The organism is Thalassospira sp. ER-Se-21-Dark (assembly GCF_017922435.1).
Classification (GTDB): Bacteria; Pseudomonadota; Alphaproteobacteria; order Rhodospirillales; family Thalassospiraceae; genus Thalassospira.
Genome location: NZ_VDEZ01000003.1, coordinates 493,708 through 586,519, shown reverse-complemented (window position 1 = coordinate 586,519; position 92,812 = coordinate 493,708). Strand labels below are relative to the sequence as shown.

At 56.0% G+C, this 92,812-nt stretch carries 87 protein-coding genes (1 of these 87 cut by a window edge); 30 read left to right on the top strand and 57 right to left on the bottom strand.

The window, feature by feature from the left end:
* Together zapE and FHI25_RS15335 are read right to left on the bottom strand one after the other, a co-directional pair.
* Positions 1-1,031 (bottom strand): cell division protein ZapE (zapE, locus tag FHI25_RS15340; RefSeq protein WP_210519159.1); only part of this gene is annotated, 1,031 nt, incomplete at its 3' end.
* 97 nt (positions 1,032-1,128) lie between these two features.
* Positions 1,129-2,118: a CorA family divalent cation transporter gene (locus FHI25_RS15335; RefSeq protein WP_210519157.1), complete on the bottom strand. Its 990-nt coding sequence runs from the start codon at positions 2,116-2,118 to the stop codon at positions 1,129-1,131.
* A 219-nt stretch (positions 2,119-2,337) separates the two neighbouring features.
* Here FHI25_RS15335 and FHI25_RS15330 point away from each other — a divergent pair, with 219 nt between their 5' ends.
* Complete coding sequence (locus tag FHI25_RS15330; protein ID WP_210519155.1) at positions 2,338-4,956, top strand: DUF3772 domain-containing protein; 2,619 nt, start codon at positions 2,338-2,340, stop codon at positions 4,954-4,956.
* Between the two features lie 24 nt (positions 4,957-4,980).
* Here the strand turns inward: FHI25_RS15330 and FHI25_RS15325 are convergent, their stop codons facing one another.
* The 4 genes from FHI25_RS15325 to nadA all read right to left on the bottom strand — a co-directional run bounded on the left by FHI25_RS15325 (position 4,981) and on the right by nadA (position 8,316).
* Positions 4,981-5,814, bottom strand: a complete 834-nt coding sequence (locus FHI25_RS15325; protein ID WP_210519152.1) for an isocitrate lyase/phosphoenolpyruvate mutase family protein — start codon at positions 5,812-5,814, stop codon at positions 4,981-4,983.
* 129 nt (positions 5,815-5,943) lie between these two features.
* Positions 5,944-6,369, bottom strand: coding sequence for an NUDIX domain-containing protein (locus tag FHI25_RS15320; RefSeq protein WP_246879121.1), 426 nt, complete (start codon positions 6,367-6,369; stop codon positions 5,944-5,946).
* A gap of 6 nt (positions 6,370-6,375) precedes the next feature.
* Positions 6,376-7,215, bottom strand: coding sequence for a carboxylating nicotinate-nucleotide diphosphorylase (gene nadC, locus FHI25_RS15315; protein WP_210519150.1), 840 nt, complete (start codon positions 7,213-7,215; stop codon positions 6,376-6,378).
* A 78-nt stretch (positions 7,216-7,293) separates the two neighbouring features.
* Complete coding sequence (nadA, locus tag FHI25_RS15310; protein ID WP_008889748.1) at positions 7,294-8,316, bottom strand: quinolinate synthase NadA; 1,023 nt, start codon at positions 8,314-8,316, stop codon at positions 7,294-7,296.
* Positions 8,317-8,790: 474 nt separating this feature from the next.
* Here nadA and FHI25_RS15305 point away from each other — a divergent pair, with 474 nt between their 5' ends.
* Positions 8,791-9,117 (top strand): hypothetical protein, encoded by a 327-nt coding sequence (locus tag FHI25_RS15305; protein WP_210519148.1) that lies wholly within the window; start codon positions 8,791-8,793, stop codon positions 9,115-9,117.
* Positions 9,118-9,317: 200 nt separating this feature from the next.
* Complete coding sequence (locus FHI25_RS15300) at positions 9,318-9,542, top strand: hypothetical protein (RefSeq protein WP_210519146.1); 225 nt, start codon at positions 9,318-9,320, stop codon at positions 9,540-9,542.
* A 31-nt stretch (positions 9,543-9,573) separates the two neighbouring features.
* Here FHI25_RS15300 and FHI25_RS15295 read toward each other — a convergent pair whose 3' ends face one another.
* The 7 genes from FHI25_RS15295 to fsa all read right to left on the bottom strand — a co-directional run bounded on the left by FHI25_RS15295 (position 9,574) and on the right by fsa (position 15,374).
* The gene (locus FHI25_RS15295; protein WP_210519144.1) at positions 9,574-10,962 is read right to left on the bottom strand and encodes a glutamine synthetase family protein; all 1,389 of its coding nucleotides are present in this window, start codon (positions 10,960-10,962) and stop codon (positions 9,574-9,576) included.
* Between the two features lie 68 nt (positions 10,963-11,030).
* The gene (locus FHI25_RS15290; RefSeq protein ID WP_063089237.1) at positions 11,031-11,522 is read right to left on the bottom strand and encodes a class I SAM-dependent methyltransferase; all 492 of its coding nucleotides are present in this window, start codon (positions 11,520-11,522) and stop codon (positions 11,031-11,033) included.
* Positions 11,523-11,621: 99 nt separating this feature from the next.
* Entirely contained in the window at positions 11,622-12,227 is a 606-nt protein-coding gene (locus FHI25_RS15285) for a glutathione S-transferase family protein (RefSeq protein ID WP_210519141.1), read from the bottom strand.
* An 86-nt stretch (positions 12,228-12,313) separates the two neighbouring features.
* Positions 12,314-12,619 (bottom strand): YrhK family protein, encoded by a 306-nt coding sequence (locus tag FHI25_RS15280; RefSeq protein WP_210519139.1) that lies wholly within the window; start codon positions 12,617-12,619, stop codon positions 12,314-12,316.
* 86 nt (positions 12,620-12,705) lie between these two features.
* On the bottom strand, positions 12,706-13,656 hold the full coding sequence (locus FHI25_RS15275) for a tyrosine recombinase XerC (protein ID WP_210519137.1): 951 nt from the start codon (positions 13,654-13,656) through the stop codon (positions 12,706-12,708).
* The gene (locus tag FHI25_RS15270) at positions 13,635-14,324 is read right to left on the bottom strand and encodes a DUF484 family protein (RefSeq protein ID WP_210519127.1); all 690 of its coding nucleotides are present in this window, start codon (positions 14,322-14,324) and stop codon (positions 13,635-13,637) included. The genes FHI25_RS15275 and FHI25_RS15270 overlap by 22 nt, the downstream gene beginning before the upstream one ends.
* Positions 14,325-14,717: 393 nt before the next feature.
* On the bottom strand, positions 14,718-15,374 hold the full coding sequence (fsa, locus tag FHI25_RS15265; protein ID WP_008889757.1) for a fructose-6-phosphate aldolase: 657 nt from the start codon (positions 15,372-15,374) through the stop codon (positions 14,718-14,720).
* Between the two features lie 171 nt (positions 15,375-15,545).
* Here fsa and FHI25_RS15260 point away from each other — a divergent pair, with 171 nt between their 5' ends.
* Positions 15,546-17,777: a primosomal protein N' gene (locus FHI25_RS15260; RefSeq protein WP_210519125.1), complete on the top strand. Its 2,232-nt coding sequence runs from the start codon at positions 15,546-15,548 to the stop codon at positions 17,775-17,777.
* Between the two features lie 25 nt (positions 17,778-17,802).
* On the opposite strand, the gene FHI25_RS15255 is transcribed toward FHI25_RS15260, so the two are convergent.
* Positions 17,803-18,630, bottom strand: a complete 828-nt coding sequence (locus FHI25_RS15255) for an ABC transporter substrate-binding protein (protein WP_210519123.1) — start codon at positions 18,628-18,630, stop codon at positions 17,803-17,805.
* Positions 18,631-18,703: 73 nt separating this feature from the next.
* On the opposite strand from FHI25_RS15255, the gene FHI25_RS15250 reads away from it, so the two are divergent.
* The 6 genes from FHI25_RS15250 (at position 18,704) to atpC (ending at position 24,407) form a co-directional block, all read left to right on the top strand.
* On the top strand, positions 18,704-19,021 hold the full coding sequence (locus FHI25_RS15250) for a MazG nucleotide pyrophosphohydrolase domain-containing protein (RefSeq protein ID WP_210519120.1): 318 nt from the start codon (positions 18,704-18,706) through the stop codon (positions 19,019-19,021).
* A gap of 458 nt (positions 19,022-19,479) precedes the next feature.
* Entirely contained in the window at positions 19,480-20,037 is a 558-nt protein-coding gene (locus FHI25_RS15245; RefSeq protein ID WP_040823053.1) for a F0F1 ATP synthase subunit delta, read from the top strand.
* Positions 20,037-21,569 carry a F0F1 ATP synthase subunit alpha gene (atpA, locus tag FHI25_RS15240; protein WP_008889762.1) on the top strand — a complete coding sequence of 511 codons (1,533 nt, stop codon included), beginning with the start codon at positions 20,037-20,039 and terminating at the stop codon, positions 21,567-21,569. Before FHI25_RS15245 ends, atpA begins: the two co-directional genes overlap by 1 nt.
* A gap of 30 nt (positions 21,570-21,599) precedes the next feature.
* On the top strand, positions 21,600-22,490 hold the full coding sequence (locus tag FHI25_RS15235; protein ID WP_008889763.1) for a F0F1 ATP synthase subunit gamma: 891 nt from the start codon (positions 21,600-21,602) through the stop codon (positions 22,488-22,490).
* A gap of 52 nt (positions 22,491-22,542) precedes the next feature.
* A complete protein-coding gene (atpD, locus tag FHI25_RS15230) occupies positions 22,543-23,961 on the top strand; it encodes a F0F1 ATP synthase subunit beta (RefSeq protein WP_008889764.1) in 1,419 nt (472 codons plus the stop codon).
* A gap of 41 nt (positions 23,962-24,002) precedes the next feature.
* On the top strand, positions 24,003-24,407 hold the full coding sequence (gene atpC / locus FHI25_RS15225) for an ATP synthase F1 subunit epsilon (protein ID WP_008889765.1): 405 nt from the start codon (positions 24,003-24,005) through the stop codon (positions 24,405-24,407).
* Between the two features lie 101 nt (positions 24,408-24,508).
* Here the strand turns inward: atpC and FHI25_RS15220 are convergent, their stop codons facing one another.
* From FHI25_RS15220 to FHI25_RS15205, 4 genes are all read right to left on the bottom strand, one after another.
* Positions 24,509-27,091, bottom strand: a complete 2,583-nt coding sequence (locus FHI25_RS15220; RefSeq protein WP_210519119.1) for an FtsX-like permease family protein — start codon at positions 27,089-27,091, stop codon at positions 24,509-24,511.
* A 21-nt stretch (positions 27,092-27,112) separates the two neighbouring features.
* Complete coding sequence (locus FHI25_RS15215) at positions 27,113-27,559, bottom strand: response regulator (RefSeq protein ID WP_210519116.1); 447 nt, start codon at positions 27,557-27,559, stop codon at positions 27,113-27,115.
* A 322-nt stretch (positions 27,560-27,881) separates the two neighbouring features.
* Positions 27,882-29,144, bottom strand: coding sequence for a c-type cytochrome biogenesis protein CcmI (gene ccmI, locus FHI25_RS15210; protein WP_210519114.1), 1,263 nt, complete (start codon positions 29,142-29,144; stop codon positions 27,882-27,884).
* Between the two features lie 23 nt (positions 29,145-29,167).
* Complete coding sequence (locus FHI25_RS15205; RefSeq protein ID WP_210519112.1) at positions 29,168-31,150, bottom strand: heme lyase CcmF/NrfE family subunit; 1,983 nt, start codon at positions 31,148-31,150, stop codon at positions 29,168-29,170.
* A 224-nt stretch (positions 31,151-31,374) separates the two neighbouring features.
* On the opposite strand from FHI25_RS15205, the gene FHI25_RS15200 reads away from it, so the two are divergent.
* On the top strand, positions 31,375-32,394 hold the full coding sequence (locus tag FHI25_RS15200; RefSeq protein ID WP_008889770.1) for a cation diffusion facilitator family transporter: 1,020 nt from the start codon (positions 31,375-31,377) through the stop codon (positions 32,392-32,394).
* A gap of 97 nt (positions 32,395-32,491) precedes the next feature.
* On the opposite strand, the gene FHI25_RS15195 is transcribed toward FHI25_RS15200, so the two are convergent.
* From FHI25_RS15195 to FHI25_RS15170, 6 genes are all read right to left on the bottom strand, one after another.
* A complete protein-coding gene (locus tag FHI25_RS15195; protein ID WP_008889771.1) occupies positions 32,492-33,262 on the bottom strand; it encodes a PhoH family protein in 771 nt (256 codons plus the stop codon).
* A gap of 341 nt (positions 33,263-33,603) precedes the next feature.
* Positions 33,604-34,830 (bottom strand): organoarsenical effux MFS transporter ArsJ, encoded by a 1,227-nt coding sequence (gene arsJ, locus FHI25_RS15190; RefSeq protein WP_210519110.1) that lies wholly within the window; start codon positions 34,828-34,830, stop codon positions 33,604-33,606.
* 5 nt (positions 34,831-34,835) lie between these two features.
* Positions 34,836-35,861, bottom strand: a complete 1,026-nt coding sequence (locus FHI25_RS15185; RefSeq protein WP_210519108.1) for an ArsJ-associated glyceraldehyde-3-phosphate dehydrogenase — start codon at positions 35,859-35,861, stop codon at positions 34,836-34,838.
* Between the two features lie 12 nt (positions 35,862-35,873).
* Entirely contained in the window at positions 35,874-36,905 is a 1,032-nt protein-coding gene (arsB, locus tag FHI25_RS15180; protein WP_210519222.1) for an ACR3 family arsenite efflux transporter, read from the bottom strand.
* A gap of 23 nt (positions 36,906-36,928) precedes the next feature.
* The gene (locus FHI25_RS15175; protein WP_210519106.1) at positions 36,929-37,441 is read right to left on the bottom strand and encodes an arsenate reductase ArsC; all 513 of its coding nucleotides are present in this window, start codon (positions 37,439-37,441) and stop codon (positions 36,929-36,931) included.
* Between the two features lie 32 nt (positions 37,442-37,473).
* Positions 37,474-37,806, bottom strand: a complete 333-nt coding sequence (locus FHI25_RS15170) for a metalloregulator ArsR/SmtB family transcription factor (protein ID WP_210519104.1) — start codon at positions 37,804-37,806, stop codon at positions 37,474-37,476.
* 160 nt (positions 37,807-37,966) lie between these two features.
* Here FHI25_RS15170 and FHI25_RS15165 point away from each other — a divergent pair, with 160 nt between their 5' ends.
* From FHI25_RS15165 to FHI25_RS15155, 3 genes are all read left to right on the top strand, one after another.
* Positions 37,967-38,290, top strand: a complete 324-nt coding sequence (locus FHI25_RS15165; protein ID WP_063089224.1) for a metalloregulator ArsR/SmtB family transcription factor — start codon at positions 37,967-37,969, stop codon at positions 38,288-38,290.
* Positions 38,291-38,341: 51 nt separating this feature from the next.
* Positions 38,342-39,379: a permease gene (locus FHI25_RS15160; RefSeq protein ID WP_210519102.1), complete on the top strand. Its 1,038-nt coding sequence runs from the start codon at positions 38,342-38,344 to the stop codon at positions 39,377-39,379.
* A 103-nt stretch (positions 39,380-39,482) separates the two neighbouring features.
* Positions 39,483-41,078, top strand: a complete 1,596-nt coding sequence (locus tag FHI25_RS15155; RefSeq protein ID WP_008889778.1) for a peptide chain release factor 3 — start codon at positions 39,483-39,485, stop codon at positions 41,076-41,078.
* Positions 41,079-41,153: 75 nt separating this feature from the next.
* Here FHI25_RS15155 and FHI25_RS15150 read toward each other — a convergent pair whose 3' ends face one another.
* The 3 genes from FHI25_RS15150 to FHI25_RS15140 all read right to left on the bottom strand — a co-directional run bounded on the left by FHI25_RS15150 (position 41,154) and on the right by FHI25_RS15140 (position 43,422).
* Positions 41,154-41,483 (bottom strand): AzlD domain-containing protein, encoded by a 330-nt coding sequence (locus FHI25_RS15150; RefSeq protein ID WP_197146586.1) that lies wholly within the window; start codon positions 41,481-41,483, stop codon positions 41,154-41,156.
* On the bottom strand, positions 41,480-42,349 hold the full coding sequence (locus tag FHI25_RS15145; protein ID WP_210519100.1) for an AzlC family ABC transporter permease: 870 nt from the start codon (positions 42,347-42,349) through the stop codon (positions 41,480-41,482). Before FHI25_RS15145 ends, FHI25_RS15150 begins: the two co-directional genes overlap by 4 nt.
* A gap of 164 nt (positions 42,350-42,513) precedes the next feature.
* Complete coding sequence (locus FHI25_RS15140) at positions 42,514-43,422, bottom strand: LysR family transcriptional regulator (protein ID WP_210519098.1); 909 nt, start codon at positions 43,420-43,422, stop codon at positions 42,514-42,516.
* Positions 43,423-43,588: 166 nt separating this feature from the next.
* On the opposite strand from FHI25_RS15140, the gene speB reads away from it, so the two are divergent.
* Positions 43,589-44,644: an agmatinase gene (speB, locus tag FHI25_RS15135; RefSeq protein WP_210519096.1), complete on the top strand. Its 1,056-nt coding sequence runs from the start codon at positions 43,589-43,591 to the stop codon at positions 44,642-44,644.
* Positions 44,645-44,709: 65 nt separating this feature from the next.
* Here the strand turns inward: speB and FHI25_RS15130 are convergent, their stop codons facing one another.
* Positions 44,710-45,618, bottom strand: coding sequence for an AraC family transcriptional regulator (locus FHI25_RS15130; RefSeq protein ID WP_210519094.1), 909 nt, complete (start codon positions 45,616-45,618; stop codon positions 44,710-44,712).
* 370 nt (positions 45,619-45,988) lie between these two features.
* On the opposite strand from FHI25_RS15130, the gene FHI25_RS15125 reads away from it, so the two are divergent.
* The 6 genes from FHI25_RS15125 (at position 45,989) to FHI25_RS15100 (ending at position 56,130) form a co-directional block, all read left to right on the top strand.
* The gene (locus tag FHI25_RS15125; RefSeq protein ID WP_210519092.1) at positions 45,989-48,100 is read left to right on the top strand and encodes a methyl-accepting chemotaxis protein; all 2,112 of its coding nucleotides are present in this window, start codon (positions 45,989-45,991) and stop codon (positions 48,098-48,100) included.
* Between the two features lie 343 nt (positions 48,101-48,443).
* On the top strand, positions 48,444-49,610 hold the full coding sequence (locus FHI25_RS15120; protein ID WP_210519090.1) for an efflux RND transporter periplasmic adaptor subunit: 1,167 nt from the start codon (positions 48,444-48,446) through the stop codon (positions 49,608-49,610).
* A gap of 2 nt (positions 49,611-49,612) precedes the next feature.
* Positions 49,613-52,804: an efflux RND transporter permease subunit gene (locus FHI25_RS15115; RefSeq protein WP_210519088.1), complete on the top strand. Its 3,192-nt coding sequence runs from the start codon at positions 49,613-49,615 to the stop codon at positions 52,802-52,804.
* A gap of 1 nt (position 52,805) precedes the next feature.
* Positions 52,806-54,257 (top strand): TolC family protein, encoded by a 1,452-nt coding sequence (locus FHI25_RS15110; RefSeq protein WP_210519086.1) that lies wholly within the window; start codon positions 52,806-52,808, stop codon positions 54,255-54,257.
* A 95-nt stretch (positions 54,258-54,352) separates the two neighbouring features.
* Complete coding sequence (locus FHI25_RS15105) at positions 54,353-54,964, top strand: alpha-ketoglutarate-dependent dioxygenase AlkB (RefSeq protein WP_210519084.1); 612 nt, start codon at positions 54,353-54,355, stop codon at positions 54,962-54,964.
* A gap of 116 nt (positions 54,965-55,080) precedes the next feature.
* Positions 55,081-56,130 (top strand): LacI family DNA-binding transcriptional regulator, encoded by a 1,050-nt coding sequence (locus FHI25_RS15100; RefSeq protein ID WP_210519082.1) that lies wholly within the window; start codon positions 55,081-55,083, stop codon positions 56,128-56,130.
* Here the strand turns inward: FHI25_RS15100 and FHI25_RS15095 are convergent.
* Complete coding sequence (locus FHI25_RS15095) at positions 56,127-56,711, bottom strand: DNA-3-methyladenine glycosylase I (protein ID WP_210519080.1); 585 nt, start codon at positions 56,709-56,711, stop codon at positions 56,127-56,129. The genes FHI25_RS15100 and FHI25_RS15095 overlap by 4 nt on opposite strands.
* 276 nt (positions 56,712-56,987) lie before the next feature.
* Here FHI25_RS15095 and FHI25_RS15090 point away from each other — a divergent pair, with 276 nt between their 5' ends.
* Genes FHI25_RS15090 through FHI25_RS15075 form a run of 4 tightly spaced genes read left to right on the top strand, consistent with a single transcriptional unit; the run spans position 56,988 to position 59,161 of the window.
* Complete coding sequence (locus tag FHI25_RS15090) at positions 56,988-57,284, top strand: YggT family protein (protein WP_008889791.1); 297 nt, start codon at positions 56,988-56,990, stop codon at positions 57,282-57,284.
* 37 nt (positions 57,285-57,321) lie between these two features.
* Entirely contained in the window at positions 57,322-57,654 is a 333-nt protein-coding gene (locus FHI25_RS15085) for a DUF167 family protein (RefSeq protein ID WP_210519078.1), read from the top strand.
* Positions 57,651-58,550 (top strand): bifunctional methylenetetrahydrofolate dehydrogenase/methenyltetrahydrofolate cyclohydrolase FolD, encoded by a 900-nt coding sequence (gene folD / locus FHI25_RS15080; RefSeq protein WP_210519076.1) that lies wholly within the window; start codon positions 57,651-57,653, stop codon positions 58,548-58,550. The genes FHI25_RS15085 and folD overlap by 4 nt, the downstream gene beginning before the upstream one ends.
* A 59-nt stretch (positions 58,551-58,609) precedes the next feature.
* The gene (locus FHI25_RS15075; protein WP_210519073.1) at positions 58,610-59,161 is read left to right on the top strand and encodes a hypothetical protein; all 552 of its coding nucleotides are present in this window, start codon (positions 58,610-58,612) and stop codon (positions 59,159-59,161) included.
* A gap of 11 nt (positions 59,162-59,172) precedes the next feature.
* Here the strand turns inward: FHI25_RS15075 and FHI25_RS15070 are convergent, their stop codons facing one another.
* The gene (locus FHI25_RS15070) at positions 59,173-61,095 is read right to left on the bottom strand and encodes an SLC13 family permease (protein ID WP_210519071.1); all 1,923 of its coding nucleotides are present in this window, start codon (positions 61,093-61,095) and stop codon (positions 59,173-59,175) included.
* A 175-nt stretch (positions 61,096-61,270) separates the two neighbouring features.
* On the opposite strand from FHI25_RS15070, the gene FHI25_RS15065 reads away from it, so the two are divergent.
* A complete protein-coding gene (locus tag FHI25_RS15065; protein WP_210519069.1) occupies positions 61,271-62,515 on the top strand; it encodes a crosslink repair DNA glycosylase YcaQ family protein in 1,245 nt (414 codons plus the stop codon).
* Between the two features lie 105 nt (positions 62,516-62,620).
* On the opposite strand, the gene FHI25_RS15060 is transcribed toward FHI25_RS15065, so the two are convergent.
* From FHI25_RS15060 to FHI25_RS15030, 7 genes are all read right to left on the bottom strand, one after another.
* Complete coding sequence (locus tag FHI25_RS15060; protein ID WP_008889797.1) at positions 62,621-63,391, bottom strand: SDR family oxidoreductase; 771 nt, start codon at positions 63,389-63,391, stop codon at positions 62,621-62,623.
* Positions 63,392-63,469: 78 nt separating this feature from the next.
* Positions 63,470-64,477, bottom strand: a complete 1,008-nt coding sequence (locus FHI25_RS15055) for an ABC transporter ATP-binding protein (protein WP_210519066.1) — start codon at positions 64,475-64,477, stop codon at positions 63,470-63,472.
* 39 nt (positions 64,478-64,516) lie between these two features.
* Entirely contained in the window at positions 64,517-65,347 is an 831-nt protein-coding gene (locus tag FHI25_RS15050; protein WP_008889799.1) for a carbohydrate ABC transporter permease, read from the bottom strand.
* A 9-nt stretch (positions 65,348-65,356) separates the two neighbouring features.
* On the bottom strand, positions 65,357-66,229 hold the full coding sequence (locus FHI25_RS15045) for a sugar ABC transporter permease (RefSeq protein ID WP_008889800.1): 873 nt from the start codon (positions 66,227-66,229) through the stop codon (positions 65,357-65,359).
* Positions 66,230-66,379: 150 nt separating this feature from the next.
* Complete coding sequence (locus FHI25_RS15040; protein WP_210519064.1) at positions 66,380-67,690, bottom strand: sugar ABC transporter substrate-binding protein; 1,311 nt, start codon at positions 67,688-67,690, stop codon at positions 66,380-66,382.
* A 198-nt stretch (positions 67,691-67,888) separates the two neighbouring features.
* The gene (locus FHI25_RS15035; protein WP_210519062.1) at positions 67,889-68,839 is read right to left on the bottom strand and encodes a sugar-binding transcriptional regulator; all 951 of its coding nucleotides are present in this window, start codon (positions 68,837-68,839) and stop codon (positions 67,889-67,891) included.
* Positions 68,840-69,028: 189 nt separating this feature from the next.
* Positions 69,029-70,051: an aspartate-semialdehyde dehydrogenase gene (locus tag FHI25_RS15030; RefSeq protein WP_210519059.1), complete on the bottom strand. Its 1,023-nt coding sequence runs from the start codon at positions 70,049-70,051 to the stop codon at positions 69,029-69,031.
* Positions 70,052-70,500: 449 nt separating this feature from the next.
* Here FHI25_RS15030 and FHI25_RS15025 point away from each other — a divergent pair, with 449 nt between their 5' ends.
* The 4 genes from FHI25_RS15025 to sigJ all read left to right on the top strand — a co-directional run bounded on the left by FHI25_RS15025 (position 70,501) and on the right by sigJ (position 73,961).
* On the top strand, positions 70,501-71,724 hold the full coding sequence (locus FHI25_RS15025) for a cyclopropane-fatty-acyl-phospholipid synthase family protein (RefSeq protein WP_008889804.1): 1,224 nt from the start codon (positions 70,501-70,503) through the stop codon (positions 71,722-71,724).
* Between the two features lie 244 nt (positions 71,725-71,968).
* Positions 71,969-72,385: a hypothetical protein gene (locus tag FHI25_RS15020; RefSeq protein ID WP_210519049.1), complete on the top strand. Its 417-nt coding sequence runs from the start codon at positions 71,969-71,971 to the stop codon at positions 72,383-72,385.
* A gap of 135 nt (positions 72,386-72,520) precedes the next feature.
* Positions 72,521-72,955, top strand: a complete 435-nt coding sequence (locus FHI25_RS15015; RefSeq protein ID WP_210519048.1) for a carboxymuconolactone decarboxylase family protein — start codon at positions 72,521-72,523, stop codon at positions 72,953-72,955.
* Positions 72,948-73,961, top strand: coding sequence for an RNA polymerase sigma factor SigJ (gene sigJ, locus FHI25_RS15010; RefSeq protein ID WP_282597592.1), 1,014 nt, complete (start codon positions 72,948-72,950; stop codon positions 73,959-73,961). Before FHI25_RS15015 ends, sigJ begins: the two co-directional genes overlap by 8 nt.
* A gap of 56 nt (positions 73,962-74,017) precedes the next feature.
* Here the strand turns inward: sigJ and leuB are convergent, their stop codons facing one another.
* The 20 genes from leuB to ccoN form a co-directional block, all read right to left on the bottom strand.
* Positions 74,018-75,121, bottom strand: a complete 1,104-nt coding sequence (leuB, locus tag FHI25_RS15005; protein WP_210519046.1) for a 3-isopropylmalate dehydrogenase — start codon at positions 75,119-75,121, stop codon at positions 74,018-74,020.
* A gap of 91 nt (positions 75,122-75,212) precedes the next feature.
* Entirely contained in the window at positions 75,213-75,824 is a 612-nt protein-coding gene (gene leuD / locus FHI25_RS15000) for a 3-isopropylmalate dehydratase small subunit (protein WP_008889809.1), read from the bottom strand.
* Between the two features lie 4 nt (positions 75,825-75,828).
* Positions 75,829-76,017, bottom strand: coding sequence for a hypothetical protein (locus tag FHI25_RS14995; RefSeq protein WP_008889810.1), 189 nt, complete (start codon positions 76,015-76,017; stop codon positions 75,829-75,831).
* A gap of 12 nt (positions 76,018-76,029) precedes the next feature.
* Positions 76,030-77,436 carry a 3-isopropylmalate dehydratase large subunit gene (gene leuC, locus FHI25_RS14990; RefSeq protein ID WP_210519044.1) on the bottom strand — a complete coding sequence of 469 codons (1,407 nt, stop codon included), beginning with the start codon at positions 77,434-77,436 and terminating at the stop codon, positions 76,030-76,032.
* A 545-nt stretch (positions 77,437-77,981) separates the two neighbouring features.
* Complete coding sequence (rplS, locus tag FHI25_RS14985) at positions 77,982-78,386, bottom strand: 50S ribosomal protein L19 (protein WP_008889812.1); 405 nt, start codon at positions 78,384-78,386, stop codon at positions 77,982-77,984.
* A gap of 3 nt (positions 78,387-78,389) precedes the next feature.
* The gene (gene trmD / locus FHI25_RS14980; protein ID WP_008889813.1) at positions 78,390-79,106 is read right to left on the bottom strand and encodes a tRNA (guanosine(37)-N1)-methyltransferase TrmD; all 717 of its coding nucleotides are present in this window, start codon (positions 79,104-79,106) and stop codon (positions 78,390-78,392) included.
* Between the two features lie 3 nt (positions 79,107-79,109).
* Positions 79,110-79,784: a ribosome maturation factor RimM gene (gene rimM / locus FHI25_RS14975; RefSeq protein WP_063089191.1), complete on the bottom strand. Its 675-nt coding sequence runs from the start codon at positions 79,782-79,784 to the stop codon at positions 79,110-79,112.
* Positions 79,785-79,831: 47 nt separating this feature from the next.
* Complete coding sequence (rpsP, locus tag FHI25_RS14970) at positions 79,832-80,245, bottom strand: 30S ribosomal protein S16 (RefSeq protein ID WP_008889815.1); 414 nt, start codon at positions 80,243-80,245, stop codon at positions 79,832-79,834.
* Positions 80,246-80,394: 149 nt separating this feature from the next.
* On the bottom strand, positions 80,395-81,882 hold the full coding sequence (gene ffh / locus FHI25_RS14965) for a signal recognition particle protein (RefSeq protein WP_063089190.1): 1,488 nt from the start codon (positions 81,880-81,882) through the stop codon (positions 80,395-80,397).
* 265 nt (positions 81,883-82,147) lie between these two features.
* A complete protein-coding gene (gene panC, locus FHI25_RS14960) occupies positions 82,148-83,005 on the bottom strand; it encodes a pantoate--beta-alanine ligase (RefSeq protein WP_210519042.1) in 858 nt (285 codons plus the stop codon).
* 45 nt (positions 83,006-83,050) lie between these two features.
* Positions 83,051-83,896 carry a 3-methyl-2-oxobutanoate hydroxymethyltransferase gene (gene panB / locus FHI25_RS14955; RefSeq protein ID WP_210519040.1) on the bottom strand — a complete coding sequence of 282 codons (846 nt, stop codon included), beginning with the start codon at positions 83,894-83,896 and terminating at the stop codon, positions 83,051-83,053.
* A 213-nt stretch (positions 83,897-84,109) separates the two neighbouring features.
* Positions 84,110-84,808 (bottom strand): cyclic nucleotide-binding domain-containing protein, encoded by a 699-nt coding sequence (locus tag FHI25_RS14950; RefSeq protein ID WP_051007599.1) that lies wholly within the window; start codon positions 84,806-84,808, stop codon positions 84,110-84,112.
* Positions 84,809-84,887: 79 nt separating this feature from the next.
* Complete coding sequence (ccoS, locus tag FHI25_RS14945; RefSeq protein ID WP_008889820.1) at positions 84,888-85,076, bottom strand: cbb3-type cytochrome oxidase assembly protein CcoS; 189 nt, start codon at positions 85,074-85,076, stop codon at positions 84,888-84,890.
* A gap of 4 nt (positions 85,077-85,080) precedes the next feature.
* Positions 85,081-87,504, bottom strand: coding sequence for a heavy metal translocating P-type ATPase metal-binding domain-containing protein (locus tag FHI25_RS14940; RefSeq protein ID WP_210519039.1), 2,424 nt, complete (start codon positions 87,502-87,504; stop codon positions 85,081-85,083).
* Entirely contained in the window at positions 87,501-88,019 is a 519-nt protein-coding gene (locus tag FHI25_RS14935; protein WP_008889822.1) for a FixH family protein, read from the bottom strand. Before FHI25_RS14935 ends, FHI25_RS14940 begins: the two co-directional genes overlap by 4 nt.
* Positions 88,020-88,051: 32 nt before the next feature.
* Entirely contained in the window at positions 88,052-89,557 is a 1,506-nt protein-coding gene (ccoG, locus tag FHI25_RS14930) for a cytochrome c oxidase accessory protein CcoG (protein ID WP_210519037.1), read from the bottom strand.
* Between the two features lie 300 nt (positions 89,558-89,857).
* A complete protein-coding gene (gene ccoP, locus FHI25_RS14925) occupies positions 89,858-90,730 on the bottom strand; it encodes a cytochrome-c oxidase, cbb3-type subunit III (protein WP_210519035.1) in 873 nt (290 codons plus the stop codon).
* A gap of 15 nt (positions 90,731-90,745) precedes the next feature.
* A complete protein-coding gene (locus FHI25_RS14920; protein ID WP_008889825.1) occupies positions 90,746-90,907 on the bottom strand; it encodes a cbb3-type cytochrome c oxidase subunit 3 in 162 nt (53 codons plus the stop codon).
* A gap of 15 nt (positions 90,908-90,922) precedes the next feature.
* Positions 90,923-91,654 carry a cytochrome-c oxidase, cbb3-type subunit II gene (gene ccoO, locus FHI25_RS14915; protein ID WP_008889826.1) on the bottom strand — a complete coding sequence of 244 codons (732 nt, stop codon included), beginning with the start codon at positions 91,652-91,654 and terminating at the stop codon, positions 90,923-90,925.
* Positions 91,655-91,668: 14 nt separating this feature from the next.
* A protein-coding gene (gene ccoN / locus FHI25_RS14910; RefSeq protein ID WP_086013192.1) for a cytochrome-c oxidase, cbb3-type subunit I crosses the window boundary here: on the bottom strand, positions 91,669-92,812 show its 3' portion. 329 nt of this gene lie beyond the right edge of the window; only the last 1,144 of its 1,473 coding nucleotides appear in the window; its start codon lies beyond the right edge, outside the window — the gene reads right to left on this strand; its stop codon occupies positions 91,669-91,671.

The following is a 92,812-nucleotide window of genomic DNA, read 5'->3' as shown; positions in this document are numbered from 1 at the left end:
TAGATCTCGGTCGGATCACACTCAATCGCACAGATCAGCTTGGTTTTGTGTTCGTACATGGCATCAACAAGGGTACCGAACCGTTTGGCCCAATCGCGGCGCGAGTCCGGCAGTTTCGGGATAAAGTCGATGACGATGGTGTGGAAGTGCGTCGCAAGGGCGATGTAATCCCCCGGTCCCAACGGACGGGTGCAAAGCTCTTCAAAGCTGAACTTGGCAACGCCGGCACCAGCCGCACTGATTTCGATCTTGCGTCCCTTGACGGTCAGGCTGTCGGGTGCGACGCGGGCGCCTTCGGTCAGGGTGGCAAACATCTCGTCAATCCGCTTGGATGCCTGTTCGCGGGATATCGGATACAGGAATACCTCGGCGGCCGTCAGATTGCGCATGCGGTAATCGGTCGGGCTCGCCAGTTCCAGCACATCAAGCTTCTGCTTGATCATGTCGATGAAGGGCAGGAAGTTCTGGCGTTGCAGACCATCCTTATACAGGTCATCCGGCACGCGGTTCGATGTGGTGACAATCACGACCCCATGATCAAACAACTGTTCAAACAGGCGGCCGAGGATCATGGCATCGGTGATGTCGGTTACCTGCATCTCGTCAAAGCACAGCAGCCAGGCGTCGTTTGCAAGGTCCTTGGCAATCGGCGGGATCGGATCGGCATCGTCCTTTTTCTTGGTCTGGCGATAACGGTGCATGCGTTCATGCACATCCTGCATGAAGTCATGGAAATGGACGCGACGCTTTTTTTCAATGTCGATGGTTTCATAGAACAGATCCATCAACATGGATTTGCCACGACCAACCTCGCCGTAAATGTAAAGTCCTGATGGCGGGGTCGGTTCATCGCGCCGACGGGTCAGGCCAAACCGTTCGCGCCAGCCGCCTGTACCGGTCGACGGCTCATAGTTGATCAGCGCGTTTTTCAGGCTTTGGAGTTTTTCCGCACAGAGTTCCTGCATCGGATCGTGGGACAGCTCACCAGCGGTGATTTTCGCGCGATAACGTGAAAGCGGGCCGTCGGTCATCAACAAATCTCGAATGCAGTGAAAGGAATTAGGACTGTGAGATTGTCATAGCTCCAAGTTGCATCGCATTGCAACAAGACGGTTTGCATTGCTGCCATCAGATCAAGCGCATCTTTTTAAACAGCCAGATTTCAAGCGCGGTAATCACTGCCAGAATGATCGACACCCCAAGGAACCCATACGGGCTGTCGGTTGCCGGAACGCCGCCGACATTGATGCCCAGAAGGCCGGTGACGAAACTGATCGGCAGGAACAGACCGGCAATCACGGTAAGCCAGTACATCGTGCGGTTCATCTGTTCGCTTTCGAGCGCCATCAGGTTTTCATTCACGATCTGAATGCGTTCGCGCAGGGAATCAAATTCCTCGACCAGGCGGACGGTTTTATCGGTCAGTGCGCGGGCGCGGCGTTTGAACCGTTTGTCAGACCAGACCGGTTTCTGTTCGACATAATGCGCCAGTGCATCGCGTTGCGGTCCCAGATGCCGGCGCAGGCGTGAAAGCCGATGGCGAATGTCCGATCCGCGTTTGCGCAGGGCAAGGGTTTTGCCCTCGGCCACGGTTTCCTGATCGTCCTCGATCGCCTCGACATCTTCTTCCATGCCGCGCACGACATTTTCGACCCGAAAGGCAAGCCGTTCGGCCACAGTCAGAACGAAATCATCAACGCTGTTGGGGGCTTTGTGTTCCGCAATGGCGGCCCGCATGTCATCAAACGCCTTGAGCGGCTGGTTACGCAGCGTGATCACCATATTGTTTGTGACCCAGAAACGCACCGAAATCATATCGGCCGGATCATTTTCCGCGTTCAGGTTCACCCCGCGCAGATTAAGCGAATAGCCCGGATCATAGAAAAACACCGCCGGACGCGTGCCGCGGGTCGACAGCGTGTCGGTGATGGTCGCGTCAATCCCGGCAACCGTGATCAGCCAGTCGCGCACCCCGTCGCCCATCCAGTCCAGATGTACCCAAAGATAATTTCCCTCGGCAATCGGCGGCAGGCCCGATTGCAGGGCGTCCCATCCAACCGGTTGTGCGGTGCCATCCGGGGTAATTTCAAAGGCATTGATCAGCGCGGTTTTGCTCATCGCAGGGCTCCTTGGCTGACTGCGTTCATGCAGGTCAGGGACAGGGTCATCATCACGTCACAATGACAACGGAACGAAACGTTAGATGATTCGTTACAGTTCTCAGTGTAGGGTTCGGTTCTGTGACCAAGTATCAGGCCAACCTGTTTACAAAACGCGAAAAACACTCAAGAAACGGAAGCCGGGCAGCGCTTCGGGCATCAATATGGATCATCAGGCATGACATCAGTTCGTCAGGTAATCGCAAGTCTTGCAATCTGTTTGTTTGCAATGACGGTTTCTTTCGGTTTGGCGGCACAGACCAACGGCCAGCGCCCGGACGCTGTTCAGAAAATCGAGTTGGAAAATGCCCAGAACCAGATCGCAGCATGGGAATCCTCGCTTGATGATATTGAGAAATCGATTTCCGGCGACGACATTACCGGGCGCGTAATCGCCGATGGCCGTGAACGTATCGAGACCATCCAGCTTGCCATCAATGATCTGCGCGGGCGGGCCAATGATCGCCTGCAGCGCTTTGAGGCAGCCCTTGGCAAGCTTGGCGAACCGCCTGCAGAGGGAGAAGAAGAAGTTCCCCAGGTCGCGCGCGAACGCGACCGTATTGATCAGGACATCGCACGCGTTAGCGGGGTTATCAAACAGCTTGAACTGACGAATTTCCGCGCCGGCGAATTGTCTGACCAGCTTGCTGGCTTGGCGCGTGAACGCTTTACCCGACGCGTTCTGGGCCGGGTAGATGTGCCGCTTGATCCTGTTGTCTGGTTTGAAGCCTGGGGCGAAATCGTCAAGCTGCCCAGCATGGTTCAGGCGCGTTATTCCAATCTTGAACTTGAAGGTCAGGTTGCCGATCAGCTTTCTGAAGTCGCGCCCGGACTGGTTCTTTTGACCTTTATTGTCATTGCCGCCCTGATCGGCGGCGAGTTGATTGTGCTGCGCTATATCCCGGCACGCTGGAACACTGTGCCCGACGAAGACAGGGTGTCGCTGATATCGGGAACCCGTTTTTTGTTTACCGCTCTGGTACCGGGCATCGCCCTTGTGATTGCCTATGGCATCCTTGATTCGCGCGAAGCGTTGCTCAGCGGTGCTATGGGCGACTTTGTTCTGCAATGCTTTGCCGCTGCTCTGTTTTTGTTGTTTGTTGGTGCTGCTGTGCGCAGTGTGCATTCACCCTTCGCCCCGGCATTGCGCCGGTCGGGCACTACGCCGCAAGGCGCACGGGTTGTCGGGTTCTGTTCGCTTGCTGTGGCGGTGATTTTTGCCTTTGATATGGTGCTTTTGCAGGGGGCAACGACGCTTGGAACGTCGCTTGATATTGCGCTGGTGCAAAGCATCTCGAACGTTCTGGTCATTTCGGTATTGCTGTTTGTCTCTTCGCTTGGTGTGTTCTGGCAACATGACGAACGCGACCGTCACGAAATCTGGTCAAAGATCGAACGCCGGTCGCGCCGTGGCCTGAAAGTCATCGCGATCATGATGCCGGTGCTTATGTTGCTGGGCTATGTCGCGCTGGCACGCTTCATCCTTGAAAACCTGATGATGGCGCTGGCGTTTTTGACCTGTTACTGGCTGCTGCGCGGATATTGCCGGGCTTTGATGCATACTTACTTGGTGCGCCCGGAAAGCAGCGAAGACAGCAATGTCAGCGATGCGGTGCATGGCACGCTTTATTTCTGGCTGCGGGTTCTGATCGATGTGGTGATGTTTTCCATCGCCGTGCCGGTCGCGGTGATGATCTTTACTGACATTGCCTGGGCTGATCTTATTTTGGCAGTCCAGCAGGCCTTTGTTGGCATTCAGGTTGGCGGCATTCATTTCTCGCTGCGCTCCATCATGCTGGCTGCCTTGATGTTCGTCATCGTCTTGGCGGTGATGCGCTTCTTCCAGCGCATGCTCAGCACGCGGGTACTGCCCAACACCAAGCTGGATCAGGGGCTGCAACATTCGGTTTCGGCGATCTTTGGCTATGCCGGGATCTGCCTTGCCATCTTGCTAGCGGTTTCGGCCGCCGGGTTGGATTTGTCCAACCTTGCCATCATCGCCGGTGCCATTTCGGTTGGTATTGGTTTTGGCATGCAAAGCATTGTGAACAACTTTGTGTCGGGTCTGATCCTGTTGGTTGAACGCCCGATCAAGGTTGGGGACTGGATTGTCGTTGGCGCCGATCAGGGCTTTGTAAAGGATATCCGGGTGCGGGCGACCGAGATCGAAACCTTTGATCGGTCTTCGGTTGTCATCCCGAACTCCGAACTGATTTCCAACCGGGTTCTGAACTGGACGCTCAAGGAACGTTCAGGCCGCGGCATCATCAAGATTGGTGTGTCTTACGGATCGGATGTCGACAAGGTTCGCGAGATCCTGTTTGAAATGGCCGACAAGCGCCGCGAGATTTTGACCTATCCGGCACCGCAGGTGGTGTTCATGGATTTCGGGGCCAGCTCGCTTGATTTCGAACTGCGCTATTTCCTGCGCGATATTGGCGATGTGATTGCGGTGGCAAGCTCGATCCGCTTTGAACTTGTCCAGCGCTTCCGTGATGAAGGCATCGAAATTCCGTTCCCGCAGCGTGATCTGAACCTGCGCGATATCGATAAGCTGACTGATGCGATCCGCGACGCAGGCAAGGGGGCTCCGAAAAAGGTCGAGAAGGCCGAGCCTGAGGAACCCAAAACGCCAGAAGACAAAGCAGAAGATACATCCTCAGGCACCGATGATAGCGGGGCGGACCAAAAGGCCGCACCACCATCTGCGGCCAAGGATGTTTCACGCGATCGCGATGCGCCTGGCCGTGAAATTCCCGATGCGGGCGGCAGTCCTGACGGGGATGCACCGCGCTAGGGCGTGTGTTCAATCTGCGTGTTGCTATTGGGCTTTGTGGGTTTGTCCGGTGAAAAATTCTTCAAGCTCGGCAAAGCCCATGGCCTGGTCGGAAAATCCGAATGTGCCGGTATCGATCATTTCGCGCGATGCTTTGACAAAGGCGCCATAGGCAAGGCGGGCAAGTGCTGATCCGACGCTGATCCTTTTTGCGCCCGCGTCCGCCAGTTCAGTCAGGCTGAAGGTGTTTCCGGGCATGCCCATAACCACATTCACCGGTTTGCTCAGCGATGAACAAACCGTGCGGATCGTCTCAAGATCATACAAGCCCGGCGCATAAAGAACATCCGCCCCCGCCTTTTCAAAGGCCTGAAGGCGCTTGATCGTGTCGTCAAGGTCTGGGCGTCCCCACAGGAAGTTCTCGCACCGCGCGGTCAGGACAAAATCATGCGGCAAGGCTGATCGGGCTTCGATAGCAGCCTGAATGCGTTCAACAGCAAGCGAAAAATCATAGATCGGGTTTGCCCGATCCCCCGTGTGATCTTCAAGCGAACAGCCCGCCAGGCCAATTGACGCTGCGACCGAAATCGTTTCAGCCGAGCTTTCCGGACTATCGCCCATCCCTTTTTCAAGATCGGCCGTGACGGGAAGTGGTGTGGCCGAAACCAGTGCCTGGCAATGCTTGAACGTATTTTCGGGTGATGTCTTGCCCTCTGCAACGCCAAGGGAAAAGGCCATGCCCGCACTTGTTGTTGCCAAGGCGCGAAAGCCGAGTGCGGCAAGAATTCTGGCTGTCCCGATATCCCATGGATTGGGAATGATGAATGCACCAGGTTCTTCGTGAAGCGCCCGAAACAATGCCCCTTTGTCCTGCGTCATGTTCTGATCCCTTCGTGCAAAGTTGCAAATTATGCTTACCACAAAAGAATAGAACATAACAAGAACATTTGTCGCGAAGGTTGCAGCCGAATGGCGCTGCCGATTGGCCGCATAGCGTTGATCGGATGATCAAATATCGAAAAGGGCAGCGGTGATCTTTTGCCCCATCGGGGCCATCAGGTGGCGTTCTCGCGGCGATAGCCACCTGAGTTCGGCGATCTCGCGTTCAGGTGCAAGGGTTCCGCAATAATAGCCGGTGAAACAGGTCATACGCACAATCGACCCTTCGGGCAGGTTGTGGCCCTGTCCGGCAAACGTGCCCAATTGGCGGAGCGTACCGGGGATCAGGTCGACGCCGAGTTCTTCCTTGATTTCGCGTTTGATGGCCTCGCGCGCGGTTTCGCCGGCATCAATCTTGCCGCCGGGCAAATAGAACCGGTCGCGACCGTGGCTGCGGACCGACAGGATGTTTTCGCCGTCGCGCAAGATCCAGTTGGCGGTTTCGATCACCTTGATCAAGGCTGGGTCTGTGGTGCTATGACTGCTTGCGCGCATGTGGCCTCACAGGATTGCGACATCAAGTCCGATATCAACGGCCGGTGCGGATTGGGTAATCCGCCCGACGGAAACATAATCGACCCCGGTTGCGGCAATCGCACCGATGGTCTGAAGATTTACACCCCCTGATGCCTCAGTCTTGCAGCGACCAGCCACAATGGCAACCGCTTCGCGCAACATATCCGGGGCCATATTATCAAGCAGAATGATGTCCGCCCCGGCTTCGGTGGCTTCCTTGACCTGATCAAGCGTGTCGCATTCGACTTCGATCTTGGGCAGGTTGGCCGCACGCGCGGCCGCGACGCATTTGGTGATCGATCCGACAACGCCAATATGGTTGTCCTTGATCATTACCCCGTCATAAAGACCCATGCGGTGGTTTTGCGCACCGCCCATGCGGGTTGCGTATTTTTCCAGTTTGCGCCAACCCGGCAGTGTCTTGCGGGTATCAAGCAGTTTGGCAGTTGTTTCGCCCATCGCCGCGACATAGGTGCGCGTGGTAGTGGCAATGCCAGACAGATGTTGAAGCGTATTAAGGGCTGTACGTTCAGCCGTCAGGATGCCGCGCGCATTGCCTTCGACCACGGCCAGAACGTCTTTGGCCTTGATCGCATCCCCGTCCTCGCAGTGCTTTTCGATCTTCGCATCCGGGACCAGCTTGCGGAAACAGTCAAGGGCGATATCAAGCCCGGCCACAACGATATCCTCGCGCGTTTCAAGCGCGACGCGCAGGCGCGCATCGGCGGGGATGACATTGTTCGATGTGATGTCACCGGTGCCGATATCCTCGGCAAAGGAACGATCAATGAATTCCGCGATTTCGGCTTGGGTCAGGACGGTCATGATGGCGGGCTGCTTTGAATTCTGATGGGGAATGGCAAACAGCCCCGCAAAATTTGCGGGGCTGTGAGTTTGGCTGGCTTACGCCGCGTCGTCCTTTTTGACCGGAATGTTCTTTGACATTTCCAGCATGCGTTCAAGCGGCTTGACCGCTGCGACGCGCAGGTCCTCGGGCATGACGATCTGCGGGCCGTTATTGACCAGGCACAGATAAAGCTTTTCAAGCGTATTGAGTTCCATGAACGGGCAGTTGTTGCACGCACATGACCCGTCCGCACCCGGCACCGGAATGAATTCCTTGTGCGGGGCTGCTTTTTCCATCTGGTGGATGATGTGCGGTTCGGTCGCGATCAGATATTTCTGATCCGGGCCGTTGATCACATATTCCAGAATCGCACGGGTCGAGCCGATGTGATCGGCATGTTTGAGAATACCGTCATGGCATTCCGGGTGGGCTGCGATCTTGGCATCCGGGTTCTGGGTTTTCAGGCGGATCAGTTCACGCTCGGAAAACTGTTCATGCACGATGCACGAGCCGTTCCAAAGCGTCATGTCGCGACCGGTTTTCTTGGCAAGATAGGAACCAAGGTGGCGGTCAGGCGCCCAAAGGATCGGCTTGTCGAGCGGGATCTGATCAATGATCTCGGCCGCATTCGACGAGGTCACGATAATATCAGACGCAGCCTTCACCTCGGCCGAGCAGTTGATATAGGTGATCGATACGTGATCCGGGTGCTGTTCGCGGAATTTGCGGAACGGTTCGGGCTGACACGAATCTTCGAGCGAGCAACCGGCCTTGGAATCCGGCAACAGAACAGTCTTGTTCGGGCTGAGGATTTTGGCAACCTCAGCCATGAAGCGCACGCCACAGAACACGATGACATCGGCATCGGTTTCGGCCGCCTTGCGCGACAGATCCAGACTATCGCCAACGAAGTCGGCAAGGTCCTGAATTTCCCCATCCTGATAGTAATGGGCCAGAATGATCGCGTTCTTTTCCTTTTTCAGGCGCTGAATCTCAGCTTCCAGATCAAGGGTGGGATCAATCTGCATTTCCGACATTGCGTCGGCAGATGCCTCGGCAATGGTGATCATTTCATTCATGGCGTCGTCTCATCTCGCCTGTTTGCAAGCCGGAGATAAGTCGCGGGGCCCGGCATTGCAAGTTAATGACAGTTTGAAACCTGAATATCGCCATTGCGACGGGATGGCAAGGAATAGGCGGCATACGTCCGATATTGATTGGGGCTGACGGCTGATGAGTCAGAAAATGGAACGCAATTATCTGAATTAATAAATAAATCCGGTGTCTTTGATCGCCGAATTAAATTTCACCATTTTGTTTAAACGTATAAATAAAAAATAATTACATTGTAAATTAACCAAAAATATTCATATGCTCGACGCTGCAAATATTTTTTGATTCTCAAATTTCCAATATTTTATTGGCTTGGGCACTTTTGCCCGTTGTTAATCCGAAAACTTTGATCTGTCTGTAATCCGAGTCAGTGTCCGACGGCGGGAATGGTCCCGATCGTTTGGCCTGTCCAACGCGCATTCCGGCGCAAGGAGCCTTTTTTGACCAATCGTACCACTTCGAGAATTCTGAATTTCACACGTCCGTTCAGCATGCGTGGCCTTGCAGAAGTCCTTCCGGCCGGATCTTACAAGGTGATTACCGAAGAAACCCAGGATGAAAAGCTGACATACCCGACATGGCAGTGGGTTTCGACGCAGATTCACCTTAATACGAATTCTGACCGCCCGGATACTTCACGGGTTCTCAGTGTTGAGCCCCGCGATCTTGAAGTCGCTTATCTCCGCGATCAGAAAACTATGGATGCCCGCCCGCAAGTGGCCTTCTCTGCGCGCAAATCAACCACCCGTGCCAAGCGCGCTTCCTAGCGCCGCACGCTGCCGATAGTCCTGGTCAGAGCAATCTGACCAGACGGCACTTTCATCTGGAAATCCCAGATATTCCCGTTCAGTAGCCGATTTTCCCGGCGCGACCTTCTGTTTCATGACAGGGTTGCAGAATGGGAAGTTTGCCTTGGCCCCAGATGCGCCCATAACATCCATAACTGCTGCAAACGAAAGTCTTTGTTATGGATTGGGTTCCGATCACCTTTGGTACGTTCAAGGTTGTCGCACTGCTGACCGCGATGTTCTTTGCCATCAAGTGGCATTACGACCAAGGTCAAAAGTACGGAAGACAGGCAGTCCTGCGCGCCAGCGCCAAGATCACCGGCGTCTTCGTTCTCGCACTTCTGGTCGTCGGGGGCATTACCCTGGCACTCAGTAACTTCCTTGGTTTGGACCTCAGTTACTGATCGCTGTCGCACCGCCCCCGCAGATAGGGGATCAGACGGAAAACCCGTAATACTCCCACTCTGCCGCTGACACCTTCAGCGCCATCTGTTCGTATTCTGCCTGTTTGATTTTGGTGAATGCGGTGTGGAAGCGTTCGCCAAGCGTACGTTTGTTGAACTCGGACGCGGCAAACTGGTCAATGGCGTCTAGCCAATGACGCGGCAGGTCGTTTGGTGCCTTTGCCTCGCCGATTTCATCTTCGCAAGGTTTGCCCGGATCGATTTTGCCTTCAATCCCGTCAAGGGCTGCCCCCAAGGTCACGGCGGCCACCAGATAGGGGTTGGCATCAACGCCGGCAATGCGGTGTTCGAAATGGCGGGTTTTGCCCGGTGTGCCGGGTACGCGGAGTGCAACCGTGCGGTTTTCAACACCCCAGTCATCAGATGCCGGTGAATACATCGCCGATGCAAAGCGACGCCAGGAATTCATGAATGGGGCGAGGAGCAGCATGGTTTCGCCAATCGTGCCGCGAATGCCGCCAATCGCGTTAAGCATCAAGGGGCTTAACGATCCATCCGCCTGGTCGGCAAACAGGTTATTGCCATCTTGGCCTGCAAGCGACAGGTGCAAATGCATGCCCGATCCGGCTTCGTTGCCGAATGGCTTGGGCATAAACACTGCTTCCTTGCCAAAACGCCGCGCCACGGTGCGGATCAAGCGTTTTGCGATGATGACGTCATCGGCCGCGCGCATCAGATCGCGATAGCGGATGGTCATTTCATACTGGCCCGGACCATATTCCGAAATCAGCGTTTCCAGCGTCAGATCAAGATGCTTGGCACCCTCATAGACCGCATCAAAAAGCGGTGACATCTCGTCAATTTCATCGACCGACATGGTGTTGCGCAATTTGCTGCGCCGCTTGGTGATCGCATAGGAGGCCGGGTGATAAAGCCCTTGCGCATCCGGCGTCTGATCAACCAGATAAAATTCAAGCTCGAACGCACCCATCGGATAGAAGCCAAGATTTTCAGCCCGTTTGACCTGTGCGCCGAAAACATTGCGCGGATCAACGTCATGCGGCGCGCCGTCTTCTTCATGCATGGCAATCAAAAGTTGCCCGCGGCCGGTATGGGGCAAATAGCCAAGCGTGCCCGGCACCGGCCAGCATCGGCAATCACCACCGCCGCCAGTCTGGACAAGGCCGCAATCATCAACATCTTCGCCACTGACATCCTGCCCGAACAGGGAGCTCGGCAAGCCGCGACCGGATTTATAGATGCCTTCAAGTTCGTGACGGCGGATCGTCTTGCCCCGGCCAATGCCGTGAAAGTCGGTCAGGATGATGTCGATGGCCTCGACATCGGGATATTTGGCCAGAAAGTCCTGTGCTTCGGACAATTGACTTCCACTGGGCGATGGGGCGTTTGCGGTGGCCACGGCACGATTTCCTAAGATGCTGACAGGGCCCTGCGGGTGCAGAACCAATTCCAAAACTGGGCGCGATATTAGCCCTGATAACGACGGAAGAAATAGCGATCTTTTGGAACGCCTTCGGGCAGTGGTTCGGCAATCGTGCCCGGCACATCGATTTTCTGGTCCGATGCCACGATTGCACCCTTGATCAATGCCGGGGGCAGGGTCGATCCGATAAAGGACGCGATCTTGGCATTCAGGGCCTCGTCCCCGGTGCCGACATCGGAATGAACCAGTGCAACCTTGCCTTTGAAACGTTCAACCGCCTTGGGCAGGGTTTCAAAGATATCGCCAAGGAACAAATGGTCATCATCGGGGATGCATTTCGGGTGGGCGGCGATTTGCCGGTCAAAGACGAAAATCTCGCGGTCTGGCATGATTTCGCGCAGGTGATCAAACGTACGCCCGTTGCCAAGCCCGACTTCAAGCACGATGCCGTCCTGATCCTTGATCATTTCTGCTGCCGCATTCAGGCAATCGCGTTGGGCTTGAAGGCGGCGGATAACGCTGTTCAGACGGGACATTGTGCAAAAGGCTCCGGTTTGTTTTTCTAAGTGGCTAAGCACTTGATTTAAAAGCTTTGCCCTTTGGTGCAAGCAGCATTGAGCCAAAGGGCATCAGTCTCAGGCGACAAACTTGGTGGCCTCAAAGGCCGGAACGCGCGCGTCAAAGGTTTCAAGCCATGTGACCAGCGTCGGATAGCTTTCGCGCCATTTGCCCTCAAAGCGCAGATCAAGATAACCCAGCGCACAGGCAATCGCGACATGGCCAATCGTCAGGTCACCTTCCAGTGACGGGGCATTGGCACTCAGATGATCAAGGGATCGTTTGACCTTGTCCGCCTGATAGGACAGCCAATCGCCATGGCGTTTTTCTTCCGGACGCATGCGGCTTTCATAGACCTGCAGGATCGATGCATCGACAATGCCATCGCCCAGTGCCTGAAGGGTAAGGGCATCCCACCGTGCGTCGCTTTCGGTGGGGTGCAGGCTGGTGCCATCGACCTGCGCATCAAGATATTCGCAGATCACACGGCTATCAAAAATCTTGCGACCGTCCTCAAGGATCAGGATCGGAATTTTACCCAGCGGGTTTTGCTGGCGCAGGGTATCTGCCGGGTCGTTGGTGTTGGAATCTTCAACCGTCAGCTGGTCATAAATGCCAAGCATCTTGGCAACGATTTTGACTTTCCGGCCAAACGGTGACGGGCCACTCGAACGCAATATCATGGTTTTCCTCCGGGCATATCAGGTGTTTGCCCGCAGTCTAATGGCGAAAGGTGATCGCTAGGAACCGAAATTTTGCGAAAAGATTTTCAAGACCCGGCGCGGTTGCGGGCAGAACCCGGCTCAGCCCTATCGTGTTGCCCCTCGTCACCTAGTCCGGCCAGATGCAATTCACGGGCAAGGCGCACGGCAGGCCGACCGGCAAAGAACACCGATCCGATGATAAACAGCCACGTCCCGGCCTTGACCGTTGCATCATCAAGAAACAACACACTGCCGACGATAAACAGGACAGCCGCCAGAAGGTCGATGACCGAATAGGCAATTTCATAGGCGCTGTAAATCTGGCGATGGCGCGGGCTGGCGTCAAAGCGGCGGGATCGAAATAGCTTCATCACTGGATCTCTCTCGCGGAGCTGTGTCTTGGCATCCAACGCCTGAGCGCGCAAAACGGTTCCGATGCGTGTTTTGGCGGTGGGGGCTAGCGCCGGGCGCGCGGATGGGTGCCGTTATAGACCGCCATCAATTGTTCGGTATCAACCGCGGTATAGCGCTGGGTCGTTGAAAGCGATGCGTGGCCGAGCAAATCCTGAATGGTGCGCAAATCACCCCCCCCGGCCAAAAGGTGGGTCGCAAAGGAATGGCGCAGCGCATGCGGGGTGGCGGTATCGGGCAGGTTCAAAAGTTCGCGGACCTTGCGCATTTCACGCTGGGCGACTTGTGCCACAAGCCGATTGCCGCGTGCGCCCAGAAACAATGGATCATCGCCATCGGGCGCAAACGGGCAGGTGCGGACATAATCCTCGATCGCTTCGCGCACGATGGGCAGAACCGGGACAAGGCGTTGTTTGTTGCCTTTACCGGTGATCACCATCGAATCCCCGGTCGGACGTTGATTGGCATTCAGATCAAGCGCCTCGGAAATACGCAGGCCGCAACCGTAAAGCAGGGTGAAAAGCGCGAGGTTACGTTTGCCAAGCCACGGCTCATCCTGCCAGGCATCGGCATTTTCGAGCACTGCCATGGCGTCATCTGGCGCCAGCGGTTTGGGCGTTGATTGCGGCAGGCGGGGATTGCGGATTGACTGCACCGCGGCGTTTTGACCGCGCCCGGATCGTTCAAGGAACCGGTAGAAATTGCGCAAGCTTGATAACCCACGTGCGGTCGACGTCTTGGCCATGCCATCCATGCTGCGGCGTGCCAGCCAGCTTCGAAAATCGCGCGGATTCAGGCGCAAAAGATCCTTAAGCGTCGGAGTTTCGCCGAGATGATCCTTGATAAAGCCCAGAAAGGCATAAAGATCGCCTAGATAGTTTTCTGTCGTGTGGTAGGACGCGCGACGCTCATTGGCAAGCCAGCCACGCCAGTCTGCGATGGCGTCGCGCACATCCTGTGGCAGGGTGATCGCGGTCAGACCGTTTGGGTCAGCCATCTACGCACACCAAATTCGATAACGGATGCCAGGAACATGATCAGATCATTGGCCTGTGCCGGGCTGAAATAATCCGGCTCCTTGACGCCAAAGGCAACAAGCCCGACCGGATCGCCATAAAATGGTGCCAGGCGCACAATCGCCGCAGACCGGATGTCAGATGCCTTCGGGCCAAAGATCGCCTCGTCACCGGCATCATCGGGCAACAGCCAGACATCGTGCTCGTCGCCCAGAACCTGATCAACTGCGCCGACAACAAGGCGACGCACCCGGCCATCACAGCTTGGGACCGGGGCCTCTTTGCATTCTTCAAAGCACAGCGCAATCGCATCAAGATCAAGAAGCTCTGGCACAAGGTCCTGAAGTGCCTCGACAAAGGTTTCAAACCCGCGCGCGTTGAGTAATGCCAGAACCGCACGGTGAATGCGGCTTTGGGTTTCGAGGTTGGATTTGGAAATATTGATCAGTTCGCTGGTGGCACCGCGCAGCTTTTCACGTTCATCGCGCAGGCGCGCAACGACATATTGCTGCATGTCGGCAACGCCATTGCCCAGTTCGCGCATCGGCAAATCAAGACTTTCAAGCAAGTCCGGGCGCGTAGTGAAGAATTCAGGATGTTCGGCAAGGTAGTCCGCCACATCGTCGGCGCGCAAAGCTGTCTTTTCCATCGGTTCCGGCTTGAAAAGTGAGAAACAAAAAACCCGGCTGCCACAATGCGGGCTGCCGGGTTAAATGCATGTTAAAAACCACGCGCGATGCGGGTTTTTTAGGGGCCAAACTGATTCACATAATCGTCCCGGTCACCCGGATATGTGCGGATATGCGGAGCAAAATCGCCGGAAGATCTATATCTTTCAAGGTTTTGCGACAAAAATAGCCCGTGCATATCCGGGTGATCCGAAGGACAACTGCTATGAGAGAAAGCCTCTGCGTCAAATCCCTTGATCGGGGATCTCCCCGATCTGCGGGCTTTTCCTTGCTTTTTCTCTCATATCAGTTGCCGGGGCGGTCATGTGAACCAGTTTGGCCCCTAAATGTCTGTCGCGATCAGCGATCCAAAATTACAGGATCGACTGGCCGGTTTTTTCCCAATCGGCGAGGAAGGCTTCGAGGCCTTTGTCGGTCAGCGGGTGTTTGGTCAACTGACCAAGAACCTGCGGCGGGATGGTGACAACGTCAGCACCGAGACGGGCCGAGTCGACAACATGCTGCGGGCCACGTGCCGATGCCACGAGGACTTCGGTGGTCCAGTTCGGGTAGTTGCCATAAACATCAACGATGTCAGCAATAAGCTGCATACCATCCGAGGAAATGTCATCCAGACGGCCAACGAACGGCGAAACATAGGTCGCGCCTGCTTTGGCAGCCAGAATGGCCTGACCAACCGAGAAGCACAGCGTTACGTTGGTCTGAATGCCTTCGTCGGTGAAGGTACGGCAAGCCTTGAGGCCATCAGCAGTCAGCGGCAGCTTGACGACGACATTGTCGGCGATTTTGGCAAGCTTGCGGCCTTCGGCAACCATGGTTTCGTAATCGGTCGCAGCAACTTCTGCGCTGACCGGACCGTCAACAACTTCACAAATTTCCTTGATCAGTTCGAGAAACGGTCGGCCAGACTTTGCTACCAGCGAGGGGTTTGTGGTGACACCGTCCACGAGGCCGGACATGGCCAGTTCGCGGATTGCGTCGATGTCAGCGGTATCGATGAAAAACTTCATTGGAATTCCTGTTTAGGACCTGTTGTTCAATGATGCGGTTAGCTGCTAGGTTCTGGATCATCTGACGACGGAACCAGATCCTTGCTGTGGGACCGTTTGTTTCTTTGCCCAATGTCTGGCGTTCCTGAAACGGCACCGGTCGGATGGGCAACCTCACGGGGTTTATAATATATGCGTGCCGCAAAGGCCACCTCTGGAAATTTGTTTGCGAATGATCCGGCCTTTGAGGTAACCGCCCAGACCGTGAGCGTCCTGCCGCCGCTGCCTTTGGCAGGTCCTTATGACTATCTGGTGCCCGAAGGCGTTTCTGTTGCACCCGGCGATTTTGTTGAAATTCCCCTCGGCCGTCAAACCCAGCGCGGTGTCGTCTGGGGCGATGCCAAGGGCGATGTTGATCCTGGCAAGCTGCGCGAAATTTTCGGTGTTCTGCCAACTCCGCCAATGGCCGATGTCACCCGCAAATTCATTGATTGGGTATCGGCCTATACCATGGCGCCGCAAGGGGCTGTGTTGCGCATGGCCATGAGCGTGCCTGACGCGCTTGAGGCCCCCAAGCCGATTTTTCGCTTTACCCTGAACCCGGAATTTGACGCGGCATCTTTGCGCATGACGCCGCCGCGCAAACGCGTTCTGGCATTTCTGGCCGATCATCCGCCGATGGAGCAGGGCGATATCCTGCGCGAAACCGGTGCCGGGGCGGGTGTGATCAAGGGACTGGTCGACGCTGGCGCTGTGCAGCGCCTGATGGTCACCCCGCCATCGCCGTTTGAAGCCCCCGATCTTGATATTCTGCGACCGGATTTGTCAGTCGAACAGAACGAGGCCGCAGACGCGCTCTGCGCACGCCTTGATGATGGTGGCTTTTCCTGCACGCTTCTGGATGGTGTGACCGGGTCGGGCAAGACAGAAGTTTATTTTGAGCCGGTCCGTGCCGCACTGGCACAGGGAAAACAGGTTGTTGTCCTTTTGCCGGAAATTGCGCTTTCCGCTCAGTGGTTGCAGCGCTTCCGTGACCGGTTCGGTGTTGAGCCTGCGCTTTGGCATTCCGAAGTCGGGCAGGCTCGCCGGCGCGATACCTGGCGGGCAGTGGCCGATGGATCGGCCAAGCTTGTTGTCGGGGCGCGATCCGCCCTTTTCCTGCCCTATCATGATCTGGGTCTGATCGTGGTTGACGAGGAACATGAACACGCCTTCAAGCAGGAAGACGGCGTGATGTATCATGCCCGCGACATGGCGGTAACACGGGCGCATCTCGGCAACATTCCTATTGTTCTGGCATCCGCGACCCCATCGCTTGAAACCCTGGCCAATGTTGAAGCCGGGCGCTATCAGCATGTGCAACTTGGCAGTCGTCATGGTGTGGCGGTACTGCCGAGTGTCGAGATCATCGATATCCGTCAGGACAAGCCCCAACGCAATCGCTGGATCACGCCGACGCTTAAAAAACGTCTGGCAGAAACCTTTGCCAATGGCGAACAGGCAATGCTGTTCCTGAACCGCCGCGGTTATGCACCGCTTACGCTCTGTCGGGCCTGTGGTCATCGGTTCCAGTGCCCGAACTGCACCGCCTGGCTGGTCGAACATCGCGCATGGGGCAAATTGCAATGCCATCATTGCGGTTATCAGGCCAAGGCCCCGGATGCCTGCCCGTCCTGTGGCGCGGAGGGCAAGCTGGCCCCCTGTGGTCCGGGGGTGGAACGCCTGTATGAAGAGGCGGTTGAGACTTTTCCCGATATCCGGGTCGAGGTCGCGACATCCGATAACATCATGGGTCCGAAGGCCGCGGCACAGCTGATTAATCGCGTGCATAATCACGAGGTTGATCTTTTGATCGGCACCCAGATTTTGGCCAAGGGCTATCACTTCCCGATGCTGACGCTGGTCGGGGTGGTTGATGCCGATCTGGGTTTGGCTGGCGGCGATTTACGCGCGGCCGAGCGCAGCTATCAATTGCTAACCCAGGTGGCGGGCCGTGCAGGCCGCGGCGATCGCCCGGGAACGGTGATGCTGCAAACAGCCGATCCGGCCAACCGCGTGATCAAGGCAATTGCCGCCGGTGATCGCGATGCCTTTAACGAGGTGGAGCTATCCCAGCGCATGACCCATGGCATGCCACCACACGGTCGGCTGGCCGCCCTTATTATAAGTGGCAAAAAGGAAAGCGAAGTTGATGAGGCCGCCTGGCGCATCGGTCGGGTTGCGCCGCGCGGTGATGGGCTGATGGTGCTGGGCCCGGCACCCGCACCTTTGTCGCTTCTGCGCGGGCGTTATCGTCGACGCTTCATGATCCGGGCCGACAAGTCGGTCAAGATGCAGGCGCTGATCCATGACTGGTTGTCAAAGGTCAAAACACCGGGCAGTGTGCGCGTGCAGGTCGATATCGACCCCTACAGCTTTATGTAGTCGGGATTGCTTCGCGTCGCCTAGCTTATTGCGAATATTGCGACTGCCACCAGTCATACCCGTCCGGTCCAAGGTATCGTTCAAAGATATGAAGCAGCCGGCCGTCATCGCGCATTTCGCGGATGATTTCGTCGTACCGGCTCAGGAACGCTTCCTTGTCGGGATAATCAGACGCCTTGGAGAACACATTATAATAAGGCGCACGACGCAGTGGCGGATACAGGAAGGCGATCTTGTTGCGATAGCGATTCTGCAGACTGTCATAAATGGTGTTGAGGTAATTGACCGGTACCGCGTCAAACCGGTTTTGCAGCAACATCGGGATCAGAAGGTCACTGCGGGCCACAGTCTGGATATCAAGACCGGAATTCCAAAAGGCGCTGGTATAAGAATAGTCGGCCGCCGCCCCGATCCGTGTCCGTGCGAGATCGGAAAATTCCTCGAACCGGATTTTTTCTTTGTCCTCGGCCCGGATCGCAAATCGCCAGTCCAGCAGCAGATGCGCCTCATTGGGATACAGAAGGAATTCGGCGCGCTCGTCATTCATCGAAAGCGTCAGGACGATGTCAGAGTTGCCGTTACGGGCGTTGTGCAGCAAACGGCTGCCATTATCGACAAACCGGAATACATAATCCCGGATTCCCATAGTGCGCAGAACCTCGGTCATGATGTCGATATCAATGCCCATGGGGTCTTCATGGCCAACCCATTTCAGCGGGGCTTCTTCAAGACCCTCGATCACAAGGGTGCGGGCCGAAGGGCTTTTCCACGATAACAGGATCAGGCACACTGCTGCACAAAGGCAAATTCCCAGTTCAAGGAAGCTTTGTTTTCGTGCCGTTGGCGTCTTCATTGTCGTTCCTGTTGTCCTGAAAACGGCGCAGGTGCATCTGCTGTCATATTATATTTAAGGAGTTAATTTGATAATGCTTTGTGAAAGTAACAACGAATCATCTGAAAATCAGCGCAGCATGTGCGATTGGGCAGAGCAGACATTTGGTCCGGTCAGTGATCCGGCATCACTCGTAGACCGAGCCCTTCTGGAAATGCAGGAACTTGGCGAAGCGGTTCAGGATCGCGACATCGGCGAGATCGGCAAAGAGGCCGCCGATGTTCTGATTTTGCTATATCGTCTTGCTGATCAGTTCGACCTCGACCTTGATCAGGAAGTTCAGGCCAAGATGGCGATCAATCGATCAAGAACCTGGGTATCAAAGGGCGATGGCACGGGATCACACGTCTGAAACCATCGACGTCACTTGATTTATTTTGACGATACCTCGCGATGATCCGGCAACCAGATGGCCCTGCTAGGCCAATTCAAGTCTCGGTCAGGTGTGAAGTTGGTTACAGTTTTGACCGGTTTATCCCGATAATTGCCGCCACGACAAAAACCAACTCTGTGCAATTCGGGGATTCGTCGGCTGAATCAGGATTTCATTAACCTCGCGGCCCCATCCCCAACCAGAGGCATCTTATTAAATAGTTGTAAGCCTGCCTTAAAAATGGGCGATTTCGGGGTGTTTTGGCCGAACTTTGCCAAAGAATGGAAAAGAGGGCGCAATTGCGCTTGCGCGGGGGTTGCCCACTCAAAGGACATGTGATACCAAACGCTCGCTTCCCGGAAGGAAACCCTTTCGGGGGATCATTTTTTTATACGTATCCGAGTCGTTCTCATAACCAGAATTGAGGGCTTTCACCGGTGTCCCAAAATACTGCCGCGACCGGGCTCCAAGGGCGCTACGCCACAGCACTATTTGACTTGGCCAACTCGGCCAACCAGCTTGATGCTGTCAAAAGCGATCTTGAATTGCTCGACCAGGCCATCGCAACCAGCGATGACCTCCGGAATGTACTCCGCAGTCCCGTGATTTCCCGGGACGTGCAGGCCAAGGCGATGGCGGCTCTTCTGGACAAGCTTGGCGTTTCCGAGTTGACCAAGAAGACCGTAGGGCTTCTGTCTCAGAAGCGTCGTCTGTTTGCCCTGCCGGATGTCATTGATTCCTACCTTTCCATGCTCTCGGCTCACAAGGGCGAAGTTACCGCACAGGTGACCTCGGCTTCCGAGCTGAAAAAAGAGCAAATCGAAGCCGTTACCGGCGCTCTCAAAGAAGTTGTCGGCGCCACTGTAAAAGTGGACCTTAAAGTTGATCCGGCTGTTCTTGGCGGTCTTGTCGTCAAGGTCGGTTCCCGGGTTTTTGATGCCTCGCTTCGTACTAAACTGCAGAAGCTCGAGCTCGCTATGAAAGGGGTTGCGTGATGGAAATCCGCGCCGCGGAAATCTCCGCTATTCTTAAGGATCAGATTGCCAATTTTGGTGCTGAAGCCGAAGTTGCCGAAGTCGGTCAGGTTCTGTCTGTCGGTGACGGTATTGCCCGTGTTTACGGTCTGGACAACGTCCAGGCAGGTGAACTCGTTGACTTCCCGGGTGGCATTAAGGGCATGGCCCTTAACCTCGAAGAAGACAACGTTGGTGTCGTGATCTTCGGTTCTGACCGTTCGATCAAGGAAGGTGACCAGGTTAAACGTACTGGCGCCATCGTTGACGTTCCGGTTGGTAAAGAACTTCTTGGTCGCGTTGTTGACGGTCTGGGTAACCCGATCGACGGCAAAGGCGAACTGGGTGCAAAAGAACGTCGCCTTGCTGACGTCAAGGCACCGGGCATCATCCCGCGTAAATCGGTTCACGAGCCGGTACAGACCGGTATCAAGTCGATCGACTCCCTGATCCCGATTGGCCGTGGCCAGCGTGAGCTGATCATTGGTGACCGTCAGACCGGTAAAACCGCCATCATCGTTGACACCATTCTGAACCAGAAGCCGGTGAACGATGCAGCGAAATCCGACAGCGACAAGATGTTCTCCATCTATGTTGCAGTTGGTCAGAAACGTTCGACCGTTGCACAGGTTGTTAAGGTCCTTGAAGAGCGCGGCGCGATGGAAAACACCATCATTGTTGCTGCGACCGCATCCGACCCGGCGCCGATGCAGTTCATCGCACCGTTCGTTGCTTGCGCAATGGGTGAGTACTTCCGTGACAACGGCATGCACGCAACCATCTTCTATGATGATCTGTCCAAGCAGGCTGTTGCTTATCGTCAGATGTCGCTGCTGCTTCGCCGCCCGCCGGGACGTGAAGCATTCCCGGGTGACGTCTTCTATCTGCACTCCCGTCTGCTGGAACGTGCGGCAAAGATGAATGACGAAAACGGCGCCGGCTCTCTGACCGCACTTCCGGTTATTGAAACCCAGGGTAACGACGTTTCGGCGTTTATTCCGACCAACGTGATCTCGATCACCGACGGTCAGATCTTCCTTGAAACCGACCTGTTCTACAAAGGCGTACGCCCGGCTGTGAACGTTGGTCTATCGGTTTCGCGTGTTGGTTCGTCCGCACAGATCAAAGCGATGAAGCAGGTTGCTGGCTCGATCAAGCTGGAACTCGCTCAGTATCGTGAGATGGAAGCATTCGCACAGTTCGCATCGGATCTTGATCCGGCAACCCAGAAACTTCTGGCCCGTGGCGCACGTCTGACCGAGCTGCTCAAGCAGCCGCAGTACTCGCCGCTTAAGGTCGAAGAGCAGGTTGTTGTGATCTACGCTGGTGTTAAAGGCTATCTCGACAGCATTCCGGTGAACAAGGTTCGCGCCTTCGAAGAACAGTACCTGTCCGAAATTCGTTCGGCTGGCGCTGATATCCTCGATGCGATCCGCACCGAGAAAGTTCTGTCCGATGACAGCGAAGCCAAGCTTAAAGCGTTCCTCGACAAGTTCGCGAAAACCTTCGCGTAAGACTGAAACTTAGGCGAAGGAGGAAACGCAATGGCTAGTTTGAAGGATCTGCGCTCGCGCATTGCCAGCGTCAAATCGACGAGGAAGATTACCTCGGCGATGAAGATGGTGGCAGCCTCCAAGCTCCGTCGTGCACAGGATGCAGCGGAAGCAGCCCGTCCCTATGCTGAACGCATGGGGACGATGCTGGGCCGTCTTGCAACTGCCGTCGGCAGCAATGAAGGGGCGCCAAAGCTTCTGGCCGGTACCGGTAAGGATGATGTGCATCTGCTCGTCGTCTTCACCGCGGACCGTGGCCTTTGCGGTGGTTTTAACGCATCGATCGTCAAAGCAACCCGTCTGAAAGCCAAAGCCCTGCAGGCTGAAGGCAAGACGGTGAAGCTGATCTGTGTTGGCCGCAAGGGTGCAGATGCGCTCAAGCGTGAATTTGGTGACAATATTGTCGCCCGGTATACTGGCATCGAGGGCAAGAAGGGGATTGATTTCTCTTCGGCAACCGAGGTGGCAGACAAGGTTCTGGCGCTTTACGACGAAGGCGAATTCGACGTTTGCACGATCTTCTACAACAAGTTCGTGTCCGCGATTTCGCAGGTGGCAACCGCTCAGCAGCTGATCCCGTTCACGGGTGAAGAAGCAGACGAACAGGAAGAAGCAACTGGTTCTTCTGCGGTTTACGAATACGAACCGTCCGAAGAAGCCATTCTGGCTGATTTGCTGCCGCGTAACGTTGGCGTCCAGATTTTCGGTGCAATGCTTGAAAGCAGCGCATCTGAACACGGTGCGCGTATGTCCGCGATGGATAACGCAACCCGCAATGCCGGCGATATGATCGACCGACTGAGCATCCAGTACAACCGCTCACGTCAGGCTCAGATCACCAATGAACTGATTGAAATCATTTCCGGCGCCGAGGCTTTGTAAGCGGGTCGCAGGAAGTTAACGGATAGCTTTGTCCGAGCAGGAGACAATAACTATGGCGAACAAGAAGGCGGGGAAAATTTCCCAGGTAATGGGCGCCGTCGTCGACGTTAAATTCGACGGCGATCTGCCTCCCATTCTGAATGCGCTGCATGTTGACAACAACGGTCAGCGTCTGGTTCTTGAAGTTGCACAGCACCTTGGTGAAAATGCGGTCCGTACGATCGCAATGGACACCACCGAAGGTCTGCAGCGCGGTCAGGAAGTCACCGACACCGGTGACGCGATCTCGGTTCCGGTTGGTCCGGAAACCCTTGGTCGTATTCTGAACGTTATCGGTGAGCCGGTTGACGAACGTGGTCCGGTTAATGCAGCCAAGACCTCTCCGATCCACCGTGAAGCACCTGACTTCATCGACCAGTCCACCGAAACCGAAATCCTTGTGACCGGCATTAAGGTTATCGACCTTATCGCGCCGTACACCAAGGGTGGTAAAATTGGTCTGTTCGGTGGTGCGGGCGTTGGTAAAACCGTCCTTATCATGGAACTGATCAACAACGTGGCAAAAGGCCACGGTGGTTACTCGGTCTTTGCTGGTGTTGGTGAACGTACCCGTGAAGGTAACGACCTCTATCACGAGATGATGGAATCGGGCGTTATCAACCCGGAAGGCGAATCCAAAGCCGCACTGGTTTATGGCCAGATGAACGAACCCCCGGGAGCACGTGCACGTGTTGCTCTGACCGGTCTGACCCTCGCGGAATACTTCCGTGATGAAGAAGGCCAGGACGTTCTGTTCTTCGTCGATAACATCTTCCGCTTTACCCAGGCTGGTTCGGAAGTGTCGGCACTTCTCGGTCGTATCCCGTCTGCTGTGGGTTATCAGCCGACGCTGGCAACCGACATGGGTGCGCTGCAGGAACGTATTACCTCGACCAAAAAAGGTTCCATTACCTCGGTTCAGGCCATTTACGTCCCGGCCGATGACTTGACTGACCCGGCACCGGCAACCTCGTTTGCCCACCTTGACGCAACCACCACGCTGAACCGTCAGATTGCCGAGCTCGGCATCTACCCGGCAGTTGACCCGCTCGACTCCACTTCGCGTGCTCTGGATCCGGGCGTCATTGGTCAGGAACACTACGAGACCGCGCGTGAAGTTCAGCGTGTTCTTCAGACCTACAAAGGCCTGCAGGACATCATCGCCATCCTCGGCATGGACGAGCTTTCGGAAGAAGACAAACTGGTTGTGGCACGTGCCCGTAAGATCCAGCGTTTCCTTTCGCAGCCGTTCCACGTTGCAGAAGTCTTCACCGGTACTCCGGGCGTGTTCGTTCAGCTCGAAGACACCATCAAGGCTTTCAAAGCGATCTGCGCTGGTGAATACGACCACATGCCGGAACAGGCATTCTACATGGTCGGCACCATCGAAGAAGCCATCGAAAAAGCCAAGAAGATGGCCGAAGCTGCCTAAGGCAGCTTTGGTCCCCCTCCGGCTAAGGAGCGAGGATTGTCATGACTGATACGACTGTACTGGAACTTGTTTCACCGTCTGCCCTGCTCAAATCCGAGCCGGTCGAGATGGTCGTTGTTCCGGGCACGGACGGGAATTTTGGTGTTCTGCCCAAGCATGCGCCGATGATCTCGACCATTCGTCCGGGTGTCATCGACATCTATGCAGGTGGTAAGGTTTCCGAACGTATCTTCGTTGCTGGCGGTGTTGCCGAGGTTAATCCCGAGCGTTGCACCATTCTGGCAGAAGAAGCGGTTCCGGTTTCCGATTTGAAAGCTGACGAAGCACAGGCCCGTCTTGAAGAGGCTCAGGCCGCTCTCAAGTCTGCCGAGACTGCACACGACAAAGCCAATGCCGAGCGTGCGCTCGACATTGCCCGTGCACAGATCCAGGCCCTGAGCAACTAAGCCTGCTTTCAGAAAATCATTTAAAAAGGCCGTCCTGATGGGGCGGCCTTTTTTGTTGTCCGATGTCGTCTTGGGTCGTTTTGGGGCTTTCGGGTTTCGGCCTAGCCGCGCCAGCCCGCCTGCGCGCGTAAACTTGCTGCCTGCAAAATCCAGCCACCCCCAAACCCAAGCACCACGATCGCGCCAAATGCCGTTGCGATCATCGGTCCGGCGATTGTCGCAACCTGTGCGAGATCAATGGTGCCGATGGCTTGTGCGGCGATAATTGCAATCCCGCTGCCGGCCATCAGGCCGACCAGTCCACTGATAGCAACCATCAGTCCGGTTTCGAATGCCCCGGTTTGGCTGATTTGACGCGGCCGAATACCAAGGGCGCGCAGCATGGCTAGTGCCTCTGTCTGGCGCAGGCGCAGCGCGATCAGCCCGCAAATAATCACCAGAATCGCGCCAAGGGTCGCAAGTGCCGTAATCGTGAGCAGCCCTGCGACCACACCGTCAAACAAGCGGGTCAGTTTTGCCAGAACGTCGTTGACGAAAATCACCGGTATGTCGCGATGGGTCTCAAGGATCGGGTCCATCGACGCCCTTGCATCCATCGTGTCATTGAGCTGCACAGCACTAATCACACCATGGTCAAAGGCAGGCGACATTGGCGACAGCACAATCGGGAAATCAAGGTCAAGTCGGGTCCAGTCAATCTTGCGCAGATTGGCAATGCGGACTTGATGGGGCTTTCCCATGATATTGACTGTCAGGCTGTCTCCGACCGCCGCACCGATTGCCTGTGCGACCCCGGCGTCAACGGATGCCAGACCTTCATTGACGCTCTCTGGCGGCCACCAGTGGCCATCTGCAAGCGTGCTTTCGGTCATGTATGCTGTTGGGTGATCCGTCCATGACATGCCCCGGTCGCCACGCAGGAACCAGTGATAACGACGTGGCACTTGGGCCTGCGTCAATGGTGCGCCATTCAGACGCGTGACCCGACCGTGTAGAAACGGCATCTGGGTGATGCTTTTAACACCATCGGTGCGCAGGACATCCGCTAGGAATGCGTCTTGTGCGGACGGCGGGATATCGAAAAACACCACATCCGGGGTCTGGGACGGCAAGACGGATTTCAAATGCTGCCCCGCCAAGCTGCCAAACAGCATAACCGCGGTCAGACAAGTCATCGCCAGACCAAAGGACGCGGTGATGGTCACGGTCGGCGCAGATGGTCGGGCGATATTGCGCAATGCCAGACGAAGGGTGGGGGAAAGGCGATGTCCTGTTGATAACCTTCCTGCCATTGCCCGGATTATCCGTCCGAGACCGACAAAAAGAACCTGACAGCCGACAAGAACCGCCAACAAGGCAAGCGAAAACCAGCCGAGGTCAATCAGGGCACCGGCAATGCCAAGCAAGCAGGCCGCAATGAGGGCCTTTGTGATTATGAGCTTGGTCGAACGGCGTTTTATGGTGTCCTGCGTTTCACGGTGATCCTGATGGCGAAACAGGAAGGCCGGGGAAGCATCGCTGGCATCGCGGATCGGGTTGATAGAAACAAGGGCAACAAAGCCGAAGACGAAACCCGCAATCATGGGGATATTCTCGAAGGTTGGCCTTGCGTCAAAGCGAAGCATTTCGGCGAACAACGGCCCAAGCACCGCGCCCGCGATTACAGTCAAAACAACCGCGATCAGGATGGCCAACCCGGTAATAAGTCCCACTTGCCAGATTATGCTGGTGGCAACTTCCCGTGGCCGGGCACCCAGACTGCGCAAGGTCGCAAAGCGGGGGCGTCGTGCGGCAAGGTCGGCTGTCAGGGCATTTCGGATGGCACTTGTCGCGATGGCAAAGATCGCAATTCCCATCAGGCTGACGAAGGAAGACGCAAAATCCCCGATGCGTTCGAGCCCGGGGACGCCGTCCGCAGCACTGACAATCCGCCATCCGCTATCTGGAAATCGGTCCTCGATGGCGGCAATAATCTGATCCGGCGATCGCGCGTTACCCGGTGGTAGTTTGATCCGCAGATACCAGTAAACCTGCTTGCCCGGCGTCAAAAGTGGGCTGTTGCGATACGCATCCAACCCGACAATCACGCGGGGACCAAGCGAGAACAGCCTGAATTTGCGTTCGGGCTCGGCGGCAATGCGTGCGCGGATCTGATAAGGCTGACGCCCAAGATAAAGGGTATCGCCAACCCTGTACCCGCCGTCTTCAACCAGTTCGGGACCAACGACAATACCGGGGCTGCCATTTCGGGTGCCAAGGGCTTCCGAAAGGGGAATGTCTGGTGACAGTTCCAGATGACCAAAAAGCGGATAGGTGGCATCAACGGCCTTCAGTTCGGAAAGCACGGCCGGTCGATTATCGAATGGCTGAACCATCACCCTTTGTTCGATTGTCAGGCTGAGCGTGCCAAGCGTTTCAAGAAAGGCAATTTCATCTGTCGTCGGTGCCCGGTGAAACAGACGCAGCGAGATATCCCCGCCGATGGTCTGTTGTGCTGACTGGCGCAACCCATCGCGAACCGACTGCGTCAGGCTGACGGTCAGGACCAGAATGGTCGCGGCAAAGACAAGGGTCGCGAACAGGGTAACAATGCCGATACCGGGCTTGCGCAATTCACGCAGCGCAATCTTGAGGCTGGTTGGTATGGGCCGGGATGTCAAAAGCAGAGATGTCGGGCGGCGCACGGCAGTCTCTCTGGCAGGGGGTTACGGCGTGGGGGTCAACGCCAGTCCCAGCCAGAAGGATTCGATCATTTTCATCAGTTCGATGAATTCTGTCACATCAACCGGTTTGCGCAAATAACAGTTTGCCCCGGCGGCATAGCAAAGATCAACGTCGTGATCGGCACCGGACGTTGTCAGGACGATTACGGGAATGGATGCGCAATTGGGATCATTTCGGATATCGCGCAGCATTTCGCGGCCATCTTTGCGCGGCATGTTGAGGTCTAGAAGAATCAGGCGTGGGCGCGGTGAATTGCGATACGGACCATCTTGCTGCAAAAACTGCAGTGCGGTCATCGCATCCTTTACGTGATGCAATTCAACCGGCTGTTTGAATTCCCGAAGTGCTTCGCGCACCAGGCGCGCATCACCAGGATTATCTTCAATCAACAACAGGTTGTTTATTGAACCGTTCTTTTGATCCGGCATGCTGATCCGCTATCCTTAGGGATGAGCTTTTGGTGCGCATGGTCATCCCTGATCTTTTGTTTTGTGAGCCTGTCAATATATTGATCCTAAAGAAAAAGACGGCCCCCACCATCGAAAGGTATTCTTTGGAATCACATATATGATGTATTTCTTATCTATCCTTAAGTCTTAATTTCATACCTCAGCACGAAGTTCAATTCAATAAGACTTCAGTAAAGTTGCAGATATTATCCGACTGTATGGTATATAATGGTTCAAAAGTGCAGGGAAAAGAGTTTCTGCAAAACAATTTTTATCGGCAATATTACCGATAAATGCCTGTTCAGTTCGCTGAGATGCCGATTTCCTGTGCAAGCGAGTCGAATCGGGCAATCAGCTCCGGCTGGTCGGCAAACACTATGCTGGCCTTCTCGAACGCCGCCTTGGCATCGTCTTCCCGGCCCAGCACCATATAGGCCTGCATCAGGCGGGCCCACCCGTCGGGATTGTTCGGCTCAGCCTCCAGCCGTTCGGCCAATCCATTGACCATCGACATGATCATTTGCTGCTGCTCTTCAGGTGTCATTTCCTGCGCAGCGGCGATATCTTCCTGACTTGGGCCGGGTGATGTGTTTTCGGCAATGTTCAGGCGTCCTTCAATGTCGATCCCCTGGGCAAGGGCGGCTTCATTGATCCGGCCAACCACCATCGGCAACCACGGGGCATCGCCCGGTGCCCCATTGGCAAGTGCGATCCAGCGATCAACCGCAGCACCGACATTGCCTTCCTGTGCGTCGGCAAGGCCAAGATAAAACTGGATGCGTGGATCGGCACTGTCGGTTTTTTCGGCTTCGCGCAGCACGCCGCGGGCTGTCGTATTGATTTGGCCATTATTGCTGCGGATCAGGCTTTCGGCATACATGGCCAGATAATCGCCGTCACGTCCCGACCGCTTGACGGTCTCAAGAAACGCGGTTTGTGCTTCTTCCGGGCGGCCAAGCGCCATCAGGCTGGCACCCAGCAATTCCCACGCCCGCAGATCATCTGGATTTTCCAAAAGCCTCTGTGACAGGTCGCTGACAGCACGATTAAGCACCGACTGGCGGTCTTCATCCGCCGTCTGGGCCATGCGCATGGCATTGATTTCATCGGCGCGGCTGGTGATCGGGCGGTCGGGCATGGTCGGATTGCCAAGATCAAGATAAAGCGCGAACCCGCCTGCAATGAACAGCACGATAAAACCGGCGGCAATGGCCCGGATGGGCTTGTTTGCCGATGTCTGCTCGATGGTGTCAGTAGGCTGTTGCTTTTTGATGCGCTGATCGGCCGCCAGAATACGGCGCTGAACTTCGGTGCGCGCGGCATCGGCCTGCTCGGCGCTTAGAACCCCGCGCTCAATATCACGGTCAATCTCGGAAAGCTGATCACGATAAACCGCAAGGTCGCGCGAAAGTTCGTTTTCCGGGCTGCCATCTTCACTCTCTGATGCGGACGACGCATCGCTTGCCTCATCCGATCCAGCTTTACGGTTGCCGCCAAAAATCGGCCACAGAATGAACCCCGTAAGCAGCAGGGTAATCGCGCCAAGAACAATCCAGATGGTCATTATTTAGGTATCCTGTCCTTGGCTTATTCTGCGGGCACTGCTTTGGCGGCAGTCTTGTGGGAACGGGTCGGTGCACCGATGCGATAACGACGATCCGAAAGCGACATCAATCCGCCAAACACCATGACAAGCCCGCCAAACCACATCCATGGGATCAGGGGTTTGACGTAAAACCGTGTGATCCATTTGCCGCTTTCATCCTGATCGCCGATCACGGCATAGATATCGCCGGTGAAGCTTGATTGAATACCGGCCTCGGTGGTTGGCATGCCTTCGACCGTATAGACGCGTTTTTCCGGTTTCAGGACAACGGTGCGTTCGCCCGGTGTGGTGATGGTGATTTCCGCTTCGCGGGCGGCATAGTTCGGCCCCTGATATTCGCGGATACCAGACAGGATGAAGGTATGCCCGGCAAGTTCGGCGCTTTCGCCAACGGCAAGTGACTGAACGGCTTCTTCGGTCCAGGCCTGCGATCCGGTGATACCGGCCACCACGATTGCCACACCGGCATGGGCCAGCATCGTCCCGTGGGCCGAGCGCGGCAGATTGCGCATGCGGCGCAGGCTGGTGCCAATTGGCTCGCGGAACAGCTTGATCCGGCCCGACCATTCAAGGATCGATCCGACAAACAACCAGGCTGCAAGCCCCATCCCGAACAGGGCAAAGGCCGGTCCACCCGAAAGCCAAAGTGTCACCAGCACGACAACGGCGGCAGCCGCAAGGGCGATTTTAAGCTTGTTAAACACGCCAAGAAGGTCGGCGCGCTTCCACGGCATCAATGGGCCAAAGGCCATCGCGACAATCACCGGGGTGATGATCGGTACAAAGGTCGCATTAAAGAACGGTGCCCCGACGGAGATTTTTTCGCCAGTCAGGGTTTCCAGCAACAACGGATAAAGTGTGCCGAGCAACACCATGGCAGCGGCAATCGACAAAAGGACATTGTTAAAAATAAGCGCCCCTTCGCGCGAAATCGGCTGGAACAGCCCGCCCCCCTTCAATGTCGGTGCCCGCCAGGCATAAAGTGTTAGCGATCCGCCAACCGCAATGAATAGCAGGAACAGGATAAACACCCCGCGCGTCGGATCGGTGGCAAAGGCATGCACCGATGTCAGAGCACCCGACCGCACAAGGAAGGTCCCCAGAAGCGAGAAGGAAAACGCCAGGATCGCCAAAAAGATGGTCCAGCTTTTAAGTGCGTCACGCTTTTCCACCACGATGGCCGAATGCAAAAGCGCAGTCCCCGCAAGCCATGGCATGAAGGATGCGTTTTCAACCGGGTCCCAGAACCACCAGCCGCCCCAGCCAAGCTCGTAATACGCCCACCAGGAACCCAGCCCGATGCCGGCGGTCAGAAAGACCCAGGCTGCCAGCGTCCAGGGGCGCACCCAACGTGCCCAGGCCGGATCAACCCGGCCTTCAATCAGGGCTGCCACCGCAAAGGCAAAGGCGACTGAAAACCCGACATAGCCGAGATAAAGGAACGGCGGATGAATGGCGATGCCTGGGTCCTGCAGCAGCGGGTTCATGCCTTCCCCGTCAAGCGGCGGGTTCAATACGCGCTCAAACGGGTTCGAGGTCAGAACAATAAACAGGATAAAGCCAGCCCCGATCAGCCCCATCACACCCAAAACGCGCGCCAGCAATGTCGGCGGTAAATTGCGGCCAAATGCCGCAACCGCGCCGCCAAACAGGGTCAGGATCAGCACCCAAAGCAGCATCGATCCTTCGTGATTGGCCCAGACGCCTGTGATCTTGTAGATCATCGGTTTGGAGGTGTGGCTGTTTGCCAGAACGTTAAGGACCGAGAAGTCGGAACTGACATAGGCATAGGTCAGCGCAAGGAAACTTGCCGCGATCAGTGCAAAGCATGCCAAAGCCAACCGTGGTGCGACGGCCAGAAGTGCGGCGTCACGCCGCGATGCCGCCAGAAACGGTACGGTGGATTGGGCAACTGCCATCACCAATGACAGTATCAGCGCGTAATGTCCGATCTCTACAATCATATTATCGTTTCTCGTCCCTAGCAGGCTTTACAGTATCAATTATGTGCCCGGATGCGACATATAATCCCTTTAAAAAGGCTTGGAAACCTTGCGGAATATCAAATATGCGCTATTTGCTGCCCTAGGACGGGCGAAAATATGGCAATAGACATTACATATTGTACGCAAACAGGCTATAAAACGGTGGTCAGTAAGCGTATTGGTAGGCCAGAGGTTGACAACTGATGAGTCAATGTCCCGTCATTGACATAGCACAGAAAGAGACTTGGGCGCGTCGTGCAACGACGGCCTCCATTGTCATTGCTGCGACACTGATCCTGATCAAAGCTGTCGGCTGGTTCCTGACCGATTCCGTCAGCCTTTTGTCTTCCATGATTGATAGCATGCTTGATGTTGGTACCTCTGTGATCAACTTCATGGCGGTGCGGTCGGCCTGGCGTCCGGCGGATTACGATCACCGATTTGGCCATGGTAAGGCAGAACCGCTTGCTGGTCTGTTCCAATCGGCCTTCATGATTGGGGCGGCGATCCTGGTTCTGGCCGAGGCGGCATCGCGCATCACCGAACCCATGCCAATTTCCTTTGCCGTCGAAGGCCTTTGGATCATGGGCGTTTCGCTGATCATGACCATTGGTCTGGTTTTGCTTCAACGCAAGGCGGTGCGAATTTCGGGCTCAGCCGCGGTCGAGGCGGACTCGCTTCATTACAGCAGCGATATCCTGTCCAATCTGGCGGTGATGATTGCGCTGTTTGGCGGGATGTCGGGCCTTGCATGGGCCGATCCGGCGATTGGCGGGCTGGTTGCGATCTTCCTGCTGTATTCCGCGGTCAAGGTTGGTCGGACCTCGGTCAAGGTACTGATGGACGCGGAACTGCCCGAATCTGATAGCCAGCGCATCATCGAACTGACGATGAAAAACCCCGATGTCATTGGTATCCACCGTCTGCGCACCCGTTCATCGGGCGTGCATCGCTTTGCCGAGATCGAATTGATCATGGATGGCGGCATGCTGATGCGCGAATCGCACACCATCTGCCATCAGGTGATGGACAGCATCCGCGCCGAATATCCCGATCTGGATATCACCATCCATCCCGAACCGCCCGAAGACATCCACCTTGATGAATTCAGCGGCTATACCGAAGATCCCGAATTCTGGCACACCGGCCGCGCCAAACGTGCCGGCCAACATGACATCCCGGTCAATAACAGTGGCGGCGAAGTCGCGGCCATGGGGCGCTAGGCGTCAGCCGGTTTCACAGATGACCACAAAAAATGGCGGACCCTTTCGGGCCCGCCTTTGTTTTATGCAGTGTTTTTGCACTTTGCTGTGTTGAAACCTAAAGAACGGTCAACATGCTTGCGACCAGCGGATGGCGGACGATGTCCTTGTCGCGCAGCTGGACACAGGCGACATCCTCGACATTTTCAAGACGTTCGGACATTTCCGAAAGACCCGACATTTCCGGCAGAAGGTCGGTCTGGTCCGGGTCGCCGGTCAGGATCATGGTGGAGTTCCAGCCAAGGCGGGTGACCAGCATCTTGAGCTGTCCGTACGTGCAGTTCTGCGCCTCGTCAATCACCACAAAGGCGTTGTTGAGTGTGCGACCCCGCATATAGCCGATCGGTGCAATCTCGATTGTGCCGTCCGAGATATAAGTCTTGAGGCGCTTGGCACCCAGACGATCATTGAGCGCATCATAAAGCGGGCGAAGGTAGGGGGCCATTTTGGCTTCGACGTCGCCTGGCAGGAAGCCGATATTTTCCCCGGCCTCAACCGCCGGGCGGGCCAGAACGATGCGGGCGATGTCGCCGTTATCAAGGGCTTCGACCGCCTTGGACACAGCGATATAGGTCTTGCCGGTGCCGGCCGGGCCAAGGGCCATAACCAGATTGTAATTGTCGATGGCATCCATCAGGGCTGCCTGGTTTTCACTTTTCGGGCGGATGTTGCGGCGGTAGCTTTGATCGCGTTGTCCTTTCTGTTCTGTTCCGGTCTGATCCGACCCGCCAAGCGGGTGCCAATCAGCATTGTTTTCATCAAACAGTTCATGAACATTGTTATTAGACTGCTGCGGACGGTTACGACGACGTGCTGCGCGCTTACCCATGACAATCACCTCAACAAAGTGGCCAAAAAAGCAAAACGCGCCATTCCGTTATGGAAAGGCGCGCATTCAATTTTCATCTCGCGATGGAAGTGGCGGTAGGAGTTTCCGCCGGTCACAGCATGTTGCATGTGCGATCCGGGGGGCGAAAATTCTCGGTTTAAGACGCTTTTTCGCGGCACTCGGGAACTCCTCCTGCGGTCCAGTTATTGACCGTTAGTTGGAATCGTACCCCTATATGCAGTGTCTTGTCACGGCTTTTTGCGCGATTAAAGTTTCATGAATTCGGTTTATGAGTCTTTTCAGGTATTTATCCCGCATCTGCGAAGGAAGTTTTTTTCCAATCAACCGTGCGTTGGTGTCGCTGAGCGCGATGGCAGGGCGGCACTGATCACCCAGGCGAGCGTTAAAAACGCGATTGATGTCACAAGGCATCCGACCAACCCGCCATAAAGATACGCCACCCCCGAAAACACCGTTCCGGTCAAACGTCCGATGGCGTTCGACATATAATAGAACCCGACATTCATCGCGACCTTGTCGCCCTCCGCATAGGCTAGGATCAGGTAGGAATGCAGCGATGAATTGACCGCAAAGACAATCCCGAACACCAGCAACCCACCCAGAACGGCAAGTTCCGGGGCAAAGTCCTGCGTGATGGCAATAGCAATAGCAGCAGACACGGCAATAAGGGCGGCAATCCAGATTTGCGCGGTGCGGCCATCCGGTTCGCGGGTTTTGGCACGCAGCATTTTGGGCGCAATGGCCTGAATAAAGCCATATCCAATCACCCAAAGCGCCATGTAACTGCCGACCTCGATATGGCCCCAGCCAAGCTCGGACGCCAGAAACACCGGCAGGCCCACGACAAACCAGATATCGCGCGATCCAAACAAAAACAGCCGGGCGGCGGACAGCACATTGATCTTGCGATCACGCGAAAAGACATCGCGAAATTTCGGCTTCATCGCGCCTGCCGGTCCTGCCATCGCAGAGCCGAGCGATATGGCAACCGCCACAAGGGTCAGGGCAAGACCCGCTGCCATCGCCAAAAGCGCACCTGAAAAGCCAAGCCAGGACAGCAACGCACCCCCCATGAAAAAGCCCACACCCTTAAGCGCGTTCTTCGATCCGGTCAAAAGCGCGACCCAACGGAAAAGCGCCCCCTCGGCATGGGCCGGGACCAGAACCTTGATCGCCGATTTGCTCGACATCTTGGTAAGATCCTTGGCCACCCCCGATGCCGCCTGAAGCCCCATGACATAGGCGACCGAGATCGCGGGAAGCCAATCGGGGTTGGTAAATGAAAGGGCGGTCAGCGATGCAATTTGCAATGCCAACCCGGCAAACAGGGTAAAGCGCAATCCGCGTGCCTGCGCCAGCCATCCACCGACCAGATTGGTGACGATGCCTGCCACTTCATACAGGATGAACAACAGCGCGATTTCAAATGCCGAATAGCCCAGCGCATGAAAGTGCAACAGCACCAGCATACGAAGTGCCCCGTCGGTCAGGGTAAAACCCCAATAGGCCCCGGTGACCAGCGCATAGTTGCGGATTGCGGCCGACATCTTTGCTATTTCCCCAACAGGTGTTGCGCGACTTTGGCCGCCAGATCCGCCATCCGGCAGACATATCCCCACTCATTGTCATACCAGGCCAGGATTTTGACCTGCCGCTTGTCGATCACCATCGTCGATCCGGCATCGATAATCGAAGACCGGCTGTCATTGAGGTAATCGGCACTGACCAGCGGGCGTTCTTCATAGCCAAGAATACCGGCAAGATAGGTTTCAGATGCCTCTTGCATCAGGCGATTGACGGTCTCATTATCGGTGTCCTCGGCGACTTCAAACACGCAATCGGTTAGCGACGCATTCAGCAACGGGACACGTACTGCAATACCGTTCAGTTTGCCCTTGAGTTCCGGGTAAATCATTGTGATCGCGGTCGCCGACCCGGTGCTGGTCGGGATCAGCGATTGCAGGCACGACCGCGCCCGGCGCAAATCCTTGTGCGGCAGATCGACAATCGTCTGGGTGTTGGTCACATCATGAATGGTGGTGATCGATCCATGCACGATGCCAAACTTTTCATGCATGACCTTGACCACCGGTGCCAGACAGTTGGTCGTGCAGCTCGCCGCGGTCAAAAGGTGATGCTGCGTTGGGTCATAAAGATCGTCATTCACGCCGTAAACGATATTAAGCGCGCCTTCCTTGACCGGGGCGGCAACGATGACTTTTTTGACACCCTGATCGAAATAGGGCTGAAGCGTTTCGGGTGTTTTGAACTTGCCGGTGCATTCCAGAACAAGGTCGCATCCCATGCCGACCCAATCGGTTTCACCCGGCGTGGCATTTTCGCTAAAACTGATCTTGTGCGTCTGATCGATCACTACATGATCGTCTATGCAGGCAACGCCATTGCCCCAGCGGCCATGGACCGAATCAAATTCCAGCAAGTGGGCCGCGGTAACAGCCCCGCCCTTGATTTCGTTGATATGGACAAATTCAAGGTCCGGGTGACCCCATCCTGCGCGCAGAACCAGGCGGCCCATACGGCCAAAACCATTGATGCCAATGCGGATTTTGCGGCTCATATCAGGGCTCCGTTAGTTTGCAATTTTTGATGGGGTGAACCAGCCACGGGTTCGGTTGGCAATGGCGACAAGCGACAGCATCACCGGCACTTCGACCAGCACACCAACCACGGTGGCAAGGGCTGCACCCGATGAAAAGCCAAACAACCCGATGGCAGTCGCCACAGCCAGTTCAAAGAAGTTCGATGCCCCGATCATCGAAGACGGGGCGGCGATCTTGTGTTCCACACCCAGCACCTTGTTGGCGACATAGGCGATGGCGGCAATGAAATAGGTCTGCAAGATGATCGGCACCGCCAGAAGGGCAATGATCATCGGCTGGGCAATGATCTGTTGTCCCTGAAAGGCAAACAGCAAAACCAGTGTGCTGAGCAACGCAATCATCGATACGGGTTTGAGCTTGGCATCAAAGCTGTTGAACGCTGCGACCCCGCCTTTCATGACGCGGTTTCGGATGATCTGGCCAACAATCACCGGAATAACGATAAACGCCACAACCGAAATGGTCAGCGTTTCCCAAGGAATGGTGATCGCCGAAATGCCCAGCAACAAGGCCACAATCGGCGCAAAGGCAAAGATCATGATCGTGTCATTCAGCGCAACCTGGGTCAGCGTAAAGTTCGCATCCCCCTTGGTCAGGTGTGACCAGACAAACACCATTGCCGTGCAGGGGGCAGCCCCCAACAAGATCAGGCCGGCGATATAACTTTCAATCTGTGATTCGGGCAAAAGCGGACGGAATAGAAAGCCGATAAACAACCAGCCAAGGGCCGCCATGGTAAATGGCTTGATCAGCCAATTCACACCAAGCGTCACACCGATCCCGCGCCATTGGCGGCCGACTTCATGAAGCGCACCAAAATCGACCTTCATCAACATCGGCACGATCATCAGCCAGATCAGAACCGTCACCGGAAGATTGATCTCGTAGGCGGTCAGATTGCCAATCGCCTGAAACAGGCTTGGGAGCAACTCACCCAACAGGATGCCAACAATGATACTGGCCGCAACCCATACGGTGAGATAGCGTTCAAACAAACCCATGGCATTGTCTTTTTCCTTGGTGGTCATACGTCCTCGCGGTCTATGGTCTTGCCGATCTTGTCGAGTTCACTTTGAAGCGACATCCGGTCAAGCGACTTGAACGGAAGGCTGGTGAAGATCGAAATCCGGTTGCGCAGCATGCGATAGGTTTCTGCAAATGCCAGGCGTTTTTCTGCTTCGCTACCTTCGGCTTCTGCCGGATCGGGCACGCCCCAATGGGCGGTCATCGGCGAACCGGGAAAAATCGGGCAGTCTTCATTGGCCGTGGCATCACAAACCGTAAAGACGAAATCGAACTTGATATCATCCTGCCCCGAATAGGTTTCCATGTCTTTGGAGGAAAACGTCGTCATGTCATGACCCAGGCTTTCCAGAAGGTCACGCGCATAGGGATGTATTTCGCCGCGCGGGTGTGACCCTGCGCTATAGCCAAAGAAATGATCATGACCTTCTTTTTTCAGGATGGCTTCGGCCATGATGCTGCGTGCCGAATTGGCACGGCACAGGAAAAGCACGTTATAGGTACCACCAGACATGTCGTTTCATCCTCTGTAAAAGGCGTTGTGAACTAACAGCAGTCTTTGTCTGTTGCCCGAACAATCCCGCAAAGTTCCGGACGGCCATGACAGCAGTCATCGGCAAGAAACCCCAGAAGATCGCGCATGGCATCGGGAACGATCCGGTAAATGATCGACCGGCCTTCGCGGGTGCTGGTAATCAGCCCTGACTGACTAAGTGTGGTCAGGTGTGATGACATGGTGTTGTGCGGAATGGATATCTGCCGGGCCAGTTCGCCTGCGGCAATACCGTCATTCCCGGCCCGGACCAGCAAGCGGAATGCTGCCAGTCTGTGTTCCTGTGCCAGGGCGCCAAGGGCACTGATTGCGTGTTTTGTTTCCATATGTCGGGAAATATCGACATATGGAATTGCTGGCAAGTGACATTTGTATTGCAGTGATGGTCATGCCCAAGTGCGACGGTAAAAGGATATTTGAATCAGCCAGATACGGGATTTTTAGAAAATCTGTTTAAATAACTATAAATATAGTTATAATAAAAGTATGAGCGAAAAAACCATTGCACCGGCCTTTGCCGCATTGGGCCACGAAGCCCGCCTGAAAATCTACCGTCTGCTGGTCAAGGCCGGGGACGAGGGACTTAATATTGGCGATATCGGACGGGTGCTTGGCCTTCCGGCATCGACCCTTTCCCATCATCTCGGCACCTTGGTTCAGGCTGGTCTGGTCAAACAGGAAAAATTGGGCCGCGAAACCCGTAACCGGGCGGATTTCGATGTCATGCGCGATCTTGTCGGCTTCATCACCGATGAATGTTGCAGCGGTGTTGATCTTGATGTCGCCGGTGAAACGGAAAAGGCCTGTTAGGTCGGGCCTCTTTTTTTGGGTCAATATAACTAATTTTCTAGGGATATGGATATGAGTGCCCTGACATTTCAATTGCGCCGCATCGGCACTACTGCCCGACAAACAGACCGGGTTTTGCTGGCAGCCTGCATCATCCTTGCCACGATCTTTATCTTTGACGCGCCGCAATTTGTCCCAAGTTTGCAGTTCACGGCTGAGTCCTTTGTTGGCACGGCACCTTTTCTGGTGCTCTCAATCGGTATTGCCGCCTACGCGACGGCAACCGGGGCCGATAACCTGATTTCGCGTGCCTTCGCCGGGCGGCCTGTGCGGATGGTGTTTACCGCTGCGGCCTTTGGGGCGCTGTCGCCATTTTGCTCTTGCGGGGTGATCCCGCTGATTGCTGCCCTGCTTGCCATGGGGGTTCCACTGGCACCGGTCATGGCGTTTTGGCTGGCAAGTCCGGTGATTGACCCGGCGATGTTTGTTCTGACTGCGGGCACGCTTGGGACGGAATTTGCGGTGATTAAAATGATCTCGGCGATTGGTCTTGGTCTGATGGGTGGCTTTGTCACCCTATGGCTGGGGTCGCGGGGCTTCCTTGCCGATCCGTTGCGTGACGGGGTGGGCAATGGTGGCTGCGGCGGGGCCAAGGTCCGCTCGCACAAGGCGGTTGTCTGGAAATTCTGGCACGATGATGAACGGGTCAAAAAGTTCAGATCGTCTGCGATTGCCAACATGATCTTTTTGGGCAAGTGGATCGCCTTTGCCTTCCTGCTTGAAAGCATAATGGTCGCTTATGTCCCGGCCGAAAGTGTGAGTGGATTGCTTGGCGGTGACGGGATTGGCCCGATTGCGATTGCCACCCTTGTCGGGGTTCCGGCCTATTTGAATGGCTATGCCGCGCTTCCGATCATGGAAGGCCTGATTGCGCAAGGCATGCAATCGGGGGCGGCGATGGCGTTTCTCGTGGCAGGCGGTGTGTCGTCGATCCCGGCGGCGATTGCCGTTTTTGCGCTGGTCAAAAAGCCGGTCTTTGCGCTGTATCTGGTTTATGCGCTGGTCGGTTCGTTCGCAATTGGCGTTATTTCGCAAGCCTGGCTGGGTTAAACCGCCCGCTTCATGTCCGATATGATGATTTCACGGTGGCAATGACGTTAAAAATCGCTACATTGCGCGCCAAGAAATTCATATCGGATTAAAGTTGATAACCATGTCGATGATTGACAAGCAGGTATCGCGTCGCCGTACCTTCGCTATCATTGCTCACCCGGATGCGGGTAAAACCACCCTGACCGAAAAACTGCTTCTTTTCGGGGGTGCCATCCAGATGGCTGGTGCAGTGAAGGCGAAAAAGGAACAAAAGGGTGCCCGTTCGGACTTCATGAAGATCGAACAGGATCGCGGTATTTCCGTGTCCTCTGCGGTCATGACGTTCGAGTTCGAAGAAAATATCTTCAACCTGCTTGATACGCCGGGCCACGAAGACTTTTCCGAGGATACCTATCGCGTGCTTACCGCCGTTGACTCGGCTGTCATGGTGATTGACGGTGCGAAGGGCATCGAGGCCCAGACACGCAAGCTGTTTGAGGTCTGCCGTCTGCGTGACGTGCCGATCACGACGTTCGTTAACAAGCTTGACCGTGAAGCCCGTGATTCATTCGAACTGATCGATCAGATCGAACAGGATCTTGCCCTTGATGTCTCGCCGGTTACCTGGCCGATTGGCTCGGGCCGTGATTTCCATGGCTGCTACGATCTGGTCAATGATCAGCTTCTGTTCATGGAAAAAGGCGGCAACGTCGTCAAGGAAGCCATCCCGATCAAGGGGCTTGATGATCCAAAGCTTGATGAATTGATCCCGGATTACCTTCTGGAAAAGCTGCGCGAAGAAGTCGAAATGGTGCGCGAAATCTGCCCGCCATTTGATTTGCAAAGCTACCGCGAAGGGCATCTGACCCCGGTCTTCTTCGGGTCGGCAGTTAATAACTTTGGCGTGCGTGAATTGTTGCGCGGCATTGGCGAAATCGCACCGACCCCGCGCCCGCAAGAAGCGGCAACGCGCCTTGTCGAAGCGGTCGAGCCAAAGGTCGCCGGCTTCGTGTTCAAGGTACAAGCCAACATTGACCCGAACCACCGTGACCGTATTGCGTTCATTCGTCTGTGCTCTGGCCATTTCAAACGTGGCATGAAGCTTAAACATGTGCGCGCAGGCAAACTGATGGCCGTGCATAACCCGATGCTGTTCTTTGCCAATGAACGTGATATTGCCGAAGAAGCCTGGCCGGGCGACATCATCGGTATTCCGAACCACGGCACGCTGCGTATCGGCGATACCCTGACCGAGGGCGAAGACCTCCGCTTCCGCGGTGTTCCGGCCTTTGCCCCGGAACTGCTCCAGAAAGTCCGCCTTGATGATCCGCTCAAGGGCAAGCACCTTCAGCGCGCGCTTGAACAGCTTGCTGAAGAAGGCGCATCCCAGGTCTTCAAACCTATGATGGGGGCGGACTGGATCGTTGGCGTGGTCGGACAGCTTCAGTTTGAGGTTCTCAAGGAACGCATCTCGGCCGAATACGGCATCAAGGTGCATTTCGAACCGACGCCTGCCTATGCCGCCCGCTGGGTGGTGGGCGATGATCCGCTTGAAATCAAGAAATTCCGGGATGCCAACCAGTCGGCGCTGTTCGAAGACCATGACGAAACACTGGTCTTTATTGCGCGCAACGCCTGGCACCTTGAAACCACACAACGCGACTGGCCGAACCTCAAATTCGAAGCCACCCGCGAACAGAACCTGATTGCTGCGTAACTTTCGCACGCAGCCAAATGCAAAAAGCCGCCCCTGATCCGGGCGGTTTTTTCTTTGCGGGTCTTCGGCGGTTGTCTAGTTGCCGATGAAATACCGGCCGACACCGACCAGAACCATGCCCACCGCCATCGCGGCAAACAGGTTGCGCGCAAGCGCCATGGTAATCACGGTGGCGGCTGCCCCGGCAATGCCAATCGCACCTGCCGAAAGGGCGCTGGGTACCCAGACGGAAATCAAAACCGCACCGGGCAGGCGTTCCAGCACATGCGCCCAGCGGCCATGTTGCGGCAGGCGGTCTGCCATCAAAAGTCCACCCAGACGCATACCATAGGTGACCGCCGCCATGCCAAGGATGGTCAGAACGGCCTCAAGGCTGAAACTTGTCAGATCGGGGAATTGGGTCATTGGCCCGTCTCCATTGCAGTCTCCGTCGCAGGTTTGGCGGCGTTTGTGCCTTCGGGCGCGCCATAGGCATCCCGGCCTTCAACGGCAAACTCGGCCTCAAGGCTGTCATCATCCATGTCTTCGCGCCAAGTCAGGGCGGCGACAAGGACACCCGCACCCGCACCAGCCAGGATCGACCAGGTGCCGGGCAAGGTGTAATGGCCAATAACTGACCCGATCGCGGCGGCAATCCATGGCAAAAGGTCAACCTTGCCCTTCCACATGCCAATAGTCAGCGCGGCAAAGACGGCGGTAAAAGCGAAATCAAGCGCATAAACCTCCGGATCGGGAATACCCCCGCCCAGAAGGTAACCCACCGTATTGCCGGTCGCCCAGACCACGCCCAGGAAAATCCCGCCGCCCAGCAAAAAACCCGGATTGGCAAAATCCTTTTGCGTCATCGACACGGCCCAGTTTTCATCGGCGACCATATGCATGCCGGTCACCTTGACCCACAGCGGACGACCGCGAAACACCGGGCGAAGCGACGCCCCGATCAGGATATAGCGCATATTGATCACCGCCGTTGCGATGATGATGGTCGCACTCGGAATGGTTTCGCGCCAAAGATCGACCGACACGAACTGTGCCGATCCGGCAAACACGGCCAGGCTCATGAACAAAAGCTCGCCAAGCGACAATCCGCGCTGTGCGGCCAGCACCCCAAGCACCGCACCAAAGATGATGGTGCTGGGCAAAAGCGGCAGGCAGGCAAGGGCACCGCGACGGATGGTGTCCGCGTCGAAATGCCCGATCTCGGGTTGGCTCTGGGGCTGGTTTTGGGTCTGGTTCTCGGTCTGACTTTCGGCCTGTCCGGGGCGTGACATTTCCGACGTTTCCTGTGGTTGTTGGTGCCGGTTCTTTTGCGGTTGCCGGTACCTGTTTTGTCTTCAATCTGGTGGGCGAGGAGCCATTATTTCAGGCTCTATCATCGGCGATATCACATCATCGGTATTGGACGATATTGCTATTGCCGCTTTTGGGGGCGAATTCAATCCGGGGCGGCGGCAAAATCGGCGATCAGCATATCAAGGAACAGCTTGGTGATCGGATCGGGTTGTTTGCTGTCATCAAGGCTTGCCTGAAAGGTGACTTTGACCTTCAACCGATCCGGCAGCACCATGCGCATGCGCCCGGCCTCGACAAACTGCCTGGCGTAATGTTCGGGCAGATAGCCCAAAAAGGCGCCTGACAGGATCAGGCGTGCTTCGGCCTCCATGTCCGAGACGGTCGCATGCGGGCGCGAAATCGCGAATTCCTTCAAATCCCGACCCAGCCAGGATTTGCGCCCGATCAGGCGATAACGCCGGATTTCATCAATATCGATGTCCGCATCATCCAGCGCAAAAAGCGGATGGTCTGATCCGCAATAGAACCGGTGGATCTCGTCATAAAGCGGGATATAGCGCAGACCCAGAACGGTCTTTGGAAAGCTGCATATGCCGATCTGGATATTGTCGGTCACCACTTCACGCAGCAGGTCATTGGGCGGATAGGTCACAACATTCAGCGTCACATCCGGTGCGCGTTCCATAAACCGCGCAATGGTCTTTTCGATCCGCCGTGCCCCCGGATCGGTGATGGTGTTGTCGGTAAGCCCGATGGTCAGTGTACCGCTCAGCTTGTCACGCAACGCCCGCATCTTGGTTTCATATTGCGCGACCGATTTGAACAGCCGGTGGGCCTCTTCAAACACCACCTGGCCTTCGCGTGTCAGGGCAAAACCACCCCGCCCGCGTTTGCACAGCGTGAAGCCCAGCCGTGTTTCAAGGGCGGTGACATAGCTTGAAATTGTTGAAAGTGACAGATTGAGATCACTTTGCGCCGCGGCAAACCCCCCGGCCTCGACAATGGTCAGGAAGATGCGCAAAAGCTTGAGATCGGCCTGTTCCGTGATCATCGGGCGGGGTCCATGGGTAAGCGGTCATTACTTTGGGAATTACCAAAGTAAAGTTCAGAAATACGTGATTTTTAACGGTCGCGCAATTTGATCTGATCGGGCCAACAAAAACATCCGGCCATTGGTTCAGATCGTATCGAGCCGATGCGCCTCTTCAGGAGGTCCCATGTTCACCGACGACAAGCTTGCAAAACTGCGCGAAAAATACGGCAACGCCAAGGGTGCCGACATCTTTGATCCGCATTTCCGCGAAGTGGCGGCATCGCAGTTTTCCGAAAGTGGCGGGCGCAAATGGCCCTTTGCTGGCGTGCCGACTTTCCTCGATGCACCATTTTTTGCTGATGCCGAAACTGACAACTTCGCAGACCTTGACGTCGCACTCGTCGGGGTGCCGATGGATCTTGGTGTCAGCAACCGTGCCGGTGCCCGTCTTGGCCCGCGTGCGGTGCGTAATATCGAACGCATCGGTCCGTATGAGCATGTCCTTCGCATGGTGCCCGGTGCCATGGCGCGCATTGCCGATATTGGCGATGTCCCGTTCAGAAGCCGCTATTCGCTTGAAAGCTGTCACGAGGATATCGAAGCCTATTTCAGCAAGATTGTCGGGGCTGGCGTCATTCCGATTGCGGTCGGTGGCGATCATTCGATCAGCTATTCGATCCAGAAGGCGGTGGGCAAGGATCGCCCGGTTGGCATGATCCATCTTGATGCCCATTGCGATACCTGTGGGGCCTATGACGGTTCGCGATTCCATCATGGCGGCCCGTTCCGTGAAGCAGTGATGGATGGCGTCCTTGATCCCGAACGCACCATCCAGATCGGTATTCGCGGCGCGTCGGAATATGTTTGGGAATTTTCCTATGACAGCGGCATGACTGTGATCCACGCCGAAGAAGTGCCGAAAATGGGCATTGATGCCGTGATCGCCAAGGCTCGTGAAGTGGTCGGCGATGGCCCGGTCTATCTGTCCTTTGATGTTGATTGCCTTGATCCGTCTTTTGCACCGGGGACCGGCACGCCAGAGGTCGGTGGCCTCACCTCGCGCGAGGCATTGGCGATCCTGCGCGGGCTCAAGGGGCTTGATTTTGTCGGTGCCGACGTTGTCGAAGTCGCCCCGCAATATGATGCCACCACCAACACCGCCCATATCGCCGCACAGGTCCTGTTCGAAGAACTGTGTCTGGTGGTCGATGCGTTGAAACGCCGCGAAGCTGGCGCGTAAATACAACTGATGTCGCCTGCCCAGTCTATCGGTATGCCGGGCAGGCGATGTCGATTTTTGCCGGTTTAGGGATCAAGACTTGCGATAAACGCGCCGGGGCTGACACCCCACATCGCCTTGAAGTGCCGGTTCAGATGACTTTGATCGGCAAAGCCGGTGGCGGCTGCCGCATCGGCAATGCTTGCCCCGTCAAACAACAGCCGCTTGGCGCGCCGCAACCGCATGTGATTGAAATAGGTATGCGGCGGAAGCCCGGTTGCTGCGCGAAACACGCGCAACAAATGAAACCGGCTGAGCCCGGTAATCATGGCAAGATCATCAAGCGATATATTGGCATCCAGATGCGCTGCCATATAGTCAATCACCGCCCGAACGCGTTTGTCCTCTGACCCCGGCTGATAGAGATAGGGCGGGGCATCGGCATGGCGCAGCGCAAGGCGGGCGGCGCTATAAAGAAGCTGACTGTCGCGTTCCAACAAGCTGTTGCTGCCGTTGCTGCCATCGTCATTCGGGCGAAACAGTCGGTGCAGGCCTTGCAGTTGCAAATGCAATTCCGGGTCGTTGACGACACAGGACCCGAAAAACGGCAGGCCGCTGTTTTTGGGCGAAAGCTCCGTCACCAGATCGCCAAACACCTTCGGATCGATGAACATGATCTGGTATTGATAGCCATCCTCGGATGCCGGACTGCCATCATGCACCTGCATCGGGTTCATCATCAAAAGCTGCCCGCGCGCGGCGACATAATTTGTCCCGCGGGTGGTAAACCGCTCCGCCCCGTTTAGGACAGTGCCAAACGCGTAATAATCGTGGCTGTGCTTGGGGAAAGAGAAATTCTTGTAATCGGCTTCGAACATATCAATGCCGTCGGCTGCCCGCCAGTGGCGGGCAATCTCGCGGGGGCGGCCGGTCGCCGGTCGCGATGACGTCTGGCGACGCTGGGCTGCCGTGTTCTGTCGCGCAGCACTATTCATCGGGCCATTATAACGCCAAGGCCGGGTGCCAGCTTGTACAATATTGTCATCGTGACATTTTAATTGGCATCATTCCAAAAAGCCGCCGGAGGCCTTCGCAACCTCGCGACAGAGGGTCGAGTCGCGGTTGATTTTGGGAAGTCTGCTGGTTTGAAGCCCTTCGAAACGGATAATGACCTTCGTCCAATTGTATAATGCGATGTTCATATGAACATTTTCGGGTGGTCGGAACGTTGTTTTGCGCAGCGCAAATGACCATCCGGCACCTTGTTTGATCGACAAATGCGGGTTTCATCCAACTGTTACAAAACCGCGCCCTGCACACATGTATGAATCGCGCCAAACATAAATTTTGCTGTTTGGATGTCCCATGTTTCTTGATCGCATTCGTATTGGATCGCGCATCTTCGCCGGTTTCTTTGTTCTGGTTGTTCTGCTGGTTGGCCTGTCCGCCCTGTCATCAACCTATCTTCTGGGCTTTGGCGCGCATGCAGATCGCATTGCCAAAAGTACTGGTCTGGTCGGGCTTGCCAATGACTATGCGCTGCGTCTGGAACGTCTTTCCAACCAGGTCCTGTTATTTGCCCAGACGGTCGATCCGACGGATCGCGAAGGCATCACCACCATGCGCCAGGCGGCCGAGCAAAGCGGTGCGACCCTCGTCACCCAACTGCGTCAAAACGGCGATAGTGATCGCGCAGATGCGCTAGAAAGTCTCAGTGCCGATTACATCGCAACGCTGGAACCGCTTGTGCTGCGGGCGGAAAACCTGTCGGCGGCATCGGAAACCATGCTGCTTGGCGCCAATCAGCTTGGCAAATCCGCAAGCCAGCTTGAAGATTTCATCGCCAAACGCGATCCGGTGATTGCCGAGAAATACGCAGACAAGCTTGGCGCGGCCAACTTGGCTGCCATCGTCAATTCCCTGCAATTCCCGATCCTGCGCACCGCGGACTCACTAGATGCCGCCCGCACGCAGACCTCGGCCCTGACCGATCTTCAGGAAGAAATCAAAGCGTCCTTTGATGGCCTGACGCGTAACGAGAAAAAGCTGTTCTCCTACGCGATCCGCGATAACGATTTGCTGAAACAGGGTGCGAACCAGCTCGAAGCCTCCATCGCCGGGTTCCGCCAATCGATGGATGACTTCAAATCCGCCGTCCGCGAAGTCCAGACCATCACTCAGAATATCCGAACGGATGCCATGACCAATCAAACCGCCCTGGTCGAGGCCGCCCATAATCAGTCGGAAAACTCGGCCCTGACCAACATCGTGGTTGCCGCCATCGGGGTTCTGATTGCCGTCGCCCTTGCGCTTGGCATCGCAATGAGCATCCTGCGTCCGCTGCGTCGGGTGAATGGTGACATGACCCGGCTCAGTGAAAACGACACCGATATCGCCCTTGCCGATATCAAGCGCCGTGATGAATTCGGGGCGATGTCGCGCACCGTCGCGATCTTCCGCGAAAACGCGCTCAAGATCGAAAAAATGGCCGAGGAACGCATCACCCTTCAGCGTATCGAAGAAGAAAAACGTCGCGCATCCCTTGGTGCGATGGCCGAAACGATTGAGGGCGAGACCACCGGTCTTGTCAAATCAGTCAATCATCAGGTGACCCGCATGCGCGAAGCCGTGGTCGAAGTCGCGGCCGCCGCCGAACGCGTCACCGGTCAAACCGAAACCGCAACCAGTGCCGCACACGACAGCCAGTCGCACTCCAATGCCATCGGCGATGCAGCCAACCGTCTGCGCGAAGCCATCGTCTCGATCGCCAACCGGGTCGAACATCAACGCGACATCGCGCAAAGTGCCGTCGGCTCGACCGAGGAATCGGCAAAGGCCGTCGACGACCTGCGTGAAGTCGCCACCAGCATCGAACAGATTGTCGACCTGATCCGCGGCATTGCCGGACAGACCAACATGCTGGCGCTTAATGCCACCATCGAGGCGGCCCGTGCCGGTGACGCCGGCAAGGGCTTTGCCGTTGTCGCGGCAGAGGTCAAAAACCTTGCCAGTCAGACCGAACGCGCGACTGAGCAGATCACCGAACATGTCAACGCCATGGGCGCTGTTACGGATCGCTGTGTTGCCTCGATGGAGGATGTCGGGGTCACCGTGCGGTCGATGATGTCGATTTCCGAAGAGGTCGCAGGCGATGTTGAACATCAGCGCCGCGAGACTGAGGAAATTACCGGTGCCATCGCCCTTGCTGGCGATGCGGTGCGCAATGTTGCGACCGCGATCGGTGCGGTATCCGAAGACATCGAAGTCACCCGCAAGCTCAGCCTTGATCTTAATCGTCGTGCCGACGAAGTTGATCGAAATGTGACCGAGCTCACAGCATCCCTTGACCGCGCAGTGGCCTCTGCCGCTGGCAACGAAGACGCAGATGCCGCTGACGACAACGCCAACGACACCACCATATGGCACGATGATAATCTGGTGGTCTTCCCGCAAACGCAACAGCGCGGTGCCGCCTGATTTGTTGGCATAAGCCCGCCGTTTCACGGCTGAAATTCAAAATTGAACAACAAGGGCCTGCGCACCGTATAGAGGGTGTGCAGGCCCAATGCATTTGGCCAGTGCTATCGGCGCAAAACGCAGGATTTGTCAGCAGTTAAGATACAAACTGCGACGTTTCTGATACACTTTTTGTGTGGTTCTCACGGGCGGGTTGCAATATCGTTCGGGGCAACGGTATTTCATCAAAAGCATAAAGCCTACTATTCGGTACTGAATTGAAATACCGGCACTTTCCCGGCGCGGGAACAGTGTCATTTGCAGTAAGGTTGTTTGGTCAGCCCGACTTGGAAGTATCAATGTGATGGCGCGTAAATCAACGCTTCTGATCGCAGGTGTCGCACTGATTGTTGTTGCGGCCTCTGCCTATATCTTTGCCAAAGACGACATCACGGCGTTGATCACGCCCGATGCGCAACCCGCAAGCACCGGGCAGCGCGGTGGCGGCGAACGCAGTCTTCCGGTGATTGCCGAATATGCCAGCCTGATGGATGAAAAGACCGTTGTCGAAGCGGTCGGCACGGGCAAATCTGCACTAGGTGTTTCGATCTATCCAGCCGTGTCGGGCGAAGTTGCAGATGTGCTTGTACGCGCCGGTGACAAGGTGACCGAAGGACAGGTTCTTGTCATTCTGGACTCTGATCGCGAACGCCTTGCCCGCGATCTTGCCGCTGTTCAGGCCCGTGATGCCGAACAACTTCTTGCCCGCTATGAAAAGGCGCGTCCGCTGGGTGCTGTTGCCGAAAGCGAAGTCGACAGTGCCCGCACCGCCCTGGCCGAGGCCCGCATCGCCCTTGATCAGGCAGAGGTCAATCTGGCCGACCGTACCATTCTGGCCCCGTTTGACGGTATCGTCGGCATTCCGCAGATTGAGGCGGGCGACCGTGTAGACAGTTCCACTGCCATTGTGACGCTTGATAATATCGAAAGCATTCTGGTCGATTTCGAAGTTGCCGAAACCCGGTTCGACAATGTCCGTCCCGGCCAGTCTGTCCGGGTTGAAACCTGGAGCCTGCCGGGCGAAGAATTCACCGGCGTGGTTGAGTCTATTGGCAGCCGCATCGACCCCGAAAGTCGCACCTTTGCCGTGCGCGCCCGGGTGCCAAACCCCAATAGTCGCTTGCTTGCCGGGATGTCGTTTGCGGTTTATGTCGATATCGAAGGCAAACAATATCCCGCCGTTGCCGAAATCTCGGTCCTGTGGGGCGATGAAGGCACCTATGTCTGGCGGATCGATGATGAAGACAAGGTCTCGCGCGTTCCCGTCCGTGTTGTGAAACGGACCAATGGCCGGATCCTTCTGGATGGCGGGATTGCCGAGGGTGATCTGGTCGTGGTGGAGGGTGTCCTTCGTTTGCGTCCGGGCCGGACTGTTTCGGCAACCATTCGCGGCGATAACCCCGCGCCTGAAAATGCGCCGTCTGAGGCGGGCGGCGTTGCCACCCGCGAAGGCGCTGGCGAGGGGTCCTGATCATGACGACAGGAACCGAAAATCACGATCATAACGATCTTGCATCGCTGAGTATCCGACGCCCTGTTCTGATCAGTGTGGTGTCGATGCTGATCATCCTGGCCGGTCTTGCCGCGATGCTGGGTGTGGAAATTCGCGAACTGCCCAATGTCGACCGCCCGACCATCACCGTGACTGCGGACTATGACGGCGCATCGCCGGAAACGGTCGATTCCGAAGTCACCGGGATCATCGAAAGTGCGGCATCGCGTGTCAGTGGCATCAAGGAAATCAGTTCGCAAAGCGAAGAGGCCAACGCCCGCATTCGCATCGAATTCTACCCGGATGTTGAAATCAACGATGCCGCCAGCGACATTCGCGAAGCCATCAGCCGCGCCGAACGCAGCCTGCCCGACGGGGTGGAAAACGTTCGTGTGGTCAAGGCCGATGCCGATGCCAGTGCGATCATGCGCATTGCCGTGGTCAGCAACAGCTTGACCGAGGAAGAACTCGCCAACATCGTCGAAGACCAGATCAGCCCGTCCTTGCTGTCGGTTCCGGGTGTGGCGGAAGTCGGGGTTAACGGGGACCGCGAACGCGTTTTGCATGTGCGCATCGACCCGCTGCGCATGGCAAGTTATGGCCTGTCGGTCCAGGATGTCGCCGACCTTCTGCGCACAGCCCAGTTTGATATTCCCGCCGGCAGTTTTGAATCATCCGATCAGAAACTGTTTGTCCGTGCCGATGCGTCCGTTTGGGAGGTCGACAGACTGAACCAGATGCTGGTGCGTGACGGTGTCCAGATGGGCGATGTCGCCGATATCTATTACGGACCGGATGATGCGACGTCCTATGTGCGCCTCAATGGGCGCACGGTGATCGGGCTGAGTATTACCCGTCAGGCACAATCCAACACGATTGCGATTTCCAATGGCGTGCGCGATGTCGTTGAACGCCTTAACGATCAATATGACGACCTGGATGTTTTCGTGAACTCCGACGATGCGGTCTTTATCGAAGGCGCGCTGTGGGAAGTGATCTTTAGTCTCGGTCTTGCCATCGCGATTGTGATCGGGGTGCTTTATCTGTTCCTCAGATCCTTTACCGCGACGCTGATCCCGACCATCACTATTCCGATTGCCCTGATCGGTACGGTTGCCGCCATCTGGGCGATGGGCTTTTCGATCAACATCCTGACCCTTCTCGCACTTGTTCTCGCAACCGGCATGATTGTCGATGACGCGATTGTTGTGCTCGAAAATATCCAGCGCCGCCGTCATCAGGGGCTGGGCTCCATGGCCGCCGCAGTGCTCGGCTCGCGCCAGGTGTTCTTTGCCGTGATCGCCACGACGCTAACGCTGATTTCGGTGTTCGTGCCGATTTCCTTCCTGCCAAGTACAGCAGGGCGTCTGTTCCGCGAATTCGGTTTTGTGCTGGCCTTTGCGGTGGCGGTGTCATCGTTTGTCGCTTTGTCGCTGTGCCCGATGCTGGCATCGCGCCTGAAACATATCGATCCGCATGATGGCAAGGCCGATGATGCGCCCAACATGCTGGAGCGTTTCGGCTTCTTCTGCGCCGGGATTTATCGCCGCATTCTCGAAGCTGCCCTTGGCAGCCCGATCATTACCGTGATGATTTGTGTCGTTGCCGGTGGGCTTGCCTTTGGTGTCTACACCAACGTGACGCAGGAATTGCTGCCTGATGAGGATCGCGGACGTATTCTTGTTTCCATGCGGGGGCCGGACGGGGTCGGCATCGACTATATGGACCGTCAGGTCGAGGCGGTTGAAGACATCCTGCGCCCGGTGGTCGAGGCCGGCGATGCCTATAACATCTACACCATTGTCGGCCTGTGGGATCCGAACCGCGCTCTTGTGATCGCCCCGCTAAAACCGTGGGAAGAACGGAGCCGCTCGCAGCAGGAAATTACCGCATCCATCCGTGGGGATTTGAATGCCCTTCCGGGTGTGCAGGCTTATGTCTGGCAGCCCAACAGTCTCGGCTTGCGCGGCGGCACGGGCGAGGGACTAGAATTTGCCCTGACCGGGACAAGCTATCGCACGCTGGCCGAAAATGCCCGCGTCATGCAGCAGGAGATCGAGGCAAACTATCCCGGCCTCACCGGCCTTCGGGTATCCTATCAAACCACCCAGCCGCAGCTTCTGGTCAATATTGATCGCAAACGCGCCTTTGATCTCGGCATCCCGATCGAAGAACTTGATACCACGCTACGTGCGATGATCGAAGGATACGAAGTCACCGAAATCAATGTCGATGACCAGAATGTGCCCATTAAACTGCGCAGTGCGCTGGGCAGCATCAATGATCCGTCGGACCTTGAAAACCTGTTCGTCACCGGCACCAATGGCCGCATCCTGCCGCTGTCTTCTGTCATCTCCTTGACCGAAGAAGCCGTTGCCTCCGAACTTGAACGCGAAGGGCAACAACGTGCTGTGACCATTTCAGCCAACCTCGCACCGGGCTATACCCTGGCCGAGGCGGTCGCGGATGTGAACACGGTCGGTGATCAGTTGCTGCCACCCGGTGTCGGCATCCTGTTCCTTGGCAATGCCGCGGCCCTTGGCGAAACAGCCAATGATGTGCAGATCACCTTCCTGATTGCGGTTCTTGTGGTGTTGCTGGTTCTGGCCGCGCAGTTCGAAAGCTTTACCTCCGCGCTTGTAGTGGTGTTGACCGTGCCGTTTGGTTTGGCCGCCGCGATCTATGCGCTGGCGCTCAGTGGCACCTCGATCAATATCTACAGCCAGATCGGGCTTGTGATGCTGGTCGGCCTGATGGCCAAGAACGGGATTCTGGTTGTCGAATTTGCTGATCAGCTCCGCGATGCCGGAAAATCCGTGCGCGAAGCGGTGCATGATGCGGCGATGGTGCGTTTGCGCCCGATCATGATGACCATGATTTCGACCGTTCTGGGGGGCTTGCCCCTTGTTCTTGGCTCAGGCGCTGGGGCCGAAGCACGCGCAGCCATTGGCTGGGTGGTGTTTGGCGGTCTTGGGTTTGCCACGGTCTTTACCCTGTTTCTGACCCCGGTATTGTATCTACTGCTCGCGCCACTGGTGTCAGCCCGCGCTGATGGTGGCAAGAAACTGCAATCCCAACTGCGCGCGGCAGAAGCAATTCCTGATCACGGCGAAGCTGCATCACATGTGGCGAATGAGCCCGGAAGTGATGGTCTTCAAGGAAGTGCGAAGTAATATGAATAATCCTCACATTTCTGCGATTTCGGGAATTGCCCTTCTAGTCGTGCTGGCTGGCTGTCAGTCTGTCGGGCCGGATTATACCGCGCCAAACTTCGACCTTGTCGGCGCCTACACCCCGGAAATCCCGGTGATTGCCGCCAATCAAAGCAAACAGGACCGCTGGTGGGAAAGCACCACCGACCCGGTTTTAAATGGTCTGATTAATGAAGGGGTCGAAAACAATATCGACCTCCAGATCGCAATCAGTCGCATCCGTGCGGCTGCGGCGACTGCACGTGGCGTTGCCGGGGCCAATGGGCCACAGGTTGGCGCATCGGTTAACGGATCGGCCAGTCGGTCGACCTCCAGCCGCGCCAATGGCGATCAGGTGACCGATATGGGCTATGGTGCTGGCCTTGATTTGTCCTGGACTGCCGATATCTGGGGCGGTCAAACCCGCGAGGAAGAAGTCGCCGAAGCCGATTATCTGCAACAGGTCTATTTGCGCGAAGATGTCTATCGCACAATGATTGCCGACATCATCCGCAACTATATCGAACTGCGCGGGGCGCAGCGGCGCTTGGCCCTTTTGCAGGACTCGCTTGATCTGCAACGCCAGACCAGCAACATCGTGCAGGTGCGTTTGCAGACCGGTCTTGGTTCCGAGCTTGATCTTTCTCGGGCACGCGCTGAGGTCGCCGATCTTGAGGCGACAGTTCCGATCCTGCAAACCACGATTGATCGTTCGATCAATGCGATTTCCATTCTGGTCGGCGCACAGCCGGGAACCCATCGTGATTTGTTGCTGGATGCATCGCCACTGCCCGAATTTCAAAGCAGCCCGCCAATTGGCATCCCAGCCGATTTGCTGCGCCGTCGGCCAGATGTGCGTGCGGCCGAGTTGGCTCTGATTTCCGCGACATCGCAAATCGGGGTGGAAACCGCAACGCTTTATCCGGAACTATCCCTTGATGGATCACTTGCCCTTGGTGTGACCGGCTATGGCACCGGCCCGATTGTGCGCACAGCGATGGCCGCTATCGGCGCATTGATTGATGCGACCCTGTATGATGGCGGCGAACGGCGTGCGAATATCACCGTTTCCGAGGAAGAGGCCGAACAAGCCTTCCTGACCTTTCGCCAGACGCTTCTGAGCGCGATTGAAGAAGTCGAAAGTGCGATTTACGGTTATGTCGGGGCGGTGGCACAGCGCGATTCCCTGATTGCATCAGTGCAATATCACCGTGAAGCCTTTGAACAGTCACGGGTGCGCTATGTACAGGGCCTGTCGGACTTTCTTGATGTGCTCGATTCCCAGCGCAGCTTGACCACATCCCTGCAATCACTGGCCGATTCCGAGACCGATCTGGAACTTGAAACCATCAATCTTTATAGCGCCGCGGGACTGAGTGTCGAGGATGTTGAACGCTATGCCAACGAGGCCGGTGTGACGCTTGTGAATGGCTAGAACCTGTTGCGGCAAAGCACATATCAGCAAACTGTGGCTTGAGTTTCGGCGCCGTTCATCCTAGGTCTTTGGCAATCTGCATTCCGGGGAAAACCATGACCGGCGATCTGTTTGCCAATGAACCACCACGCAACCTTTTGCCCTTTGATGGCGAAGTGCTGTTGCTGCGTGACATCATGGATGCTGATGAAGCCGACAAGACTTTTGATCGCCTCAAAACCACCATCGTCTGGCAACAGGAAATCGCCAAACTCCACGGCAAGGAAATCCCGGTTCCGCGTCTGACCGCATGGTATGGCGAAGTCGCCTATCGCTATAGCGGGGTGTATCACCCGGCAAGCCCGTTTCCCTCTATCGTTGCCCCGTTACGCACCTTGGCCGAAGAACTGGCAGGTGCGCGCTTTAACACCGTGTTGCTCAACCACTATCGCGATGGGCGCGATAGCGTCTCCTGGCATGCCGATGACGAGGAAGTTCTGGGCGAAAACCCGGTGATTGCCAGCCTGACCTTCGGGCAGGAACGCCGGTTTCATTTCCGCCACAAGAAAACCGGTGATCGCCTCAGCATCGATCTGCCGCATAACTCGGCCCTGATCATGTCAGGCGCGACACAGCATTGCTGGCTGCATCAATTGCCAAAGACCGCCCGACAGGTCGGACCACGGATCAACCTGACCTTCCGCAATACCCGCCCCGAAAGCCGATAAACGATCGTATCCTGACGTGGTAATGCGTTCTGGTAGTATCGTGCTGGTTCTGGCTATAGTGTCGGCAATTCAACTGGGTAACGATCACACACGACAGTTTCGGGGATAAGGCACGCATGGCAAAACGCGTAAAACTTCTGGATGTCGCCAAGGCGGCCGGGGTTTCGCAAGGGACAGCCTCCAATGCCTTTGGCAAGCCTGATCTGGTCCGCCCGGAAGTCCGCGAACGCATCTTTGAGGCCGCACGCGAACTGGGCTATCGCGGGCCGCATGTCATGGCGCGCATGCTCCGCACCGGCAAGGCGGGCGCACTTGGTGTCGTGTTCCCCGATAATCTTGAATATGCTTTTACCGATCCGGTGGCGATTGAGCTGCTGCGCGGGATCGGGCGCGAATGTGCCCGACACGGTATGAATGTCATGATCATTTCGGCCGAAAACCCCGAACAGGCGATTACGGCGGTTAATAATGCCGCGGTCGATGCCTTTCTGGTGCATTGCTATTCGGATAATAATGACATCATCAAAGCCATTCAGCGCCGTAATCAGCCGTTGATCAGCATCGATACCGACATTGCTGGCGCGGCCGGGACTGTGGTGCTCGATGACTTTTCAGCAGCGAAAAATGCGGCCCAGCATTTGCTCGATTGCGGCGCCTCGAAATTCGCCATTCTGTCGCTTCAGGCAACCGAGCACGATCACTTCGGCCCGATGAGCCCCAACCGACTGGGCGCCGCCAGCCACCGGGTGGTGCGCGAACGCCTGGCGGGGTATCACGCGGCGCTTGAGGCCGCCGGTATTACGGCCAGTGATGTTGTCCATATCGAATGCGACAACCAGTCCGAACAAAGTGCGCAAATGACGATAGAGCTTCTGTCAAACCATCCCGAAATCAACGGCATTCTCGCCATGTCGGACGTGATTGCCATCGGCGCGATTGATGCCGCGCGTGCCATCGGGCGCAACGTGCCGGGCAATCTTAAGGTCATTGGCATTGACGGTATTGTCGCTGGCGAACGCACCGACCCGCCACTCACCACCATGCATCAGGATTCGGTGGAAAAAGGCCGGCTTGCCGCCGAAATGGCGCTATCAGATGAACCAGGCAAAACCATCACCCTTCAAACCAGCCTGTTGCTGCGCGGGTCTAGTCAGGCCCCGAGCTAGGCGAGCTCGGCATAGCGATAACAATCCGTCGTGTGGTCCATCACGATGCCGGTGGCCTGCAGGAAGGAATAGATGATCGTGGTGCCGACGAATTTCATGCCGCGTTTTTTCAGGTCTTTGGATATCTTGTCGCTTAGTTCGGTGCTGACCGGGACATTCCTCATACTATTAAAATGGTTGATGATCGGCTTGCCATCGACGAAGGCCCAGATATAGGAATCGAAGCTTCCGAACTCTTTTTGGATAGCGATGAATGTTTGCGCATTTTGAATAGACGCCGCGACTTTTAATTTATTTCGAATAATCCCGGGATCGGCCAGAAGCGATTCTTTCTTGGCATCATCATAGGCTGCGACCTTATTTACATCGAAATTGTCATAAGCCGCGCGATAGGTCTCGCGCCGGGCCAGAATGGTCAGCCAACTCAGGCCCGCCTGCGCACCTTCAAGGATCAGCATTTCAAAGAAATGTCGGTCATCATGCACCGGCACACCCCATTCCGTATCGTGATAATCGACATAGAACGGCTTGTCGGCATGGGTCAAAGCCCAGCCACAGCGGGGGTTGTCTGTGTTTGACATGATTTTCCTCCTTCAATCCCGGCATTCTGACGTTGAAGCGTGTCTGTATTCAAGGCGTAATCCGGGTGGGACTGACATCTCCTGACAGTTTCTGGCAGGGCATTTGGCAGGCGTGTTCGTGAGCATGATCACAAAGCGATGAAAACTTCCCCTCATTTGCGGCAAAATCAACGCTGTGTGCTTGCGTTAGCGGCCATTGCCGACTAGGTTTTGCTGCGTGCAAACATCTTTCCGGGCCCAATGTATCTGTGCGCCCGGCGATTGTAAGGAGCGGCGATGCTGGCGATTTTTTGGCTTATTGACACTGTGGTAGGTATCTACATTTTCATGCTGATTGCATCTGCAATCCTGTCATGGCTTGTGGCGTTCAACGTGATCAATACCAGCAACCGGTTTGTTTATTTGGTTGGTGATTTCCTGTATCGGGTTACCGAACCGGTATTGCGCCCGATCCGGCGGATCATGCCCGATCTTGGCGGCATCGATATTTCGCCGATCATCCTGATCCTGATTTTGCAGTTCGCCAACATGCTGATCCAGACCGATGTCCGGATGGCGCTTGTCGGCTATTGATGTCTCATTTCGCCTAGTAAAATGTCTCATTTAGACAATGTCTGATCACGCGCCCGTGTTACGGTCCGAGCCATCAGGGGTTCGACTGTTTGTCAGGCTGACGCCAAAGGCATCGCGCAATGCGATTGGTGATGTCGTGGTCGATGCCAACGGGCAGGAGCAGCTAAAGGTGTCGGTGACGGCGGTGCCGGAAAACGGCAAGGCCAATCAGGCGCTGATAAAACTTTTGGCAAAAGCGGCCAAATGTCCTAAATCGTCGGTCAGGATTGTTTCCGGGCAAACCGATCGCACCAAAACGCTGCTGATCGACGGAAATCCCGAAGAGCTGATGGCGAAAATATCCCAACTCACGGGGCGGACAGACATATGAGTGACGCGAAAATCATCGACGGCAAGGCATTCGCAGCCAAACTGCGCACCGACATCACAGCCGAAGTATCAAAGCTTAAAACCGAACATGGCGTAACACCGGGTCTGGCCGTCATTCTGGTCGGCGAAGATCCGGCCAGTCAGGTCTATGTCCGCAACAAGGGCAAACAAACCCTTGAATGCGGCATGAATTCCTATGAGCACAAGCTCCCGGCCGAAACCAGCGAAGAAGACCTGCTGGCCCTGATCGCCAAGCTGAATGCCGATGAAAATGTCCATGGCATCCTGTGTCAGCTTCCGGTGCCCAAGCACATTAACGAGCAGGCCATTCTGGCCGCCATCGACCCGGCCAAGGATGTTGACGGTTTCCACGTTGTGAATGCCGGCGCACTGGCAACGGGCGGCGAAGGTTTCGCACCCTGCACGCCGTATGGCTGCCTGATGTTGCTCAAAGACACCCTTGGGGATCTGTCGGGCAAACGTGCGGTCGTGGTTGGCCGTTCGAACATCGTTGGCAAGCCGATGGCGCAGCTTCTGCTGAAAGAAAGCTGCACGGTCACCATCGCCCATTCGCGTACCCGCGACCTGCCTGAGGAAGTCCGTCGTGCCGATATCGTGGTTGCCGCCGTTGGCCGCCCGAACATGATCAAGGGTGACTGGATCGCCCCGGGTGCCACCGTGATTGATGTTGGCATCAACCGCGTTGAAGGTGCTGAAGGCAAAATGAAGCTGGTCGGTGATGTCGAGTTTGAAACCGCATCCAAGGTTGCCGGTGCCATCACCCCGGTTCCGGGCGGTGTCGGTCCGATGACCATTGCCTGCCTGCTCAACAACACGCTGATTTCGGCCTGCCGCGCCAATGGCCTTGATGTGCCGAACCTTGGGTTTGACAGCTAATACTCGAAGATATCTATTAAAAGGCGGCTTTAGGCCGCCTTTCTTATTTCGGGGGTTAGATGAAGCAGTCTCGAACAATTGTAATCTGGATTGTTTTTGGGATCATTTTGGTCGGGCTGACCATTTACGATTCCCGCAGAAGTAAAAGCGTTCATCAGATTTTCCAGCACGTATGCCTTGATGCCATTGGCGATGGCAAAGAAATGGAAAAGGCTGTTAGCACCGTGCTGTGGAAGTACAAGTTGCTTCAAGACCCGCCGCTAAGAGAACATGTGATCCGCGGTCCTGTCATCCTTCAAACAAGGTATTATGGAATCCCCTCAGGAGGTCGCCTGATGACATCACAGGACGGCAGTTATTGCCAAATCTTCGTTGGTGAAGACGAAGGTATGGATGTTTTGGAAGGCGTCGCCAATTTCGATGAGATGGAGTTTCTCCGAGACAACGTAAACGCCAATGGTTTTCGGCGTGCGGTCATCCGGATGAAGGAAAGTGGTGCTATTGTGAACTTGGTTGAAGGCAGTGCGGCAGACTTCCTGCATATCATGACACCGGAGCTTTACATGCGCCAACGTGCATTTGATGATCCAGAAGTGGCGGTTGATAATTAGCTAGCACCTAACTATAGAGGCCAAACCCATAAAAGCATCGGCACGCCAACCGCGACGACGATGATCTCAATCGGCAGGCCGAGGCGCCAGTAGTCGCTAAAGCGGAAGCCGCCGGGGCCGAGGATAAGCGTGTTGTTCTGATGGCCGATCGGGGTCAGGAAGGCGCAGGAGGCGCCAATTGCAACCGCCATCAGGAACGGGTCGGAGCTGGCATCGAGTTGGGCGGCGCTGCCAATTGCAATCGGGCACATGACAGCGGCGGTTGCGGCATTGTTCATGAAGTCCGAGAGCGTCATGGTGACAACAAGGATCAGGGCAAGGGCAACTGGCGCGCTTCCTTGTGCGACCGTATCGAGCAGGAAGCGCGCAATCAGATCGGCACTGCCGGTACTTTCCATGGCATTGGCGACCGGGATCAGGGCGGCCAGCAACACCACCACCGGCCAGTCGACCGCATCATAAAGGGTGCGCGGCGAGACCACACCCACCAGCAAAGTGGCAAGCACGCCAAGGGCAAACGAAATGGCGGCAGGCAGGATGCCAAAGGCCGCAAGCGCAATGGCAACGGCCATGATGGCGGTTGCCTTGAAGGCCTGTGTCTTGTCGCCAAGGTTGAGCGACCGTTCGGCGAGCGGCGCGCAGCCCAGACGATTACCGAATTCGTGAATGGCAGCAGGCGTGCCTTGCATCAAAAGCACGTCCCCGGCCTGCATTTTCATGGTGCGCAAGCGTGACATCGAACGTTGTCCCTGGCGGGACAGGGCCAGCAAGTTGATGCCATAGCGACTGCGAATGCGGATATCGGCCGCAGATCGCCCGATGAAGGAGGCGTTCGGCAGGACCACGACTTCGATCAGGGAGATATCGTCGGACTGAAGGGCCCTTTTCTTTGCATCAGAGTCCTTTTTCTCCGATTTGGAGGCGTCATCCTGTTCGGCGTCAGCCTTTGGTGCGTCACCGGATTTTTCGGCTGCTTTTTGCGCCTTTTGGGCGCGGACCTGTTCCTTGGCTTCTTCCTTTTGTTCGGCGTTGGCTTCTTCGCTACGCAGTTCGGCTTCCAGGGTCAGTTCAAGGCCGGAAAGGGCACTTGCCAGTCCTTCGGGTTCGGCTTCGATCAGCAGGATGTCGTCTTGTTGCAGTTCGCGATAGGGGCTTGGTGCCGGAATGCGGCGTTCGTTGCGGATCAGGCCAATCACCTGCGCGTCCGACTTTTCAAGCTCGTCATTGATTTCACGCATGAACATGCCGATGGCCTTGCTGCCCTCGGTAATGCGGGCCTCGGTCAAATAGGATCCGGTCTCGAACCCTTCTGCCCCGGCGCGTTGGCGGGTTGGCACCAGAAAGCGGCCCAGCAGAATGACGAACAGCAGTCCGGCAAGGGCGATGGCAACGCCGACCGGGCTATAATCAAACATCGAAAAGCCTGCCCCGTTTACCTTGGCCCGAAAGCCCGAAACGATCAGGTTTGGGGGCGTACCGATAAGTGTCGTCATGCCGCCAAGGATCGATCCGAACGCAAGTGGCATCAGGATTTTTCCCGGTGGCAGGTTTTGTTTGTTGGCAATCTGAATGCCAATCGGCATCAAAAGGGCCAGTGCCCCGACATTGTTCATGAAGGCTGAGAGGATGGCGGCCAGAAGACTGAGTGCGGCCATGGTGACAAACGGCCCGGCCGTTTGCGGCAGGACGGTACGCGACAGGGTATCAACCGCCCCTGACCTTTGCAGGGCTGATGACAGGATCAGGATGCAGGCGACCGTTATGACGGCGGGGTGACCAAAGCCGACAAAGGCCCCGTCGGTCGGAACCAACCCCAGAACCACACAGACCAGAAGGGATGCCATCGCCACCATGTCGTGGCGCCAGCGGCCCCACAGAAACAGCACGACGGTGCCAAGCAGCACGGCCAGAATCATGATTTGCGGGGTGGTCATTCGGGCTGTCCTGTTTGTTGGGGCGCTTTTGTCGCGATCAGGAATGAAGCCTATGAGGGTGGCGGTTTGCGGTCAAGTTCGCCAGCAGTGGTAACTGCAAAATCATCCTGCCAGAATTGTCAGGAGCGTGTGTTAGCATGCACCTGTTTTTATTCGATTTTCCAAGTGTGTCCTGATGCCGATTGACAGTGCTGCCACCCCGTCCCCGACCGTTTCGATATCTGCCAAACAGGCGCGTAACCTGGCACTTGTCGGGCAGGGCTTTGCCGCCAATCCCGACCGGGATGTGACCAAGCGCCAGATCCTTAAAACCATCCGGGCGACCAATATGTTGCAGGTCGACAGTGTCAATGTTCTGACACGGGCGCATTACATGCCGATCTTTTCGCGGTTGGGCATTTATGACCCGAAGATGCTTGATGAAATGGTCTGGGGGACGGGGCGCCAGCGCAAGCTGTTTGAATATTGGGGCCACGAAGCATCGATGATCCCGGTTGAGGATTATCCGCTTTATCGTTGGCGGATGCGTGATGCCGAGCGGGGCATGGGCACGTGGGGACGGATCGCGCGGGTTCAGCGCGAACAGCCTGACCTGATTGACAACATCCTGCGCCATATTGACCAAGAGGGCGCGGTTGCGGCCAGTTCCCTTGAGACCGAGGGGCGTAGCAGCGAGAAGTGGTGGGGCTGGTCGAACACCAAAACCGCGATGGAATATCTGTTCTGGAGCGGGCAGGTGATGGCGCGCAAACGGCGCAGCAGTTTCGAGCGCGAATATGATTTGCCGCATCGGATCATTGGCGACGCAGCACACGAACCCGACCGGGATCGGCAGGATGCGATGTGCGACCTGATCTGCAAGGGGATTGCCGCCATGGGGGTGGCCGCCGAGATTGATTTGCGCAAATATTTCCGTCTGCCAACAGATGAAACCAAAGCCTGTCTGGCGCGACTGGTCGAGGAGGGCCGGTTACTGCAGGCCGACGTCGAAGGCTGGAAACAGCCGGGTTATCTGTGCCCGACTGTCAATCCGCGGTCACGTGCCAAGCCGACATGCCTGATGGTGCCGTTTGATCCGGTGATGTGGGAACGTGATCGGGTGGAGCGGATATTTGGCTTTAACTACCGGATCGAGATTTATGTGCCGGCCGAGAAACGCCAATACGGCTATTACGTTTTGCCATTCATGTTAAATGGCGAATTTGTTGCGCGGGTGGATTTGAAATCAGATCGGCAGGCCGGGGTGCTCAGAGTGCAGAGTGCGCATCTTGAAGACCATGTGAGGGCCGCCGATGTTGCCGGACCATTGATGGAAAATCTGCAACGCTTGGCCGTCTTTCTGGGACTGAACGGGGTCGAGGTGATGCCCGCCAATGACTTTTCGAAGTATCTAGGGTCAGTACCCTGCCAGTTTGGGTAAAAGGTAAACGGGGCGCAGGTCCCACATCCGCGCCCCGTCTATCCGTCGAACTGGCTGACCACAAAAGCTTCAGGACAATGTGTGGTCAAATTGTTGCACCTGGCCTTACCAGCAGGTGTAACCCCCATCTGCCAGAACGATGGACCCGGTCATCAGGCTGGAAGCATCAGAGGCAAGGAACAGGACAACCGATCCGATTTCCTCGGTCAGGCCAAGACGGGCCATCGGGGTGCCGTTGATCCATGCGTCATACATTTCCGGCTTGGATTTTACGAATTCATTGAGCGGGGTTGCGATATAGGTCGGTGCGACCGCATTGACGCGCACGCCACGGTTGCCCCATTCGGCCGCCAGCGACTTGGTCAGGTGGTGGACCGCTGCCTTGGAGGCATTGTAATAGGCCTGTTCCTGCGGCTTGTTGACGATGAAGCCAGACATGGAACCGACATTGACGATGACGCCGTTTTTCTTTTCAAGCATCTGCTTGCCGAATTCACGGCAGCACCAGAAGGTGCCGTTCAGGTTGACGTCAATGACATTGAGCCAATGTTCATCGGTGACGGTTTCTGCCGGGGTTTCCGAACGCGCGATACCGGCATTGTTGACCAGAATATCAACGCCGCCCTGCTTGGCCATTTTTTCGGCACTTGCACGGACCTGATCGGTGTTGGTGACATCCATGATGTCGATATCAGCCGAATAACCTTTGGATTTCAGGTAATCGCGGCCTTCTTCGGCAACACCTTCGCTGATGTCGCCGATGATGACATGGGCGCCGGCCTCTGCCAGAGCTTCGCAGCAGGACAGGCCGATGGCACGACCGCCGCCAGTGACATAGGCCCGACGGCCCGTAAGATCGAACTTTTTCAGATACATTTTGGACTCACAAGTGGCTTGGTTGGTAAGACGGGATCGCAATGTTTGTGGGACATCGCGATCCGGTTTTTGCACGTATCAGGATTTGGCCAGCGCCAGCCCTTGGGCATCAAAGCGATGGATGCGATCCTGTTCCGGGGTCAGGAAAATCTTGTCATGTTCGCCAAGCGGGATTTCCCCGGTGGCACGGACCGTCATCGGACCGAGACTGTCGGCTTCGACATGAAGATATGTTTCGGCACCAAGGTGTTCGGCGATCTTGACGGTTGCCGGGATTTCACCCTTTTCGGTGCTGACCGCGAAGTGTTCCGGGCGAATGCCGATTTCGTGGCAATCGTATTTTTTGGCAAGCTCCCCGCCCAGGAAGTTCATTTTCGGTGACCCGATAAAGCCCGCGACAAACTTGTTTGTCGGGTTGTTGTAAAGTTCCATCGGCTTGCCGACCTGTTCAACACGGCCCGCCTGAAGGACCACGATCTTGTCGGCCATGGTCATGGCTTCGACCTGATCGTGGGTCACGTAGATCATGGTGGTTTTCAGTTCCTGATGCAGACCGGTGATTTCAAGCCGCATGTTCACACGCAGCGCCGCATCAAGGTTGGACAGCGGTTCGTCAAACAGGAAGGCTGCCGGGTTACGGACAATCGCACGGCCAATGGCAACACGTTGACGTTGACCACCCGAAAGTGCGCCCGGGCGACGTTCAAGATAGTCGGTCAGGTTCAGGATCTTGGCCGCGCTTTGCACTTTCTCTTCGATAACTTCCTTGCTTTCACCGGCCATTTTCAGGCCAAAGGCAATGTTGTTATAGACGGTCATATGCGGGTAAAGCGCATAGGACTGAAAGACCATGGACAGGCCGCGTTTGGCCGGGGCCTCGTTGGCGACATCGGTTCCGTTGATCAGGATTTTGCCATCGGTGACGTCTTCAAGGCCAGCAATCAGTCGCAGAAGCGTTGATTTGCCACAGCCCGACGGACCGACGAAAACCACGAATTCACCGTCATTGATATCAAGATCGACACCGGGAATAACATCGAGTGTGCCGAAGGTTTTCTTGACTTTTTCCAGTCGGATAGCACCCATTTTGGTGTTCCTTCTTTCCAGATTGCTATCAGGCTGCGGTTACTTGACCGCGCCGAATGTCAGACCACGAACCAGCTGTTTCTGAGAGAACCAGCCAATCACGAGAATTGGGGCAACCGCGAGCGTCGATGCGGCTGAAAGCTTCGCCCAGAACAGGCCCTCGGGGCTCGAATAGGAGGCGATGAAGGCTGTCAGCGGGGCTGCATCGGACGTTGTCAGGTTGAGCGTCCAGAAGGCTTCGTTCCATGCCAGAATGATGTTGAGCAGCATGGTCGATGCGATGCCGGGAACCGCCATTGGCAACAGCACAAAGATGATTTCCTTGGGCAGGGTTGCGCCATCCATGCGGGCCGCTTCGAGGATGTCGGTCGGGATTTCCTTGAAATAGGTGTAGAGCATCCAGACCATGATCGGCAGGTTCATCAAAAACAGAACCATGATCAGACCAAAGCGGGTATCAAGCAGTCCCCAATCGCGGAACACCAGATAGATCGGGACCAGAACGCCGACCGGCGGCATCATCTTGGTCGACAGCATCCACAGAAGGGCGTCCTTTGTCCGCTTGGTCGGGTTAAAGGCCATTGCCCATGCGCAGGTCACGGCAAAGACCAGACCGACCAGGGTGGAGCCGACCGCGAGGATCACCGAGTTCATGGCGAACTTGAAATAGTTCGAGCGTTGCTGGACCTCGGCATAGTTTTCCAGTGTCCAGTCGAACGAGATGAAGCTTGGCGGGATGGACACCGCTTCGAGTTCGGTCTTGAAACTGGTCAGCACCATCCAGAAGATCGGGAAGAAGATCAGAAGACCCACGATCCACGCGAAGACCGAGAAGCTGACATAGCCAAGGGGTGTTTGTTTGCTTTCCATGTTGTGCCCCTATTTGTCCAGGTTCTTGCCGATGAGGCGGATCAGGAAGATCGCCACGATATTGGCCAGAATGACCGCGACAATGCCGCCGGCAGATGCGCCACCAACATCGAACTGCAACAGCGCCTGCGTATAGACAAGGAAGGCGATGTTGGTCGTTGCCAGGCCCGGGCCACCACCGGTGGTGACAAAGATCTCGGCAAAGACGGTAAGCAGGAAGATGGTTTCGATCAGAACGACCACCGTGATCGCACGGCTAAGGTGCGGCAGGGTGATATAAAAGAAGATCGCGACCGGACCGGCACCGTCCATCTGGGCGGCTTCTTTTTGATCGCGGTCAAGCGATTGCAGGGCAGTCAACAGGATCAAAACGGCAAAGGGCAACCATTGCCAGGACACCATGATGATGATCGAGGTCAGTGGTGCATTGGTAAACCAGTCAATCGCAGGCAGCCCGAACAGGCTGGCGATCCAGGCAAACATGCCTGACACCGGATCCATCAAAAGGTTCTTCCAGACCAGCGCATTCACGGTTGGCATGATGAAGAACGGTGCAATCACCAGCAGGCGCAAGACACCGCGCCCGAAGATCGGCTGATCAAGCATCAGACCCAGAAGGATGCCACCCACCACCGTGATGACCAGAACAGACCCGACCAGCAAAAGGGTATTGGTAAGGGACGCGAAGAACGCCGGATCTGTCAGGAAGAATTCGTAGTTAAGTGTACCGATCCACTCTTCCATTCCCGGCGACAACAGGTTGTAGCGCAGGAAGGAGAAGTAAATCGTCATGCCCAGCGGGACGGCCATCCACAAGAACAGGACGATGATCGACGGTGCGGACATGATACGCCCGGTAAGGGTCGAGGCCCGTGTCGACATGATGTGCTCCCCGAAATTGTCGTTTCGATCCGTGACTTTAAGGGAAAAAAAGGGTGGTGTGTTTTACAACCACCACCCAAGTTTCTCTCAGGTCAAGGAGGTTCAGACCGGACATCGCATCAAGGGCGGAAGTCCGGTCTGGGTAGTGTATCAGTAGTAACCGGCCTTGCGCATGGTGCGATCAGTGCTGGACTGAGCGGCCGAAAGGGCCTCTTCAACACTCATCTGACCTGCAAGGGCTGCGGAGAACTGCTGACCGACCGTGGTGCCGATACCCTGGAATTCAGGGATTGCAGCGAACTGAACACCAACATACGGCTTCGGTTCCAGGGTCGAGTTGATCGGGTCTGCGCTGTCGATCGCCAGAAGGGTCTCGTCTGCGAACGGTGCCGCTTCAAGATATTTCGGGTTTTCATAAAGCGACATACGGGTGCCCGGCGGTACGTTTGCCCAACCTTCTTTGGAGGCAACCAGTTCCAGATAGGCTTTCGAGGTCGCCCAGGAGATGAACTTCTGAGCTGCTTCTACTTTCTGGGAACCCATCGGAATGCCAAGGTTCCATGCCCAGAGCCAGTTGGCGCCGGTGCAGGTTACAGCGCACGGTGCTTCGGTGAAGCCGACCTTGTCTGCAACTTTGGATTCTTTGGGGTTGGTCACGAAGGATGCCGCAACGGTGGCGTCAATCCACATGCCGCACTTGCCGGAGTTGAACAGCGAAAGGTTTTCGTTAAAGCCGTTCGAGGTCGCACCGGGAGGGCCGTAGTTACCAAGGACGTTGGTGTACATGTCGAGGGCATTTTTCCACTCGGCACTGTCGAAGGTCGGGTTCCAGTTCTCGTCGAACAGACGTGCACCAAAGGCATTGCCCATGGTGGTGATCAGCGCCATGTTTTCACCCCAACCGGCCTTGCCACGCAGGCAAATGCCATAGACACCTTCGTCAGGCTTGTGGAGTTTCTTGGCGATTTCAAGGGTCTGGTCCCAGGTCAGGCGGCCGTTGATTTCAATACCGGCAGCTTCGAACAGGTCGGTGCGGTACATCATCATCGAGCTTTCGCCGTAGAACGGTGCAGCATAAAGCTGGCCATCGTTGGAAACGGCAGAGCGGATGGCAGGCATCAGGTCATCGACGTCATAGTCGGAACCAAGATTATCAAGCGGTGCGAGCCAGCCTTTTTCAGCCCAGATCGGCACTTCGTAGGTACCAATGGTCATGACGTCATACTGACCGCCTTTGGTGGCGATGTCAGTGGTAACGCGCTGACGCAGGGTGTTTTCCTCAAGCGTGACCCACTCAAGGGAAATGTCAGGATTCTTGGAGGTGAAATCATCCGTCAGCTTCTGCATGCGGATCATGTCACCGTTGTTGACGGTAGCGATGGTCAGTTTCGTTTCGGCATTGGCGTGTGCAACACCGCCTGCCAGCAGCGCACAAAGCGCTACTCCCATTACGCGTTTCATATTTCCTCCCAAAGGACTATTTACCCGCTGAGCAACTTCGGTTGCCCACATTGATCATTTGTTCAGGTAATGAGCATTCACTCAATTTCGCTATTGCTTGTCAAACAAAATCGTTTTTGCGGCGCACAAAGAAACGCCCTGCCGACATGGGTGGCAGGGCGCAGAACTATTTGCTGTGTGGGTGAAAAATGCCGCGTGCTAGCGCAGCAAACTTTCCGCAGTGGCTTCGTCAGTAATCAGCGTTGAAATCAATTGGCCACGCATCGCACCGCGAATCGCGGCGACTTTTTTCGCGCCCTTGGCGACCGCAATGGTGTTGGTTGCGGGCTGTACAGCCGGCGCACTGGTGACACAGTGATTGACCGGATGATTGAGGATATTGCCGTCCTGATCAAACGACCAACTGATCACTTCACCGATGCCGCCACTTTCGCGCAGTGACACCAGCTCATCTTTCGAGATAAAGCCGTCAATATGCAGCGGTGCATCATCGCCCAGATGCCCGACCCCGATAAAGCGGATGTCGGCTTCGCGCGCGAGTTTGAGGATATTGTCCATCGGGGGCTGTTGCTGCATGCGTTCGCGCGTCTGCGGATCGGCGATGATCACCGGGATCGGTAAAGGGTAATGCGGCGCACGGGTGCGGTCGGCAAGATCCGTCACCGCATCATAGAAACTCGCCGCCCCGTCATGGGCGATGGTGCCGACCAGGGAGACGATCTTGTGATGATAGGCATCAATACGCCCGATTTCATCGACCATGGCGCGCATGGCGCGCCCGGTACCGAGTGCGATGATTTTGGGTTCGGTGGAATGCAGCGCACGTTCGAGATAGTTTGCCGCCGCCTGCGCCATGCCAAACATCGCATCGGGTGCCGCCGGATCGGTTGGCACCACATCGCAACCGGCAATGCCATAGGTCTCGCAGATCGCCTTGCCCAGTTCCATGCAGCGCGCAATCGGGTGATCAAGGCGAACCTTTACCAGTCCCTCGCTGACGGCTGCAGACACCAGACGCTGTGCGGTCGGGCGTGACACGCCAAGCTTCTGGGCGATTTCATCTTGCGTGTTGCCAGCACAGTAATAAAGCCAGCCAGCGCGGGCTGCTTCATCGAGGCGGGCCGCTTCCTTGCGGGTGCGTTTGACCATCTCATTCCCCGGACTTTTTGATCCGTTGCCAAAAGGCGAACAGGTATTTTTTGATTTTGAAAATTTATCTTCTTTTTCCCTAGCGCCTTTTTTTGCCTCTGACCAGCATCTTGCCGGGATATGGAACGACAAAACCCGCCCATGACAGGCGGGTTTTGCTTGAAATCTGTTGCGGATCCAAGGGATCGCTTATTTCTTTGGCAGGAATTCTGCGACCAGTTTCTCGGCAATCTGAACCGCGTTCAGGGCAGCACCCTTGCGCAGGTTGTCGCCAACACACCACAGCGACAGGCCGTTTGCGACCGTCGGGTCCTTGCGCACGCGCGAAACAAAGACATTGTCTTCGCCCTGGACTTCCTGCGGGGTGACATAGCCTTCGTCCTGACGGTAATCGACAACCGAAACACCGGGGAAGTTTTTCATCGCCTTGCGGGCTTCGTCGACCGTGATCGGTTTTTCGAACTCGATATTGACCGCTTCGCCGTGGCCGACAAAGACCGGAACGCGCACGCAGGTGGCGTGGACTGCGATTTCCGGCGCAAGAATTTTGCGGGTCTCGACCGACATTTTCCATTCTTCGCGGGTCGCGCCATCATCCATGAAATTGTCGATATGCGGGATGACGTTAAAGGCGATCTGTTTGGTGAATTCCTCCTTCTTGGGCGGATCATTCACATAGATGCCTTTGGTCTGGTTAAACAGCTCGTCCATGGCGGCACGACCGGCACCCGACACCGACTGATAGGTCGCAACAACGATGCGTTTGATCGTTGCGATGTCATGAAGCGGCTTAAGGGCCAGAACCATCTGAATGGTCGAGCAGTTCGGGTTGGCGATGATGTTCTTTTTGGCGTATCCGGCCAGCGCATCGCCATTGACCTCGGGCACGACCAGCGGAACACCCGGTTCCATGCGCCAATAGCTGGAATTGTCGATGACAACGCAGCCTGCTTCGGCAGCCTTGGGGGCCAGTTTCTTGGCGGTTTCACCACCGGCCGAGAACAGGGCGATATCGGCCTTTGAGAAATCAAAGGTTGCGGCATCGAGAACGCTGATCTCGTCATCTTCGCCATAGCCCACGGTGCGCCCGATGGATTTCGACGATGCCAGCGCAAAGATTTCGTCTGCCGGGAATTTGCGTTCGGCAAGGGTGTTAAGCATCTCGCGCCCGACATTTCCGGTCGCGCCGACAACGGCGATTTTGTAGCCCATCAGGGTGCCTCTTTCAGTCTTGTCGGCATGGTGGTCACAATGGTGCCGGAACGGAAAAACCCCGTGCGACAACGGATGACGCAGCGACCATGCCTTTGGGTAATGTCTGATAATCTGCGGCGAGATGTAAGGGTTTCTCGGCGATTGCGCAAGCATGTCGTTGCCAATGTGATCATGATTACTACTTGAGATCGCAGAAAAATCTGGCAGAATTACCAAAGGGGTTCATGTAGCGAACCTGAAATCAGAAACGTTTTGCATCTTGCCAGGTTGATTTCTGAATTTCTGCCTGGTTGGCGTCCACGCCACCGATGTGACCACCTGACGATCCTCCGGACGGCCAGACAAAACGATCCTGATCACGGGTTCAATACAGATATGCGGTGTTGCCGCATATGGGGCGATCACTATTCCGACTTTTGAAAAAAGGACGGCCAATGACGTACCCGATGAGTTTGGATTGGACACAGAAAAAGGTTCTCGATTTCTTTCGGGAACATGTCACGCGCGGGACTTTGGTATTCCGTGTGGATGACAAGCACGAAATCGTGCTGGGAGATGGATCAGAACCGCGGGCGGGTATGACCGTCCCGGACTGGACCAACACACTTAAAATGGCACTGAGCCCGGACCCGGGCTTTGGCGAAGCCTTCATGCATGGCGGGTTCGACCTTGTGAACTGCGAGATGGAGGACCTGATCAAGGTGCTGCGTCTTAATTTCGAAGGCGGGCATTCGACCAGCGGGTTTGGCAGTTTTATTGAAAAGCTGCAGGCGCTGAAATTCCAGATCGGGCAGTTTACATCGGTCCGGGCCGCGTCGCACCGCGTGCGCCATCACTATGATATCGGCAATGATCTTTACACCCGGTTCCTTGATCCGGAGATGCAATATTCATGTGCATTCTGGGATGACGGGGCCCAGACCCTTGAAGAAGCCCAGCACCGGAAAATGAGCCTGACCACCCAGCGTCTCAAGATCAATGAGCCGGGCCTGCGTGTGGTCGATATCGGTTGTGGCTGGGGCGGGTTAAGCCGCTTTATCCATCGTGAGACCGGGGCAGAGGTGCATGGCATCACGCTTTCGACCGAACAATATAACTGGGCGCAGGAAAAGCGTTCGGAGATGGGCGGCAATATGAAGGCGGGGCTTGATTACCACCTGCTGGATTACCGCTTGTTTGCCGATGCCAACGCCGGGAAGTATGACCGCGTTGTATCGGTCGGCATGTTTGAGCATGTTGGTCGTCATCAGTTCAAAACCTATTTCGAAAAGGTCAGTGAGCTTCTGAAGGCCGGCGGGCGGGCTGTGATCCATACCATCATCAAGCCGCGGGCTGAGTTTACCTCGCCATGGATTGATAAGTATATCTTCCCGGGCGGGTACATTCCGGCGGTACACGAAGTGATCGAGGCCGCCGAACATGCCAACCTGACGGTAGAGGCCTCAAACTTCCATGCCGGTCGCAACTATGCCCAGACGCTTATTGCGTGGCGCGATCGGTTCCGTAAAGTCGCCGATGAACTTGACCCGGAAAAGTACGACGAAGAATTCAAACGCATGTGGGAGTTTTATCTGGCTGGATGCATCAATGCCTTTGACGCGGGCGAGGGCGGCGGCGGAATGCGGGTCGGCCAGTTCGTCTTTACCAAGCCGGGCTTTGAATATGCCTGAGGATCGCAATGATAGAGGGCGGGGAACGATGGTTTCCCGCCCTGTTTGTTTTCTGCTTGCCGCTTCCCATATTCAATAAAGAGCCGTGCGACCCTGTTGCGGTGAAATGCACCGCATGACTGCAAATCAAAATCATAACAAAGAAGATCAAAGACGTGCCTGCAAACCAAGCCACATCGCGTGATGGACCGGCACGACAGATGTGAAAAGCGGAAAACCGGTCATTCTGTCGGGAGGAAACGACATGTTTGAAATGATCAGCCGGGATGACGCGACCCGCGCCAGAGGCGGTGATACGGCACTTGCCCCGCATATCGGACAGCCAGAGGACTATGTCCGGGCCTTGGCCGAAATAGAAATGTCGAGCTGCGAACGTGATATGCTGCGTGCGCACGCCAAAGCCACGGGACGCAAGATTACCGGGCTGAAGCTGGCCGAGACGGTCGGGCATTTCGGATGCCGCATCGGGAATAAGAAGTATGGTCGGCTTGCCGCCAAGATCGCGGCCGCAGCAGACCTTCCGATGTGCAAGAGTGATGTCAGTGATTATCTGGCGGCGATATTCACCCTTGCCGAGGGAACGCAAAGCGATGGCGAGGACTGGACATGGGTGATGCATGACAATGTCGCCCGCGCGCTTGCGGATGCGGGTATCGTCTGAAATCCCTGATTGCTGATTTCATAAATTTCGAATTTTGCGGGCGGGTCGTGTAACGCGGGCCGCCCGTGTTTCGTCCTTGTGGGCAGAGGGGGAATTTTTCCCCCGTTTACCTTCGTGTCACCAAGGAGAATTGCCATGACCCGCTTTGCCTTTCATGAAGTCAGTCCGAAACTGTTCCAGGCCCAGTTTGACCTTGCCACCAAGCTTGGCGAAAACCCGCTGATTGCGCCGGTCCTGCGTGACCTTATTGAATGTCGGGTGTCGCAGATCAATGGCTGTGCCTATTGTGTTCGGATGCATTCCGACAGCTTTGCCAAACATGGCGGGGATCCGGTCAAGCTTGCGATGTTGCCGGTTTGGCAGGGTGCCGAAGGGTTCAACGAGGCAGAGCGTGCGGCACTGGCATGGGCCGAATGCCTGACCCGGGCAGAATGCCAAGTCACGATTTCGAAATGCCATCGCGTGCTTCTTGATCATTTCGAGGAAGCCGAGATTTCGGAGCTGACCTGCATCATTGCCACGATGAATGCGTGGAACCGGTTGGGCATCGCGCAGCATGAATTTGCATGATCGTCGCAAGCTTCCTGACGGAGGCGTAAAAACCCCTTACAATCGGAGACACACAGCGATACGGGATTTCCCCGTATCGCTTCACGCGTTTGGTGGGACATCTGTGGCAGATCGGATTTTTGAACAACACAGGGCACGGTTGACCGCGTTGGCTTATCGTATGCTGGGCAGTCACGCCGATGCCGAGGATGCGGTTCAGGATGTCTGGTTGCGGTGGCGCAATCAGGATCTTGAGACGATCAATGACGCCACCGGCTGGCTTGTCCGGGTGTGCAGCAATATCTGCCTCGATGTTTTGAAATCCGCCCGGCGACAGCGCGAAAACTATGTCGGTCACTGGCTGCCTGAGCCGTGGTTGCAGCCCGAACAACCCAGAGCCGAAACGCAACTGATCGAACAGGACGGCCTCGGGCAGGCTTATATGTTGATGCTTGAACGTCTTGCTCCGGTGGAGCGTGTGGCGCTTGTGCTGCATGAAGTTTTTGACTGGATGCATGACGATATAGCCCCGCTGATCGAACGCACGCCGAACAATACCCGTCAGATCCTGTTCCGCGCCCGCCGCAAGATGCAGCGCGACAGTGATCGCGATGCGACGCCCGAACCAAATGCAACGGCGTGTGACCGGGATCGGCTGGATGCGTTTGTCACGGCCATCGGGACGAGTGACGTTGGCCGGTTGCTAGATCTGCTGGCACCTGACGTGATTTTGCATTCCGATGGTGGCGGCAAGGCACTGGCGACGGCAAATCCGCTGTTTGGCGCCGATCATGTGTCGCGGTTCTTTCTTGGTGTCTGGGGCAAGCGCAGTCCGGGTGAGCGTATCTTTGGTGTCACGATCAAGGATCAATGCTGGATCCTTATGGCCGAGGACGGTGTTGTGGCCACCGCACTCTGCGCGACCGAACGCGACGGGAAGATTGTCGATCTGTTTGTTCATCGAAACCCGGACAAGCTGGCGCTGTTTTCCGGCATTCTTGCCGACGCCGTCGAGATCACCCATTAATGCAAAAAGGCCGGATAACTATCCGGCCTTTTTAATATCGGGATCGCTTTAAACGATCAGACGAGCTTGTCGAGTTCGCTGATCAGCGACTCACCCATAACCGTGGTCGAGACCTTGGCCATGCCCGGCTGCATAATGTCGCCGGTACGCAGGCCGCCCTTAAGGACGTTTTGTACTGCGTCTTCGATCAGGGTGGCATCGTCGCCCATGTCAAACGAATAACGCAGCATCATGGCGAAGGACAGGATGGTTGCCAGCGGGTTGGCGATGTCCTGACCGGCGATGTCTGGGGCGGAGCCGTGTACCGGCTCGTAAAGCGCCTTGCGCGCACCGTTTGAATCTGCCGCACCAAGGGATGCAGACGGCAGCATGCCGAGAGACCCGGTCAGCATGGCGGCACAATCGGAAAGAATGTCGCCAAACATGTTGGTGGTGACCATCACGTCAAACTGTTTCGGATTACGCACCAGCTGCATGGCGGCGTTATCGACATACATGTGGCTCAGTTCGACTTCCGGGAAGTCCTTGGCAACACGTTCGACAACTTCGCGCCACAGAACGGTGGATTCCAGAACGTTCGCCTTATCGACAGAGCACAGGCGCTTGTTACGTTTCATTGCCATGTCAAAGGCAACGCGCGCGATGCGTTCGACTTCCGGCTCGGAATAGACCAGCGTGTTGAAGCCGTGACGGACACCGTCGCGTTCTTCGATGCCGCGCGGCTGACCGAAATAGATGCCACCGGTCAGTTCACGCAGGATCATGATATCAAGACCCTTAACGACGTCTTCTTTAAGCGTCGATGCACCAACAAGGGCGTCAAACACCAGTGCCGGACGCAGGTTGGCGAACAGGCCCATTTCTTTACGGATCTTGAGCAAGCCACGTTCCGGTTTGATGTCGAACGGCATGTCGTCCCATTTCGGACCACCAACAGCACCCAGCAAAACAGCGTCGGCTGCCATTGCATCCGCAAGCGTTTCGTCGGTCAGCGGGTTTTTATGGGCATCAATGGATGCGCCGCCGATCAGACCTTCGGTGATTTCGAAATTCACGCTGCGCTTTTTTGCCATCCAGTCCATGACGCGCTGAACCTGACGCATGACTTCCGGGCCAATTCCGTCGCCTGGCAGCATCAGTACTTTTTTGGTGGTGCTCATAAATGCTTCCTTCCCATATTTTTTGGGGCCGCTCACCCCGTAACGATCAGAAAACGGGCGGCAAACCGATGTTTGCCGCCCGTTTTTGCAATTACAGCGACAGCCAGGGCTGCGATGCAGCGCGCTTGGCTTCGAAATCGTTGATGGCATCGGCCTTCTGCAGGGTCAGGCCAATGTCGTCGAGGCCATTCAGCAGGCAATGCTTGCGGAATTCTTCGACTTCAAACTTGATGCAGCCGCCGTCCGGACCGGTGATTTCCTGATTTTCAAGATCAACGGTGACGGTAGCATTGGCACCGCGTTCTGCATCGGCCATCAGCTTGTCGACATCTTCCTGCGGCAGACGGATCGGAAGGATGCCGTTCTTAAAGCAGTTGTTATAGAAAATGTCGGCAAAGCTTGGTGCGATCACGCAGCGAATGCCGAAATCAAGCAGCGACCAGGGCGCGTGTTCACGCGAGGAACCACAGCCGAAATTGTCACCCGATACAAGGATCTTGGCATTGCGATAGGCCGGTTTGTTCAGAACGAAATCCGGAATTTCGTTGCCGTTATCGTCGTAACGCATTTCATCAAACAGGTTCTTGCCAAGGCCCGAACGTTTGATGGTTTTGAGGAACTGTTTGGGAATGATCATGTCGGTATCGACATTGATCATCGGCAGCGGTGCTGCAACACCGGTGAGCTTGGTGAATTTTTCCATTATCTTATCCCTTGCTTCCAGTTTCCCAGGCCAGACCGAGTGCTTCGATCAATTCTTCGGTCGCGTCGAGTTCCTGGGCCACGAAGTCCGGCAGGTTGATGCCGGTCAGTTGCGGCAGGAGGTGCTCAAGCACCGGTGCGCGGCCCAGACGAGGGGCACTTTCGCGGAAATTGATCAATGTGTGATCGGCCATGGGGAACCTTCCTTAACCGAGTTTGCGAATGTCGGTCAGATGACCGGTGATCGCAGCCGCAGCTGCCATGGCCGGGCTGACGAGGTGGGTACGACCACCACGGCCCTGACGGCCTTCGAAGTTACGGTTCGAGGTCGAAGCGCAACGCTCGCCCGGTTCCAGACGGTCCGGGTTCATCGCCAGACACATCGAGCAGCCCGGCTCACGCCAGTCAAAGCCTGCTTCGATGAAGATTTCATGCAGACCTTCTGCCTCTGCCTGTTCTTTCACAAGGCCGGAGCCCGGAACGATCATGGCATTGACGGTTTCGGCAACCTTGCGGCCCTTGGCGACTTCGGCAACAGCACGCAGGTCTTCGATACGACCATTGGTGCAAGAACCGATAAAGACGCGGTCGATCTTGATTTCCTCGATCGGGGTGCCAGCGGTCAGACCCATATATTCCAGCGAACGGGCAATGGCCTTTTGCTTGCCAGCATCCTTGCCGTCAGACGGGAACGGAACGGTGCCGGTAACCGGAACGACGTCTTCCGGGCTGGTGCCCCAGGTAACCTGCGGGACGATTTCGGCGGCATCGATTTCGACAATCTTGTCGTAATGTGCACCTTCGTCAGACGGCAGGGTCTTCCAGTATTCAACAGCCTGCTCGAACGCGGCACCTTTCGGGGCCATCGGGCGGCCCTTGATATATTCAAAGGTTTTCTCGTCCGGGGCGATCAGGCCAGCGCGTGCGCCGCCTTCGATCGACATGTTGCAGACCGTCATGCGGCCTTCAACCGACAGCGAACGGATGGCCGAGCCAGCATATTCGATGACATAGCCGGTACCGCCAGCAGTGCCGATACGACCGATGATCGCCAGGGTGATGTCCTTGGCGGTCACGCCCGGATGCAGATCGCCTTCGACCTTGACCAGCATGTTTTTGGCCGGCTTCTGAACCAGCGTCTGGGTGGCCAGAACGTGTTCAACTTCGGACGTACCGATACCGAATGCCAGCGCGCCAAATGCGCCGTGGGTCGAGGTGTGGCTGTCACCACAAACCATGGTCACACCGGGAAGGGTAAAGCCTTCTTCCGGGCCGACAATGTGCACGATGCCCTGACGGAGATCGTTCATCGGGAAATAGTGAATGCCGGTATCCTTGGCGTTCTGATCAAGGGTTTCAACCTGAATGCGGCTGTCTTCTTCCTTGATGCCTTCGGAACGGTCAGAGGTCGGAACGTTGTGATCCGGCACGGCGAGCGTCAATTCCGGATGGCGCACTTTGCGGCCTGAATTGCGCAGACCTTCGAAGGCCTGCGGGCTGGTCACTTCGTGGACGAGATGACGGTCAATATAAAGCAGGCAGGTACCATCATCCTGCGTGTCGACCACATGGCTTTCCCAAATCTTGTCAAAAAGGGTTTTAGGTTGACCCATCTCGACCTCCTCATAATACATCGATCTTTTGAGCAGCAACGATCAAGCCGCTGGGTGCGGTTCTGAATGGGACGAAGATCGCGGCAATACCTGCTTTTGACGGCGGGTGGGGCTTGGCGTTTCTCCGGCGCAACCGGCTTTATCCGGTTTGCGAAATTTTATTATCCAGAACCACGCGGGTTTGTTCGTTTTTGCCGCGGGAGTGCCTTTATACACGCCACCTTCCAAATCGCAAGGTATCGGGCGCGTGTTTTTGAATGATGCACACTTTTAAATAGAGTGCGCCATTTTGCAGCATCCCAGAGTAGCCAAATCAGCGTTTAACGATATAGGTAAGGGATATCTGATATAATGAAAGCTGATAAATTTATCGTCGGATTTCTGCGGAACTGCATTGTTTGAGGTTAAATCTGGCGATTCGCTATAATGCAACCACTGAGTGTATTTGTTGATTTTTGATCTCGCCCGGACCAGGGGCTGGAAACGAAAACGGGCCCACCCGAAGGTGAGCCCGTCTTTGTTCTGATGCTGAGAACAGCGAAGACTTACTTCTTCTTGCGTTCTTCGGCGGTCAGTTTGCCTTTGTGGCCGGTGGTCTGCTCGGCGATACGTGCAGATTTACCGGTACGACCACGAAGGTAGTAGAGTTTCGCGCGACGTACGTCACCGCGGCGAACGACTTCGATTTTGTCGATGGCCGGGGAGTACGACTGGAAGATACGCTCAACGCCTTCGCCCGATGCGATTTTACGCACGGTGAAGGAAGAGTTCAGGCCGCGGTTCTTACGCGCAATGCATACGCCTTCGAACTGCTGGATACGCTCACGGGTACCTTCAACGACTTTCAGGTGTACACGGACGGTATCACCTGCATCGAATTCCGGAACTTCGCGCTGCGCAACGATTTTGTCGAGCTGCTCTTTCTCGAGCTGCTGGATGATGTTGGTCATGGTTTAACCCTCTTTGATGTTCCCGTTTGCCACGTACCGGTCCCAAAGGTCCGGGCGTCGCGCGCGGGTAATTTCTTCTGCCTGAGCATGCCGCCAGGCTTGTACCTTGGCATGATGTCCGGAAAGCAAGATCTCCGGCACTTCACGCCCGTTCCAGTTGGCCGGGCGCGTGTAATGCGGATATTCAAGCAACCCGGTTTCAAAGCTTTCCTCGTCGACAGACTCGGTCTTGTTGACCGTTCCCTCGATGAGGCGAATGCACGATTCAATCAGGACCATGGCCGGCAGTTCGCCGCCCATGAGGATGTAATCACCGATGCTGATTTCCTCGGCCTCGTGTTCATCCAGAACCCGTTGGTCGATACCTTCGTAACGACCGCAAAGCAGGATGGCACCCGGGCCTGCTGCCAATTCGCGGCAGCGTTTCTGGTTCAGCACTTTTCCCCGCGGGCTGAGATAAATCAGCGGCAACTGCGGTGCAGAGCCACGCAATTCACGCAGGGCGGCGTCGACAATATCCGGGCGCATGACCATGCCGGCCCCGCCCCCGAAGGGATTGTCGTCTACAGTGCGGTGGCGGTCGGTTGCATGATCGCGGATGTCTTTGACATCAAGCGACCAAATCCCGTTTTCAAGCGCCTTGCCAGCCAAAGACTGACCAAGCACACCCGGAAACATTTCCGGGAACAGGGTTGCAACTTTTGCCTGCCACACAGACATCGATCAGGCCTCCTTCCCGCTGCCGGTCGCGGTTTCCGCGCCTACTGCATCGGCAGTAACGGCATCAGAATCGCGGTCGGCCTGAGAGTCCTTGCGGGGTTTGTTCGGACGACGGTTACGATTACCGGGTCCGTCCTCATCCTGCAGTAGCCCCTCGGGCGGATTTACCACCATCTTGCGTTCCGAAAGAATGACCTCGGGCACGACTTCCTTGGTGAAGGGAAGAACAACGACCTTGTTCTTGGCTTCTTCAAGCGCGACTTCGATTACGTCGCCAGCGCCAAAATCAGCCACACCCCGTACTGTGCCAAAAACCGAACCATCAATGTGGAACGCTTTCAGACCGACAAGGTCAGCAAGGTAGAATTCATCTTCTTCAACCGTGTCAGGCAGTGCAGCACGCGGTACATGCAGCTTGGTGCCCCGCAGCCGTTCGGCAGCGTCCCGGTCGTCCACACCTTCGATCTTGGCGATCAACTGGTCGCGGACATGTCCGACAGGAGACAGCTTGTATTTCACGCGTCCCTTGGCGTCGAACAACGGGCCGTAACCGACAAGGTTATCCGGATCGACGGTATAGCTTTTGACGCGCACGGCACCACGCACCCCGTGCGGGGCGGTGATCATGCCGACGCAGACATAAGCTTCGTCGTTTTTGGATTTGCGGGTATCAGCCATTTCGGTTCACAAGTTTCCGGTATCTGATCAAAGCGTGCCTTCAGCGATTACTCGCCTGCAGCTTCTTCTTCAGCAGGTGCTGCTGCTTCGGCAGCGGCTTCCGCAGCAGCGGCAGCAGCAGCTTCGGCTTTCTCAGCTTTCTCACGAAGACGTTCCTGAGCTTTCGCTTTCGGAGCAGACTTCTGCGGCTGTTCGGTCGGTTTGAACGCGTCAGCAAGGCCAGCTTTGCCCAGGAAACGTGCAACACGATCGGTCGGCTGTGCGCCAACGGACAGCCAGTATTTGATGCGCTCTTCTTTGAAGGTTACGCGGTTGTCAGCATCCTTCGGGAGCATCGGGTCGTAGGTACCGACGCGCTCGATGAAGCTGCCGTCACGCGGGGCACGAACGTCAGCAACTACGATACGGTAGTACGGACGCTTCTTGGCACCGCCACGGGAAAGACGAATCTTGACAGCCATTCGGATAAGTTCCTTTCAGCTTGGGTTTGTAGTCTTCTAAATCATGACCCCGAGGGGCCTATTCACTTGGTCTTTGATCCGGCTTTGTGGGCCGGTTTTGGTTCCTAAGAGGAATTCTTGAAGAACCCATTTCAGAACCGGGGGCTTGGCTATTTCTTTTTGCCGAACCCCGGGAATCCCGGAGGCAAGCCACCGCCGCCTCCCAATCCCGGCAACCCGGGCGGCAAACCGCCCCCGCCACCGGTAAATCCTTTTGGCAAGTTGTTGAGGTCGGGCATATCGCCGCCCTCAAGCATTGCCGGGTCCATTTTCGGCATGCCACCAAACAGACCCTTTTTGCCCATCTTGCCCATCTTTTTGATCATGGTGGACATGGTCTGGTACTGCTTCAGAAGCTTGTTCACGTCCTGAACGCTCAGACCACAGCCAGCGGCAATACGCTTTTTGCGCGATGCCTTGATCAGGGCCGGGTTTTCACGTTCTTTCGGCGTCATCGACAGGATGATCGCTTCCTGGTGGGTCAGAAGTTTGGGATCAAGCTTGGTCTGCGACATCTGTTTTTTCAGCGCGCCCATGCCCGGCAGCATCCCCATGATGCCGGAAAGATCACCCATTTTCTGAAGCTGTTTGAGCTGTGCCAGAAGGTCGTTCAGGTCAAACTGACCCTTGCGCAGCTTCTTGGCCATTTTCTCGGCGTCTTCGGCCTTGATGTTTTCGGCAGCCTTTTCAACCAGGCTGACGACATCGCCCATGCCAAGAATACGGTTGGCGATACGATCAGGATGGAAGGCTTCCATCTCGTCGATTTTTTCGCCGATACCGATCATCTTGATCGGGCAGCCGGTGATCTGACGCATCGAAAGGGCGGCACCACCACGGGCATCACCATCCACACGGGTCAGAACGATACCGGTGATGCCGACCTTGTCGGCAAATTCCTTGGCAACGTTTACCGAGTCCTGACCGGTCATCGCATCGGTGACCAGAAGAGTCTCGACCGGGTTGACCGCATCACGGATCTGGGCGACTTCGCTCATCAGTTCCATGTCGATATGCAGACGACCGGCGGTATCAAGGATGACCGCGTCATAGCCTTCCTTGCGGCCGGTATCCATCGCGCGTTTGGCAATCGAAACCGGTTTTTCGCCCATGACGATCGGCAGAATGCCAAGACCGTTATCGTCGGCCAGCACTTTCAGCTGCTGCTGGGCGGCCGGACGATAGATATCAAGCGATGCCAGAAGGACTTTCTTGTTGCGCTTTTTGGTCAGGTTCAGCGCGATCTTGGCGGAACTGGTGGTTTTACCCGAACCCTGCAGACCGACCATCAGGATCGGAACCGGCGGGGTGGAAGCGAGATTGATTTCCTCGCCTTCGCCCAGCATGTTTTTCAGTTCGTCATGGACGATCTTGACGACCATCTGGCCCGGGGTGACCGAGCGCAGAACATCGGCACCAACTGCACGTTCGGTGGCGTTGGAGATAAAGGTTTTAACGACCGGAAGTGCCACGTCCGCCTCAAGCAGGGCGACGCGTACTTCGCGCATGGCTTCCTTGACGTCGGATTCTTTCAGCGCGCCACGTTTGCGCAGCTTATCGAGAACCCCGCCAAGGCGATCGCTTAGTCCTTCAAACATTCCAAATCCCGTCTGTGTTGCTGGTGTTTCCACCGTGTGCGCACAAAAAACTAAAACCCAGTGCTCGAAACTCGAGGACTGGGGGAGTCACCTCTTGGGCGACCTTTGGTGGGGAGGGTTTATTGGATCAGGGTGTGGGAGTCAAGCGCAATCGGGCGCAAAAGCGCGTTATTCTGCGCTTTTCATCCTGTTTGGCGCGCAATCGGCGATTCCGCCACTGTGCCCGGGTGTTTAACCGGCAGTCATGCCCGGTTCATGCCCAGAGTTACGCCGGCTCAATCGCGTGATTGTCAATCAGACGCGCTTTGCCAAGCTGGGCGGCAACAAAGATTCGGGCCGATTTTGTCACCGTATCGCTGATCAGTTCCAGTGTATTGGCATCGCGGACTTCAAGGTAATCAATCGGATCAAACCCGGCAGACAGGATATCTTCGCGCCCCTTGGCCAGAAGCGGGCCCAATTCGGCACCCTTGGCGGCCTTGGCAGTGATGTCACCCAAGACCTTGTTGAGTGTCGGGGCAATCGCACGTTCGTCGGGTGTCAGATAGCGGTTGCGCGATGACATCGCCAGACCGTCATCTTCACGCAGGATCTTCGCCCCGATGATCTCGACCGGGATGTTCAGATCTGCGCTGAAACGCCGGATGATCATCAGTTGCTGATAGTCTTTCTGACCGAAAATCGCACAATCGGGCAGGGCCTGAAGCAGCAATTTGGTGACAACCTGTGCCACGCCATCAAAGTGGCCGGGGCGGGCCGCCCCACACAGTACATCGGTCATCGCGCCATCCACCGAGACCTTGGTGGCAAAGCCGTCGGGATACATTTCCTCGACCGAGGGGGCAAAGCACAGCTCCACCCCGGCGTCATCGAGCAGTTTCTGATCGGCGGGCAAGGTGCGGGGATAGGCACCGAAATCCTCGTTCGGGGCGAACTGGGTCGGATTGACGAAAATCGAAACAATCACCCGATCTGCGTGTTCACGGGCAAGGTGTGTCAGGCTGATATGGCCATCATGAAGCGCGCCCATGGTCGGAACCAGGGCGACACGCAGGCCTTCGGCGCGCCAGTTGGCAACAGTCGCGCGCAGATCAGCGACAGTGTGAACAGTCGTAAGGGACATCGTTTTCGTCGTATCGAAGATTGCTGAAAATCGCGGCGGTCTGGATCAGACCGCGCGCAACTTACCTTTTTTCGCTAACCCAAAGCAATGTTCATCCGTCGGGAACTGACGGGTGCGCACTTCGTCGGCGTATTGGCCGACGGCCTCGGATACCGCATCGCCAAGATTGGCGTAGCGTTTGACGAATTTGGGCGTGAAGTCGGAAAACAGGCCAAGCATGTCTTCGGTGACAAGAACCTGCCCATCACAGGCGACCGAGGCACCAATGCCGATGGTCGGGATGTCGATGGCCTCGGTGATCTGACGTGCGACGGGTTCAACCGTGCCTTCGACGACAACCGAAAAGGCACCGGCCTTGGCAACCGCCTTGGCATCAGCAACGGTTTTGCGTGCGGTTTCTTCGTCACGGCCCTGACTTTTGAAGCCACCCATGGTGTTGACCTGTTGGGGCATCAGGCCGATATGAGCCATGACCGGCACGCCGCGCATGGTCAGGAATTCGATGGTTTCGGCAAGTTCGGCACCGCCTTCAAGCTTAACAGCGGCACAGCCGGTTTCAGCCAGAATGTGGGATGCGGTGCGGAACGCCTGTTCCTTGGATTCCTGATAGCTGCCAAACGGCAGATCAACAACAACACAGGCATTCTTTGATCCGCGCATCACGGCCTTGCCATGGTTGACCATCATATCGACGGTCACGGCAAGCGTGCTTTCCATGCCATAGACAACCATTCCCAGTGAATCACCGACCAGAAGCAGGTCGCAATGTTCATCAAGGCGTTGCGCCATCGGCGCGGTATAGGCCGTCAGGCAGACAATCGGATCTTTGCCCTTGCGGGCACGGAGTTCTGGGACGGAGGTCCGGCCCATCTTTTTGCTGGTGGCACTCATGACGTTTCTCCCCCGGTACAACCGGATTTCGCTGCCCGATCTTTGTCGAGCGTGCGGTCATGTTTACAATATCATGACCGCGATCGGGAAACCTTTTTTGCAATCGCGAAATAGGCAATTCGGCCAATAACCGGGATTCCGGGCGTGGTTTGGCTGATGGTTCGAAGTATCAGCGTCCTAAAATGCTATTGGCCGATTACAGGCACGCAGAAATCACAGACCTTCGGCAAGATCTTCAAGCATGTCGAGACCGACCGCCTCGATATGGCGGTTATCCTTGAGCGTGATCGTTGCTTCCTTGCGCAACTGGGTCAGGGTGCGTGACACGGTTTCAATGGTCAGACCCAGATAGTCTGCAATGTCGGAACGGCTCATGGGCACGTTGATGGTCTCGCTGCTTTCGCCGCGATGTTCCTGACGGCGGGCCAGCATCAAAAGGAAGGATGCGACCTTTTCCTTGGCGGTCTTGCGGCCAAGCAGAAGCATCTGATCCTGTGCGGCGGCCAGTTCATCGACCGCCATGCCCAGCATGCGTTTTTCAAGATGCGGAAACTTGTCGAACAGTTTTTCCAGCTTCTGGCGCGGGAACCGACATGCTGTTACCGGTTCAATCGCCTCGGCGGTGTAGCTGTAATTGGCATTCAGTGCGAGGCCAAGAAAGTCACCTGCAAACAGGAAACCGGTGATCTGACGGCGGCCATCGCCGAGCAATTTATACAGCTTTACAGAGCCGGATGTGACGTTGAAGACGTAATCGGCGTCTTCTGCCTCGTGGAAAATCGTGGTGTGCGGGTCATAATGTGCATGCGTAAGCAATTGACGCAGCTGATCATGTTCATCGCCATGCAATGCGGAGCAAAAAGTTAAGTCCTTGATAGAACAGGCTTCGCAGATTTGGGGGCGGACTGCCATCGTAGACTCCGATGCTGGTGACCCGGTAGGCGGATTGTAAACAAATCTATCCGATGAGATAGCCTTGTTTCAAGCAATTCTAACTATCGCCTTGATGGAACTTCTTTGAGTTCCCCGGAGGCGTGACGTCATCGTCATCAAACAGAATGCGATTTGCCGCACCTTCCATATCGTCAAACTGCCCGGAACGCAACGACCACAAGAAGGCCCCAAGGCCAAGAAGCCCCAGAAACAATGCAATCGGGATCAGGAGAAGGAGGTTGCTCATGGCATTATATCCCTGCCTGCTGCGACAACGTGGTCGCCGGTTTGATGCCGACCCCGTCAGACTTGCCCGATTTTGCATGTAAACGCAAGGCATTGGCGATCACAATCAGGGATGACGATGACATGGCGATTGCCGCAAAAAGCGGGGTGACAAACCCTGATACCGCCAGCGGGATCGTGATCACGTTATAAGCAAAGGAAAGGGCAAAATTTTGACGGACAAGTCGATCAGCCTTGCGCGCGACATCAATTGCCTCGATCACGGCGCCAAGCCGATCCCCCTGAAACACGATATCAGCCGCATTTTGCGAAATTTCGGCGGCGGTTGCCGGGGACATTGAGGCATGGGCGGCGGCAAGGGCCGGTGCGTCGTTGATACCATCGCCGACCATCAAATCATGGTTGCCGCGATCAGCGCGGGCCTGAATATGGTTGGCCTTTTCGGTTGGCGACATCCGTGCCATCCAGCTGGTAATGCCGAGTGTTTCGGCAAGCTGGCGCACGGTGCTTTCGCGGTCACCTGACAACAGGGTCATCTCAAAGCCACGCGTGCGCAGGGTGTCGATCACTTCTGGTGCGTCGCTGCGCATCGTATCGCGGAAGACAAACCGGGTCGGGGCAATGCCCGGCTCAGACAGCCACAATTCCGGTCCGGTAATATCGGATGGCACATCGGCGTTTTCGGCAACATCGCAGAAAGCACGGCTCCCAAGGCGAATCGGGCCCGCGGGACCCTGCATCATCAGGCCAAGGCCAGCTTGTTCGGTAACATTGGTTTGTGGGGTCACGTTTCCAGCGGCACGCACCAGTGCGCGGGATAACGGATGATTGCTGTTGGCGGCCATGCCGGCGGCCAGCATCAATTTGTCTTGCTGTGGTTCGCCGACCAGTTCAGGTTTGCCTGTGGTCAATGTGCCGGTCTTATCGAAAATGATGCCGGTAATCTTGGTCAGTCGTTCAAGGGCGGTCGCCGATTTGACAAGAATACCCGCACGCAACAGACGCCCGGTCGCAATGACCTGAACCACAGGGACTGCAAGGGCCAGCGCGCACGGGCAGGTAATAATCAGAACCGCGATGGCGTTCATCAGCGCATCCTGCCAGCCAATCCCACCAATCAGCCACCAGCCGATAAAGGTCGCCAGCGACAGGGTATGAACAACCGGCGCGTAGGCCTTTGCCACCCGATCAGCAATGGCGACATATCTGGCACGGCCCTGTTCGGCATTTTCCATCAGGCGCACGATTTCGGACAGCAACGTATTGCCACCAGTCGCGGTGACTTCGATACGAAGCGGCGCGGAAATATTGGTGGTTCCAGCAAATACGGTGGTGCCCGGACGGGTCAGGACGGGGATGCTTTCGCCGGTGATGATGCTGGTATCGACATCAGATTGGCCGTCGATCACCTTGCCATCGATGCCGATCCGTTCACCGGCCGCAGCCAGAACGATCATGCCCGGTGTGGCCTTTTGCGGTGCGATCAGGCGCCGCGTGCCATCAGGTTCAATCACGGTGATCGAGCGGGCATTTAGCGATAGAAGATGTTCAGCCGCCGAGCGAGCCTGCCCGCGTGCGCGACCATCAAGATAGCGCCCGATCAGCAGGAAGAACAAAAGGGTAATCGCACTGTCAAAATAGGCATGCGGTTCGCCGCGGATGGTTTGTGCCAAACTCATGCCCAGTGCCAGAATGACGCCCAGACTGATCGGCACATCCATATTGACGCGGCGATTGCGAATGGCGCCAAGGGCGGATCGATAAAACGGCAATCCGGCATAGGCGGCGGCAGGCAGCGCGATCAGGGCCGATATCCAGTGAAATAGATCGCGGGTCGCCCCGCCCATGCCCTGAAAATATCCGGCCCAGACCGAGACCGACAGCAACATCACGTTACCTGCCGCAAACCCGGCAACCGCCAGACAGCGCAGCAATTCCTTGTTGCGTGATGTTGTTGCCTGTTCAAGGGCGGCCGGATCAAACGGGATCAGGCGATAACCCATCTGCATCACCGGGCGAATGATGTCTTCGATATCGGAAACATCGCCTTGCCAGGTCAGGCGCAGGCGGCGTGTCGTCATATTGACGCGGGCCTGCAATACGGCACTGTTTCGTTGCAACAGGGTTTCGATCAGCCAGACACAGGCCGCGCAATGGATGCCATCGACCATCAGGTTCAGATGATGATGACCGTCGTTATCGGTGCTGGCCAGTTCGGTGAAATCAAAGCTTGCGATTTCATCTTCGTCCGGGCGAAGGGCCCGGACCTTGGGATCGATTGCGCGTCGGTTGTAATAGGATGTCAGCCCCATTTCGCCCAATAGCTCAAAGGCGCCAGCACACCCGGCACAACAAAAGTCGGGTGCGGCAGGTGACATGGCTGTCACCGGCTCGCCACAATGGCGACAGGGCTGAAGGGCGACGTTCATGGATTTACGACGACATACTCGACAGTTTGATAATCATCTCCCATCGCGTTGGCGATGGTGCGCAATTGCCAACGACCATAAACCGGGAAGGCAGCACTTGCACGATATTCACCCGGTGCGATTTCGGCCATCGCGATGGTGGTATCAAGATCATCACGGTCTGCCCGCGACATCACAATGGACATTTTTGCCCCGGTGATCGGGTTAGAATCTTTGTCGCGGAACAGAACGGTGATGGTGCCGTTTTGATCAATGACACCATCGACACTAAGCTTGCTGCGCCAGCCAAGTTCTTCCTGACGGGCGGCCCCGGAAATGGCCGCGTTATAATTGTTGCCCTCTTCGAAGGCGTGCTTGGTCACAAGGCCATTCCAGCTGGTCATCGAAAAGGTGATCAGCGAGATATTGGCAATCAGCATGACGGCGAAGCCGCCGACAAAATACCACGGGATCCAGCGATCCGACTTGCGCGGGCCATTCTGATCTGTGGAAGGTGATGTCATCTGCATTGCCATATCTTGTCTCCTGAACTGAAACGCTTTTGCGATCAGCGGTCGTTTTCCGGACCGGCGAACACTGTATCATATGTTTCGGTGTTACCGGTTTCCTTATCGGTCACCGTGAATTCAAACGGTGTCGATTTACCATCAAGTGTTTGGGGATCAGCCGCCACAAAGACACGGAAACTGCCGACCCGGTCGGGGGCCACGTCCAGATCATAGGTGCCGTCCTGGTTCGGGGTCAGGCCGATGATCTGGAAGTCAGTTGCGTCAATCCCCTCAAGCGACAGAACATAGGTTTTTTCTGACTGTTCCTTGTTGAGAACCTTAAGGGTATAGCCGTTGCGCACGTCACCATCAGACAGGGCAACGAACAGCGGGTTACGGTCGCGCAGAACATTGAGTTCAAGTACCGAACGGTTGGCAAGACCAAACATCATGACGGAAGCGACGAGCACCAGAAGCACCGCATAGATTATCGTTCTGGGGCGAATGATGCGTACACGTGTGGCTTTGCCCTGAGCGCGCAGTTGGCTGTTCTGGACCGAGTCGAACCGAACCAGATCGCGCGGGAAGCCGACCTTGTCCATCATCTCGTTGCAGGCATCGATGCACAGCCCGCAACCAATGCACTCCATTTGCAGGCCATCGCGGATATCGATACCGGTCGGGCAAACGTTCACACAGGCGTGGCAGTCGATGCAGTGGCCGGTTTCGGGCACTTCGCCGCGCATAAGGTTTTTACGTTTGATCGGACCACGCGTTTCCCCGCGCCAGCTTTCATAGGTGACGATCATGCTTTCATCATCAAGCATGGCGGACTGGAAACGCGGCCACGGGCACATATAGGTGCAAACCTGTTCACGTGCCCAACCTGCCAGAAGGTAGGTCGAACCCGTCAGGAACGCGATGGTGACATAAGTGCCAAAGGTGGCATTGGCGGTGAAGATATCGACCATCACGGTCGGGGCATCGTGGAAATAAAGGACAAAAGCACCACCGGTTGCCATGGAAATGACGATCCATGCCAGATGCGTTGCACTTATTTTCCAGATTTTTTCCAGCGTCCATTTCGATTTGTCGAGGCGGACACGCGCGTTGCGGTCACCCTGAATATAGCGTTCCACCAGCATGAACAGATCCGTCCAGACCGTTTGCGGGCAGGCATAACCGCACCAGATACGCCCGAACAGGGACGTTGCAAGAAACAGCCCGACAGCGGCCATGATCAGGATGCCGGTAATGTAATAGACTTCCTGCGGCCAGATTTCGATAAAGAAGAAATAGGCACGCCCCAGATCCATATCGATCAGAACGGCCTGATCAGGCGCGCTTGGTCCTCGGTCCCAACGCAACCATGGCACGACCCAGTAAATGCCGAGAAGTGCAATCAGCGCAAACCACTTCAGATTCCGGAAACGTCCTGAGACGCGCTTCGGATAGACTTTGTCGCGCTTTTTATAAAGCGGGACTTCATCGTAATCACCTTCGTCGACGATGTGCGGGACGTTTTTGGGTTCGATATCTGGTTGCTGCAAAGTGGACATGGCCATGTTCGCTACCTGGTTGTTGCTCTGAACCTTGCGACTGCTCTCTGTGCGGGGCGAACCCGCCAGTCGCTTTGAAGGTTGGTCTGTCAGGAGAACTCGGGTTTCTGGCAGCTTTGCAGAGCAAACTCTAATTATTCAAATCTCAGGCAGAAAATACGAGAGACCCGGCTTGTCCACCATGACACATGTCAATTTATTAGCCGATATTGGTATGAATTGTTGGGGGTGAGCTGCCCGGCAAAGAAAAAGGCCCGCGATTACAAATCACGGGCCTTTTGGGAAAAGTTGTATTTGAACGTGGACTTACTGGCCGCCACCGAGCGAGTGGACATAAACCGTCAGCATTTTGATGGTTTCTTCGTCCAGACGGCCTTCCCATGCTGGCATGACGCCGCGACGGGAATTCATGACCGTTTCGGTGATGGTTTCTTTCGAACCACCATAGAGCCAGATGGCATCCGTCAGGTTCGGTGCACCGAGATCCTGAATGCCTTTGGCATCGTCACCGTGGCAAGAAGCGCAGTTTTCCTCAAAAACGACCGCTCCGCGATCGGCCGCAGCGGCGTCAGTTGCACGGTCCGTGAAGGACAGAACATATTGAACCACATCGTCGATCTGGTCGCGTTCAAGCAGTTCGTCACGCCCAAATGCCGGCATATCATTGAAGCGGGTATCTTCATTGGCATCCCAGCGCACACCGACATGCAGTGTCTGGTTGATGGCATCAAGCGTCCCGCCCCAAAGCCACGCATCGTCCTGAAGCGACGGGAAGCCCGGGTTACCCGAACCACCGGTGCCATGGCACGGTGCGCAGTTATCGGCGAAAACGGCCTTGCCGCCAGCCATGGAGAAGTTCAGAAGTTCGCTGTCATTGGCGATTTCCGATACATCCAGGGCAGCCAGACGTTCCATGTAAGGTGCACGTTCGGCCGCAACACTGGCCATGGTTTCGTGCAGTTCGGTACGGTTGGTGGTGCCAAACATACCTTTGAGATAGTCATTGGCAGTCGGCCAGGACGGGTAAACCACCCAGTAACCAACAGACCAGATGACGGTGATCCAGAAGACATAGACCCACCAGGACGGCAGCGGAGTATTGAGTTCCTTGATGCCATCCCATTCATGACCGGTGGTATCTGTGCCGGATACCTGATCTTTCTCGACTTTTGTCGACATTGCTCTGTTCTCCCCTCAATCCTGATCCCGGAAGGGGATCTGCGCATGCGATTCCATGTCCTTGTTGCGCTTTTTGCTTGGCCACATGACCCAGGCAATAATTGCGCCGAACAGCAGCATCAGCCACAGACCCCACAGAGGGCGGAAAAAGTCAGCGAGTTGCGTAAAGAATTCCATGACGATCCCCTTGCATTAGCGCAGGTTCATCTGCGGGTTGTAGGTGGTGAAGTCGACCATCCGGCCCAGGACCTGCAGGTACGCAACAAGCGCATCCATTTCGGTCAGTTCTGCCGGGTTGCCGTCAAAGTCACCTGTTGCCGCATTCGGATAGCGCGCGAGGAAATCATCGTCATAGGCCGCATCCTCGCTGGCCTGCAGATACAGGTCTGCCTTGGCTGCCTCGATCATCTCGTCTGTGTAGGGGACACCTACCATCTTGAGGGTCTCGAGATGTGCCTGAGCGTCATCGAAATTCAGTTTGCGTTCCGCCAGGAACGGATAACCCGGCATGATCGATTCCGGCACAACAGCGCGCGGGTCAATCAGGTGGGCCACATGCCATGCGTTGGAATATTTTCCGCCGACACGTGCCAGATCCGGACCGGTTCGTTTTGACCCCCACTGGAACGGATGGTCATACATCGATTCTGCTGCAAGGCTGTAATGGCCATAACGTTCGACCTCGTCACGGAACGGACGGATCTGCTGGGAATGGCAGTTATAGCAACCTTCACGGAGATAGATGTTACGACCGGCCTGTTCGAGTGGCGAATAGGGACGGACACCTTCCACTTTCTCAATGGTCTGTTCCATCGTGAACAACGGTACAATTTCAACGATACCGCCGATGATGATGGTCAGGAAAATACCAAGGATCAGAAAGAAGACGTTCTTTTCTACGATATGGTGTTTTTTAAGAAGCATCTCTGGTTCCCCCCTTATTCGGCTGCAACGGGTGCAGGTGTGCCGATTGGTGCTTCGTTACGGAGGTCACCCTTGATGGTCTTGTAGATGTTCCAGACCATCAGCAGCGAACCCAGCAAGAACAGCAGGCCACCGGTTGCACGAATGATGTAGTAGGGATGCATTGCCTCGACAGTTTCGATGAAGGAATACTGCAGGAAGCCAAGGTCGTCATAGGCGCGCCACATCAGGCCCTGCATGATCCCCGAAACCCACATCGAGGTGATGTAAAGAACGATCCCGATGGTGCCGAGCCAGAAGTGATGAGCCACAAGGCGCATCGAATACAGGCGTTCACGGTGCCAAAGGACCGGGATCAGGAAGTAGATCGCACCGAAAGATACGAAGGCAACCCAGCCAAGAGCACCGGAATGCACGTGACCAATGGTCCAGTCGGTATAGTGCGACAGGCCGTTGACCGCCTTGATCGACATGACCGGGCCTTCGAAGGTTGACATGCCGTAGAAACCGACAGCCGCCACCATGAAGCGCAGAACCGGGTCCGTGCGCAGTTTGTCCCAGGCGCCCGAAAGCGTCATCAGACCGTTGATCATCCCGCCCCATGACGGCATCCACAGCATGATCGAGAAGGTCATGCCAAGGGTCTGTGCCCAGTCAGGAAGTGCGGTGTAGTGCAGGTGGTGCGGACCAGCCCAGATATACAGGAAGATCAGCGCCCAGAAGTGGATGATCGACAGGCGATAGGAATAAACCGGACGTTCGGCACGTTTCGGAATGAAGTAGTACATCATGCCGAGGAAGCCAGCCGTCAGGAAGAAGCCCACAGCGTTATGGCCGTACCACCACTGGGTCAATGCATCCTGCACGCCCGAGAACATCGAATAGGACTTCGTGCCCATGAACGAGACCGGAATGGCAAGGTTGTTGCCAAGATGGAGCATCGCAATGGTCACGATAAAGGCCAGATAGAACCAGTTCGCGACGTAAATGTGCGGCTCGGTACGTTTCAAAAGGGTGCCGACAAACATTGCCAGATAGCAAACCCAGACGATCGTGATCCAGATATCAACGAACCATTCCGGTTCGGCATATTCACGACCCTGGGTCACACCGGTGACATAACCGATGGCCGCCATCACGATGAACAGCTGGTACCCC

Coding starts and splice junctions, on each gene's coding strand:
- FHI25_RS15335 (WP_210519157.1), bottom strand. CDS start 2,118: ATGAGCAAAACCGCGCTGATCAATGCCTTTGAAATTACCCCGGATGGC.
- FHI25_RS15330 (WP_210519155.1), top strand. CDS start 2,338: ATGACATCAGTTCGTCAGGTAATCGCAAGTCTTGCAATCTGTTTGTTT.
- FHI25_RS15325 (WP_210519152.1), bottom strand. CDS start 5,814: ATGACGCAGGACAAAGGGGCATTGTTTCGGGCGCTTCACGAAGAACCT.
- FHI25_RS15320 (WP_246879121.1), bottom strand. CDS start 6,369: ATGCGCGCAAGCAGTCATAGCACCACAGACCCAGCCTTGATCAAGGTG.
- nadC (WP_210519150.1), bottom strand. CDS start 7,215: ATGACCGTCCTGACCCAAGCCGAAATCGCGGAATTCATTGATCGTTCC.
- nadA (WP_008889748.1), bottom strand. CDS start 8,316: ATGAATGAAATGATCACCATTGCCGAGGCATCTGCCGACGCAATGTCG.
- FHI25_RS15300 (WP_210519146.1), top strand. CDS start 9,318: ATGGATTGGGTTCCGATCACCTTTGGTACGTTCAAGGTTGTCGCACTG.
- FHI25_RS15290 (WP_063089237.1), bottom strand. CDS start 11,522: ATGTCCCGTCTGAACAGCGTTATCCGCCGCCTTCAAGCCCAACGCGAT.
- FHI25_RS15285 (WP_210519141.1), bottom strand. CDS start 12,227: ATGATATTGCGTTCGAGTGGCCCGTCACCGTTTGGCCGGAAAGTCAAA.
- FHI25_RS15280 (WP_210519139.1), bottom strand. CDS start 12,619: ATGAAGCTATTTCGATCCCGCCGCTTTGACGCCAGCCCGCGCCATCGC.
- FHI25_RS15275 (WP_210519137.1), bottom strand. CDS start 13,656: ATGGCTGACCCAAACGGTCTGACCGCGATCACCCTGCCACAGGATGTG.
- FHI25_RS15270 (WP_210519127.1), bottom strand. CDS start 14,324: ATGGAAAAGACAGCTTTGCGCGCCGACGATGTGGCGGACTACCTTGCC.
- fsa (WP_008889757.1), bottom strand. CDS start 15,374: ATGAAGTTTTTCATCGATACCGCTGACATCGACGCAATCCGCGAACTG.
- FHI25_RS15260 (WP_210519125.1), top strand. CDS start 15,546: ATGCGTGCCGCAAAGGCCACCTCTGGAAATTTGTTTGCGAATGATCCG.
- FHI25_RS15255 (WP_210519123.1), bottom strand. CDS start 18,630: ATGAAGACGCCAACGGCACGAAAACAAAGCTTCCTTGAACTGGGAATT.
- FHI25_RS15250 (WP_210519120.1), top strand. CDS start 18,704: ATGCTTTGTGAAAGTAACAACGAATCATCTGAAAATCAGCGCAGCATG.
- atpA (WP_008889762.1), top strand. CDS start 20,037: ATGGAAATCCGCGCCGCGGAAATCTCCGCTATTCTTAAGGATCAGATT.
- FHI25_RS15235 (WP_008889763.1), top strand. CDS start 21,600: ATGGCTAGTTTGAAGGATCTGCGCTCGCGCATTGCCAGCGTCAAATCG.
- atpD (WP_008889764.1), top strand. CDS start 22,543: ATGGCGAACAAGAAGGCGGGGAAAATTTCCCAGGTAATGGGCGCCGTC.
- atpC (WP_008889765.1), top strand. CDS start 24,003: ATGACTGATACGACTGTACTGGAACTTGTTTCACCGTCTGCCCTGCTC.
- FHI25_RS15215 (WP_210519116.1), bottom strand. CDS start 27,559: ATGCCGGATCAAAAGAACGGTTCAATAAACAACCTGTTGTTGATTGAA.
- ccmI (WP_210519114.1), bottom strand. CDS start 29,144: ATGACCATCTGGATTGTTCTTGGCGCGATTACCCTGCTGCTTACGGGG.
- FHI25_RS15205 (WP_210519112.1), bottom strand. CDS start 31,150: ATGATTGTAGAGATCGGACATTACGCGCTGATACTGTCATTGGTGATG.
- FHI25_RS15200 (WP_008889770.1), top strand. CDS start 31,375: ATGAGTCAATGTCCCGTCATTGACATAGCACAGAAAGAGACTTGGGCG.
- FHI25_RS15195 (WP_008889771.1), bottom strand. CDS start 33,262: ATGGGTAAGCGCGCAGCACGTCGTCGTAACCGTCCGCAGCAGTCTAAT.
- arsJ (WP_210519110.1), bottom strand. CDS start 34,830: ATGTCGGCCGCAATCCGCAACTATGCGCTGGTCACCGGGGCCTATTGG.
- FHI25_RS15185 (WP_210519108.1), bottom strand. CDS start 35,861: ATGAGCCGCAAAATCCGCATTGGCATCAATGGTTTTGGCCGTATGGGC.
- arsB (WP_210519222.1), bottom strand. CDS start 36,905: ATGGGTTTGTTTGAACGCTATCTCACCGTATGGGTTGCGGCCAGTATC.
- FHI25_RS15175 (WP_210519106.1), bottom strand. CDS start 37,441: ATGTCTGGTGGTACCTATAACGTGCTTTTCCTGTGCCGTGCCAATTCG.
- FHI25_RS15170 (WP_210519104.1), bottom strand. CDS start 37,806: ATGGAAACAAAACACGCAATCAGTGCCCTTGGCGCCCTGGCACAGGAA.
- FHI25_RS15165 (WP_063089224.1), top strand. CDS start 37,967: ATGAGCGAAAAAACCATTGCACCGGCCTTTGCCGCATTGGGCCACGAA.
- FHI25_RS15160 (WP_210519102.1), top strand. CDS start 38,342: ATGAGTGCCCTGACATTTCAATTGCGCCGCATCGGCACTACTGCCCGA.
- FHI25_RS15155 (WP_008889778.1), top strand. CDS start 39,483: ATGTCGATGATTGACAAGCAGGTATCGCGTCGCCGTACCTTCGCTATC.
- FHI25_RS15150 (WP_197146586.1), bottom strand. CDS start 41,483: ATGACCCAATTCCCCGATCTGACAAGTTTCAGCCTTGAGGCCGTTCTG.
- FHI25_RS15145 (WP_210519100.1), bottom strand. CDS start 42,349: ATGTCACGCCCCGGACAGGCCGAAAGTCAGACCGAGAACCAGACCCAA.
- FHI25_RS15140 (WP_210519098.1), bottom strand. CDS start 43,422: ATGATCACGGAACAGGCCGATCTCAAGCTTTTGCGCATCTTCCTGACC.
- speB (WP_210519096.1), top strand. CDS start 43,589: ATGTTCACCGACGACAAGCTTGCAAAACTGCGCGAAAAATACGGCAAC.
- FHI25_RS15130 (WP_210519094.1), bottom strand. CDS start 45,618: ATGAATAGTGCTGCGCGACAGAACACGGCAGCCCAGCGTCGCCAGACG.
- FHI25_RS15125 (WP_210519092.1), top strand. CDS start 45,989: ATGTTTCTTGATCGCATTCGTATTGGATCGCGCATCTTCGCCGGTTTC.
- FHI25_RS15120 (WP_210519090.1), top strand. CDS start 48,444: ATGGCGCGTAAATCAACGCTTCTGATCGCAGGTGTCGCACTGATTGTT.
- FHI25_RS15115 (WP_210519088.1), top strand. CDS start 49,613: ATGACGACAGGAACCGAAAATCACGATCATAACGATCTTGCATCGCTG.
- FHI25_RS15110 (WP_210519086.1), top strand. CDS start 52,806: ATGAATAATCCTCACATTTCTGCGATTTCGGGAATTGCCCTTCTAGTC.
- FHI25_RS15105 (WP_210519084.1), top strand. CDS start 54,353: ATGACCGGCGATCTGTTTGCCAATGAACCACCACGCAACCTTTTGCCC.
- FHI25_RS15100 (WP_210519082.1), top strand. CDS start 55,081: ATGGCAAAACGCGTAAAACTTCTGGATGTCGCCAAGGCGGCCGGGGTT.
- FHI25_RS15095 (WP_210519080.1), bottom strand. CDS start 56,711: ATGTCAAACACAGACAACCCCCGCTGTGGCTGGGCTTTGACCCATGCC.
- FHI25_RS15090 (WP_008889791.1), top strand. CDS start 56,988: ATGCTGGCGATTTTTTGGCTTATTGACACTGTGGTAGGTATCTACATT.
- FHI25_RS15085 (WP_210519078.1), top strand. CDS start 57,322: ATGTCTGATCACGCGCCCGTGTTACGGTCCGAGCCATCAGGGGTTCGA.
- folD (WP_210519076.1), top strand. CDS start 57,651: ATGAGTGACGCGAAAATCATCGACGGCAAGGCATTCGCAGCCAAACTG.
- FHI25_RS15075 (WP_210519073.1), top strand. CDS start 58,610: ATGAAGCAGTCTCGAACAATTGTAATCTGGATTGTTTTTGGGATCATT.
- FHI25_RS15070 (WP_210519071.1), bottom strand. CDS start 61,095: ATGACCACCCCGCAAATCATGATTCTGGCCGTGCTGCTTGGCACCGTC.
- FHI25_RS15065 (WP_210519069.1), top strand. CDS start 61,271: ATGCCGATTGACAGTGCTGCCACCCCGTCCCCGACCGTTTCGATATCT.
- FHI25_RS15060 (WP_008889797.1), bottom strand. CDS start 63,391: ATGTATCTGAAAAAGTTCGATCTTACGGGCCGTCGGGCCTATGTCACT.
- FHI25_RS15055 (WP_210519066.1), bottom strand. CDS start 64,477: ATGGGTGCTATCCGACTGGAAAAAGTCAAGAAAACCTTCGGCACACTC.
- FHI25_RS15050 (WP_008889799.1), bottom strand. CDS start 65,347: ATGGAAAGCAAACAAACACCCCTTGGCTATGTCAGCTTCTCGGTCTTC.
- FHI25_RS15045 (WP_008889800.1), bottom strand. CDS start 66,229: ATGTCGACACGGGCCTCGACCCTTACCGGGCGTATCATGTCCGCACCG.
- FHI25_RS15040 (WP_210519064.1), bottom strand. CDS start 67,690: ATGAAACGCGTAATGGGAGTAGCGCTTTGTGCGCTGCTGGCAGGCGGT.
- FHI25_RS15035 (WP_210519062.1), bottom strand. CDS start 68,839: ATGGTCAAACGCACCCGCAAGGAAGCGGCCCGCCTCGATGAAGCAGCC.
- FHI25_RS15030 (WP_210519059.1), bottom strand. CDS start 70,051: ATGGGCTACAAAATCGCCGTTGTCGGCGCGACCGGAAATGTCGGGCGC.
- FHI25_RS15025 (WP_008889804.1), top strand. CDS start 70,501: ATGAGTTTGGATTGGACACAGAAAAAGGTTCTCGATTTCTTTCGGGAA.
- FHI25_RS15020 (WP_210519049.1), top strand. CDS start 71,969: ATGTTTGAAATGATCAGCCGGGATGACGCGACCCGCGCCAGAGGCGGT.
- FHI25_RS15015 (WP_210519048.1), top strand. CDS start 72,521: ATGACCCGCTTTGCCTTTCATGAAGTCAGTCCGAAACTGTTCCAGGCC.
- leuB (WP_210519046.1), bottom strand. CDS start 75,121: ATGAGCACCACCAAAAAAGTACTGATGCTGCCAGGCGACGGAATTGGC.
- leuD (WP_008889809.1), bottom strand. CDS start 75,824: ATGGAAAAATTCACCAAGCTCACCGGTGTTGCAGCACCGCTGCCGATG.
- FHI25_RS14995 (WP_008889810.1), bottom strand. CDS start 76,017: ATGGCCGATCACACATTGATCAATTTCCGCGAAAGTGCCCCTCGTCTG.
- leuC (WP_210519044.1), bottom strand. CDS start 77,436: ATGGGTCAACCTAAAACCCTTTTTGACAAGATTTGGGAAAGCCATGTG.
- rplS (WP_008889812.1), bottom strand. CDS start 78,386: ATGACCAACATCATCCAGCAGCTCGAGAAAGAGCAGCTCGACAAAATC.
- trmD (WP_008889813.1), bottom strand. CDS start 79,106: ATGTCTGTGTGGCAGGCAAAAGTTGCAACCCTGTTCCCGGAAATGTTT.
- rimM (WP_063089191.1), bottom strand. CDS start 79,784: ATGGCTGATACCCGCAAATCCAAAAACGACGAAGCTTATGTCTGCGTC.
- rpsP (WP_008889815.1), bottom strand. CDS start 80,245: ATGGCTGTCAAGATTCGTCTTTCCCGTGGCGGTGCCAAGAAGCGTCCG.
- ffh (WP_063089190.1), bottom strand. CDS start 81,882: ATGTTTGAAGGACTAAGCGATCGCCTTGGCGGGGTTCTCGATAAGCTG.
- panC (WP_210519042.1), bottom strand. CDS start 83,005: ATGTCCCTTACGACTGTTCACACTGTCGCTGATCTGCGCGCGACTGTT.
- panB (WP_210519040.1), bottom strand. CDS start 83,896: ATGAGTGCCACCAGCAAAAAGATGGGCCGGACCTCCGTCCCAGAACTC.
- FHI25_RS14950 (WP_051007599.1), bottom strand. CDS start 84,808: ATGGCAGTCCGCCCCCAAATCTGCGAAGCCTGTTCTATCAAGGACTTA.
- ccoS (WP_008889820.1), bottom strand. CDS start 85,076: ATGAGCAACCTCCTTCTCCTGATCCCGATTGCATTGTTTCTGGGGCTT.
- FHI25_RS14940 (WP_210519039.1), bottom strand. CDS start 87,504: ATGAACGTCGCCCTTCAGCCCTGTCGCCATTGTGGCGAGCCGGTGACA.
- FHI25_RS14935 (WP_008889822.1), bottom strand. CDS start 88,019: ATGGCAATGCAGATGACATCACCTTCCACAGATCAGAATGGCCCGCGC.
- ccoG (WP_210519037.1), bottom strand. CDS start 89,557: ATGGCCATGTCCACTTTGCAGCAACCAGATATCGAACCCAAAAACGTC.
- ccoP (WP_210519035.1), bottom strand. CDS start 90,730: ATGTCGACAAAAGTCGAGAAAGATCAGGTATCCGGCACAGATACCACC.
- FHI25_RS14920 (WP_008889825.1), bottom strand. CDS start 90,907: ATGGAATTCTTTACGCAACTCGCTGACTTTTTCCGCCCTCTGTGGGGT.
- ccoO (WP_008889826.1), bottom strand. CDS start 91,654: ATGCTTCTTAAAAAACACCATATCGTAGAAAAGAACGTCTTCTTTCTG.